The 115,343-nt window shown below is 72.5% G+C and carries 25 protein-coding genes and 2 pseudogenes (2 of these 27 running past the window's edge); 2 read left to right on the forward strand and 25 right to left on the reverse strand.

Features of this window, described 5'->3' with window-relative positions; all coding sequences use genetic code 11:
- The 13 genes and pseudogenes from C1701_RS25975 to C1701_RS26030 all read right to left on the reverse strand — a co-directional run.
- On the reverse strand, positions 1 to 3,448 hold the 5' portion of the coding sequence (locus tag C1701_RS25975) for a type I polyketide synthase (RefSeq protein ID WP_443098135.1). Its footprint begins 1,496 nt before the window's first position; the window shows 3,448 of its 4,944 coding nt (coding positions 1–3,448); its start codon is at positions 3,446 to 3,448; the stop codon falls past the left edge of the window.
- Positions 3,449 to 3,484: 36 nt separating this feature from the next.
- Positions 3,485 to 6,373: a type I polyketide synthase gene (locus C1701_RS27990; protein WP_443098136.1), complete on the reverse strand. Its 2,889-nt coding sequence runs from the start codon at positions 6,371 to 6,373 to the stop codon at positions 3,485 to 3,487.
- A gap of 49 nt (positions 6,374 to 6,422) precedes the next feature.
- A pseudogene (locus C1701_RS25980) lies at positions 6,423 to 13,184 on the reverse strand (type I polyketide synthase); the annotation flags it as partial.
- Positions 13,185 to 13,231: 47 nt separating this feature from the next.
- Positions 13,232 to 22,621 (reverse strand): type I polyketide synthase, encoded by a 9,390-nt coding sequence (locus C1701_RS25985; protein WP_103056826.1) that lies wholly within the window; start codon positions 22,619 to 22,621, stop codon positions 13,232 to 13,234.
- 39 nt (positions 22,622 to 22,660) lie between these two features.
- Positions 22,661 to 33,763, reverse strand: a complete 11,103-nt coding sequence (locus C1701_RS25990; RefSeq protein WP_443098175.1) for a type I polyketide synthase — start codon at positions 33,761 to 33,763, stop codon at positions 22,661 to 22,663.
- An 87-nt stretch (positions 33,764 to 33,850) separates the two neighbouring features.
- A complete protein-coding gene (locus C1701_RS25995) occupies positions 33,851 to 45,760 on the reverse strand; it encodes a type I polyketide synthase (protein WP_103056828.1) in 11,910 nt (3,969 codons plus the stop codon).
- On the reverse strand, positions 45,691 to 61,017 hold the full coding sequence (locus C1701_RS26000; RefSeq protein ID WP_103056829.1) for a type I polyketide synthase: 15,327 nt from the start codon (positions 61,015 to 61,017) through the stop codon (positions 45,691 to 45,693). The genes C1701_RS25995 and C1701_RS26000 overlap by 70 nt, the downstream gene beginning before the upstream one ends.
- Before the next feature lie 12 nt (positions 61,018 to 61,029).
- A complete protein-coding gene (locus C1701_RS26005) occupies positions 61,030 to 69,444 on the reverse strand; it encodes a type I polyketide synthase (protein ID WP_103056830.1) in 8,415 nt (2,804 codons plus the stop codon).
- Between the two features lie 195 nt (positions 69,445 to 69,639).
- Complete coding sequence (locus C1701_RS26010; RefSeq protein WP_103056831.1) at positions 69,640 to 70,605, reverse strand: aldo/keto reductase; 966 nt, start codon at positions 70,603 to 70,605, stop codon at positions 69,640 to 69,642.
- Between the two features lie 3 nt (positions 70,606 to 70,608).
- Positions 70,609 to 72,090 carry an NDP-hexose 2,3-dehydratase family protein gene (locus C1701_RS26015; RefSeq protein ID WP_103057194.1) on the reverse strand — a complete coding sequence of 494 codons (1,482 nt, stop codon included), beginning with the start codon at positions 72,088 to 72,090 and terminating at the stop codon, positions 70,609 to 70,611.
- A 48-nt stretch (positions 72,091 to 72,138) separates the two neighbouring features.
- Positions 72,139 to 72,849, reverse strand: coding sequence for a class I SAM-dependent methyltransferase (locus C1701_RS26020; RefSeq protein ID WP_103056832.1), 711 nt, complete (start codon positions 72,847 to 72,849; stop codon positions 72,139 to 72,141).
- A 32-nt stretch (positions 72,850 to 72,881) separates the two neighbouring features.
- A complete protein-coding gene (locus tag C1701_RS26025) occupies positions 72,882 to 73,643 on the reverse strand; it encodes a class I SAM-dependent methyltransferase (protein WP_337661991.1) in 762 nt (253 codons plus the stop codon).
- Positions 73,640 to 74,797, reverse strand: a complete 1,158-nt coding sequence (locus C1701_RS26030) for a DegT/DnrJ/EryC1/StrS family aminotransferase (RefSeq protein WP_103056833.1) — start codon at positions 74,795 to 74,797, stop codon at positions 73,640 to 73,642. The genes C1701_RS26025 and C1701_RS26030 overlap by 4 nt, the downstream gene beginning before the upstream one ends.
- Before the next feature lie 776 nt (positions 74,798 to 75,573).
- Between C1701_RS26030 and C1701_RS26035 the strand changes: the two genes are divergently transcribed.
- Together C1701_RS26035 and C1701_RS26040 are read left to right on the forward strand one after the other, a co-directional pair.
- Positions 75,574 to 76,590 (forward strand): ABC transporter ATP-binding protein, encoded by a 1,017-nt coding sequence (locus C1701_RS26035; protein WP_103056834.1) that lies wholly within the window; start codon positions 75,574 to 75,576, stop codon positions 76,588 to 76,590.
- Positions 76,587 to 77,414: an ABC transporter permease gene (locus C1701_RS26040; RefSeq protein ID WP_103056835.1), complete on the forward strand. Its 828-nt coding sequence runs from the start codon at positions 76,587 to 76,589 to the stop codon at positions 77,412 to 77,414. Before C1701_RS26035 ends, C1701_RS26040 begins: the two co-directional genes overlap by 4 nt.
- A gap of 368 nt (positions 77,415 to 77,782) precedes the next feature.
- Here the strand turns inward: C1701_RS26040 and C1701_RS26045 are convergent, their stop codons facing one another.
- The 12 genes and pseudogenes from C1701_RS26045 to C1701_RS26100 form a co-directional block, all read right to left on the reverse strand.
- Complete coding sequence (locus tag C1701_RS26045; protein ID WP_103056836.1) at positions 77,783 to 78,178, reverse strand: NUDIX hydrolase; 396 nt, start codon at positions 78,176 to 78,178, stop codon at positions 77,783 to 77,785.
- A gap of 150 nt (positions 78,179 to 78,328) precedes the next feature.
- Positions 78,329 to 79,486 (reverse strand): alkaline phosphatase family protein, encoded by a 1,158-nt coding sequence (locus tag C1701_RS26050; protein WP_103056837.1) that lies wholly within the window; start codon positions 79,484 to 79,486, stop codon positions 78,329 to 78,331.
- 146 nt (positions 79,487 to 79,632) lie between these two features.
- Positions 79,633 to 80,388, reverse strand: a complete 756-nt coding sequence (locus tag C1701_RS26055; RefSeq protein WP_103056838.1) for a hypothetical protein — start codon at positions 80,386 to 80,388, stop codon at positions 79,633 to 79,635.
- A 756-nt stretch (positions 80,389 to 81,144) separates the two neighbouring features.
- A complete protein-coding gene (locus tag C1701_RS26060) occupies positions 81,145 to 81,894 on the reverse strand; it encodes a class I SAM-dependent methyltransferase (protein WP_035293031.1) in 750 nt (249 codons plus the stop codon).
- A complete protein-coding gene (locus tag C1701_RS26065) occupies positions 81,872 to 82,930 on the reverse strand; it encodes a thiopeptide-type bacteriocin biosynthesis protein (protein ID WP_051314333.1) in 1,059 nt (352 codons plus the stop codon). The genes C1701_RS26060 and C1701_RS26065 overlap by 23 nt, the downstream gene beginning before the upstream one ends.
- Complete coding sequence (locus C1701_RS26070; RefSeq protein WP_051314334.1) at positions 82,930 to 84,252, reverse strand: lanthionine synthetase C family protein; 1,323 nt, start codon at positions 84,250 to 84,252, stop codon at positions 82,930 to 82,932. Before C1701_RS26070 ends, C1701_RS26065 begins: the two co-directional genes overlap by 1 nt.
- A complete protein-coding gene (locus C1701_RS26075) occupies positions 84,249 to 87,425 on the reverse strand; it encodes a lantibiotic dehydratase (protein WP_103056839.1) in 3,177 nt (1,058 codons plus the stop codon). Before C1701_RS26075 ends, C1701_RS26070 begins: the two co-directional genes overlap by 4 nt.
- 97 nt (positions 87,426 to 87,522) lie before the next feature.
- On the reverse strand, positions 87,523 to 87,723 hold the full coding sequence (locus C1701_RS26080) for a hypothetical protein (protein ID WP_103056840.1): 201 nt from the start codon (positions 87,721 to 87,723) through the stop codon (positions 87,523 to 87,525).
- 740 nt (positions 87,724 to 88,463) lie between these two features.
- Positions 88,464 to 93,935 (reverse strand): annotated as a pseudogene (locus tag C1701_RS26085) (type I polyketide synthase); the annotation flags it as partial.
- Positions 93,936 to 93,964: 29 nt separating this feature from the next.
- Positions 93,965 to 103,990, reverse strand: coding sequence for a type I polyketide synthase (locus C1701_RS26090; RefSeq protein WP_337661993.1), 10,026 nt, complete (start codon positions 103,988 to 103,990; stop codon positions 93,965 to 93,967).
- Positions 103,991 to 104,006: 16 nt separating this feature from the next.
- Positions 104,007 to 106,688, reverse strand: coding sequence for an SDR family NAD(P)-dependent oxidoreductase (locus C1701_RS26095; RefSeq protein ID WP_337661994.1), 2,682 nt, complete (start codon positions 106,686 to 106,688; stop codon positions 104,007 to 104,009).
- A protein-coding gene (locus C1701_RS26100; protein WP_103056843.1) for a type I polyketide synthase crosses the window boundary here: on the reverse strand, positions 106,651 to 115,343 show its 3' portion. The gene runs 1,906 nt beyond the window's last position; only the last 8,693 of its 10,599 coding nucleotides appear in the window; its start codon lies off the right edge, out of view; it ends in the stop codon at positions 106,651 to 106,653. The genes C1701_RS26095 and C1701_RS26100 overlap by 38 nt, the downstream gene beginning before the upstream one ends.

Raw genomic sequence — 115,343 nt, forward strand, 5'->3', positions numbered from 1 at the left:
TCGTCGGGTGCTCCAGCCCGACGACGCGACCGAGCCCCCACACGAGGGCCTGGTCCGGGTTGTCGAGCCGCTCGGTCGCCTCCACGGCGACCGCTCCCCGGGTGACGCACCACAACGGCGCGTCGACGGCGATGTCACCCAGGGCCTGCACGAGCGCCATGGTGGTGGCGAACCCGGCCGGCGTCGCGCGCCGCGGGTCGCGCCGGTCGTCCAACGCCGTCAACGACAGCACGCCCTGGAGGTGTTCGCCCTCGGGCAGCAGGGTGCGCAGCTGCCCGACGAGGGACTCCCGGTCGGCTCGCCCCGCGTCCACCCTCAGCTCGGTGACACCCGCTCCGTGTTCGGCCAGTCCACGCACGCACTCGGCGCCGAGTCCGCTCTCGTCGTCGGCTGGCAGGATGACGAGCCAGTCGCCGGTGAGCACGGGACGGATCGGGGCGCTCAGTGGCTTCCACGCCATGCGGAAACGCAGGGAGTCGACGGCTCCGCGGTCCTCGCCGCGGCGCCGCCACGAGCAGAGGGCGGGCAGGGCCGCGCGAAGTGAGACGTCCGCCGTCTCGACTCCCAGAGTCTCGGCCAGCAGCTCGGGGTCCTCACGTTCCACGGCCGCCCAGAACTCGGCGTCGGACGCGAATGCCGTCCCGGTGGGGCCCGCTCCCAGGATCGGGAGCGTCCCCACGTCCGGCCAGTAGCGTTGGCGTTGGAAGGGGTAGGTCGGCAGGTCGGTCACCACCGCCCCGTGCGACGTGAAACACGGCGCCCAGTCCACCCCCACACCCCGAACATGGGCCTGGGCCAACGCCCTCACCCACTGCCGAGCATCGTCCTCCCCACGCCGCAACGACCCCAACACCACCACCTCAGCGACCCCCACACCATCAAGGGTCTCCTCCACCGCCATCGTCAACACCGGATGCGGCGACACCTCCAGGAACACCCCGAACCCCTCACCAGCCGCCACCCGCACCGCATCCTCGAACACCACCCGCCCCCGCAGACCCCGATACCAGTACTCCCCATCCATCGTGGTCGGATCCACCACCCGACCAGTCACCGTGGAGAACACCGGAACCCGACCCCGCCGCGGAACCCCCCCGGCAAGATCCCGGGCCAGACGCTCCCGAATCCCCTCCACCTGCTCGGAATGCGAGGCGTAGTCCACCGGGATCACCTTCGCCCGCACACCCCGGGCCACCGCATCGGAGACCACCGCCTCCACCGCGTCCACCGCACCCGAGACCACCGTCGCGGTCGGACCGTTGGCCGCGGCCACCCCCACCCGGGCACCCTCACCCGGGCACACCTGGCCGATCCACCCCCGCACCGTCTCCGCCGGGGCCGACACCGAGGCCATCGTGCCCTGACCCGACAACTCCTCGGCGATCGCCCGACTGCGCAGGGCCACGATCCTGGCGGCGTCCTCCAGGGTCAGCACCCCGGCGACGTGGGCGGCGGCGATCTCACCCTGGGAATGCCCGATGACCGCGTCCGGCTCGATCCCGTGGACCCGCCACAACTCGGCCAGTGACACCATCACCGCGAACAGCATCGGCTGGACCACGTCCACCCGGTCCAACACCGCCGGGTCGGTCTCGCCCCGCAGGACCGCCCACGGGGAGAAGTCCACGTAGGGGGCCAAGGCGGTGGCGCACCGGTCGAAGCTGGTGGTGAACACCGTCGAGGAGGTGGCCAGGCCCGTGGCCATGCCCCACCACTGCGAGCCCTGGCCGGGGAACACCATCACCCGACGGCCCCGGGACTCGGCGACCCCGGAGACCACACCGGGGGCCGTGTCGGCGGCCAACCCGCCCTCGGCAAGGGCACTCAACCCGGCGACCAGCTCGTCCCGGTCGGTACCGACGACCACGGCGCGGTGTTCGAACACCGAACGGGAGACCACCAACGAGTAGCCCACGTCGACCGGGTCACTCCCGCCGTTGTCGAGGTGGTCGCGCAACCGGGCGGCCTGCTCCCGCAGGGCCCGCGCCGACCGACCCGACAACACCCACGGCACGACCACGGGAACCGACCTCGGCTCCTCGGGTTTCGCCGCCACTTCGGGGGCCTGCTCCAGGATGGTGTGGGCGTTCGTGCCACTCACGCCGAACGAGGAGACCCCGGCCCGGCGCGGTTCACCGGTCTCCGGCCAGGGCCGCGTCTCCGACTGGACCGCGACGGCCCCGGACGCCCAGTCCACGTGTGGCGTCGGTTCGTCCACGTGCAAGGTCTTGGGCAGGACACCGTGCCGCAGGGCCATGACCATCTTGATCACCCCGGCGACACCCGCCGCCGCCTGGGTGTGGCCGATGTTGGACTTCACCGACCCCAGTGACAGCGGGCGGTCCGCTGGGCGGTCCTGGCCGTAGGTCGCCAACAACGCCTGCGCCTCGATCGGATCACCCAGGGTCGTGCCCGTGCCGTGGCCCTCGACGGCGTCGACCTGGGAGGCGGACAGCTTCGCGTTGAGCACGGCCTCACTGATCACCCGCTGCTGAGCGGTGCCGTTCGGTGCGCTCAGCCCGTTCGACGCGCCGTCCTGGTTGATGGCGCTGCCTCGGACCACCGCCAGGATGGGGTGGCCGTTGCGCTGGGCGTCGGAGAGCCGTTCCACCAGGAGCATGCCGACGCCCTCGGACCAGCTGGTGCCGTCGGCCGAGGACGAGAAGGCCTTGCACCGCCCGTCGGGTGCCAGGCCGCGCTGCCTGCTGAAGAGCACGAACATGCTCGGGTTCGCCATCACCGTGACACCGCCGGCCAGCGCCATCGAGCACTCGCCGCGCCGCAGCGCGTGACACGCCCAGTGCAGGGCGACCAGCGACGACGAGCACGCGGTGTCGATGGAGACCGCCGGGCCGTGCAGACCGAGGGTGTACGCGACCCGACCGGACGCGACGCTGGCCGTGTTGCCGGTGCCCACGTACATGTCCGCGCCCTCGCGGGATGACGCCAGGTAGACGTCGTACCCCTGGTGGGTCACCCCGGTGAACACACCCGTCGAGCTGCCCCGCATCGAGACCGGGTCGATCCCGGCGCGTTCGAACGCCTCCCACGAGGCGTCGAGCAACAGACGCTGCTGGGGGTCCATCGCGACCGCCTCCCTCGGGCTGATCCCGAAGAAGGAGGCGTCGAAGTCCGCCACGTCGTGGATGAAGCCACCGGAGACGCCGTAGCTCTTGCCGGGCTTGTCGGGGTCGGCGTCATACAGCGCGTCGACGTCCCAGCCCCGGTTGTCCGGCATCCCGGACACCACGTCCGAGCCGGAGGAGACCACCTCCCACAGGTCCTCCGGGCTGCGCACCCCGCCCGGGAACCGGCAGCCCATCCCGATGATCGCGATGGGCTCGTCGCTCTGCTGCTCAACCGCGCGCAGCCGCTGACGAGTGTCGTGCAGTTCTTTCGTCACCTGCTTGAGGAAGTAACGAAGTTGTTGTTCGGTCACCGCCGACACCACCTGTCGCGATCGCCATGGCTCGTCATGCTCATGTCAGGAAATTCCAAACTCGTTGCCGATGAAGTCGAAGATCTCCTCGTCGGTCGCCGTGTCGAGGTCGGCGCTCCTGCCGCCGCCGTTGTCCTCCACCGGCTCGCTACCGTGCGCCAGCAGGCCCCGCAGGCGGCTGGCGAAGCGGGACCGCGTGAGATCGTCGAGTTCGATCGAGGTGAGACCGGACGCCACCCTGTCCAGGTCCTTGAACAGGGCGTCGACGGCCAGCTTCTCGTCAGGAACGACCCCCGCCCTGATCCGGGCCGCGAGTGCCGCCGGTGTCGGGTGGTCGAAGGTCAGGGTCGCGGGCAGCCGGAGGCCGGTGGCGGTGGTCAGCCGGTTGCGCAGTTCGACCGCTGTCAGCGAGTCGAACCCCAGCTCGGTGAACGCCCGTTCCGGGTCGATGGACTGCGCGGAGGCGTGGCCGAGCACGGCCGCGACGTGGGCTCGGACCACATCGCTGACGACGTGGTCACGTTGGCTGTCGGTGAGCCCGGCCAGTCGCCGCGCGAGCGACGGCCCGGTGCTCGGTGCCCCGCCAGCCTCAACGGTCCGGCGGGCTCGACCTCGGACGAGGTCACCCAGCAACGGCGACAGCCCCTGCGACTCGGCCGCCGTCCGCAGCGCCTCGGTGTCCACCGGCAGTACCGCCAGTACCGGTTCGTCGCGGCCGAGAGCGGCGTCGAACCGGGTGAGGGCCTGGTCGGTGGGCATCGGCGGCATGCCCTGCCGAGACATCCGGGCCCGGGACGCGTCGTCGAGGTGGCCGGTCATGCCGCTGGGCTGTGCCCACAATCCCCAGGCGAGCGAGATCGCGGGCAGCCCGTGCGCCCTGCGGTGGTGCGCCAGCGCGTCCAGGAAAGCGTTGGCCGCCGCGTAGTTCGCCTGGCCCGCGCTGCCGAGCAGCCCGGCGGCCGAGGAGAACAGGACGAAAGCGGACAGGTCGGCGTCCCTGGACAACTCGTGCAGGATCACCGCGGCGTCGATCTTCGGCCGGAGGACCGCGTCGAGGCGCTCCGGGCTGAGCGACTCCACGATGCCGTCGTCGAGCGCGCCGGCGGCGTGCACGATCGCGGTCAGCGGCCGGACGGCGGCGATCCGGTCAAGCAGCCGTTCGACGGCGGTCCGGTCGGTGACGTCGCACGCGGCGACGGTGACCTCGGCACCGGCCTCGACGAGTTCGGCGCGCAGGGCCTCGGCGCCCTCGGCTCGCGGGCCCTGGCGGCTGGTCAGCACCAGGTGGCGGACTCCGTGTTCGGCGACGAGGTGGCGGGCGAGCAGGCCGCCCAGGGTTCCGGTGCCGCCGGTGACCAGGACGGTGCCTTCGGGGTCGATCGCCCGGTGGTCCCGCGTGGTCCCCGCAGCACGCGCAAGCCTCGGCACGTACACGGCGTCGTCGCGGATCGCGGCCTGGGTCTCCCCCGAGTCGAGCAGGCCGGGTACCAGGCGGGTCAGCCCACCGGGATCGTCCACGTCGACGACGAGGAAGCTGCCGGGATGCTCCGCCTGCGCGGAGCGCAGCAGGCCCCAGATCGGTGCGGCGGACAGGTCGTCGACGTCGGTGTCGCCGTGGGCCGCGACCGCACCCCGGGTCAGCACCACGAGCGGGGTGTCGCCCCGTTGCTCGCTCGCGAGCCACTGGCGCACGTCGGTCAGCAGTCTTGCGGCCCGATGGCGTGCCGACTCGGCGACGTCGCTCCCGGTCCCGCCGGGCAGGCAGGGCAGCAGAACCGCGTCGTACCCCTCGCCGTCATGGGTGAAGGAGGCCGTGTCGATGAAGGTCCGGCTGGTGGTCCCGGGCAGCGCCGACGCGAGCGCGGGGGCGTCCGCGCCCAGGATCGCCACTCGGTCCAGCTTCGAGGGCGGCACCGGCAGCGGGGCCCATCGAAGCCGGAACAGCGAGTCCTGGTCGGCGTGCTGTGCGCTGAGCAGCTGTTCGGTCGACAACGGGCGCATGATCAGCTCGCCGACCGTGGCAACCGGCCGACCGGTGTCGTCGGCGACAGCGAACGAGACGCCCCCGGACTCCGCCCGTGTCAGCCGCACCCGCAGGCTCGACGCGCCCGCGGCGTGGAGCGTCACGTCGCTCCAGGAGAACGGGAGGTTGCCCTGGCTCGGTCCGGCCCCGTTCCCGGAGCCCGGCAGGAGACCACCGATGCCCATGGCCTGGAGGGCCGCGTCGAACAGCGCGGGGTGCACGCCGAACCGGCCGGCGTCGCCCACCGCCTCCTCCGGCAGCGCGAGCTCCGCGAACACGTCGGCCTCGTGGCGCCAGGCGGAGCGCAGCCCGGTGAACACCGGTCCGTACTCGAACACGGTGTCCGAGGCGCGCCGGTAGAACTCCTCGGTGTCGACCTGCTCCCCGTCGGGCGGCCACACGCTGAGGTCCCAGCCGGGGTCGTGGTCGTCGGCCTGGTCCGGCAGGAGTGACCCGGTGGCGTGCTGCCGCCAGTCCCCGTCGCCGGCCGCTCCGTGTTCCGGGTGGGAGTACAGGTTCAACGGGCGGCGGCCCGCCTCGTCGGGCCCACCGACGCTCAGCTGGATCCGGACCGCTCCCCGCTCGGGCAGGACGAGTGGCGCGAGCAGGGTCAGCTCGTCGATCCGCCCGCAGCCGACCTGGTCACCGGCCCGTACCGCCATCTCCACATAGGCCGTGCCGGGTAGGACGATCGCGCCGGCCACGCGGTGCTGCGCCAGCCAGGGCTGCGCGTCGACGGACAACCGTCCGGTGAACAACCAGCCCGCCCCGTCCGCGAACGGCACCGCCGTGGCCAGCAGCGGGTGGTCCGCCGCGTCGAGGCCGGCGGCCGCGACGTCGCGGGACGACGACTCGGTGGGCATCAACCAGTAGCGTTGGTGTTGGAAGGGGTAGGTCGGCAGGTCGGTCACCACCGCCCCGTGCGACGTGAAACACGGCGCCCTTGTCGAGGTGGTCGCGCAACCGGGCGGCCTGCTCCCGCAGGGCCCGCGCCGACCGACCCGACAACACCCACGGCACCACGGCACCAACGGCCGGCTCACCGGCCCCGGACCCGGCCACCGGCTCCGGCTCCGGCTCGGGATCGGGGTCGGGGTCGGGGTCGGGCTGTTCGAGGATCAGGTGGGCGTTCGTGCCGCTGACACCGAAGGAGGAGATCGCGGCCCGGCGCGGTCGACCGGTCTCGGGCCACGGTCCGTTCTCGGTCACCAGCGAGATCGCCCCGGCGTCCCAGTCCACGTGCGGCGTCGGTTCGTCCACGTGCAACGTCCGGGGCAGCACACCGTGCCGCATCGCCATGACCATCTTGATCACCCCGGCGACACCCGCCGCCGCCTGGGTGTGGCCGATGTTGGACTTCACCGACCCCAACCACAACGGCCGGTCCGCCGGGCGGTCCTGGCCGTAGGTCGCCAACAACGCCTGCGCCTCGATCGGATCACCCAGGGTCGTGCCCGTACCGTGCCCCTCGACGGCGTCGACGTCCTCGGGCGTCAACCGGGCGTCGGCCAGGGCCTGGCGGATCACCCGCTGCTGCGACGGACCGTTCGGCGCCATCAGCCCGTTCGACGCGCCGTCCTGGTTCACCGCGCTGCCCCGCAGCACCGCCAACACCTGGTGACCGTTGCGGCGCGCGTCGGACAGGCGCTCCACCACCAGGACACCCACGCCCTCGGACCACCCGGTGCCGTCGGCCGCACCGGCGAACGCCTTGCACCGACCGTCTGAGGACAGTCCCTGGCCCTGCCCCAGCGCCCGGAACGCCGCCGGGGTGGACATGACGGTGACGCCACCCGCCAGGGCGAGCGAGCACTCCCCCGCCCGCAGCGACCGCGCCGCCAGGTGCAACGCCACCAACGACGACGAGCACGCCGTGTCGACCGAGACGGCTGGCCCCTCCAGACCGAGGAAGTAGGACAACCGCCCGGACAGCACACTGGCGGTGGTCCCGGTGAGGAAGTACTTCTCAGCGCCCTCAGGTGCGTACTGCAGCAGCGAGGAGTAGTCCTGGTTGCTGATGCCCGCGAAGACACCGGTCGCGGTGCCCTTCAACCGGGTCGGGTCGATCCCCGCGCGTTCGATCGCCTCCCACGAGGTCTCCAACAGCAACCGTTGCTGGGGGTCCATCGTCATCGCCTCGCGCGGCGAGATCCCGAAGAACCCGGCGTCGAAGGCCCACGGTTCGTCGAGGAAGCAGCCGCGCGGCCCGGATGCGCCCTCCGACAGGGCGGTCGGCCAACCCCGGTCATCCGGGAGGTCGCCGACCGCGTCCCTGCCCGACGACAGCATCTCCCAGAAGTCCTCGGGAGTCCGCACCCCGCCGGGCAACCGCACACCGATCGAGACGATCGCGATGGGCTCGTCATGGGCGGGCCCCGCGGCGGCGGTCGGCGTCCGCACCTCGACGGGGAGGCCGGTGATCCGGGCTCCCAGGTGATCGGCGAGCGCCCTGGGTGTCGGGTAGTCGAAGATCAGCGTCGCCGGCAGGCGCAACGACGTCACGGCGCTCAGGCGGTTGCGCATCTCCACGGCGGTGAGCGAGTCGAACCCGATCTCGTTGAACGCCCTGTCCGGGTCGACCGCCTCGGCATCCCGGTGGCCCAGCACGTCGACGGCCTGTGCCCGTACCAGTTCGAGGATGGCGTGGCCGCGCTCGGCCTCGGGCAGCAGGGCCATGTCCTGGGCGAACGACGACGCCTCGGTCCTGGCCCTGGCCGCGCGGCGTGCGGCCGGGCGCACCAGGTTCCGCAGCAGCGGGGGCACGTCCCGACCACCTGCCTGGACGTGCATCGCGGCCGTGTCGAGGTGCATCGGCAGCAGCAGGGCGTCGTCGACGTGGCGGGTGGTGTCGAACAGCGCGAGCGCGTCCGGAGTGGACAGCGCGCCCACGCCGAACCGCGCGATCCGCCTCATGTCCGTCTCGCCGAGGTGCGCGGCCAGCCCGCTGCGCTCGGCCCACAGCCCCCACGCCAGCGCCACGCCGGGGAGCCCGTGCGCCCGGCGGTGCTGGGCGAGCGCGTCGAGGAACGCGTTCGCCGCCGTGTAGTTGCCCTGGCCCGCGCCGCCGAACGTCGCCGCCATCGAGGAGAAGAGCACGAACTCGGACAGGTCGGCGTCCCTGGTCAGTTCGTGCAGGTTCCAGGCGGCGTCGACCTTGGGCCGCAGCACCGCGTCCATCCGCTCGGACGTGAGGGAGCCGATGACACCGTCGTCGGTCACACCGGCCGCGTGGATCACCGCGGTCAGCGGGTGCTCGGCAGGGATGTCGGCCAGCACGCGGGCCAGCGCGTCGCGATCGGCCGCGTCGCAGGCCGCCACCCGCACGTCCGCGCCGAGTTCGGTGAGTTCCTCGGCCAGCTCAGCCGCTCCCGTGGCCGCGAGCCCGCGGCGGCTGGTCAGCACGAGGTGTCGGGCGCCGTGTTCGGCGACGAGGTGGCGGGCGAGCAGACCGCCCAGGGTGCCCGTGGCGCCGGTGATCAGCACGGTGCCCGCCGGGTCCAGGGGCCGGGCGGCCCTGTCGGGGACCTCGACCCTGCCGAGCCTCGGCACGTGCGCGGTGCCCGACCGCAGCACGACCTGCGGTTCGTCCAAGGCGTGGACGCCCGGCAGCGCGGCCAGCGACTCCGGGTGATCGTCGAGGTCGACGAGGAGGAAGCGCCCGGGGTTCTCGGACTGGGCCGAGCGGATCAACCCCCACACCGGCGACTGGGTGAGGTCGTCACCGTCCGCGACCGCGCCCCGGGTGAGGAACACCAGTCGGGAGGAGCCGAACGCCTCGTCAGCCAGCCACGCCCGTGCGGCCGACAGCGCCGCGCGGGCTGCGTGGCGCGCCGCCGTCGCGACGTGCCCGGCCGTCTGCCGGAACGACAGGACCACCAGCTCCGGGGCGTTCTCCCCGGCGGACTCCGCGAGGGAGGTCAGGTCCCGGTGGCGCTCGGGGTCGGCGCCGGCCGACCGCAGCGCGTCGAGGAGGTCGTCGTCGCCGTCGTCGAGCACCGCCCACCGCCCGGCCGGCGTGACGTCGGCCGCGGGAACCGCCTGCCACTCGACTCGGAACAGCGAGTCGTGGTGTGCCGGTCGCAGCGCCTGCAGCTGTTCGGTCGACACTGGGCGCGACACCAACGAGTCGATCGAGGCGACAGGCGTTCCCGTCTGGTCAGCCACGGCGACGGTGACCTCGTCCGTGCCCCTGGGGGTCAGCCACACCCTGAGGGAGGACGCGCCGGCCGCGTGCAGGGACACCCCACGCCACGAGAACGGGATGCCACCCCGCCGCCCAGCTCCGCCGTCCTCACGGCCCGCCGGGCCGCCAAGTCCCATGGCGTGCATCGCCGCGTCCAACAGGGCCGGGTGCAGCTGGAACCGCGACGCGTCCGCGTGCACCCCGTCGGGCAGCTCGACCTCGGCGAAGGCTTCGCCGTCGCGCCACCAGCCCCCGCGCAGCCCCTGGAAGGCGGGACCGTAGTCGTAGCCGCGGTCGGCGAGGCCGGCGTAGAAACCGTCCAGGTCGACCGGGACGGCGCCGCGGGGCGGCCATTCCTCCAACTCGGACCACGGGTCGCCCGGCGTGCGGGTCTCCGGCGCGAGCACGGCCGTGACGTGCCGGGTCCACGCCTGGTCGTCGCTGGTGCGGGAGTGCACGGTCATCGACCGCTTGCCCTCGGCGTCCGCGGCGCCGACCCACACCTGCAGGCGGACCTCCTCACCTTCCCGCAGGATCAGCGGCACCTCCACCGCGATCTCCTCGACGTGACCGCATCCGACCTCGTCGCCCGCGCGCACGGCCAGTTCCACGAACGCCGTTCCCGGTAGCAGGACCGACCCCATGATCGTGTGGTCGGCCAGCCACGGGTGGGTGGCCAGCGAGAGCCTCCCGGTGAACAGCAGACCGTCCGCCTCCGCGAGCGCCACCGCCGCGCCCAGCAGCGGATGGCCCGCCGAGGTGAGCCCGGCGGCGCCCAGGTCACCGGGCCTCCCCGATCCTGTGCGGGGCCAGTAACGCTGCCGTTGGAAGGCGTAGGTCGGCAGTTCGACGACCTGGCCCTCGTGGGCGGCGAACACCTCGGACCAGTCCAGGCGCGCCCCGCCGACGTGGGCCTGGGCCACCGCCCGGAGCAGTGCCATGGAGTCGGCACTCCCGGAGCGCAGCGCGGGCGCGAACCGGCAGGTCCCGCCCGGTGCCTCGGCCAGGCAGTCCTGGCCCATCGCGCTGAGCACGCCGGCCGGGCCGAGTTCGAGGAAGGTGCGCACGCCCTGGGCGTGCAGCCAGTCGACGGTGTCCCGGAAGCGGACCGTCTCGCGGAGTTGACGAACCCAGTAGTCCGCGGAGCACCACTCCTCGGCCGGGATGGTCGCACCGGTGACCGTGGACACCACCGGCAACTCGGGGCTCCGGAAGGTCAGTCCCTGGACGACCGCGCGGAAGTCGGCCAGCATCGGCTCGATCCGCGGTGAGTGGAAGGCATGGCTGACCCGTAACGCCCTGGTCCGCCGTCCTCGGGCGGACCACCCCTCGGCGATCTCGCGCACGGCGGCCTCGTCACCCGAGAGCACCGCTGACCTCGGACCGTTGACCGCGGCGATGCTCACCCGGTCGGTGAGGCCGGCCACGGACTCGGCCAGCTCGGCCTCCGTCGCCTCGACCGTGACCATCGCGCCACCGGAGGGCAGGGCCTGCATCAGCGTGCCCCGGGCCGCGACCAGGGCGCACGCGTCGGGCAGCGACAGCGTTCCCGCCAGGTGCGCGGCGGCGACCTCGCCAATGGAGTGACCCGCGAGGAAGTCCGGCCGCAGCCCCCACGACTCCAGCAACCGGAACAGGGCCACCTCCACCGCGAAGAGCCCGGCCTGGGTGTAGGAGGTCTGGTCCAGCAGCTCGGCCCGCGCCGACCCCGGGTCCGCGAAGACGACGTCCCGCAGGGGCTGGTCCAGGTGCCCGTCGAGTTGGGCGCAGACCGCGTCGAAGGCCGCCGCGAAGACGGGGAACGACGCGTGGAGCTCGCGGCCCATCCCTGGTCGCTGCGCGCCCTGACCCGTGCACAGGAAAGCGATCGGACGTCCCTGCCGTGCGACGCCCTCGACGACGTTCGAGACGGCGACGCCGTCGCGGAGCGCGGCCAGCCCAGCCCGGAACCCGTCCCGGTCCTCGGCCAGCACCACGGCACGGTGTGACAACGCCGCACGAGTCGTCGCCAACGAACGGGCGACGTCGGTCAGCCGCAGCCCGGGTCGGTCGTCCAGGTGCTCGCGCAGTCGCGCCGCCTGGGCGCGGAGGCCGGCCTCGTCGTTGCCCGAGACCAGCCACGCCAGGGTGCCCGGCTCGTCGGCGGGAGCGGGCGACGGCTCGTCTCCGGCCGGGTCCAGCTCGATGACCGTGTGCGCGTTGGTGCCGCTGACGCCGAACGAGGAGACCCCGGCCCGGCGGGGCGCACCGGTGTCCGGCCACGGGACCGCCTCGGTCAGCAGCGACACCGCGCCCCCGGTCCAGTCCACGTCAGGCGTCGGCTTGTCGACGTGCAGGGTTCGCGGCAACACCCCCTGCCGCATCGCCATCACCATCTTGATGACGCCGGCCAAGCCAGCGGCCCCCTGCGTGTGCCCGATGTTGGACTTCACCGAGCCGAGCCACAGCGGGTGGTCGGGCTGGCGGTCCCTGCCGTAGACCGAAAGCAGGGCCTGCGCCTCGATCGGGTCGCCGAGGGTGGTCCCGGTGCCGTGGGCCTCCACCGCGTCGACCTGGGCTGCCGACAGGCCGGCGTTGGCCAGGGCCTGCCTGATCACACGTTCCTGGGACGGGCCGTTCGGCGCGGTCAGGCCGTTCGAGGCGCCGTCCTGGTTCACGGCGCTGCCTCGGACCACCGCCAGGACGGGATGTCCCAGGCGCCGCGCGTCGGAAAGCCGCTCCACGAGCAGCATCGCGGCGCCCTCCGACCACCCGGTGCCGTCGGCGGCCGACGAGAACGGCTTGCACCGGCCGTCGGGCGCCAGACCGCCCTGCTTGCCGAACTCCAGGAAGGCCGTCGGGGTCGACATCACGGTCGCCCCGCCGACCAGCGCCGAGGTGCACTCCCGCTGGCGCACCGCCTGACAGGCCAGGTGGAGGGCGACCAGGGACGCCGAACACGCGGTGTCGACGGTGACGGCGGGGCCCTCCAGCCCGAGGGAGTAGGCGATGCGGCCCGACATCAGGGCAGCGCCGGTTCCCGTGACGAGGTACCCGTCGACGCTTTCGGCCGCGCCCATCAACAGGGTCGTGTAGTCCTGGCCACCGGTCCCGGCGAACACCCCGATCTGGTCGCCCTTGACCGACGACGGGTCGATCCCGGCCCGTTCCAGGGTTTCCCAGGCCAGTTCGAGCAGCAGCCGCTGTTGTGGGTCGGTCGCCATCGCCTCGCGCGGGCTGATCCCGAAGAAGGCGGGGTCGAAATCCCCTGCCTCGTGCAGGAAGCCGCCGGAGCGCACCACCGTGGCGCCCCTGCTGGCGAAGTCGTCGTAGACCCTGCCCCAGTCGCGGTCTGGTGGGAACTCCGAGATGGCGTCACGTCCGGTCTCGACCAGTTCCCACAGGTCCTCGGGAGTGCGAACGCCACCGGGGTAGCGGCAGCTCATCGCCACGATCGCGACCGGCTCGTGTTCGCCCGCCTCCACCTCGCGCAGGCGTCGGCGTGTCTGGTGGAGGTCGGCCGTGACCCGCTTGAGGTAGTCGAGAAGCTTCGGCTCATCCATGGTGGCGGACCTCGCAGCTGGTTCGGAAGGGGAATGACGTCCGTTCACAGGGCCCCGAGCTCTCTGTCGATGAAGTCGAACACCTCGTCGGGTGTGGCGGAGCGCAACCGGTCGGCCACGGCCTCGCCGTCCGGCTGCGCCTCCTCCTCGGTCCAGTTCGCCACCAGCTCCCGCAGCCGATCCGCGATCCTGGCGCGGGCGGTGCGGTCCGGTTGGGCCGCGGCCAGCACCGCCTCGAACCTCTCCAGCTCGCTGAGGATCGGGGCGGCGGTGTCCGTGCCGCCCTGGAGCAGCTCGGCCTTGAGGTGTGCCGCGAGGGCCAGCGGCGACGGGTGGTTGAAGACCAGCGTCACCGGCAGGGGCAGGCCGGTCTCGACGGCGAGCCGGTTGCGCAGGTCGACGGCGGTCAGCGAGTCGAATCCCAGCTCGCGCACCGCCCTGGTCGGCTCCACTGCGTCCGAGGAGGGGTAGCCGAGGACGGCGGCGATGTGGACGCGCACCACGTCGAGCAGGGCGAGGTCCCGCTCGCCGTCCGACAGCTCCGCCAGCCGGTGCGCCAGGGACGGTCCCGCCTGCGCGGCCTGGTCCTCGGCACCCGCGTCGAGGAGGTCGACGAGGAACCGGCTCCGCCGGACGGCGGTGAACTCCGAGGCGAACCGGGACCAGTCCGCGTCGACGATGGCGATCGTGGGCTCCCGGTGGTCCACGGCCTGGCGCAGCGCCGTGAGGGCCGCCGGGGTTGGCAGCGCGGCGAGGCCCTGCCATTGCGCGCGGGCCCCCACCGTGGTGCCACGTTCGGGAAGGGCACCTTCGGCCCACGGACCCCACGCGATGGCGGTGGCGGGCAGTCCGCGCGCGTGTCGGTGCGCGGCGAGGGCATCGAGGAAGGCTGTGCCCGGCGCGTGGTTGCCCTGCCCGGCGCCGCCGGCCGTGCCCGCGAACGCGGAGAACAGGACGAACGCCGACAGGTCGAGATCACGGGTGAGTTCGTGCAGGTTCATCGTGCCGCGCGTCCTGCTCGACAGGACACCGTCGATCTGGTCGGCGGTCAGCGAGTCGACGAGACCGTCGTCGAGGGTTGCCGCCGTGTGGACGACGCCGGTCAGCGGGTGTTCGGCCGGCACGGTCGTCAGCAGGCGCGCCAGCGCGTCCCGGTCGGCGATGTCGCAGGCGGCGAGGGTGACCTCGGTGCCTGCCCCGGCGAGCTCGGCGGCGAGTTCGACCGCCCCCGGCGCCTCGCGCCCTCGGCGGCTGACGAGCAGCAGGTGCGCGGCGCCCTGGTCGGCGAGCCACCGGGCGACGCGGCTGCCCAGGGCGCCGGTGCCGCCGGTGACCAGGACGGTGCCACCGGGTGTCCAGCCGGCCGCCGGTGAGGACGGCCTGGGTGCCCGCTCGAGTCGACGCGCGAAGATCCCGGCGGGCCGGACGGCGAGCTGGTCCTCGTCGCCGAGGCCCGCGAGCGCGGCGCACAGGCGGTCCAGTGCGAGGTCGTCGAGGACGTCGGGGAGGTCGACCAGGCCGCCCCAGCGGTCGGGGTGCTCCAGTGCGGTCACCCGTCCGAGGCCCCAGACCAGGGCCTGCAGCGGGGCGTCGACGCGGTCGGCCGGGACGGCCGCCACGGCGCCGCGGGTGAGGCACCACAGCGGTGCCACCAGGTCGACGTCGCCGAGGGCCTGGATCAGCCGCACCGTCGCGGCGTACCCGGCGGGGGTGGCCGGGTGGGCGGGGCTGGGGGCGGTGTCGGCGGGGAGGAGGGTGAGGACGCCGTCGGCGCGCGTCTCGGCTGCGAGCCTGCCGGCCAGCTCGGTGCGGTCGCTACCACCCATCTCGAACTCGACGACCTCGACACCGCGGGCCTTCAGCCCGTCGACGCACACGGCCGTCCACTCGTCGGCCTCGGCGCCCGACGTGACCACCAGCCAGGTCCCGGTCGGGCGCCCGACAGCGGACTCGGCGAGGGGACGCCAGGAGACACGGTGACGCCAGGAATCCGTCACGGCCTCCTCCCGGTACCGCTGGCGGTAGGACGTCAGGGCGGGTAGCGCCGAGCTGAAGGGCTCGGCCGGGTCGATGCCCAGCCTGGTAGCGAACGAGTCCAGGTCGCCCTGTTCCACGGCGGCCCAGAACTCGCCGCCGTCCACGAGGGTGCTCCGCCGGGTTCGCGGCCAGTAGCGTTGGTGTTGGAAGGGGTAGGTCGGCAGGTCGGTCACCACCGCCCCGTGCGACGTGAAACACGGCGCCCAGTCCACCCCCACACCCCGAACATGGGCCTGGGCCAACGCCCTCACCCACTGCCGAGCATCGTCCTCCCCACGCCGCAACGACCCCAACACCACCACCTCAGCGACCCCCACACCATCAAGGGTCTCCTCCACCGCCATCGTCAACACCGGATGCGGCGACACCTCCAGGAACACCCCGAACCCCTCACCAGCCGCCACCCGCACCGCATCCTCGAACACCACCCGCCCCCGCAGACCCCGATACCAGTACTCCCCATCCATCGTGGTCGGATCCACCACCCGACCAGTCACCGTGGAGAACACCGGAACCCGACCCCGCCGAGGAACCACCCCGGCAAGATCCCGGGCCAGACGCTCCCGAATCCCCTCCACCTGCTCGGAATGCGAGGCGTAGTCCACCGGGATCACCTTCGCCCGCACACCCCGGGCCACCGCATCGGAGACCACCGCCTCCACCGCGTCCACCGCACCCGAGACCACCGTCGCGGTCGGACCGTTGGCCGCGGCCACCCCCACCCGGGCACCCTCACCCGGGCACACCTGGCCGATCCACCCCCGCACCGTCTCCGCCGGGGCCGACACCGAGGCCATCGTGCCCTGACCCGACAACTCCTCGGCGATCGCCCGACTGCGCAGGGCCACGATCCTGGCGGCGTCCTCCAGGGTCAGCACCCCGGCGACGTGGGCGGCGGCGATCTCACCCTGGGAATGCCCGATGACCGCGTCCGGCTCGATCCCGTGGACCCGCCACAACTCGGCCAGTGACACCATCACCGCGAACAGCATCGGCTGGACCACGTCCACCCGGTCCAACACCGCCGGGTCGGTCTCGCCCCGCAGGACCGCCCACGGGGAGAAGTCCACGTAGGGGGCCAAGGCGGTGGCGCACCGGTCGAAGCTGGTGGTGAACACCGTCGAGGAGGTGGCCAGGCCCGTGGCCATGCCCCACCACTGCGAGCCCTGGCCGGGGAACACCATCACCCGACGGCCCCGGGACTCGGCGACCCCGGAGACCACACCGGGGGCCGTGTCGGCGGCCAACCCGCCCTCGGCAAGGGCACTCAACCCGGCGACCAGCTCGTCCCGGTCGGTACCGACGACCACGGCGCGGTGTTCGAACACCGAACGGGAGACCACCAACGAGTAGCCCACGTCGACCGGGTCACCCCCGCCGTTGTCGAGGTGGTCGCGCAACCGGGCGGCCTGCTCCCGCAGGGCCCGCGCCGACCGACCCGACAACACCCACGGCACCACCAGGGGAACCGACCTCGACGTCAGCGCCTCCGCCGGCTCCGGTCGTTCGAGGACGAGGTGGGCGTTGGTGCCGCTCATGCCGAAGGCCGACACCCCGGCCCGGCGCGGCCCGCCGGTCTCCGGCCAGTCCCGCGACTCCGCCAGCACCGACACGGCCCCGGACGCCCAGTCCACGTGCGGGGTCGGTTCGTCCACGTGCAACGTCCGGGGCAGCACACCGTGCCGCATCGCCATGACCATCTTGATCACCCCGGCGACACCCGCCGCGCCCTGGGTGTGGCCGATGTTGGACTTCACCGACCCCAACCACAACGGCCGGTCCGCCGGGCGGTCACGGCCGTAGGTCGCCAACAACGCCTGCGCCTCGATCGGATCACCCAGGGTCGTGCCCGTACCGTGCCCCTCGACGGCGTCGACGTCCTCGGGCGTCAACCGGGCGTCGGCCAGGGCCTGGCGGATCACCCGCTGCTGCGACGGACCGTTCGGCGCGGTCAACCCGTTCGACGCGCCGTCCTGGTTCACCGCGCTGCCCCGTACCACCGCCAACACCCGATGGCCGTTGCGGCGCGCGTCGGACAGGCGCTCCACCACCAGCACACCCACGCCCTCGGACCACCCGGTGCCGTCGGCCGCACCGGCGAACGCCTTGCACCGACCGTCGGCGGCCAGTCCGCGCTGCCTGCTGAACTCCACGAACGCACCGGGCGCCGACATCACCGTCACTCCCGCGGCCACCGCGAGCTCGCACTCGCCGGCGCGTAGCGACTGAACGGCCAGGTGCAGCGCCACCAACGACGAGGAACACGCGGTGTCCACCGACACGGCGGGCCCTTCCAGGCCGAAGGTGTAGGCCAGCCGGCCGGCGATCACGCTCGCGGCGTTGCCGGTCGCGACGTAGCCCTCGATGGGCTCGTCCGACCGCATCAGCATGGTCACGTAGTCCTGCCCGTTGGTGCCCACGAAAACCCCGGACCGGCTGCCGCGGAGCGCCGCCGGCTCGATGCCCGCGCGTTCGAACGCCTCCCACGAGGTCTCCAGCAGCAACCGCTGCTGCGGGTCCATCGCCAGGGCCTCGCGCGGTGAGATGCCGAAGAAGCCGGCGTCGAAGTCCGCGGCACCCGCGAGGAAGCCGCCTTCGCGCGCGTAGGACGTGCCCGGTTGGTCGGGATCGGGGTCGTACAGCGCGTCGACGTCCCAGCCCCGGTCCGCCGGGAACGGCGCGATGGCGTCGCCGCCCGCCACGAGCAGCCGCCACAGGTCCTCCGGCGAGTTCACACCGCCGGGGAAGCGGCAGCTCATGCCGACGATCACGACGGGGTCCCCGTCCCCGTCCCCGTCAGCGGCGGCGGCGGGACGCGCGGACCCCTCCGCCTCGTCGCCCGTGACCAGGTGCCGCAGGTGGCGGGCGAGCGCCTCGGGCGTCGGGTAGTCGAAGACCAGGCTCGCGGGCAGGCTCGCGCCGATCGCCTCGCCGAGCAGGTCACGCAGTTCCACGGCGGTGAGGGAGTCGAAGCCGGAGTCCCGGAAGGCGCGGCCGGGTTCGACCGCCGCCATGCTGTCGTGCCCGAGCACGGCCGCCGCGTTGGTGCGCACCACCTCGAGCAGTACCCGGTCCTGGTCATCGGCCGACATCCCCGCCAGCCGCGACAGCAGGGCACGAGCGGCCGACGAGCCCTCGGTGGGTTCCGGCGCTGCGGTCCGCGCCTCGGGCAGGTCGACGAGCAGTGGGCTCGGGCGGGCCGAGGTGAACGCCGGGGTGAACCGGCTCCAGTCGACGTCGGCGACGACGATCGCGGCCTCGTCGTGCCCCACCGCGTGGCGCAGGGCGGTGATCGCGGGGGCGACGGCCATCGTCGTGAGCCCCCGGCGGTTCAGGTGTTCCTCAGCGCCCGCCTCCGACTCGACCATGCCCGCACCGGCCCACGGCCCCCATGCCACCGATGTGGCGACGGCACCGCGCAGGCGCCGGCGCTGCGCGAGCGCGTCGAGGTGGGCGTTGGCGGCCGCGTACGCCGCCTGCCCGCCGCTGCCCCAGACGCCGGCGACGGAGGAGAACAGGACGAAGGCGTCGAGCGTCCTGTCCCCCACCAACTCCTCCAGGTGTGCCGCACCGAGCACCTTGGCCCCGGTCGACTCCTGGAACTCCGCGACGCTCAGCCGGGCCGTCGGCGTCGTTCGGCTGACGCCGGCCGCGTGGATCACGGCCGTCAACGGACGATCGTCAGGTAGCGCGTCCGACAGGCAGGCGACCGAGTTCGGATTCGCCAGGTCGACGGCGACCGTGGTCACACCGACGCCCGACGCGGTCAGCTCGGCTTCCAGCTCCGCCGCCCCAGGGGCCGCGCCGCCCCGGCGGCTGGCGAGCACGAGGTGCTCGGCTCCCTCGGTGGCCGCCCAGCGGGCGAGGTGGGCGCCGAGACCGCCCGTCCCACCGGTGATCAGCACGGTGCCCCGGGGTGTCCAGTCCCCCGACGGGGATTCGGTGGGCAGCGGCGCCCGCGCCAGCCGGCGCGCGAACAGCCCGCCGGCCCGGATCGCGAGCTGGTCCTCCTCGCCGCCGGCAGCGAGGAGGCTGGCCACGTGGTCGGCGACGGTGCCGTCAGCGACCTCCTCCGGCAGATCGATGAGGCCACCCCAGTTCCGGGGGTTCTCCAGTGCCAGGACGCGGCCGAGACCCCAGACCTGCGCGCCGAGCGGGTCGACGTCGACCTCGGTGCCCTCGGCCACGACCGCGTTGCGGGTCAGGCACCACAACGGCGCCTCGACGCCGAGCTCGCCCAGTGCCTGGGACAGCACCAGCGGTGCCACCGGCCCCGCCGCCGAGGGTAGGCAGACCACTCCCGCGATCTCGGGGTGACCGTCGAGAGCGGCCCGAACCCGCCCCACCATCCCGTCCTGGTCGGCGACGAACGGCACCGGCACGACCTCGGCGCCGCACCGGACCAGCGCCTGGCCGACCGGCTCGTCGTCGTTCCCGCCGATCACCAGCCAGGTGCCGGGCAGCGGCGCCGGGCCGGGTGCCGGCACCGGTCGCCAGCTGATCCTGTACCGCCACGGCTCGGTCGCCGTGGAGTCCCGCCGCCGCCTCCGCCACGACGACAGCGCCGGCAGGACGGTGCTCAGCGGGTCGTCGCCGTCGACGGCCAGCGTCGTGGTGATCGCCTCGAGGTCCTCACGCTCCACGGCGGCCCAGAACTCGGAGTCGACCGGGTCGGTCGCCGGCACCACCGGGGCCGAGGGGGCGAGCCAGTACCGCTCGCGTTGGAAGGCGTAGGTGGGGAGGTCGACCAGCGCGCCGCCGCCGGCGAACGCCGCGACACGGTCGAGGCCGACACCGTGGACATGCAACTCGGCCACCGCGTGCAGCAGCGTCCGGGTCTCCGACCGGTCGGCGCGCATCGCGGGGACCGCCACCGCGTCCGCTCGGGGGTCCCTGGCCATCGCGCTGAGCACTCCGTCGGGCCCCAGCTCGAGGAAGACGCCGACCCCGTCGGCGTGCAGGTGGTCGATGCCCTGCGCGAACCGGACCGTTCTCCGGACGTGGGCCACCCAGTGTTCCGGCGAGCAGAGCTCGTCCACCGGTACCGGAGCGCCGGTCAGGTTCGACACCAGCGGGATGGACGGTGCCGCGAAGGAGAGTCCGCTGATCGACTGGCGGAACTCCTCGGTCATCGCCGCCATCCTCGGCGAGTGGAAGGCGTGGCTCACGCGCAGCCGCTTGGTCTTCCGGCCGCGCGCCGCGAACTCGGCGGCCACCGCCAGCACGGCGTCCTCGTCGCCGGAGATCACCGCCGACCGCGCGGTGTTGACCGCGGCGATGTCCACCTGGTCCCGCCTGCCCGCCAACGCCTCCACGACCTCGGCCTCGGACGCCTCGAGCGACACCATCGCCCCACCGGCGGGGAGCGCCTGCATCAGCCGGCCCCGCGCGGCCACCAACAGGCTCGCGTCCGCCAGCGACAGCACGCCCGCGACGTGGGCCGCGACCACCTCGCCGATGGAGTGCCCGAGGACGTGGTCGGGCCGGACCCCCCAGGACTCCACGAGCCGGAACAGCGCCACCTCGACGGCGAACAGCGCGGCCTGCGTGTGGACGGTCTGGTCGAGCAGGTCCGCGTCGGACCCCCACACGACAGCCTTCAGCGGACGTCCCAGGCGCGCGTCGAGGTGCTCGCACACCTCGTCGAAGGCGTCGGCGAACACCGGGAACGACGCGTGCAGCTCACGGCCCATCCCCAGGCGCTGAGCGCCCTGCCCGGTGAACAGCACGGCCAGTTTGGCCCCGCCCGCGACGCCTCGGACCACACCACGGCCCGCCTCACCCGCCGCCAGGGCGACCGCGCCGCGAAGCAGGCTCTCCCGGTCAGCGCCGAGCAGCACCGCGCGGTGTTCCAGCGCGGCACGGGAGGCGGCCAGGGAGAAGCCGACGTCCCGGTGGTCGAGCTCGGGTCGGGTGCCGAGGTGGGCGGCGAGCGCGGCGGCCTGGGCCTCCAGCGCGGGTGCCGTCCTCCCCGCCAGGACCCACGCGACCTCTCGGGGTGGCGCGGCCGGCTCCGCCGTGCCGCGCGCCGGGGCCGGCGCCTGCTCGAGCAGGACGTGCGCGTTGGTTCCGCTGATCCCGAACGACGACACGGCCGCCCGACGAGGTCGGTCCGCCTCCGGCCAGGTGACCGGTTCGGTCGCCAGCCGCACCGCCCCGGACGACCAGTCCACCTCCGGGGTCGGCTGGTCGACGTGCAGGGTGGGCGGTACGACGCCGTGCCGCATCGCGGCCATCACCTTGATCAGCCCCGCCACCCCGGCGGCCGCCTGGGTGTGCCCCAGGTTCGACTTGACCGACCCGAGCCACAGCGGCCGGTCCTCGGGACGGTTCTGCCCGTAGGTGGACAGCAGGGCCTGCGCCTCGATCGGGTCGCCGAGCACGGTTCCGGTGCCGTGGGCCTCCACCAGGTCGACGTCGGCCGCCGACAGTCCGGCGTTGGCCAGTGCCTGCCGGATCACGCGCTGTTGGGCGGGTCCGTTCGGCGCGGTCAACCCGTTCGACGCGCCGTCCTGGTTCACCGCGCTGCCCCGCACCACCGCCAACACCGGGTGGCCGAGCCGTTCGGCGTCGGCCAGTCGCTCCACGACGAGCATGCCGACGCCCTCACCCCAGTTCGTGCCGTCGGCGGACGCGGCGAAGGACTTGCAGCGGCCGTCGGCGGCCAGACCGCCCTGCCGCCCGAACTCCGCGAACCCGCCGGGCGTCGCCATGACCGTGACACCACCGGCCAGGGCGAGTGAGCACTCCCCGGACCGTAGGGCCTGGACGGCCAGGTGCAGGGCCACCAACGACGAGGAGCACGCGGTGTCCACCGTGACCGCGGGTCCCTCCAGCCCGAGGGCGTAGGAGACCCGACCGGACATGACGCTGGCGAGGCTGCCGGTGGCCAGGTAGCCGGCCGCCCGGTCCTGGGCGCCCATCATCACCGCGGCGTAGTCCTGACCGGTCGAGCCGACGAACACGCCGGTCCGGCTGCCCCGGAGCGAGGTCGGGTCGACACCCGCCCGTTCGAGGGCCTCCCACGACGTCTCGAGCAGCAGGCGCTGCTGCGGGTCCATCGCCTGCGCCTCGCGGGGGGAGATACCGAAGAACGCGGCGTCGAAGTCGGCGGCGTCGTAGAGGAAACCACCGGTCGGGGCGTAGCCGGTCCCGGACCGGCGCTCCCCGTCGTCCCAGCCCCGGTCGAGGGGGAAGCCCGAGATCGCGTCGCGACCAGCGCTGACCAGCTCCCAGAAATCCTCGAACGACCGCACCCCGCCCGGGTAGCGGCAACCCACCGCGACGATCGCCACCGGCTCGTCGCGGGAGGCCTCGGCCTTCTCCAACCTGCGGCGGGTCCGGTGCAGGTCGGCCGTCACCCGCCGCAGGTAGTCGCGGAGTTTGTCCTCGTTCACCGAGCGAACCTCTCGATCGTGATCACGGTCGGCGGCATGTCAGGACAACCCGAGTTCTTTGTCCACGAAGTCGAAGACCTCGTCGTCGCTGGCGAACGCGAGCTTCTCGCTGACGACCTCGTCCTCGACCGCCTCGTCCCGTCCCGACCAGTCCGCCAGCAGCCGCCTGAGACGAGCGGCCACCAGGGAACGCTCGTGGTCGTCCGGGGTCGCCCCCTGGAACAGGAACTCCAACCGGTCGAGTTCCGCGTGCAGGGGCGCGACCGGCACGGCAGTCTCGGGACGTATCCGCGTCCGCAGGTACTCGGCGAGCGCCTCCGGGGTGGGGTGGTCGAAGATCAGCGTCGCGGGCAGCCTCAGGTCCGACGCCGCGCCGAGCCGGTTGCGCAGTTCGACCGCCGTCAACGAGTCGAAGCCGATCTCCCTGAACGGTCGGAGCGCGTTGACCTCGTCCGACGTGCTGTGCCCCAGGACGGCGGCGGCGTGCATCCGGACCAGGTCGACCAACAGGCGCTGCTGGTCCGCCTCGGACAGCCCGGCGAGCCGCTGCGCCAGGGACGGGCCGGCCGGCGCGGCCGACCCGGCGGCGCGACGGCGCGGGGCTCGCACCAGTCGCCGGAAGAGACCCGGAACCGGCCGGCTCGCGGCCTGCCGGCGCAGGCGCCGCAGGTCCAACCGCATCGGCACGAGCAGGGCGTCGTCGAACGCTCGCGTCTCGTCGAACAGCGCCAGGCCCTCTTCGGTGGTCAGCGGCACGACTCCCCCGCGCGCCATGCGCTCCACGTCGCCAGCGCTCAGGTGACCGGTCATCCCGGTCGCCTGCGTCCAGTAACCCCACACGAGCGACTGGCCGGGCAGCCCGCGAGCCCGCCGGTACCCGGCGAGGCCGTCGAGGAAGGCGTTGGCCGCCGCGTAGTTGCCCTGGCCTGGCCCGCCGAGCGTGCCCGCCGCGCCGGAGAACAGCACGAACTCGGCCAGGTCGGTGTCCCGGGTGAGTTCGTGCAGGTTGACCGCCGCGTCGACCTTGGGCCGCAGCACCGCCGCCAGCCGTTCCGGGGTCAACGACTCGATGACGCCGTCGTCGAGGACACCGGCCGCGTGCACCACCGAGGTCAGCGGATGCTCCTCGGGGATCGAGGACAGCAACACCGCCAGCTCGGCGCGGTCGGCCGCGTCACAGGCGGCGACCCGCACTTCGGCACCCGCCTGTTCCAGCTCCGCCACCAGCTCCACCGCGCCGTCCGCCGCGAAGCCGCGGCGGGAGACGAGCAGCAGGTGCCGGACGCCGTGCTCGGCGACCAGGTGCCGTGCCACCAGCCCACCCAGCTGCCCCGTGCCGCCGGTGACCAGCACCGTGCCCTCGACGTCCCGTGCGGCGGGAACGGTGAGGACGATCTTGCCGACGTGGCGGGCCTGGGCCATGAACCGGAACGCCTCGGGCGCCCGGCGGACGTCCCAGGTCGTCACCGGCAGCGGTGTGAGCGCACCGGTCCCGAACAGCCGGAGCAGGTCGGCGAGCATCTCCTCGATGCGGTCCTCACCCGCGCCGATCAGGCTGAACGCGCGGTACTCGACGCCGGGGTGCGTCGCACGCACCGTCTCGGCGTCCCGGACGTCGGTCTTGCCCATCTCGATGAACCGGCCGCCGCCCGGCAGCAGCCGCAGGGACGCGTCGACGAACTCGCCCGACAGGGAGTTCAGCACGACGTCCACTCCCTCGCCCCGGGTCTCGTCCAGGAAGAGCTCCTCGAACCCCACCGTCCGCGAGTCGGCGATGCGCGAGTCGGCCAGTCCGGCCGCGCGCAGGGTGTCCCACTTGGGCGGGCTCGCGGTGCCGAACACCTCCGCGCCCCAGTGCCGGGCCAGTTGCACCGCCGCCATCCCCACCCCGCCGGCGGCGGAGTGCACCAGCACTCGGTCGCCCTCCGAGACGTTCGCGAGGTCACGCAGGGCGTAGTAGGCGGTCAGGAAGACGCTCGGCATGGCCGCCGCGTCCACCCACGACCAGCCGGCGGGCATCCTGGCCACCAGTCGGGCATCGGTCACCGCCACCGGTGCGAAACCACCGGTGAACAGGCCGAGGACACTGTCACCGACGGCCAGTTCCTCGACGTCGGCTCCGACCTCGATGACGACACCGGCGCCCTCGCTGCCCATGTCGCGTTCGCTCGGCACCATGCCGAGCGCGACGATGAGGTCCCGGAAGTTCAACCCGGTGGCGCGCACCGCGACCCGGACCTGCCCCGGCGCCAGTGGCGTGGCCGCGTCGGGAGCCGGCACCAGGGCGAGGTTCTCGAACGTGCCGGGCGCGGTGACGTCCAGCCGCCAGTGCTCGGTGTCGGCCGGGACCTCGAGCGCGCCGTCCCGCGTCCCGGTGACCAGCACGGGGACCAGGACCTGGCCGGCGCGGACGGCCACCTGCGGCTCATCCATGCCCAGCACCGAGGGCAGTGCGGCGATCGACTCCGCGCGGTCGTCCACGTCCACGAGCACGAAGCGGCCCGGGTTCTCCTGCTGGGCCGACCGCACCAGGCCCCACACCGCGGCGCCGGTCACGTCGTCGACGACGCTTCCCGCCGCCGCCACCGCGGCCCGCGTGAGCAGGACCAGCCGAGCACCGTCGAGCCGGGGGTCGGTGAGCCAGTCCCTCAGCAGGCGCACCGCCTGCCCGAGCGTGTCGTGGGTCGCGGCGGTGATGTCGACCGTCCCTCGCGCGCCAAGCGGCAGCACGACGACCTCGGGCACCGCGCCACCGCGCTCGACGGCATCGTCAAGCGCGGCGAGGTCGGCGTACCGGTCCGCGTCCAGACCCGGTTCCGCGTCACCGAGGAGCGCCCAGCGGCCCGTGGCCGTGGCGGAGGTCGGCGCCGACGAGGGCACCCAGTCCAGGTGGAACAGCGAGTTCCGCCCGCCCTGACCGGTGGCCGCCAACCCGGCGGACGACACGGGGCGCAGCACCAGCGAGTCGACCGAGACCACCGGCGTTCCCACCGAGTCGGCCGCTCGCAGTGACACCGCGTCCGCGCCCGCCGGAGAGAGCCGCACGCGCAGCATCGAGGCACCGGTGCCCGCCAGGGCCACGCCACTCCACGCGAAGGGAAGCCAGTTGTGGCCGGTGCCGTCGCCGGCGACGAAATCGCCGAGCCCAACGGCGTGCAGGGCCGCGTCGAGCAGTGCGGGGTGCAGGCCGAACCGGCCGGCCTGGTTCGCGGTGTCGACGGGGAGCGCGACCTCCGCGAACACCTCGTCGCCGAGCCGCCACGCCGCTCGCAGTCCCTGGAAGGCCGGACCGTAGCCGCTCCCACCGGTGTGCGGATCGTCGTAGAAGTGTTCCACGTCAACGGCTCGGGCTCCCGTGGGCGGCCAGACGTCGGTGTCGATCTCGTGGGCGGTGCCGGCCTCGGTCAGGACGCCTTCCGCGTGGCACGTCCACGCCTCGTCCTCCCCGTCCTCCGCTCGGGAGTGGATGGTGAACGCCCGCTGGCCCGGCTCGTCCTCGGCCAGCACCTCGACCTGGACGGCCACTCCGCCCTTCGACGGCAGGGCCAGCGGGGTCCGGAGGGTCAGTTCCTCCAGCATCCCGCAGCCGACCTGCTCGCCGGCGCACATCGCCAGCTCCACGAACCCCGTGCCCGGGAACAGGACCGTTCCGGCGACGACGTGGTCTGCCAGCCACGGCTGGGTGTGCGAGGACAGCCTGCCGGTCAGCAGCACCTCGTCCGACTCGGCCCGCGAGACGGTGGCCGACAGCAAGGGGTGGTCGACCGCGCCCAGGCCGAAGCCCGTCGCCGAGCCGACACCCGTCGTGCTGGCCCCAGGCCAGTAGCGTTGGTGTTGGAAGGGGTAGGTCGGCAGGTCGGTCACCACCGCCCCGTGCGACGTGAAACACGGCGCCCAGTCCACCCCCACACCCCGAACATGGGCCTGGGCCAACGCCCTCACCCACTGCCGAGCATCGTCCTCCCCACGCCGCAACGACCCCAACACCACCACCTCAGCGACCCCCACACCATCAAGGGTCTCCTCCACCGCCATCGTCAACACCGGATGCGGCGACACCTCCAGGAACACCCCGAACCCCTCACCAGCCGCCACCCGCACCGCATCCTCGAACACCACCCGCCCCCGCAGACCCCGATACCAGTACTCCCCATCCATCGTGGTCGGATCCACCACCCGACCAGTCACCGTGGAGAACACCGGAACCCGACCCCGCCGAGGAACCACCCCGGCAAGATCCCGGGCCAGACGCTCCCGAATCCCCTCCACCTGCTCGGAATGCGAGGCGTAGTCCACCGGGATCACCTTCGCCCGCACACCCCGGGCCACCGCATCGGAGACCACCGCCTCCACCGCGTCCACCGCACCCGAGACCACCGTCGCGGTCGGACCGTTGGCCGCGGCCACCCCCACCCGGGCACCCTCACCCGGGCACACCTGGCCGATCCACCCCCGCACCGTCTCCGCCGGGGCCGACACCGAGGCCATCGTGCCCTGACCCGACAACTCCTCGGCGATCGCCCGACTGCGCAGGGCCACGATCCTGGCGGCGTCCTCCAGGGTCAGCACCCCGGCGACGTGGGCGGCGGCGATCTCACCCTGGGAATGCCCGATGACCGCGTCCGGCTCGATCCCGTGGACCCGCCACAACTCGGCCAGTGACACCATCACCGCGAACAGCATCGGCTGGACCACGTCCACCCGGTCCAACACCGCCGGGTCGGTCTCGCCCCGCAGGACCGCCCACGGGGAGAAGTCCACGTAGGGGGCCAAGGCGGTGGCGCACCGGTCGAAGCTGGTGGTGAACACCGTCGAGGAGGTGGCCAGGCCCGTGGCCATGCCCCACCACTGCGAGCCCTGGCCGGGGAACACCATCACCCGACGGCCCCGGGACTCGGCGACCCCGGAGACCACACCGGGGGCCGTGTCGGCGGCCAACCCGCCCTCGGCAAGGGCACTCAACCCGGCGACCAGCTCGTCCCGGTCGGTACCGACGACCACGGCGCGGTGTTCGAACACCGAACGGGAGACCACCAACGAGTAGCCCACGTCGACCGGGTCACCCCCGCCGTTGTCGAGGTGGTCGCGCAACCGGGCGGCCTGCTCCCGCAGGGCCCGCGCCGACCGACCCGACAACACCCACGGCACCACGGCACCAACGGCCGGCTCACCGGCCCCGGCCACCGGCTCCGGCTCCGGCTCCGGCTCCGGCTCGGGCTCGGGCTGTTCGAGGATCAGGTGGGCGTTCGTGCCGCTCACCCCGAAGGCCGACACCCCGGCCCGGCGCGGCCCGCCGGTCTCCGGCCAGTCCCGCGACTCCGCCAGCACCGACACGGCCCCGGACTCCCAGTCCACGTGCGGGGTCGGTTCGTCCACGTGCAACGTCCGGGGCAGCACACCGTGCCGCATCGCCATGACCATCTTGATCACCCCGGCGACACCCGCCGCGCCCTGGGTGTGGCCGATGTTGGACTTCACCGACCCCAACCACAACGGCCGGTCCGCCGGGCGGTCCTGGCCGTAGGTCGCCAACAACGCCTGCGCCTCGATCGGATCACCCAGGGTCGTGCCCGTACCGTGCGCCTCCACGGCCTCCACTTCGGACGAGGCGACCCCGGCATTGGCCAGGGCCTGGCGGATCACCCGCTGCTGCGACGGACCGTTCGGCGCGGTCAACCCGTTCGACGCGCCGTCCTGGTTCACCGCGCTGCCCCGTACCACCGCCAACACCCGGTGGCCGTTGCGGCGCGCGTCGGACAGGCGCTCCAGCACCAGGACACCCACGCCCTCGGACCACCCGGTGCCGTCGGCCGCACCGGCGAACGCCTTGCACCGACCGTCGGCCGCCAACGCCTGTTGCCTGCTGAACTCCACGAACGTGCCCGGCGTCGACATCACGGTGACGCCACCCGCCAGGGCAAGCGAGCACTCCCCCGCCCGCAGCGACTGCGCCGCCAGGTGCAACGCCACCAACGACGACGAGCACCCGGTGTCGACCGAGACGGCCGGCCCCTCCAGACCGAAGAAGTACGACAGCCTGCCGGACAGGACGCTCGCGGAGTTACCGGTGGCCACCTGCCCGTCGCCGATCTCGGGCGAGTTGAAGACCAGCGAGCCGTAGTCCTGTCCCGTGGTGCCGGCGAACACGCCCGTCGCGGTGCCCTTCAACCGCGTCGGGTCGATCCCCGCGCGTTCGAACGCCTCCCACGAGGTCTCCAACAGCAACCGCTGCTGCGGGTCCATCGCCACCGCCTCACGCGGCGAGATCCCGAAGAACCCGGGATCGAACCGGGCGGCGTCGACGAACCCGCCCTCGCGCACGTAGCTGACACCGGCCGTGCCCTGCTCCGCGTCCGGGTCGTACAGGGCGTCCACGTTCCAGCCCCGGTCGGTCGGCAGCGGGGATATCCCGTCGCCACCGGCGGCCACCAGGTCCCACAGGTCCTCCGGGGACCGCACGCCGCCGGGGTACCGGCAGCTCATAGCGATGATCGCGATCGGCTCGTCGGACAGCGCGGCCGCGGTCGGCGCGGCCGGCGCCGCGTCGCCGGTGCCCGACACCAGTTCGAGCAGCCGGGCGGCCAGCTCCGTCGGGGTGGGGTAGTCGAACACGAGGGTGGTCGGCAGGGCCAGGCCGGTCTCGGCGCGCAGCTGGTCACGCAGCTCGACGGCGGTCAGCGAGTCGAACCCGAGGCCGCGGAACGGCTGGGCGGCGTCGACCTCGGCTGGCGAGTCGTGCCCCAGGACGGCCGCCGCCTGTTCCCGCACCAGGGCGAGCAGGTAGTGCTCCCGCTCGGCCACGGAGAGGCCGGCGAGGCGTTCGTGGAGCTCCCGGGCGCCGTCGGGTCCCTGAGCGGCGGCCACCGTGATCGACTCGGCCTCGGGGAGGCCGTCGAGCAGGGGACGGCGGCGGGACGCGACGAAGCCCGGTACGAAACGTCCCCAGTCCACATCGGCGACGGCCACGAACGTCTCGTCGCGGCCCACCGCGTCACGCAGGGCTGCCACCGCCGTTCCGGGGTCCATCGCGACGAGACCGTGCCGACGCAGGTGCTGGTCCGCCTCCTCGTCCCTCGCCATGCCCGCGCCGGCCCACGGGCCCCACGCGACCGAGGTGGCGGCCAGTCCACGACCACGACGCTGGTGGGCCAGCGCGTCGAGGTAGGCGTTCGCCGCGGCGTAGGCCCCCTGGCCGCCGCTGCCCCACACCGACGCGATGGAGGAGAACAACACGAAGGAGTCGAGGACGTCGTCGGCGAAGAGGTCGTCCAGGATCGCGGCGCCGGCGACCTTCGCCGAGACGACGGCGTCGACGGTGTCGAGATCGGTGTCCCCCAGCGACGACAGCTGGCCGACACCCGCCGCGTGCACCACTGACCTGATCGGGGGTCCGGCGGCGTTGATCGAGTCGACGAGCCGGGTTACCTCGTCGCGGTCGCTGATGTCGCAGGCGGCCAGGGTCACCCGGCAGCCGAGCGCGGTCAGCTCGTCGCGCAGTTCGTCGGCGCCCTCGGCGGCAGGCCCCCGACGGCTGGTGAGCACCAGATGTTCAGCGCCGCCCTCGGCCAGCCCCAGAGCCAGGCGCGCGCCGAGGGCACCGGTTCCGCCCGTGATCAGCACGGTGCCCTCCGGCCGCCACGAGGAACCTCCCGGGTTCCCGGCGGCCGGGGCGCGCCGGAGGCGCGGCGCCAGGACTCCTGACGGGCGCACGGCGACCTGGTCCTCCGCGTCCGTCGCGGCGAGCACCCCGCACAGCCGGGTGGCGGCACGCTCGTCGAACACCTCGGGCAGGTCCACCAGACCGCCCCAGCGTCGCGGGTGCTCCAGCCCGATCACCCTCCCCAGTCCCCAGGTCATCGCCTGGCGGGGCCTGGGGAGCGGGTCGGTGGGACCCGAGGTGACCGCGCCCCGGGTGACCAACCACAGCGGAGCCTCGACACCCACGTCGTCGCAGGCCTGCGCCAGCGCCAGGGTGCGGACCAGGCCGGTGGGCAGCGCGGTGCCGCGAGGATGGCCGCTCTCGTCGAGGGCCAGGAACGACAGCACCCCGCTGAGGTCGGGGTGCTCGCGCAGCGGTTCCGCGCAGCGGAACCGGTCCAGGTCCGCGTCGACGACGACGCGCACCACGTCGGCCCCGTTCGCGCGCAGCGCCGACATCGCACCCGTCACGAGAGCGTCCACCTCGTGGGAGTCGGGCACGAACGCCAGCCAGGTGCCCGACGGGGCCGCGGCGACCGGCTCCGCCAGCGGCGTCCAGTGGAGGTCGTAGCGCCAACCGTCGACCGAGGACAGTTCGCGGCGCCGCCGACGGAAGCCCGACAGCGTGGACACGACGGTCCGCAACGCGGACTCGTCCTCCTCCACCGCCAGCACGCCGGACAGCTCGGCGAGGTCCCCGCGTTCGACTGCGGCCCAGAACCTCCCCTCGACCACTCCGCCGCCGTCCTCGGCTGGGCGGGGCCTGACTGGCTCCGGCCAGAACACGCGGCGTTGGAAGGCGTAGGTCGGCAGGTCGACCCGACGGCCGGCCCAGGGCTGGTACAGCGCGGACCAGTCCACGGCGACACCGTGGACGTGCAGCTCGGCGAGGGTGCGCAGGAAGGTCCGGACCTCGGGCCGGTCGCCGCGCAGGACCGGTGCCGCCACCACGGGCGCCGCACCGAGGCAGTCCTCGCCCATGGCGGTGAGCACCCCGTCCGGGCCCAACTCCACGTAGGAGGTCGTGCCCTCGTCGTGCAGCCACCGCATGCCGTCGAGGAACCGCACGGCCTGGCGCACCTGGCGGACCCAGTAGTCGGGCGACGCGGCTTCCTCCGGCGTCAACGGCGACCCGGTCACGTTCGACACCACCGGAATCCGGGGCGCCTCGGCCGTCAGTCCGGCGACCACCGCCCGGAACTCGGCGAGCATGCCGTCCATCCGGGGCGAGTGGAAGGCGTGGCTGACGCGTAACCGCTTGACCTTGCGACCCCGCTCGCGCCAGCGGTCGGCCACCTCGAGCACGACGGCCTCGGCCCCGGAGATCACGGTGGACTCCGGGCCGTTGAGGGCGGCGATCGAGACCTGGGACTCCAGGCCGGCCAGCGACTCGACCACTTCGGACTCGGTGGCCTGGACGGAGACCATGGCCCCATCGGAGGGCAGCGCCTGCATCAGCCTGCCTCGGGCGGCCACCAGGCGACACGCGTCGGCGAGGGAGAACACTCCGGCGACGTGGCAGGCGACCAGCTCGCCGACCGAGTGCCCGAGCAGGTGGTCGGGGGTGACCCCGCAGGAGGTCAGGAGCCGGAACAGCGCGACCTCGACCGCGAACAGGGCTGCCTGGGTGTAGGCCGTCTCGTGCAGCAGATCCGAGTCGCCGAACGTGATGTCGCGCAGCGAGACCCCGAGGGCCGGGTCCAGCTCGGCGCACACGGCGTCGAAGGCCTCGGCGAACACCGGGAACGCGTCATGGAGTTCCCGACCCATGCCCGACCGCTGCGCTCCCTGACCGGTGAACAGGAACGCGGTCCTGCCGTCGACGGGTGTGCCGCGCACGACGGAGGCCCCGCCTCGGCCTTCGGCGAGCAGACCGAGGCCCCTGTCGAATCCCTGCCTGTCGTCGGCGAGGAGCACCGCGCGGTGCTCCAGCACGGCACGCGTGGTCACGAGGGAGTGGCCGACGTCCACCGGTTCGAGATCGGGGTGGGCGTCGAGGTGGGACCGGAGCCGACCGGCCTGTGCGCGCAGGGCCGCCTCGGTGCGGCCGGACACCGGCCAGGGCACGGTCGAGGGCCGTGCCGGCCCGCTCGTCGGCTCCGGGGTCGCGGGGGCTGGTGGTTGTTCGAGGATCAGGTGGGCATTGGTGCCGCTGATGCCGAAGGAGGAGACCCCCGCCCGGCGGGGCTGGTCGGTCTCCGGCCAGGGCACGGGATCGGTCAGCAGTGACACCGCGCCCGTCGACCAGTTCACGTACGGTGTGGGCTCTTCGACGTGCAGGGTGCGCGGCAGCAGCCCGTGCCGCATCGCGAGGACCATCTTGATCACGCCGGCCGCGCCCGCCGCCGCCTGGGTGTGCCCGATGTTCGACTTGACCGAGCCCAACCACAACGGACGGTCATCGCGCCTGTCCGCCCCGTAGGTCGCGAGCAGGGCCTGCGCCTCGATCGGGTCCCCGAGCCTGGTGCCCGTTCCGTGGGCCTCCACCGCGTCGATCTGTTCGGGGGACAGCCGGGCGTCGGCGAGCGCGTGGCGGATCACCCGTTGCTGGGACGGGCCGTTGGGCGCGGTGAGCCCGTTCGAGGCGCCGTCCTGGTTCACCGCGCTGCCCCGCACCACGGCCAGGACGGGGTGACCGTTGCGCAGCGCGTCGGAGAGCCGTTCGACCAGCAGCACCCCCACCCCTTCGGCCATGCCCATGCCGTCGGCGGTGGAGGAGAACGCCTTGCACCGGCCGTCGGAGGCCAGGCCGCCCTGCTTGGCGAACTCGACGAACCCGGTGGGGTTGGACATGACGGTGACGCCCCCGGCCAGGGCGAGCGAACACTCCGAGTTCCGGAGCGCCTGGCAGGCCAGGTGCAGTGCCACGAGGGCGGACGAGCAGGCGGTGTCGACGGTCACCGCCGGGCCTTCCAACCCGAAGCTGTAGGCAACCCGGCCGGACACCACGCTCCCGGACGTCCCGGTCACCAGATAGCCCTCGGAGCCGCTCATGTCCTGGCGCGCGCCCGAGCCGTAGCCCTGGGACGACGAGCCGACGAACACGCCGGTCCGGCTTCCCTTCAGCGACAGCGGGTCGATGCCCGCACGTTCGAGGACCTTCCAGGAGGTCTCCAGGAACAGCCGCTGCTGCGGGTCCATCGCCAACGCCTCGCGGGGGTTGATCCCGAAGAAGCCGGCATCGAACTCGCCCGCGTCGTGGACGAAGCCGCCCTGGCACGCGGAGGCCTCGTCGGAGCCGGGAAGCCGGTCGACGTTCCAGCCGCGGTCGCCCGGGAAGCCCGAGACCGCGTCGCCGTCGGAGACGACGAGGCTCCACAGGTCCTCCGGCGATCGCACGCCTCCCGGCAGGCGGCAGCCCATCGCGACGATCGCGATCGGCTCCGGTGCCTTCGTCTCGACGTCCCGGAGGCGTTGCCGCGTGTCGTCCAGCTCGGCGATCACCCGCGCCAGGTAGCCGCGCAGTCTCTCCTCATCCGCCATCGCAACGTCGCTTTCTCGAGATGACCAGCATTGAGTCCGTTCCTCCGCTCAGCCGAGCCCGAGTTCCCGGTCGACGAGCTCGAAGAGTTCCTCGTTCGTCGCGGAGCCGAGCTTCTGGCGGAGATCACCGCCCGATGCCGTGTTCCCGTCCCCCCGTTGTCGCGCCAGCAGGGACTCCAGCCGCATGATGATGCGCACTCGGTCGATGTCGTCGGCGGCTCTGGCCGACAGTCCCGCCTCCAACCGGTCCAGGTCCTCCACCGACGGCAGGTCCACGTCGACCTGGTCCCGCATGATCTCCGTCCTGAGCAGACCCGCCAGCACCTCGGGGGTCGGGTGGTCGAAGACCAGGGTCGCGGGCAGGCTCAGGCCAGTGGCCGCGGCGAGCCGGTTGCGGACCTCCACCGCGGTGAGCGAGTCGATGCCGATGTCCCGGAACGGGCGATCCGGCTCGATCGCGTCGGGTGAGGTGTGCCCGAGGGCCACCGAGGCGTGCGACCGCACCAGGTCGAGCAGGGTGCGGTGCCGGTCGGCGTCGGACAGCCCGGCCAGGCGGGTGCGCAGCGCCGAGGACGCGTCGGTGTCGATGTCGGCGATGGGCGCCCGCTCCACTTCCAGGACCCGGCGTGCCTCCGGCAGGTCACCGATCAGCGGGCTGGGCCGCAACGAGGTGAACGCCTGGGCGAACCGCTCCCAGTCGACATCGGCGATGGCGATGAGGGCATCGTCGTGGTCGAGCGCCCGCTGCAGGGCCAGCATCGCGGGTTCGGGCGACAGCAGCGGAACACCGCGCCGGCGCATCGGCCCGACCGCCACGTCCTCGACCATGCCGCCGCCGTCCCACGGTCCCCATGCGACCGACATCACCGGGGCGCCCTCCGCCCGGCGCCGCTGCGCCAGGGCGTCCAGGTAGGCGTTGGCCGCCGCGTAGCCGCCGTGGTCACCGACACCCCACATGGCGGCGATCGACGAGAAGTAGACGACCGCGTCCAGCTCTTCCTGGTCGAGGACCTCGTCGAGGTGCCGCGCCCCGACGACCTTGCCGTTCGCGATTCGCGCCAGCTCCGCCACACTGGTGCGCGCCAACGGGAGCAGCGTGCCGACACCGGCGGTGTGCACGACGGCGCGGATCGGGGTTCCCGCCGCGTCGAGGTCGGCGACCAGGCGCTCCACCTCGTCCCGTTCGGCCAGGTCGCAGGCGACGACGGTGGTCCGCGCACCGAGCGCCACCAGCTCCGCCTCCAGTTCGGCGACGCCGGGCGCCGAGTGGCCCCGCCGGCTGGTGAGCACCAGGTGCTCGGCGCCGTTGCCGGCGAGCCAGCGGGCGACGTGCGCGCCGAGGGCGCCGGTGCCGCCGGTTACCAGCACCGCGCCGGTCGGCCGCCACGTCCTCGGTGACGGCTCGTCACCGAGCGCGGCTCGGGCGAGCCGGCGCGTGTACGACCCGGAGGTCCGCACCGCGAGCTGGTCCTCGCCGTCACCTCGGTCGAGCAGGCCGACCATGCGCGTGACAGCCCGCTCGTCCACGTCCTCCGGCAGGTCGACCAGCCCGCCCCACAGCCGGGGGTGCTCCAGCGCGGCGACACGGCCCATGCCCCAGACCTGGGCCTGCGTCGGGCTGCCGAGCGGTTCGTCGTCGACGACCACGGCCGCCCTGGTGACGCACCACAGCGTCACCTCGAGGCCCAGTCCGTCGACCGCGTGCAGCAGGGACAAGGTCGCTGCCAGCCCGACGGGGAGCTCGGGGTGTTCCGGGTGCGGGTCCTCGTCGAGCGCCAGCAGCGAGAGAATCCCGGTCAGCTCGGCTTCCCGGTCACCGGCCTCGCGCAGCCGCTCGGCCAGCTCTGTGGGGTCGTCGTCGGCTCCGGCGGTCAGCGTGACGGTCCGCGCGCCCCTGTTCCCCAGCGCGTCGACGACCACCGTGACCAGTTCGTCGTCCGTCCGGGAGGCGGGTACCACAACGGCCCACGTCCCGGTCAGTGCCGCCGGCGGGGTGTCCGGTGCCGGTCGCCAGGTCACCCGGTAGCGCCAGGAGTCCACCGTGGAGTCATCCTTGCGCTTCCGGTACCACGAGGCCAGCGACGGGAGCACCGCGTCCAGCGAGGACCGGGTGTCCTGGCCGCCGAGAGCCAGGGTGCTCGCCAACACCTCGGCGTCGCCGCGTTCCACCGCCTGCCAGAAGTCCGATTCGGCCGCGTCCAACCCGGTCACCGGGGTCGGCGGGGCCTGCGGCGCGGCGGCGGGGGCTGGCCAGTACCGCTGGCGTTGGAAGGCGTAGGTCGGCAGGTCCAACCGGCGGGTGGTCCGGCCGGCGAACACGGAGGTCCAGTCCACCCGCGCACCGTTGACGTGCGCCTCGGCCAGGCTGGTCAGCAGTCGGGTCGGCTCCCCGTCGTCGCGGCGCAGCGTGCCGATGACGGTCGCGTCGACGCCCAGGTCCTCGATGGTCTCCTGAACGCCGATCGACAGCACCGGGTGGGGGCTGACCTCGATGAACACGGGGTCACCGTGCCGGATCAGGTTCCGGACGGCCTGGTCGAACAGGACCGTGTGGCGGAGGTTGCGGTACCAGTACTCGCCGTCCAACTCCTCGGTGTCCAACCGGTCCCCGGTGAGCGCCGAGAAGAACGGCACCGTCGCCGGTCGAGGGGTGATCCCGGCCAGCAGGACGGACAACTGCTCACGGATGCTCTCGACGTGCTCGGAGTGGGAGGCGTAGTCAACCGGGATGACCTTGGCCCGGACATCGTGTTCCGCGCAGTGGGCGGTCAGCTCGGCGAGGGCGTCCGAATCACCGGAGACGACGACGGAACGGGGACCGTTGACCGCCGCCACCGACACCCGCCCACCCCACGAACCCACCAACTCCTCCACCCACGACACCCCAGCCGCCACCGACACCATCCCGCCACGACCCGACAACCCCACCAACGCCCGACTCCGCAACGCCACCACCCGCGCCCCGTCCTCCAACGACAGCGCACCCGCCACACACGCCGCGGCGATCTCACCCTGGCTGTGACCCACCACCGCCGACGCCCGCACCCCACAGGACTCCCACACCCGCGCCAACGACACCATCACCGCCCACAACAGCGGCTGCACCACATCGACCCGGTCCAACGACGGCGCACCCGCCTCCCCCCGCAACACCGCGTGCGGAGACCAGTCCACGAACGGGGCCAACGCGTGCGCGCACGCCTCGAACGACTCCGCGTACACCTCCGAGGAACCCAACAAACCCAGGCCCATGCCCACCCACTGCGAACCCTGCCCCGGGAACACGAACACCGGCCCACGGTCGCCACGGCTGACCCCGGCGACCACGTTGACACCGGGCTCGCCACCGGCGACGGCGTCCAGACCGCGCAGGAAGTCGTCATGCTCACGACCGACCAGGACGGCCCGGTGCTCGAAGGTGGAACGGGTCGTCGCCAGGGTGTGGCCGACCGCGGCGGGGGTCGCGCCCGGGTGCGCGGCCAGGAACGCGCGCAGGGCGCTGGCCTGCCCGCGCAGGGCCCCCGCGTCGCGGGCGGACAGGACCCACGGCGTCGGCACGCCGTCGGATGCCGTGTCCTCGACGACGGGTTCCGCGACGGGCCCAGGCTCCTCGATGATCGCGTGCGCGTTCGTGCCGCTCGCGCCGAAGGCCGAGACGCCCGCGCGGCGCGGTCGTCCGTTCTCCGGCCACACGACGGACTCGGTCAACAGCGACACCGAACCCTCCGACCAGTCGACGTCCGTGGAGGGCTCGTCGACGTGCAACGTCTTGGGCAGCACGCCGTTGTTGATCGCCATCACCATCTTGATCACGCCGGCCGCGCCCGCCGCCGCCTGCGTGTGCCCGATGTTCGACTTGACCGAGCCCAACCACAGCGGGCGGTCCGCCGGCCGGTCCTGCCCGTAGGTCGCCAGCAGCGCCTGCGCCTCGATCGGGTCGCCGAGCGTGGTGCCCGTGCCGTGCGCCTCGACCGCATCCACGTCGGACGGCGCGAGACCGGCGTTGGCGAGCGCCTGCCTGATCACCCGCTGCTGCGATGGCCCGTTCGGCGCCGTCAGACCGTTCGAGGCGCCGTCCTGGTTGATCGCGCTGCCCCTGACCACCGCGAGGACCGGATGACCGTTGCGCCGGGCGTCGGACAGGCGCTCGACGAGGAGCACACCCGCTCCCTCACCCCACCCGGTGCCGTCCGCGGCGTCGGCGAACGGCTTGCACCGGCCGTCGGGCGCCAGGCCACCCAGCCTGCTGAACTCCACGAAGGGACCGGGGGTGGCCATCACCGTCACGCCTCCGGCGAGCGCCAGCGTGCACTCGTCCTGGCGCAGCGCCTGGCACGCGAGGTGCAGTGCCACCAGCGCCGACGAGCACGCGGTGTCCACCGTGACCGCGGGGCCCTCTAGACCGAACGTGTAGGCCAGCCGCCCGGAGATGACGCTGGCGCTGGTTCCGGTCAGCAGATGCCCTTCCGGGCTGTCCGCCGAGCTCATCAGCAACGGGAGGTAGTCCTGCCCGCCGCTGCCGACGAAGACACCGGTGGCACTGCCCCGCAGCGAGGAGGGGTCGATCCCCGCCCGCTCGAAGGACTCCCAGGTGCTCTCCAACAGCAGCCGCTGCTGCGGGTCCATCGTCACGGCCTCGCGCGGGCTGATCCCGAAGAACGCCGGGTCGAAGCCACCGACCTCGTCGACGAAGCCGCCCTCGGTGACGTAGGTGGTGCCTGCCTCCTCGGCGTCGGAGCCGAAGATCCGTTCGAGGTTCCACCCCCGGTCCGCCGGGAACGTCGTGATGGCGTCCTCACCCTCGGAGACCAGCCGCCACAGTTGTTCCGGCGACCGAACTCCGCCGGGGAACCGGCAGCTCATGCCGATGATCGCGATCGGCTCGTCGTCGACGGGTGCCGTCCGCGCGACACCCGGCTGGCGGGAATCCGCCGTCGGGACGAGACCGTCACGCAGGTGGGCTGCGACGGCGACGGGTGTGGGGTGGTCGAAGACGAGCGTGGCGGGCAGCGCCAGCCCGGTCGCGCTCCTGAGCCTGTTCCGCAGTTCCACGGCGGTCAGCGAGTCGAAGCCGAGCTCGCGGAACGCGCGGTCGGCCGCGACGGCGTCCGAGGTCTGGTGGCCGAGCACCACCGAGGCGTGCGAGCGCACGAGTTCGAGCAGCACACCATCACGCTCGACCGGGAGCAGGTCCGCCAGCTGGCGCCGGAGCGCGTCACCGTTCTCGGTGTCCGCGCCCTCCCCGACCCGGTCGAGGACTGCCCTGGCCTCGGGGATGTCGTCGAGCAGCGGGCGGGGCCGCTCGGCGGTGAAGGCGGGAACGAACCTCTCCCAGTCCACGTCGGCCACCGCGACGAAGGTCTCGTCGTGTTCGACGGCCTGTCGAAGCGCGACGATCGCCAACTCGGGGTCCATCGGGCGCACGCCACGCCGCAGCAGCCGGTCGCCGGCCGCGCCGTCGGACATCCCGCCGCCGCCCCAGGCTCCCCAGGCGACCGACACCGCCGAGCGACCGCGTGCCCGCCGCCGCTCGGCGAGGACGTCGAGGTGTGCGTTGGCGGCGGCGTAGGCACCCTGGCCGCCACCGCCCCAGACACCGGCGTTGGAGGAGAAGAGGACGAAGGCGTCCAGGTCCTCGTCGAACAGCTCGTCCAGGTGATGGGCACCGATGACCTTGGCCGACAGGACCTCGGCGAGCTCGTCGGGTTCGGTGTCCGCCAACCGCGAGGAGCGGCCGATCCCGGCCGCGTGGATCACCGCGCTGATCTGGGGTCCCTCGACCCGCACGTCCTCGACGAGCCTGGCGAGGGCACCTCGGTCGGCCACGTCACAGCTCACGATGGTGACCCGGGCCCCGAGCTCGGTCAGCTCGGCCACGAGACCGTCGACGCCAGCCGCGGCAGTTCCCCTGCGGCTGGTCAGCACGAGCCGTTCGGCGCCTTCCCGGGCCGCCCAGCGGGCGACATGCGCGCCGACCGCCCCGGTACCACCGGTTACGAGCACCGTGCCGCGTGGCGACCAGGTCCGCTTCACCGGCGACTCGCCGAGCGGGGCACGCGCCAGCCTCCTGGCGAAGACACCGGAGCCGCGCAGGGCCACCTGGTCCTCGTGGCCGAGACCGGCCAGCACGCCGCGCAGCCGCGACCGTCCTCGGTCGTCCAGGGCCTCCGGCAGGTCGACCAGACCACCCCAGAGTTCGGCGTGCTCCAGGCCCAGTACCCGGCCGAGGCCCCACACCTGGGCCTGGGCCGGCTCGGCGGCCGGTTCGGCACGGCTCACCGAGACCGCGCCCCTGGTCGCGATCCACAGCGGAGCCCGGAGGCCGGCGTCCCGCAGAGCCTGGGCGAGCACGAGCGTGTTGACCAGTCCGGCCCCGACGGGGCGGGCGGGTGCGTCGTCGAGCGCCAGCAGCGACAGCACCCCGCTGGGCGGCGTGCTCGCCGCCAGGCGCGCCGCGAGCTGGCCGCGTTCGACTCCCGGTTCGACGACCACGGCCTGCTCACCGCGCTGACCGAGGGCGTCCAGACAGGCCAGGACCAGCGGGGCCTCGGCGAACCCGGCGGGCACGACGACAAGCCAGTCTCCCGTCGGCGCCGACATCGACACGGAGGGCAGCGGCCGCCATTCGACCCGGTACCGCCATCCGTCCACGGTGGCCTTCCCGTCGCGCCGACGGCGCCAGGACGACAGCGCGGGCAGCACCTCGCTGAGCGGCGCGTCGCCGCTCAGATCGAGCGATCCGGCGAGCGACTCGAGGTCCTCGCGTTCGACGAGGTCCCAGAAGCCCGCGTCGGCCACGCCGTCGCCGGAGCCGGGGCTCTCCCCGTCGTCCAACCAGTACCGGTCGCGTTGGAAGGCGTAGGTGGGCAGGTCGACCAACCGGGGGGCGTGGCCGGCGAAGACCGGGGACCAGTCCACGGTCCCGCCGTGGACGAACAGCTCGGCCGCTGACGTCAGTAACCGCCGCAGGCCACCGTCATGACGGCGGAGTGAACCGATGACGATCGCCTCGTGCGCGGTGTCCTCAACGGTGTCCTGCACACCGATGGTCAGCACGGGGTGCGGGCTGGCTTCGACGAACACGTCGTGTCCCGCGTCGGCGAGGCTTCGAACGGCCTGCTCGAACCGGACCGTCTCGCGGAGGTTGCGGTACCAGTACTCGCCGTCGAGCGCGGAGGTGTCGAGCAGCTCCCCGGTCACGGTCGAGTAGAACGGGATGTCACCCGTGACCGCGTCCACGTCGGCCAGCTCGGTCAGTAGCCGGTCCCTGATCCGCTCCACCTGCTCCGAATGCGAGGCGTAGTCCACCGGGATTCGTCGGGCCGACACGTTCTCGGCGGCGCACTCGGCCAACAGCTCGTCGAGCGCCGCCGGCTCACCGCAGACGACGGTGGCGGCGGGTCCGTTGATCGCGGCCACCGCGAGCCTGCCCGCCCAACGGTCCAGCTGGTCGCGCACCCGCCCAACGGGAAGCTGGATCGACATCATGCCGCCGAGGCCCGCGATCTCGCCCAACGCCTGACTGCGTAACGCGACGACCTTCGCCGCGTCATCCAACGACAACGCTCCGGCCACGTGGGCCGCGGCGATCTCGCCCTGGCTGTGACCGACGACCGCGTCCGGCCGCACACCGAAGGCCCGCCACACCTCGGCCAGCGACACCATCACCGCGAACAACAGCGGCTGGACAACGTCCACCCGCTCCAGCGACGGCGCGTCGGCTTCCTCCCGCAGCACCCCGGTCGGCGACCAGTCGACGAACGGGGCCAACGCGCGTTCGCAGGCGAGAAAACTCCGTGCGAAGGCGGCGGACGAGTCCAGCAGTTCGACCGCCATCCCCACCCACTGCGACCCCTGGCCGGGGAAGACCATCGCGAGCCTGTTCACACCGCGGGCCATACCCCGCACCAGGTCGGGCGTGTTCCCGCCGTGGGTCAACGCCGCCACGTCGGAGAGCAGACCGTCCCGGTCGGCGCCCAGGACCACCGCCCGGTGCTCCCACACCGCCCGGGACGCCGCCAACGTGTGGCCGACGTCGACCGGATCAGCCTCGGCACCCGACTGGAGGTGTCCCACCAACCGCGCGGCCTGGGCGGCCAAGGCCCGCTCGGTCCTGGCCGACAGCACCCACGGCACCACCGGCGGAGCTTCCTGGGGCTCGGTACTGCTGTCCACGAGCACCGGGGCAGGAGCCTGTTCGAGGATGGTGTGGGCGTTGGTGCCACTGATCCCGAACGAGGACACCGCCGCCCGACGTGGCCGATCTGCCTCGGGCCAGTCCCTGTGCTCGGTGGCCAGGGCGACGGCACCGGACTCCCAGTCCACCTGCGGGGTCGGTTCGTCCACGTGCAGGGTGCGCGGCACCACCCCGTGCCGCATGGCCATCACCATCTTGATGATGCCCGCGACACCCGCAGCGGCCTGGGTGTGACCGATGTTCGACTTCACCGACCCGAGCAGCAGGGGCCGGTCCGACTCCCGTTCCTGCCCGTAGGTGGCCAACAACGCCTGCGCCTCGATCGGATCACCCAAGGTGGTGCCCGTTCCGTGCGCCTCGACCACATCCACCTCGGCAGGCGACAACCCGGCGTTGGCCAACGCCTGGCGGATCACCCGCTGCTGGGAGGGACCGTTGGGGGCGGTCAGACCGTTGGACGCACCGTCCTGGTTGATCGCGCTACCCCGGATGACCGCCAGGACCGGGTTCCCGTCCCGCTGGGCGTCCGACAGGCGCTGGACCACCAGCATCCCCACACCCTCGGACCACGCGGTGCCATCCGCGCCCGCCGCGAACGACTTGCACCGACCATCACCCGCCAGGCCACCCTGGCGGTCGAACTCGGCGAACGCCGCCGGGGTGGCCATCACGGTCACCCCACCGGCCAACGCCAGGTCGCACTCCCCGGACCGCAACGCCTGCGCCGCCCAGTGCAAGGCGACCAACGACGACGAACACGCCGTGTCGATCGTGACCGCCGGGCCTTCCAGGCCCAACACGTAGGACACCCGACCCGAGGCCACACTGCCGGAGTTGCCCGTGCCCAGGAACGCCGCGACCTCCTCGGGCAACGACCGCAACCGCGACGCGTAGTCGTGGTACATCACCCCGGCGAACACCCCGGTCTGGCTCCCGCGCAGCGATGTCGGATCGACACCGGCCCGTTCCAGGGCCTCCCAGGAGGTCTCCAGCAGCAACCGCTGCTGCGGGTCCATCGCCACCGCCTCACGGGGGGAGATCCCGAAGAACCCGGGGTCGAACTCGCCCGCGTCGTAGAGGAACCCGCCCGTGCCACCGCTGAGCGACCATCCTCGGTCGGTCGGGAACCCGGAGATCCCGTCACCGCCACCGGCCAGGAACTCCCACAGCTCCTCCGGAGTGGACACCCCACCCGGGTAGCGGCACGCCATCCCCACGATCGCGATGGGCTCATCCGAACCCACCGACACCGCCCGGGCCGCCACCGAGGCGGAAGTGGCCCCCTCCAGGACGGACAGCAGGTACTCGGTCACGGAGTCCGCGTTGGGGTAGTCGAACACCAGGGTCGCCGGCAACCGCAACCCGGTCGCGGCGGTCAAGGTGTTCCGCAACTCGACAGCGGTCAACGAATCGAACCCGAGATCCTTGAACGGACGCTGGGCATCGACCGAGGTCGCATCGTCATGGCCGAGCACCACCGACACCCTGGCCCGAACCAGGCTGAGAACTTCCCGCTTCCGGTCCTCGGCAGGCAGCTCGGCCAGCCGAGCGCCCCAGTCCTCCTGTTGGCTCAGGGCTCGGCGGCTTGGTGTCCGTACCAACGAACGCCAGATCGCTGGTAGTGCCCCGGCCTGTGCCTGTGCTCGGAGCTTGGAGAGGTCCGTCCGCAGCGCGACGACGGCGGCGTCAGACACGGACGTGGCCGTGTCGAGCAGGCTCAGCGCGTGCTCGGTGGTCAACGCCTGGATGCCACCACGGTTCATCCGCAGGCGGTCGGCATCCGCCAGATGCCCGGTCAGACCACTGGCCTCAGCCCACAGGCCCCACGCGATCGACACCGCCGGCAGCCCGATGACCCGCCGATGCTGGGCCAACCCGTCCAGGAACGCGTTCGCCGCCGCGTAGTTACCCTGCGCCGGACCACCCAACACCCCCGCCGCCGAGGAGAACACCACGAACGCCGACAGGTCCAGATCCCGGGTCGCCTCGTGCAGATGCCACGCCCCGGACACCTTCGGCGCCGCCACCACCGCCAACCGCTCCGGGGTCAACGACTCGAACACCCCGTCATCGAGCACACCAGCCGCGTGCACCACACCCGACAAGCCACCCGCGGACCTCGCCCAGGCCACCACACCAGCCACCGCATCCCGGTCGGCCACATCACAGGCCCGCACCGAGACCTCAGCACCCAGTTCCACCAGGTCGGCGCGCAACTCCTCAGCACCCTCCGATGCCGCGCCCTGACGGCCGGTCAACACCAACCGGCGCACCCCACACGCGGACACCAGATGCCGGGCCACCACCGAGCCCAGCACACCCAGGCCACCGGTGACCCACACCCAACCCGCGCCGAACCCACCCTCGGAACCACCACCCGGCTCGGCCGGTACCCGCACCAACCGGGGCACCCGGACCTCACCGCCCCGGATCGCGACCTGCGGCTCGTCACCGGCCACCACCGACGGCAGGACCGCTTCGGTGTCGGAATCCACCAGGACGATCCGACCCGGGTTCTCCGACTGCGCCGACCGCAGCAGACCCCACACCGAGGCCTGCGCCAGGTCCACGTCCTCGTCACCGTCGACGGCCACCGCGCCCCGGGTGAGCACCACCAACCGGCTCGAGGCCCACCGCGGGTCGGCCAACCAGCCCCGCACCACGCTCAACGCCTCAGCCGTGACCGACTGGACCGCCACCGGTACCTCACCGGCCCCGGCGGGCACCCGCCACAACACCGCCGCAGGCTCGTCAGCCCCGAGGCTGTCAGCCGCGAACTCCAGGTTCGTGAACGGCTCGACCGCGACACCGGTCACCGGCTGGCCGCCACCCACCGCCAGCCAACGATCCACCCCTGGGGTCCCGTTGAGCGGAGCTCGACTCCACTCCACCCGGTACATCGAATCCTGGGGGGTAGCACCCACCAGTTGCTCGGTCGACACCGGTCGCAGCGCCAGTGACTCGATCGACACCACGGGCCGACCGGACTCGTCCACCGCGGTCACCGACACCGTGCTCAGACCCACCGAGCTCAGCCGGACCCGCAACCGGGACGCACCCGCCGCGTGCACCGCGACACCCGACCACGCGAACGGCAACTGCGCCCCCGCCTCGGGTAGCAGGCCACCGATGCTCATCGCGTGCAGAGCCGCGTCCAACAACGCCGGATGCACCCCGAAACCACCGGTGTTCGTGCCCTCGGGCAGGACGACCTCGGCCAGCACATCCTCGCCATGCCGCCAGGCAGCGGACACACCCTGGAACACCGGGCCGTAGTCCAACCCCGCCGCAGCCAGTTCTGGGTACAACCCCGCCGTGTCGAGGACGTGGACGTCGGTTGGCGGCCACACGTCCCATGCCTTGACGGCGGTCCCGGAGACAGGTGCCGAGGTCACGGTTCCGGCTGCGTGTCGGGTCCAGGGTTCGTCCTCCCCTGCCCTCGAGTACACGGTGACACCACGAGATGCCGTATCACCGCTGTCGTCAATGACGACGTGGACGGTGACACCCTCGTTCCCGTCGTCTGGGAGGATCAACGGCGCGTGCAGGGTCAGGTCCTCAACCGTGGAACAGCCGACCTCGTCGCCCGCGCGCACGACCATCTCCACCACAGCGGTCCCGGGCACCACGATGCGGTCCAGGACACGGTGCTCCCCAAGCCAGGGATGGGAGTGGAGCGACAACCGCCCGGTCAGCACGAGCCCGTTGTCCGTGGGAGTGGGAATGACCGCGCCGAGCAACGGGTGCCCGGTGGCCTCCAAACCCAGCCCGGAGGCATCACCCGCAGGCCGGGAAGGGCCTGGCGGATCACCCGCTGCTGGGAGGGACCGTTCGGCGCGGTCAACCCGTTGGAGGCACCGTCCTGGTTGACGGCGGAGCCTCGGACGACGGCCAGCACGCGGTGTCCGTTGCGGCGCGCGTCGGACAGCCGCTCCACCAACAGGACGCCGACGCCCTCGGACCACCCGGTGCCGTCCGCCGATGCCGAGAACGACTTGCAGCGCCCGTCGGCGGCCAACCCCTGCTGGCGGTGGAACTCCACGAACGCCGTGGGGGTCGACATCACGGCGACACCGGCGGCCAACGCCATCGAGCACTCCCCGGTCCGCAGCGCCTGCGCGGCGAGGTGCAGCGCGACGAGCGCCGAGGAACAGGCCGTGTCCACCGACACCGCCGGCCCTTCCAGGCCGAGGAAGTAGGCGATGCGCCCGGAGATCACGCTGGACGTGCTACCGGTCAGCAGGTAGCCGTCGGCGTCGGTCCTCCCGTTGCGCAGGAGCGATCCGTAGTTCTGGCTGGTCGCCCCGACGTACACGCCCGTGCTGCTGCCGCGCAGGGACTCCGGCGGAATCCCCGCCCGCTCGAACGCCTCCCACGAGGTCTCCAGCAGCAACCGCTGCTGCGGGTCCATCGCCAACGCCTCACGCGGGGAGATCCCGAAGAACCCCGGGTCGAACTCGGCCGCGTCGTGGAGGAAGCCACCCCGCTGCGCCTGGGAACGGCCGAGTTCGTCCAGCTCCCGGCCGAACCCGCCGTCGACGTTCCAGCCCCGGTCGAGCGGGAAGTCGGAGATGGCGTCGCGGCCCGAGACGACCAGGTCCCACAGCTCCTCCGGGGAGGTGACGCCGCCGGGGAACCGGCAACTCATGCCGACGATCGCGATGGGCTCGTCGGAGGACGCGGCCGACACCGGATCGGCCACGGAGGCGGTCGCCCCGGAGAGCTCCGCGAGCAGGTGCCCGGCCAGTGACAGCGGCGTCGGGTAGTCGAACACGAGTGTCGCCGGCAGCCGCAGACCAGTCACCTCGGTCAGCCGGTCACGCAGTTCCACAGCGGTCAGCGAGTCGAAGCCCAGCTCTCGGAAAGCGCGGTCGTCGCCAATCGGCTCCGGGTCGGCGAAGTGCAGTACCCCGGCGATCTCGGTCCGGAGCATGCCGAGCAGGAAGCGATTCCGGCCGAGGTCGTCGAGGCCGGCAAGCCGCTCGGCGATGGAGTCGGCCGCACTCGTCCCGGCGGGAGCCGCCGAGCTGGGCGCAGCCGACCGGACCTCGGGGAGGTCGCCGATCAGCGGGCTCGGCCGGGCGGAGACGAACGCCGGAGCGAAGCGTGTCCAGTCCAGGTCGGCGACCGCGATGACGGGCTCCCTGCGGTCGACGACGTGCTTCATCGCGGAGATCGCCGAATCCGGCGCCATGGGTCGCAGCCCTCGGCGCCGCAGGTACTCCTCCACCCCTTCGTCGGTGGACAGCATTCCCTCCCCTGCCCACGGCCCCCAGGCGATCGAGGTGGCGGGGGTGCCCTGGGCGTGCCGGCGGCGGGCCAGGGCGTCCAGGTACGCGTTCGCCGCGGCGTAGGCGCCCTGGCCACCACTGCCCCACACCCCGGAGATCGAGGAGAACAGGACGAAGGCGTCCAACGGCGTGTCGGCGAGCAGTTCGTGCAGCAGCGCCGCTCCCGTGACCTTGGCCGAGGCCACTTCGGCGAACTCGGCCGGACCGGTGTCCGCGACCGTGGCCTCGAACTGGCCGGTTCCCGCCGCGTGCACCACCGCGGTCAACCGGTCGGTGTGCGCGGAGACCACGGCCCGCAGGGCGTCCCGGTCGGTCACGTCGCAGGCTTCGACGGTGACCTGGCAGCCTCGCGCGGTCAGCTCGGCGACCAGCTCGCCGACGTTCGGCGCGGCGTGCCCCCGGCGGCTCAGCAGCACGAGGTGCTCGGCGCCGTTGTCGGCCAGCCAGCGGGCGACGTGCGCACCGAGGCCGCCGGTGCCGCCGGTGACCAGCACGGTGCCGCGCGGCGCCCAGCCGTCGTCGGGCCGGGGCTCGGCGGCCGACGCCCGGCTCAGGCGTCGCAGGTGGACCCCTGTCGACCGCAGGGCCACCTGGTCCTCGTCACCGAGGCCCGCGAGCACGCCGCACAGTCGTGCCGCCGTGCTGGCGTCCCAGGTCTCGGGCAGGTCGACGAGGCCACCCCACCGGCGGGGCGACTCCAGGCCGAGCACCCGCCCGAGGCCCCACACCTGCGCCTGCGCTGGACTGGACAGCACGTCCTCGGCCCCCACCGACACGGCGCCACGAGTGGCCACCCACAGCGGTGCCGGGATGTCGGTCTCCGCGAGAGCCCTCATCAGGTCCACGGTGGCCGCGACGCCTCGGGTCAGCGTCGTCGGGTGGGGCTTCTCGTCCAGGGCCAGCAGTGACAGCACGCCGGTCACCGAGGGCACGTCGTCGAGCGCGGACCTCAGCTGGTCACCGAGCCCGTCCTCGGTGACGGTCACCTCGACGACGTCGGCACCGTGCTCTCCCAGTGCCCGGGACGCCGGGTGGTCCTCGGTGCCCGAGGAGCTCACCACGAGCCACGTGCCCGACATCGTCGGGGCGGGGCCGGCGCCCACTGGTCGCCAGGTGTCCCGGTACTGCCAGGAATCCGTGTCGGGGGCGCCCGGCACGGTCGTGTCGAACGTCGGCCAGTAGCGTCGACGTTGGAACGCGTAGGTCGGCAGGTCGACCCGCCGCCCGAGGCCCGACGGGTACACGGCGTTCCAGTCCGGGCTCACCCCGTGGACGTGCAGCCTGGCCAGCGCCGTCATCAGCGTCTCGGGTTCGGGACGATCCCGCCGGGTCGCGGCCACCAGGACGGCGCCGTCGTCGGGGCGGTGCGCGAACGAGTCCTCCGCCATGGCGGTCAGCACCCTGTCCGGTCCCAGCTCGAGGAAGACGTCGACTCCCAGGTCGCGCAGCCGGTTGACGCCGTCGTGGAAGAGCACGGTTCGGCGGACGTGGTCCACCCAGTAGTCGGGCGAACCGATCTCCTCAGCGGTGACGGGCTCGCCGGTCAGGTTGGACACGATCGGGACGGTCGGCGGCCGGAACTCGACCCGGCGGGCCACCGCGCGGAAGTCGTCGAGCATCCCGTCCATGTGCGGCGAGTGGAAGGCGTGGCTCGTCCTGAGCCGCCTGGTCTCGCGCCCCTGCTCGCGCCAGTGCTCGGCCACCGCGAGCACGGCGTCTTCGTCCCCGGAGATGACCGTCGACAGCGGGCCGTTCCGGGCGGCCACCGCGACCCGGCCCTCCTGGCCGGACAGCGACTCGGCGACCTCCACCGCACCGGCCCGAACGGACACCATGGCCCCGGTGGTGGGCAGGGCCTGCATCAGCGTGCCGCGGGCGGTCACCAGCAGGCACGCGTCGGCGAGGGAGAACACGCCGGCGACGTGGGCGGCCACGAGCTCGCCGATCGAGTGCCCCAACAGGTGGTCCGGGCGCACCCCCCAGTGCTCGACGAGCCGGAACAGCGCCACCTCGAACGCGAACAGCGCGGCCTGGGCGTGGACCGTCTGGTCGAGGACGTCCGACCCGCTGAACATGACGTCCTTGACCGGACGGTCGAGGTGCGGGTCAAGGTGGGCGCGGACCTCGTCGAGAGCCGCCGCGAAGACCGGGTAGGTCTCGTACAGTTCGCGTCCCATGCCGACCCGCTGCGAACCCTGCCCGGTGAACAGGAAGGCCACGGTGTTCTCCTGGCGGGCGACTCCCCGGACCACTCCGTCGGCCGGTCCGCCGTCGGACGCCGAGAGCAGCGACCGCGTCAGGGCCTCCCGGTCGCCGCCGAGGACGACCGCGCGGTGGTCCAGCGCGGAACGGGTCGTCGCCAAGGACGCCGCGATGTCGAACACGTCGAGGTCCGGGCGCGCGTTCACGTGCGCGGCCAACCGTTCCGCCTGCTCCCGCAGCGCTCCGGCGTCGCGGGCCGAGACCAGCCAGGCCGCCACTGGCGGCGCGGTCCTCGGGACGTCCGCGGTTGGTGGTTCCTCGGGCCGGGCCTGCTCCAGGATCACGTGAACGTTCGTGCCGCTGATACCGAACGACGACACTCCCGCCCGGTGCGGTTCGCTCGTCTCCGGCCAGGGTGTCGTCTCGGTGAGCAACGCGACGGAGCCCCTGGACCAGTCGACCTTCGGTGACGGCTCGTCGGCGTGCAGCGTCCTGGGCAGGACCCCGTGACACATCGCCAGAACGGTCTTCATGACGCCGGCGACCCCGGCCGCGGCCTGGGTGTGGCCGATGTTCGACTTCACCGAACCGACCAGCAGTGGCCTGTCCTCCGGTCGGTCCTCCCCGTAGGTCGCGAGCAGTGCCTCGGCCTCGATCGGGTCACCCAGCGCGGTCCCGGTTCCGTGCGCCTCGACGACGTCCACCTGGTTCGCGCTCAGCCCGGCGTTGGCCAGTGCCTGCCGGATCACCCGTCGCTGCGCGGTCCCGTTCGGCGCGGTCAGGCCATTGGAGGCACCGTCCTGGTTCACCGCGCTCCCGCGCACGACCGCCAGCACCGGGTGACCGTTGCGGCGGGCGTCGGACAACCGTTCCAGCACCAGCACCCCGACGCCTTCGGAGAGTCCGGTGCCGTCCGCCGCCGATCCGAACGACTTGCAACGCCCGTCCGCCGCGAGGCCGCGCTGCCGCGCGAACTCCACGAAGGCGCCGGGGGTGGACATGACGGTCACACCACCGGCCAGGGCCAGGGAGCACTCGCCCTGGCGCAGTGCCTGGGCCGCCAGGTGCAGGGCGACCAACGAGGACGAACACGCCGTGTCCACGGTGATCGCCGGGCCCTCGAGCCCGAAGGCGTAGGCGACCCGCCCGGACAGCACGCTGGCCATGTTGCCGGTCGCGGAGCCGCCGGTCCGCGCGTCGTCGGAACGGGCCAGCAGGGTGGAGTACGTCTGCCCGTTGGTGCCGGCGAACACACCGGTGCCGGTTCCGCGCAGGGATGTGGGATCGATGCCCGCCCGCTCGAACGCCTCCCACGACGCCTCCAGCAGTTGGCGCTGCTGCGGGTCCATCGTGGCCGCCTCACGAGGGCTGATCCCGAAGAACGGCGCGTCGAAGTCGGCGATGTCGTGGACGAACCCGCCGACCCTGGTCCCGACGGTCTCCTCGGAGTCGACCCGCAGGTCCTCGGCCCGCCAACCGCGGTCGGTGGGGAACTCCGAGATGGCGTCCACGCCGTCGACCAGCAGGGTCCACAGGTCCTCGGGGGTTCGCACCCCGCCGGGAAGGCGGCAGCTCATCGCGACGATCGCGATCGGCTCGTCGGTGCCGGCGGCTGGCGAGGGCGCGATGTTCTCCTCGTCCCCGCCGAACATGCTCGCGCGCAGGTACTCGGCGAGGTCCGCGGCGGTGGGGTGGTCGAACACCACGGTGGTCGGCAGCGACAGTCCGCTGGCCGCTCCGAGCCGGTTGCGCAGGTCCACCGCGGTGACCGAGTCGAAACCCAGTTCCCGGAAGGCCCGTTCGGAATCGAGGGTTGCCGTGTCGTCGTGGTTGAGCACCAGGCGAACCTGTTGCTGGACCAGACGTGTCAGGACCCGCCGCTGCTCGGCCACCGGCAGCCCCGCCAGCTGTTCGGGCAGGCCGACCGGCTGTTCGGCGGTGGCCTGCCGGATGTTCCGCACGTCCGGGAGGTCGGCGAGCAGCGGGCTCGGCCTCGTGGCGGTGAAGGCGGTGAAGTACCGCTCCCACTCGACGTCGGCGACCATGACGCAGCACTCATGGCGCGCGACCAGCTGGCCGAGGGTCTCCACCAGCAGTTCCGGTCGCATCGGCAGGACGCCGTGCCGGTCGAGCAGGCTGCCCCGATCTCCCTCCGCCATGCCGCTGCCAGCCCACGCGCCCCAGGCCACGGAGGTCGCCGGTAGTCCGCGCGCCTGGCGGTGCCGCGCCAGGGCGTCGAGGTAGGCGTTGCCGGGGGCGTAGTTGCCCTGGCCCGGCGCTCCGAGGACGCCGGCCATCGAGGAGAACAGGACGAAGGCGGACAGGTCGAGGTGGCTGGTGAGCTCGTGGAGGTTCCGGGCACCCTCGGCCTTGACCCGCAGGACCCGGTCGATCTGTTCCGGGGTCAACGAGTCGAACACCCCGTCGTCGAGCAGTGCCGCGGTGTGGATGACGGCGGTGAGCGGGACGTCCTCCGGGATGCCGGCCAGCAGCTCGGCCACCGCGTCCCGGTCACCCACGTCACAGGCCACCACGGTGACCCGCACACCAGCCAACTCCTCCACCAACTCCGCCGCACCCGGCGCCCCGGCACCCCGCCGACTCACCAACACCAGGTGCTCGGCACCGTTGCCGGCCAACCACCGAGCGACATGGGCACCCAACGCCCCCGTCCCCCCGGTCACCAACACCGTCCCGCTCGGCGACCAACTCCGACCGGCACCAGCGGGCCGGGCGCGCACCAGACGACGCCCCCACACCCCGGAGGACCGAACCGCGACCTGGTCCTCCCCACCCGACAGCACCCCGCACAACCGGGACACCACACCCTGGTCCACCACCGCGGGCAGGTCGACCACACCACCCCACAGGCCGGGGAACTCCAAGGCCGCCACCCGGCCAGCACCCCACACCAACGCCTGCGACGGGTCGTCCATCCGGTCGTCGGGTCCGACCGACACCGCACCCCGGGTGGCGGTCCACAGCGGCACCGCGTCGTCGAGTTCGGTGAGCGCCTGCACCAGGGCGACCGTGGCGGCGTACCCGGCCGGTGTCGACGGTCGCGCCGGAACCCGGGTGGCGTCCATCGTCAGCAGTGACAGCGCCCCGGTGATCGGGGTGGCCGCGTCGTGCAGGACGTCCCGCAGCAGGTCGCGCAGGGAGTGGCGGTCGGCCAGTGCCACGTCGACCCGCAGCTCGACGACGTCGGCGCCACGGTGGGACATCCCCTCGACGCAGTGGTCGCCGAGCTCGTCCCATTCGGGTTCGACGGGCCGGAGGAGGAGCCAGGTGCCGGTGAGGGCGTCGTCAGTGGGGCTGAGCGGTGTCCAGGTGGTGTGGTAGCGCCAGTCGTCGGTGATGGCCTGGTGCGTCGTGCGGTGATGCCACGCGGTCAACGCGGGCAGCAGATCCGTCAACGGCCGACTCGGATCGATATCGAAAGTCGTCGCCAACACGTCCGGATCAGACGAGGTAACCGCCGCCCAGAACTCGTCATGCCCGGTGCTGGCCGTGGAACCGGACGGGACATCGAGCCAGTACCGCTTCCGTTGGAACGCATAGGTCGGCAGGTCCACGAACGCGGCCGGACCCGCCCCCACCGGCACCCACTCCACCGGCAACCCCCGCACATGAGCCTCCGCCAACGACGCCAGGAACCGCCGAGGACCAGACTCGTCCCGCCGCAACGTCCCCAACACCACCGCGTCACCCACGACATCCTGAACGCTCATCGTCAACACCGGATGAGCACTCACCTCAACGAACACCCGGTAGTCCTGACCGGCCAACTCCCGAACCGCTGCCTCGAACTGAACCGTGTTCCGCAGGTTCCGATACCAGTACTCCGCATCCACCACGCCGGTATCCACCACCGTCGCGGTCACCGTCGAACAGAACGGAACCCTCGAGGACACCGGCGCGACCCCCGCCAACAACTCCACCAACTCGCCGCGCAACGGCTCCATCCGCGCCGAATGCGAGGCGTAGTCCACCGGGATCACCCGCACCCGAACCGCCGACCCCGCCGTGTCCGCCACCAACCCCGCGATGGCCCCGGCATCCCCGGAAACCACCGTGGTCCCCGGCCCGTTGACCGCCGCCACCGACAACCGGTCCCCGTACCCGGCGATCAACCCCTCCACCTCGACCACACCCGCCGACACCGAGGCCATCCCCCCCTGACCGGCCACCGACGCCAACACCCGCGACCGCAGGGCCACCACCCGAGCCCCGTCCTCCAACGACAACGCCCCCGCCACACACGCCGCGGCGATCTCACCCTGGCTGTGCCCGACCACCGCGTCCGGTTCGACACCATGGGCCTGCCACAACCGGGCCAGCGACACCATCACCGCCCACAGCAGCGGCTGGACCACCTCCACCCGCTCCCACGACGGCGCGCCCTCCACCCCGCGCAGCACGTCCTCGGCCGACCAGTCCACGAACGGGGACAACGCCTGGGCGCACTCGGCGAAGGCAGCGGCGAACACCGGAGAGGTGTCGAGCAGGTCCACGGCCATCCCGGCCCACTGCGAGCCCTGCCCGGGGAACACGAACACCACACCACCAGCGGTACCGGAACCGCGGGTCACCCACGGGCTGGGACGGTCAGCGGCCACCGCGGCCAGTCCCTCCCGGAACTGTGCGGGGTCCTCGCCGACCACGACCGCCCGCCGTTCCCACCGTGACCGTGAGGCCACCAACGCCCGGGACACCACCGCCGGATCCACACCGGCGCCGGTGCCCTCGGTCCAGGACAGCAGGCGGGCGGCCTGGTCCCGTACCGCGCCCTCGTCCCGACCGGAGAGCACCCACGCCACCGGCCCGGACGATGCCGGAGCAACCTCAGGGAGAGGTGAGACCGGGGCCTGTTCCAGGATGGTGTGCACGTTCGTGCCACTGATCCCGAACGACGACACCCCCGCCCGACGGGGACGCCCGGTCTCCGGCCACGCCACCGGTGCGGTGACCAACCGGACACGACCCTCGGTCCAGTCCACCTCCGAGGTCGGCACATCCGCGTGCAACGTCGGCGGCACCACCCCGTGCCGCATCGCCATCACCATCTTGATCACCCCGGCCACCCCGGCGGCGGCCTGCGCGTGACCGATGTTCGACTTCAACGACCCCAACAACAACGGCCGCTCGACCGGACGGTCCTGACCGTAGGTCGCCAGCAACGCCTGCGCCTCGATCGGGTCACCCAGGGTGGTGCCGGTGCCGTGGGCCTCGACCACGTCGACCTCGGACTGGGTCAGACCGGCATCGGCCAGGGCCTGGCGGATCACCCGCTGCTGGGAGGGACCGTTCGGCGCGGTCAACCCGTTGGAGGCACCGTCCTGGTTGACCGCCGAGCCCCGCACCACCGCCAACACCGGGCGACCGGCCCGACGTGCCGAGGACAACCGTTCGACCACGACCACGCCCACGCCCTCGGCCCATCCCGCGCCGTCCGCGCCGTCACCGAAGGATTTGCACCGCCCGTCGGTCGCGGCCACGCCCTGTCGGGAGAACGCGGCGAACGTGCTCGTGGTCGACATCACCGACACGCCACCGGCCAAGGCCAGACCGCACTCGCCCGAGCCCACCGCCCGGACCGCCCAGTGCAGCGCCACCAGCGAGGACGAGCAGGCGGTGTCGACCGACACCGCCGGGCCCTCCAGCCCGAACGCGTAGGCCACCCGACCCGAAGCCACACTCCCCGAGCTACCCAGCCCGATGTGGTCCTCGACATCCTTGGGCACCGTGGGCAGTCGTGAGCCGTAGTCGTGGTACATCAGCCCGGTGAACACACCGGTCTGGGTGCCGCGCAGGGTGGTGGGATCGATCCCGGAACGTTCCAGGGCCTCCCACGAGGTCTCCAGCAGCAACCGCTGCTGCGGGTCCATCGCCAACGCCTCACGCGGGGAGATCCCGAAGAACCCGGGATCGAACTCCGCCGCGTCGTACAGGAACCCCCCCTCCCGGACGTAGAAACTCCCCGAACGCCGCAACTCCGGGTCGTACAGACCGGCGAGGTCCCACCCGCGGTCCGTCGGGAACGGCCCCACCGCGTCCGTCCCGGACGCCACCAGCTCCCACAGGTCCTCCGGCGAGGCCACCCCACCCGGGAAACGGCACGCCATCCCCACGATCACCACCGGATCGTCGTCCACCTCGACGACCGGCCCGGCCACCACCGGTCCCGAGGACCTCTCATCCACCAACCGCGACACCACGAACCCGGCCAGGGCTGCTGGCGACGGGTAGTCGAACACCATCGTCGCCGGCAGTCGGAGACCTGTCTCCGCGCCCAGCCGGTTGCGCAGCTCCACGGCGGTCAACGAGTCGAACCCGAGATCGCTGAACGACCGGTCCACCGACACCGAGTCCGAGGACCGGTAGCCCAACACCACCGCGACCTGGGCACGCACCAGATCGAGGATCACGCGCGACTGCTCGTGCTCGGGAAGAGCGGCGAGTCGGCCGACCGTGGACTGGTCGGTGGAGGAACGGTTCTGTGCGTCGCCGGGTGCCGCTGGAACCCGGACGAGCCCGCGGAACAGCGGCGGTACCCCTCCGAGCTTCGCCTGCTCGCGCAACGCCGTCCGCTCCGGTTGGATGGGGACGAGCAAGGCGTGCTCGGTGATCCGCTGCGACGCGTCGAACAGGTCGAGCCCCTGTTGGGTGGTCAACGGAACCGTGCCGCGCCGGGCCAACCGTGCCACGTCGGCCTCGCCGAGATGGCCGGTGAGACCGCTGGCCTCCGCCCACAGCCCCCATGCCAACGAGACCGCCGGCAGCCCCCGGACACGGCGGTGCTGGGCCAACCCGTCCAGGAACGCGTTCGCCGCCGCGTAGTTGCCCTGCGCGGGGCCCCCCAGCGTCCCCGAGGCGGAGGAGAACAGGACGAACGCCGACAGCTCCAGGTCACGGGTGGCCTCGTGCAGGTGCCACGCCCCGGACACCTTCGGCGCGGCCACGGCCGCCAAGCGTTCCGGGGTCAACGACTCGATGAGCCCGTCGTCCAGCACGCCTGCGGCGTGCACCACGGCAGTCAACCCGCCGTCGCGCTCGGCCCGCGCGACGACGTCGGCCACCGCATCCCGATCGGCGACGTCACAGGCCTGGATCGAGACCTCGGCGCCCAGCGCCGTCAACTCCGCCCGCAGTTCACTGGCGCCGACGGTCCGCTCGCCCCGGCGGCCAGTCAGCACCAACCGACGCGTTCCGTGCGCGGTGACCAGGTGACGGGCCACCATCGCGCCCAGCACGCCGAGACCACCAGTCACCAGCACCCAGCCCGCACGGTCGAAGGCACTCGGGCTGGTCTCGGTGCCGGCCGGCACGCGAGCCAGACGTGGCGCCCGCACCACACCCCGACGCACCGCCACCTGGGGCTCGTCGCTCGCGAGCACCGAGGCCAGGGTCGTGCCAAGGCCAGTGCCGACGTGCTGGTCGGCGTCCACCAGCACGAACCGACCCGGATGCTCCGACTGGGCCGAACGGATCAGTCCCCACACCGAGGCCTGCGCCAGGTCCACGTCCTCGCCGGCGGCCACGGCCACCGCGCCCCTGGTCAACACGACCAGCCGGCTGGAGGCGAACCGGGCGTCGGCCAACCAGGACCGCACGACCGACAGCACCTCGGCCGACACGGCGCCCACCGATGACGGAACGTCACCGTCCTGCTCGGACACCGCGAGCAGCACCGCGTCCGGCGTCGTGCCTCCGATCGACGCGAGGTCCTCGACGATGTTCACGGGGACGCCCAGTGGACCAGGGTTCCCCACCGCAGCCCACCCACCCGGGATGGACCGTTCGAGGTTGACCTCGGTCCAGTCCACCTGGAACAGCTGGGTTGACCGGGAGTCGCGCGGTCGTGTCGAGGACACGGGCCGCGTCACCAGGGAACCGATCTCGGCGACCGGGGCACCCGCCCCGTCTGCGACCACCAGGCGGACCCCGGACGGCTCGGCGGGGGCCAGTCGCACGCGCAGCTCGGCGACGCCCGCCCGGTGGAGGGACACCTCACGCCAGGCGAAGGGCAGGCGGGCTGTGCCGGGCGAGGTGGGCTCGATGCCCGGCCAGTCGGAGCCGTCCAGACCGATGGCGTGCAGGGCCGCGTCGAGCAGGGCCGGGTGCAGGCCGAACGACGCGGTGTCCCGGCCCAGCTCCGTGGGTGCGCTGACCTCGGCGAAGAGCTCGGCGCCACGCCGCCACAGGGCCGTCATCCCCCGGAACGCCGGACCGTACTCCAGGCCGCGTTCGGCCGCCCGGTCGTAGAGGTCGTCCAGGTCCACCGGCACGGCGCCGTCGGGCGGCCACGACGTCAGCTCAGCGGAGTGCCCTGGGGGTCCCGAGGCGAGTACTCCGCTGACGTGCCGGCTCCACGGCTCGTCGTCCTCGGCGTCGTCGGGACGGGAGTGGACCGTGAGGGCCCTCCTGCCCGAACCGTCGGGGCCCTCGAGCAACACCTGGATGGTGACGCCGCCCCGCTCCGGGAGCGTCAGGGAGTTCTCCAGGAGGAGTTCCTCCACCTGGCCGCAGCCGACCTGGTTCCCGGCGCGAACGGCGAGCTCCAGGAACACCGTTCCCGGAACGACGACGTCGCCCAGCACGACATGGTCGGCCAGCCAGGGGTGGGTGCTGGTCGAGAGCCTGCCGGTGAACAGGAACCCGTCGGCGTCGGCCAGCGCCACCGACGCCCCCAGCAGGGGGTGGTCGGCCGAGGTCAGGCCAAGACCCGCGACCGCCTCCTCCCCGACCGGCTCCTCCGGGGCGTCCAGCCAGTAGCGCTCGCGTTGGAAGGCGTAGGTCGGCAGCGGTACGCGCCGTGCTCCCCAGGGGGCGAAGACCGAGGGCCAGTCGACGGCGGCGCCGCTGGCGTGGCTCCTGGTCACGGCCTCCATCAGTGTGCGGACCCCGGCACGACCGGGACGCTGGGCGACGACGAAGTCGCACCCGGGGTCGTCGTCCTCGGTGCCCGCCACGCATTCCTGCCCCAGGGCGCTGAGCACGCCGTTCGGCCCGAGCTCCAGGAACGTGGTCACTCCGCGCGTGCGCAGCGTCTGGACGCCGTCGTGGAACAGGACGGTCCGCCGGATGTGCTGGGCCCAGTACTCGGGCGAGCACAGCTCCTCGGCCGAGACGACCTGCCCGGTCACGCAGGACACGACCGGAATGCTCGGTGGCGCGAAGGTGAGCTCCGAGGCGATGCGGGTGAACTCCGGGAGGATGTCGACCATCAGCGGCGAATGGGCGGCCTGGCCGACCCTCAGTCTTCTGGTCTTGCGCCCACGCTCCGCCCACAGCTCGGCGATCTCCGACACCACGGAGTCGACGCCCGAGATGACCACCGAGTCCGGGCCGTTCACCGCCGCGATGCCGGCGACGTCCTCGTGGCCACGCAGGGTCCGCTCCACCTCGGCCCGGGTCGCCCGCACGGCGATCATGGCACCGCTCGCCCTCGCCTCGTGCATCAGCCGGCCACGCGCGCTGATCATCGTGCACACGTCCGCGAGGGAGAGGACGCCCGCCACGTGGGCGGCCGCGAGCTCGCCGGTCGAGTGCCCGGCGAGGAAGTCGGGGCGGATGCCCCAGGACTCCACCAGTCGGTACAGGGCCACCTCGAACGCGAACAGCGACGTCTGCGCACGGTCGATCCGGTGCAGCTCCGCCGCCTGCGGCGTTCCTTCCTCGGCGAAGACGAGTTCCTTCAGCCGACAGTCGAGCAGGACGTCCAGGTGGGCGCAGGCCGCGTCGAAGGCCTCGGCGAAGACGGGGAACGTCTCGTACAGCTCCCTGCCCATCCCCGGCCACTCCGTACCGCTGCCGGGGAACAGGAAGGCGAGCTTCCCCGCGCGGACCGTGCCGCCGGTGGTCGAGGTGCTCGTGCGCTCGTCGGCGAGGTCGCGCAGCCCCCGCAACAGCTCGTCCCGATCCCCGGCGATGACCGAGGCGCGCCAGCCGAAGGCCGAGCGCGAGGTGGCGAGCGAGTAGGCGAGGTCCACCAACCGTGTGCCCGGCTCGGCGATGACGTGTTCGTGGAGCCGGGCCGCCTGGGCACGCAGCGCCTGTCCGTCCTTTCCGGACAGGATGATCGGCAGCACGGCTGGCACCGGCGCCGGGTCGGTCGCGTCGTCGTCCGCCGGGCCGGGGTCTGGTGCGTGCTCGAGGATGACGTGGGCGTTGGTGCCGCTGACACCGAACGAGGAGACGCCGGCCCGGCGTGGCGCGCCGGTGTCCGGCCACGGTACCGGCTCGGTCAGCAACGACATGGTGCCGGACGACCAGTCCACGTGCGGCGTGGGCTTGTCCACGTGCAGCGTCCTGGGCAGGACGCCGTGCCGCATCGACATGATCATCTTGATGACGCCGGTCACGCCCGCCGCCGCCTGCGTGTGGCCAACGTTGGACTTCAGCGAGCCGAGCCACAGCGGGCGGTCCGCGGTCCGCTCGCGGCCGTAGGTGTCCAGCAGCGCCTGTGCCTCGATCGGGTCGCCGAGCGGGGTTCCGGTGCCGTGGGCCTCGACCGCGTCGACCTGGTCGGAGGTGACACGCGCGTTGGCGAGGGCCTGCCGGATCACCGCCTGCTGCGAGGGCCCGTTGGGCGCGGTGAGGCCGTTGCTCGCACCGTCCTGGTTGACCGCGGTTCCTCGGACCACCGCCAGCACCGGGTGGTTGTTGCGCAGCGCGTCCGAGAGCCGTTCCACGACCAGCACGCCGACGCCCTCGGACCACCCGAGACCGTCCGCCGACGCCGAGAACGACTTGCAGCGCCCGTCCTCGGACAGGCCGCGCTGCCTGCTGAAGCCGATGAACGGGCGGGGCGTGGACATGACCGTCACCCCGCTCGCCAGCGCGAGGGTGCACTCCTCCTGCCGCAGGGCCTGGCAGGCCAGGTGCAACGCGACCAGGGAGGACGAGCAGGCCGTGTCGACGGTGACCGCCGGCCCCTGCAGGCCGAGCACGTAGGACACCCGGCCGGACGCGACGCTGCCCGAGCTGCCGAGGTTGAGGTACCCCTCGACGTCGACCGGCACGCTGCGCGGTCGGGTCCCGTAGTCGTGGTACATCAGGCCGGTGAACACACCGGTCCGGCTGCCCTTCAATGAGGTCGGATCGAAGCCGGCGTGCTCCAGGGCCTCCCACGACAGTTCGAGCAGCAACCGCTGCTGCGGGTCCATCGCCAGCGCCTCACGCGGGGAGATCCCGAAGAACTCCGAATCGAAGTCCGCCGCGTCGTGGAGGAAGCCGCCGTTGAGGGAGTAGCTCCTGCCCGCCGTGTCCGGGTCCGGGTCGTAGAGCCGGTCCAGCGCCCAACCCCGGTCCGTGGGGAACGGCGAGATGGCGTCCCGGCCCTCGCTGACCAGCTGCCAGAGATCGTCCGGTGTGCGGACGCCGCCGGGCAGCCGGCAGCTCATGCCGACGACGGCGATCGGCTCGTTGGCCCTGGACTCCGCCTCCCGCAGCCGCTGCCGGGTCCGCCGCAGGTCCGTGGTCAGCTGCTTGAGGTAGTCAAGGACCTTGTCATCGTCCGCCATGAGCGTCTCCCACTACTCTTCGCCGCCCAGCTCGTCGTCGAGAATGGCGAGCACGTCGTCCAAGGTCGCTGACTCGAGGTTCGGGTCGATGGCCGCGCTCTGGTCCGTTCCGTGCAGCGCGGTCCAGTCCGACAGCAGGTCCCGCAGCCTCCTGGTGACCTCGTCGCGCTCCGCGTCGCTCGCGACGGGCCGCGTGAGGACGCCGCTCAGCCGGTCGAGTTCGCGGGTGATCGAGGTCGCTGCCGCCTGTTGCGGAGGGGCCAGTCGTGTCCGGAGGTGGCTGGCGAGTTCCCCAGGCGTCGGGAAGTCGAAGATCGCGGTGACCGGCAGTCGCAGCGCGGTCGCGGTGTTCAGCCGGTTGCGCAGTTCGACCGCGGTCAGCGAGTCCACCCCGATCTCCCGGAACGACCGGTCGGTCCCGATCCCGCCGACGTCCCGGTGGCCGAGGACCGCTGCGGCCTCACGGCGGACCAGTTCCACCACCGCCTCCTCGCCCTCCTCCTCGGACAGCTCGGCCAGGCGTTCGGTGAAGGAACGCGCCGGTGCCGCGCGCGGCGGGGTCCGCTGGACGGGAGCGGCGGGTGCGAGGTCGCGGAGCACGGTGGGAACCGCGCGGTCACCGGCCGCCAGCTCCGCCAGGTCCAGCCGCGCCGGGACCAGCACCGGATCGGGCCGGGTCCAGGCGAGGTCGAACAGCGCGAGGCCCTCCTGGGCAGACAGCGCCCCCGAGCCTTGACGTGCCTTCGACGTCAGGTCGGCCTCGGCCAGGTGCGCGGTCATGCCGCCCACACCGGCCCACAGGCCCCAGGCCAGGGAGATCGCGGGCAACCCGGTGCCACGCCGGTGTTGTGCCAGCGCGTCGAGGTACGCGTTCGCCGCCGCGTAGTTCCCTTGGCCCGCGCTGCCGAAGGTGGCGGCGACCGAGGAGAACAGCACGAAGGCCGACAGGTCCAGGTGCCTGGTGAGTTCGTGCAGGTGCCGGGCGCCGTCCACCTTCGGTCGCAGCACGACGTCGATGCCGTCCGCCGTCAGCGTCTCGACGGTTCGGTCGTCGAGCACGCCAGCTGTGTGGACGACGGCGGTGAGCGGGTGGTCCTCGGGTATCCCGGCCAACAGCCGCTCGACGTCGTCACGCACCGCGACGTCGCACGTGGCGACGCTCACCTCGGCACCGAGATCGGCCAGCTCCGCGCACAACTCCGCCGCTCCGGGAGTGTCCATCCCGCGACGGCTGGCCAGCAGGAGGTGCCGCACCCCGTGCTCGCCGACGAGCCGCTTCGCGACGAGCCCGCCCAACGCGCCCGCACCGCCGGTGACCAGTACGGTGCCCGCCGGGTCGAGCGGCACCGGCATGGTGGCGACGACCGGCCCGAACCGGCCCTCGACGCGGTCCGCGTCCACCATGCCCCGCACGTCCGACACCAGCACGGGCGAGGGCGGCGGGGCCCCTCGCTCCACCAGCTCCTCGAGGGCCCCCGGGTCGAGCTCGTCGGACGCGTCCACCCACGGCTCGTCCACGACGACGGCGTTGTCCGCGACGCCGCCGAAGTCGGCGTCCCGGGACTCGGCGAGGTGCTTGTCGTCCAAGCCCAGCTCACGCAGCGATTCCCAGTGTTCGCGCGGCGCGGTCGCGAACACCTCGTTGCCGAGGTGCCGTGCCAGGCGCACCGCGGCCAGGCCGAGGATTCCGCTGGCGTCGCGCACGACGACCGCCCGCTCCGAGGGCAGCCCGCGGAGCCGGTGGTGGGCGATCCGGTACGGGCCGGCGGCAGCGGCCTCGGCGAACGACCAGCCGGCCGGAATCCTGACGAGCCCGCGCTGCTCGGCCGGGGCGAGGGGACCTGTCACATCCTCGGTGATCCGGCCCGTGACCCGGTCTCCCCGCACGAACTCCGTCACGCCTGGCCCGAGTTCGCTGACGACTCCCGCGGCCTCCCGGGGTACGTCGAGGCAGACGGCGCGAACCGCGAGACGCACCTCGCCGGGCCGCAACGGCCTGGTCGCCTCCGGGGACGCGACGAGCGACACCTCGCCGTCGTGGTCGGCGGACCGGTCGAGGCGCCAGCCCTGCTCGCCGACCGGCGGGACCAGGGTGTCGCCGGTCCGGACTCCGGCCAGGCGGGGGACCAGCACCGCGCCAGCCCGGACCGCCGCCTGCGGCTCACCCGTGGCGATCGCGGCGGGCACCATCCGCCACGACTCCTCGTGCTCGTCGACGTCGACGAGCACGAACCGGTCGGGGTGCTCGGACTGCGCGGACCGCACCAGGCCCCACACCGGCGCCAACGCCAGGCCGTGCGGCACGTCGCCAACACCGGTCCCGATCGCGGCCCGGGTCACGATCGCCAGCCGCGTCGCCGCCAGGCGCTCGTCCGCCAGCCACGCCTGAACCGTGTTGAGGGCCTGGTGGGCCGCCTCGCGCGCGTCGTCCGCCCGGGGCAGGCTGAGCAGGACGACATCGGGCACCGTCGCGCCGTCGTCGATCGCCGCCACCAGCGCCGCCAGGTCGTCGTACCGGTCGGTGGCGAGGTCGCACTGGTTGAGGGTCGCCCACCGGTCCCGAGGGACCACGTGCCCGCTGGCGGCCGTGGGGATCGGTTTCCAGCCGAGACGGAACAGCTTGTCGAGGGACCCGCCGCTCGACTCGCCGAGCTGTCGCCGGGAGACTGGCCGGGACACCAACGAGGTCACCGACGCGACCGGGGAACCCTCGGCGTCGGCGAGCACCAACGAGACACCGTCGGATCCCACCGGTGCCAGGCGAACCCGGAGGAGGTCGACGCCACCGCCGCTCAGCGACACACCGCTCCAGGCGAAGGGCAACCTGCTCTCGCCGGACCCGCCGTCGTGGCCGGCGCCACGTGGCAGGTTCCCAAGCTTCATACCGTGCAGGGCGGCGTCCAGCAGTGCGGGGTGGATCGCGAACGAACTGGTCGTCTCGATCTCGTCGGGTGCGGCGACCTCGGTGTAGATCTCCTCCCCGAGGCGCCATGCTGCGCGGACGCCCTGGAAGGCCGGGCCGTACTGGTAACCGAGGTCCACCAGCCACGGGTACAGCCCGTCGACGTCCACCGGGACGCTGCCGGGGGGCGGCCAGGCGCGCGGGCCGTCCTGTTCCTCGACGGGCACCGGGCTGAGCGTGCCACGCGCGTTGCGTGTCCAGGGAGCGTCGACCGCGCCGCCAGTGGCGCGCGAGTGGGCCGTGACCGTGCGCCTGCCCGACTCGTCCGGACCGCCGACGGCCAGCTGGATCGCGATCTCGCCGGCCTCGGGCAGCACCAGGGGCGCTTCCAGGACGAGTTCCTCCACCGTCGGCAGGTTGACCGCGCGCCCCACGTGGGCCACCAGCTCGACGAAGGCCGTGCCCGGCAGGAGAACCGTGTCCAACACCCGGTGGTCTGCCAGCCAGGGGAGGGTGCGCAGCGACAGCCGGCCGGTCCACAGCTGGTCGTCGTTGTGCGCCAGGCCAAGGGCGGCGGAGAGCAAGGGGTGCTCGGTGGGCTCCAGGCCGGCCGAGGCGACCCCGTCGGTCGCCTCGGTGCTTCGGGTCCAGTAGTCGCGGTGTTGGAAGGCGTAGGTCGGCAGCGGGACCGTGCCACAACTCCCATGCACCCCAGCCAGGGCCCCCAGGTGAGGAGCATCGAGATGCACACGAGTGAGCGTGGTGACCAGGGTCAACGATTCCGGCTGGTTGACACGCACGGCCGGCAGATGCGTGGTGCCCACGAAACCATGCTCACGACCGAACGCGGTCAACGTCGGAGCCGGACCCAACTCCAGATACGTGGTGACGTTGTGCTCACGCAGCCACGACAACCCATCGCTGTACCGCACCACCTCCCGAACATGGCGCGTCCAGTGCTCCGGCGTGGACACCCCCGCCGGCTCACCGGTCAGGTTCGACACGACCGGGATCACGGGCTCGGCGAAGTCCACCGTCTCCAACACCCGACGGAACTCGCCGAGGACCGGGTCCATGCGATGCGAGTGGAACGCGTGACTGGTCCGCAGCCGACGGTGGGACACCCCCAGCCCCTCCCAGTGGGCGACGACTGCCTCCACCGCGTCCTGATCACCGGAGACCACCACCGACGCCGGACCGTTGACCGCGGCGATCCCGACCCGCGGCCGACCGGCCAGGGACTCCGCCACCTCGGCCTCACTGGCCGCGATCGAGACCATCGCCCCACCCGGAGGCAGCTGTTGCATCAACCGCCCCCGTGCCGCCACGATCCGGCACGCGTCGGACAGGGAGAACACCCCCGCCACGTGCGCGGCCACGACCTCACCGAGGGAATGACCCAACAGGTAGTCCGGGCGCAGACCCCAGGACTCCAGCAACCGGTACAACGCGACCTCGAAGGCGAACAGACCCGCCTGGGCGAACAGTGTCTGGTCCAACGCCGCCTGGTCTGAGGAGATCACCGCGCGCAGCTCGGCGCCGGTGTGTTCCTCCCACTCGCGGCAGACCTCGTCGAAGACCGCACCGAACAGGGGGAACGCCCTGGCCAGTTCCTCGCCCATCCCGACCCGTTGTGACCCCTGGCCGGTGAACAGGAACGCCACCCGTCCGCTCACCGCCGGGTCGGTCGAGGCACGCACCACACCGGGTTCCTCGGTCCCGGTGGCGATGGCCTCCAACCCGCGCAGCAGGTCCTCACGGGACGCGCCCACCACGGCCGCGCGGTGCTCGAACGTCGATCGTGTCACCAGCAGCGAGTGGGCCACGTCCCCGACCGGGACGTCGGGACGGGCACGCGTCCAGGTCGACAACCGGTGGGCCTGCGCCCGCAGGGCGTCCTCCGTCCGACCCGACACCACCCACGACACCACCCCACCAACCTCCGAGATGGAGGAGTTCGTGGTGTTCGGGTCCTCCTGGATCTCCGGGGGTTGTTCGAGGATCAGGTGGGCGTTGGTGCCACTGACACCGAACGAGGACACCCCCGCCCGACGCGGCCGCCCCGTCTCCGGCCACGGCACAGAATCCGTGGCCAACCGGACACTGCCCGCGCTCCAGTCCACCGCCGGCGTCGGCTCGTCCACATGCAACGTCTTCGGGACCACCCCATGCCGCATCGCCATGATCATCTTGATCACGCCGCCCACACCCGCCGCCGCCTGGGTATGACCAATGTTGGACTTCAACGACCCCAACCAGACAGGACGATCCCCCGGCCGGTCCTGACCATAGGTCGCCAACAACGCCTGCGCCTCGATCGGATCACCCAACCGAGTCCCCGTGCCATGCGCCTCCACCACATCCACCTGCCCGGCACCCAACCCGGCATCCCGCAACGCCTGACGGATCACCCGCTGCTGCGACGGACCGTTCGGCGCGGTCAAACCGTTCGACGCACCGTCATGGTTGACCGCGCTCCCCCGCACCACCGCCAACACCCGATGACCACGACGACGCGCCTGCGACAACCGCTCCAACACCACCACACCCACACCCTCGGCCCACCCCGTGCCCTCCGCGCCCGCCGCGAACGAACGACACCGCCCATCCCGGGACAGACCACCCTGACGGGAGAACTCCACGAACCGCGAGGGCGTCGCCATCACCGTCACCCCACCGGCCAACGCCAGACCGCACTCACCCGAACGCAACGCCCGCGCCGCCCAGTGCAACGCCACCAACGACGAGGAACACGCGGTGTCCACCGACACCGCCGGGCCCTCCAACCCCAACACGTAGGACACCCGACCCGACAACACACTCGCCGAGGCACCCGTGCCCCGATATCCCTCCACGTCACCACGCACACCGACCATCAACGATCCGTAGTCCTGACCGTTGGTCCCCACGAACACCCCGCACCCGCTGCCCTTCAGGGACAACGGATCGATCCCGGCGCCCTCCAACGCCTCCCAGGAACACTCCAACAGCAACCGCTGCTGCGGGTCCATCGCCAACGCCTCACGCGGGGAGATCCCGAAGAACTCGGCGTCGAAACCAGCCGCGCCGTGCAGGAACCCGCCCTCACGCACGTAGGAGGTCCCCACCCGACCCGACACCGGATCGAACAGGGCCTCCACATCCCATCCCCGGTCGGAGGGGAACAACCCGATCGCGTCGCCACCGGAGCTGACCAGGTCCCACAGACCCTCGCCCGAGACCACCCCACCGGGGAACCGGCAGGCCATTCCCACCACGACCACCGGGTCGTCCTCGGCGGCGTCACTACCGGTGCCCGGGGGCTCCTCGGGGTCGGTGCCCTGCTCACCGAGCACCAGGGCGGCCACCGCGCCCGCCAACGATCGGGGTGTGGGGTAGTCGAACACCGCCGTCACCGGCAGGCCCACACCCGCCACCGAATCCAGGGTGTTGCGCAGTTCCACACCCAGCAGTGAGTCGAAACCCAGGTCACGGAAGGCACGGTCGGCACCGACCACGGTGCCCTCGTCCAGTCCCAACACCCTGCCGGCCACGCCACACACCCACGCCAGCAACCATTCCTCGCGTTCCACCACCGACAACCCCGACAACCGCCCGGCGAGGGAACCTCGAGCCGTCTCGGCGTCGGTGTGGCGGAAGGGGTGGACCGGAAGGGCCACCCGGCGACCGCCCCGGAGCACCAGGCGCAGGTCCGGCCGGGTCTCACGTACGTGCAGCAGCGCGGTCGCGGTCAGCAGTGGTCGAATCTCCGACCCGCTGCCCCGCATCGTCGGGACGAACACGGTGTCCTGGCCGGGGAGCACCTCCGCCGCCAACGCGCAGAGGGTGCCCTTCGGGCCCAGCTCGACGAAGGTGCGGACACCCAGTTCGTGCAGCCGGGTCACCTCGTCGGCGAAACGGACGGTCCGCCGGACGTGGTCGACCCAGTAGTCGGCCGAGCACACCCGCTCAGCGGACACGAGGTCACCGGTCACGTTGGACATCAGGGGAATCGTCGGCGGCGAGAAGGTGACCCGTTCGGCGACGGCCGCGAAGTCCGCCAACATCGCGTCCATCCGGGCCGAGTGGAAGGCGTGGCTGGCCCGCAGCCGCCTCGGCCCGCCGCCGGCCTCGGCCCAGGTGGCGGCGAGTTCGTGCACCGCCTCGGCGTCCCCGGAGATCACCGTCGCCCTCGGACCGTTGACCGCTGCGATGCTCACCCGTTGCCCGTGGTCGCGCAGGGACTCGGCGACCTCCGCCTCGCCCGCCCGCACCGAGACCATCGCGCCGCCGTCGGGCAACCGCTGCATCAGCGTTCCCCTTGCCGCGACGAGCGCGCACGCGTCGGCGAGGGAGAGCACTCCCGCCACGTGGGCTGCCGCCAGTTCGCCGAGCGAGTGCCCCGCGACGAAGTCGGGGCGCACGCCCCAGGACTCGAGCAGCCGGTACAGCGCAGCCTCGACCGTGAACAGCCCGGCCTGGGCGAAGACCGTCTGGTCCAGCAGCTCAGCCGCGCCGGGCGTCTCCTCGGCGAGGACGACCTCCCGCAACGGCCGGTCCAGGTGCCGGTCGAACTCGGCGCAGGCCGCGTCGAAGGCCGCCCGGAAGACCCCGTACTCCTCGTAGAGCTCCCGGCCCATCCCCAACCTCTGGGACCCCTGCCCCGAGAACAGGAACGCCACCGGCCCCACGGGGCCGGCGGCACGCACGACGTCGCTGGCCGGTTCACCCAGGGCGATCGCGTCCAGGCCGGTGAGCAGTTCGGGCAGATCGCGGGCGATCACGGCGGCCCGCTCCTCGAACACCGACCGCCCGGCCGCCAGCGTGTACGCGACGTCGGCCAGGGCGGCGTCGGGGTGTCTGCTCAGGTGTCGGTGCAGCCGTCCGGCCTGGGCCCGCAGGGCGTCCGGCCCCCTGGCCGACAGCACGAACGGCCTGACCTGGGACGACGTCTCCTCGGGGCGGGCAGCGCGCACTGCCGCTGAGACGACGATCCGTGTCCCGGGACCCAGGACCTCGACCGGTGTTCCCGACCCGACCGCCTCGACCAGCGCGTCGAGCCCGTCCGTGCCACCTGCCTCCGCCGGCCGCGGGTCGAGGACGCAGTGGAGGGGGTCGTCGTTGGCGATCGCCCGGGCCAGGGTCGTGAGCACCAGTGCCGCGGTGTGGTCACCGACGACCGCCAGCTCGACCACGCCGTCGCGGATGCTCTCGCAGGCCCGGCGCACCGCCGCCAACGCCGCCTCGGTGGACTCGGCTGGGCCGCTGACCCCGAGCACGGCCGCCACCTCGGGGGCATCGGGGGTCAGTGGTTCCGGCGCGCCGTCGAGGTAGACGCCGACGACGCCGTCGTCGAGCCGTGCCGGCACGATCGCTGCGTCCTCGAGTGCGGTCCAGCCGAGCTCGAGGAACGCCAGCCGCCGGGGGTCCATCGCGGCGGCCTCCTCGGTGGAGAGGCCGAAGAACTCCGGGTCGAACGAATCGGAGTGATCAGCACGGGTCGCCAGTCCGACGACCGCGATCACCGGATGCGATTCACGGTCCATTCCAGAAATGGTCGCCCCCCACTCCACCGGACGAGATCAGCGCACAACCACTACCAACCCACACGCTTTCGAACAGGGGGATTCGCGCTTCCTTGCGACGGCGACATTACCTCCGCCACCAGGGGTGGCCAACCCCTAAAAGATCCGGCACGGACACCGTGCCCGGCTCCCTGTGAGATCCACCTCACCGCCGCGCTACCCCACGGTGGGCGCAGGTGGGAGGAACAGGGCCTCGACCTCCCGCAGGGTGTCCTCCGAGAGGTCCGAACCCAGCGCCCGGAGAGAACCGTCCAGGTGCGCGCGGGTGCGCGGCCCGATGACCGCGGAGGTGACGGCCGGCCTGGACAACACCCAGGCCAGCGCGGTCTCGGCGGGGTCGAGACCCCGGTCGAGGCAGAACTCCTCGTACCGCTCGACGGCCTCGCGGTAGGTGCTCATCGCGACCACGGCGCGACCCTGCGCGGACTTGACCGCGGTCCCCTCGCCCAGCTTGCGCAGCGCGCCGCCGAGCAGCCCGCCGTGCAGCGGTGACCAGGCCACGACCCCTACCCCGTAGGCCCGAGCGGCCGGAATGACCTCCCGCTCGACCTGCCGATCGACCAGGTTGTAAATGCATTGTTCGGAAACGATGCCGAGGAAATTCCTCCTATTAGCGGCCTCCTGCGCGGAGACCATGTTCCACCCGGGGAAGTTGGAGGAACCGACATAGCGGATCTTGCCCTGGTGCAGCAGGGTCTCCATGGCCTGCCAGACCTCGTCCCACCCTGCGGTGGGGTCGACACCGTGCATCTGGAACAGGTCGATCCAGTCGGTCCGCAGCCTTCGCAGCGACGCGTCGCAGGACGCGATGATGTGCCGAGCCGACAACCCCTGGTCGTTGGGCCAGTCGCTCATGGGGCAGAACACCTTGGTCCCGAGCACGACCTTGTCCCGCCGGCCGCCGCCACTGGCGAACCACTCGCCCACCAGTTCCTCGGTCATGCCCCGGTGGACCTGCCAACCGTAGTGGTTGGCGGTGTCGAAGAAGTTGATCCCCTGCTCCAGCGCCTCGTCCATCAGGGCGAAGCTGTCGTCCTTGGTGGTCCGGACACCGAAGTTCAGGGTGCCGAGGCAGAGCCTGCTCACCTTCAGCGCTGTCCGGCCGAGTCGTTCGTAGTGCACTTCTCACCTCGTGTCGGGACGGACCCCTCGCCCGTGCGGCGTGCTGGCGAGGCTGTTCAGGCAGGCGATCAGGCTGCGTGCCTGGACGTTCACGTAGTGGCTGTGGCGGAGGAGACCGACGAGCTGGTGCAGGGTCACCCACCGGAAATCCGGGTCCGTGGACAGGTCGTAGTCCGCGTCGGTCTCGACGATGAGGTACCGGTTCTCGGCGTGGTAGAATCGGCCGCCCTCCTCCGAGAGCATCGTGGCGAACCTGATGCGATCCGGGCGGGCGTTCAACACCTCGTCCAGGAACCTGGGCCGGTCCGAGGGAGCCATCCGCGCGTAGTTGCTCGGTGCGCACTGCACGGTCGGCGCCAGCTCGACGACGTCGAGGTAGCCGGGCTCCACTCTGGCGTGCACCAACAGGTGCAGCACGCCGTTGATCCGTTTCACCAGGAACGCCACGATGGCCGTGTCGGTGGGCTCGATCATCGGTTGGGTCCACTGCCGGACCTCGCGGTTGTCCGCGGTGACCTCGACCGCGATCACGTTGAAGAACAGCCCGGTGTCGTGGGAGATCGTCGTCGCCGAGCGTTGCCAGTCCCGCACCTCGTTCAGCGGCATCCGTGTGGTCCGCACCTCGTTGCGGGTGCGAGCGTCGGTGATCCACCCCAGGATCTCCTTGGTGCGGTGCAGGCTGCCCTGTTCCCCGTCGCACGAGCGGGCGATCGCCGACGGGAACTCGTCGTCGGTGGGTGGGAGGGCGGCCACCAACCCGTCCCCGGAGAACGGCAGGCACGACATCACCGTCCTGGCGTCCATGTTGACCAGGTTGTCCTCGTGCAGCAGCTGGTACAGCTGTCCGAGAGTCGCCCAGTGGAAGCCGTCGAGCAACTCGACGTCGTCGTCCACCTCCACCACCATGTTGCGGTTGCGCTTGTGGTAGAACCACGACCCCTGCTCGGACTGCAGCACGTCCGCGAGCACGCGGTGGTCGCGGGTGTCCACGAAGTACTCCAGGTACGGCACCGACGCACCCTGGTGCACCTTCGTGTAGTTGCTCTTGGTGGCCTGCACCGTCGGCGACAGCTGGGCGCCGTTGCAGTTGCCCGGTTCCATCTTGGCCTGCATCAGGCAGTGCAACACCCCGTCGAACTCCTTGACGAGGATGCCGAGGATGCCGATCTCCGCCTGGTTGATGATCGGCTGGGTCCACGCCGGGACGGGAGCCCCGGGGACGTTGACCTCCAGACCCTCCACCACGAAGAACTTCCCGCTGGCGTGCCCGATGTTGCCGGTGTCCGGGTCCGAGGACCAGCCCGTGAGGTCGTCGAGCGCGATCCTCGTGACGGTGGTCCTGTCGGCCTGGGTCAGGCCGTCGAACCAGGCACGCAGCGCCGCCATCCCGCCGAACGGACCGGTCAGCGTTCGGGCGGACTCGGCTATCCGCAGATGGTCCGTCTCGTCGCCCTGCTGGAGCAGCACGGATGGCGCGGGGGACATCTTGGCCACAGGGCCTCCCTTGGTTCCGAAGTCACCGGGCGGTCTGGGTCACTCGCGCACTCCGATGAACAGCCCCCTCCCGGTGAGCCCGCCCTCCAGGTACTCGGCCGGGCAGCCCGCGGCGGCGAACGCCTCGAGGTACTCGTCCTTGGTGAACAGCCGGAGCATGGACGTCTGCGTGAACTCCCGGATCCCGTCGGCGTCGCCCACCATGAAGCGCACCTCGAGGCGGGTGGAGTCCCCCTCCCGAGTGGAGTGCGACATCCGCACGACGGCCTTGCCGTCCTCAGCTCCCGCATCGGCCGCGACGTAGCCCTCGATGAAGCGCTCCGGGAACCACCACGGCTCGATCACGAGCACGCCGCCGGGCGCGAGGTGCCGTCCCATCGCCCGAACCGCGTCGGACATGTCCGCCACGCTGGTCAGGTAGGCGATGGAATTGAACATGCAACACGCCGCGTCGAAGGTGCGGTTCAGGTCGAAGTCACGCATGTCCCCCGCGTGCACGGAGACACCGGGCAGGCGCTCACGGGCGACGGTCCGCATTCCCTTCGCGATCTCCAAGCCCTCGACGTGATCGAACAGCGTGCCGAAGGTCTCCAGATGCGCACCGGTACCGCACGCCACGTCGAGCAGCGAGCTCGCCGACGGGTTCCTGGCGCGGATGAGTCGCGCGGTCTCCTCGGCCTCGCCCGCCCAGCTCTTGCCCCGGCTGCGGTAGATCAGCTCGTAGACCTCCGCGAAGTTTGCCGCGTACATGGACTCCCCTTGTTCTCGACCGGTCCGGACAGTCACCGCAGGACACCGACGAACAGCCCGCGAGCGGAGATCCCCTCGCCGCTCGCGAGGTACTCCGCGCGACAGCCCGCCTGCTCGAAGGCCGACAGGTACTCCCCGCGCGTGAACAGCGCCAGCTCCTGGACGTGCGTGAAGTGCCGGATCCCGTCCCGATCCGGCACCAGGTAGTGCGCCTCGTGGCGGGCCAGCCGACCGTTCCGCACCGTGTGGGACCGGGAGAGCCGGGCCACGGTGCGGTCCTCGTCGTGCACCACGGCATGTCCGACGTAGCCGTCGAGGAACGTCTCGGGGAACCACCCCGGGTCGACGACCAGCACACCGCCGGGGACGAGCGCGCGGGCCATGGCCGACACGGCGAGCCACAGTTCGTCCACGGTGGCCATGTAGGCGATGCTGCTGGTCAGGCAGCAGACCGCGTCGAAACTCCGGCCCAGGTCGAAGTCGCGCATGTCACCGGCGTTGATGGGCACGTCCGGCAGCTTCCGTCGAGCGACGTCGCGCATGGCTGGGGACAGTTCGAGTCCGGCGACGTCGTCGAAGTGGGTCTTCAGCGACACCAGGTGCTGGCCGGTCCCGCACGCGACGTCCAGCAGGGAGCTCGCGTGCGGCCGACGCTCACGGATCGCCCGGACGACCGCGGACGCCTCGCCCGCGAAGTCCTGTCCCCGCCCCTGGTAGAACAGGTCGTAGACCTCCGAGGTCTCCCGGCCGTACACGGGTGTCGGCGCGTGGGAGTCGTCCTGGGCTTCGCTCATCGGTGCGTACCGGCCACGACCGACCGGGCCCTGACGGCCTCGCGGAACGCGGTCACCGTCGCCTCGACGTCGGCGTCGCTGAGCCCGTTGTGCAGCGGCAGGCACAAAGTCCGTTCCGCGGCCTCCTCGGCGGCGGGGAGCCGGCCGTCGAACCCGTACGCCTTCACCCGGTGCAGCGGCGGATACCGGAGGGTGGTGTAGATCCCGCGCTCGTAGAGATCCTGGGCGACCTCGTCCCGGATGCCGGCATCCATCTGAACCCAGTACATGTAGTAGGACGTCTCGTGTCCCGAGGGCAGCGGTGGAGGCGTCCTCACCTCGGCCAGGTCCGCCAACTCGGCGTCGTAGTAGGCGACGATCCGCCGGCGACGGTCGAGGAATTCCTGGAGCCTGCCCAGTTGCACCGTCCCGATCGCGGCCTGGATGTCGTTCATGACCGAACGGCGCGAGAACGACGAGATCTCGTACTCCCACCAGCGCGTGTTCGTCTGGTTGGCCTGGGAGTAGCCGCTCGTCTGCTCGAGCCCGAGGTAGGCGAGCTTGCGCCCTCGCTCGACGAGCTCCGGGTCGCGGGCATGCAGGATCGCTCCGTCCCCGGCCACCACGACCTTGCCGAAATCGAAACTCCAGACCCCGATGTCACCAATGGTCCCGCAGGCCTGGCCGTCCACCCGGGAGGCCACGGAGCAGGCCGAGTCCTCGACGAGGTGGACCCCGCGCTCACGACACAGCTCGGCGATCTCCACCACGTCGCCGGGATAGCCGGCGTAGTGCAGCAGGAGGACGGCCTTGGTCTTCGGGGTCAACGCCGCGGCGACGTCGTCGACCGTGGGGTTCAGGGTCGCGGGGTCCACGTCGCAGAACACCGGTCGCGCGCCCTGGGCCGCCACCGCGTTGCCCTCGCTGACGAAACCCACCGTCGACACCACGACGTCGGTGCCCGGCCCCACGCCCAGCAACTGCATCGCGAGGAACGTGGCCTCGGTGCACGAGTTGACCGACATGACGTGGTCGTCGCCCACCCCGAGGTGCCGGGCGAAAGCCTGTTCGAACGCCGCCGTGCGCTTGCCCTTGCCGACCCAGCTGGTGGCGAAGACCTCCTTGACCGCGGCGAGTTCCTCGTCGCCGAGTGTCGGCTGGAAGACATTGATCATCCCGTACCTCCTCCGGCCCGACGGGCTCTGCCGGGGCAGCGTATACGCGAGGTCAGGAATCGCGACGATTCGCGGGGGAAGTTAGGGGAATTGCCTCGACGATATTCACGGTTGACAGCGGCACCAGTATCTCGGCAACCGGAACAAGACATCGAATAGGGGTTTTTAGGGGTTGCGATGTCCGCATTCGTCGCCCGGGTCGCGTCCTGCCCTCAGGGTCAGGGGGCGTACCGGCGTCGGAATGGTCGCGGCCGTTCGGGCGTGGTCCGGCGCGAGGGCCGCGCCCGGCCCCGAGCCGGCGGCGTTGACCGGCGGGCCTCGCGTCCGCCCACACCGCGGTGCTCCCCGACGGCCCGCGGGCGACGCGGACGCGCAGCAGGACGTGAACACCCCTGGCATCCGGTCGGCCCCCGCCGCGACGAGGCGGGTGCGCGACCGGAGGCGGCGGTCGAGGACACGACCCGACCGTTCGGCCGCCGGGCCCGCCGACCTGGTCCGTGACGCCGCGTAGGAGCTGCTGGGCGCGCGGGTGGCGGTCCCCTGGCACTCGACGCCGGTGAGCGCGGCCCTGATCGTGATCGCCCCCTACCACCTCAGAGGACCGTCGAGGACCGTCGGGGCCTCCCTGCTGGTTCCGGCGGGATGCTGTGGCCGGCCGGACCGCACCCGGCGTGCCCCCGAAACGCCTGACCGGAGCGCCGTGGCGCGAACCGCGACCCCCTGCCGTGGCCGCTAGGGGTGTCGTCGTGCGGGGCCGCACCCCGACGATGGGCTGTATGAGTGACGCGGTGGTTGTCAGCGACCTCGTCAAGCGTTACCTGCCGGAGCTGCCACCCGCCGTCGACGGGCTGAGTTTCTCCGTGCGCCAGGGCGAGGTTTTCGGGCTGCTCGGGCCGAACGGCGCCGGGAAGACCACGACCATCGGCGTGCTCACCACCCGGGTCGTGGCCACCTCAGGTCGTGCGGTCGTGGCGGGAACGGACGTGACGACGGACGCGAGGAAGGCTCGCGGGCTGCTCGGCGTCGTGCCGCAGCACCACAACCTCGACCGTTCGCTCGACGTTCGGCGCAACCTGCTCTACCACGCCGCCTACCACGGGGTGGGACGCGCGATCCGCAGGCAGCGCGCGGAGGATCTCCTGACGCGGATGGGTCTGGGGGACCGTGCCGAGGCGAACGTCGACGAACTGTCCGGCGGGCAGGCCCAGCGGGTGATGATCGCGCGGGCGCTGATGCACCAGCCGGAGGTGCTGTTCCTCGACGAGCCGACCAGCAGCCTCGACCCGCAGGCCCGGGTGTTCGTCCACGACGAGATCGGCGCGCTCCGCAAGGAGGGTGTGACCGTCGTCGTCACCACCCACGACATGGAGGAGGCGGCCAAACTGTGCGACCGCGTGGGCATCGTCGACCACGGCGCGATGCTCCGGCTCGACACCCCGGCCGCGATGACGGACTCGTTGCCGGGCAGGACGACCCTGACGGTGACGATCACGATGGCCGACGTCGAGACTGACGTCGTGGCGCGGGCGTTGTCCGACCTGGACGGCGTCGAACGCGTCGAGCGGATCGGTGTCGGAACAGCGGCCTCGCCGCCGGGCGCCCCCACGCCAGTGCCAGCGCCGGCAGGTGGTGGCGAGCAGTTCCGGCTCTACCTGTCGGCGGACTCCTCCGTGGTGGTGCCGATCATGCTGAAGGTCCTCACCGGACTCGGCTGTGACATCACTGATCTTTCGGTCAGCAAACCGAGCCTCGAGGACGTCTTCCTTCACCTGACCGGACGGGAGCTCCGATGACCACCGCCGCCGTGCCGCCGCAGGCACCATCGCGCGAGCGCACCGAGTTGGCCACCGCGGTGCGGGTGTTCGGCGCGCTCCTCAGCAGGGACTTCTACGTCACGGCCAAGGACATACCCGGATTCCTGGTCAAGACGCTCCTGCAGCCGTTCCTCATGCTGTTCATCTTCGGCAAGGTGCTCACCGACCTCGGTTTCGTCCAGCCGGGTTTCGTGCAGGTGTTGTTCCCCGGTGTGATCGCCTTGAACACCTTCCTCGGCGCGCTCCAGGCGACCGCCATGCCGATGGTGATGGACTTCTCGTTCACCAAGGAGATCGAGGACCGCCTGCTCGCACCGGTGTCGATGTCCGTGGTGGCGCTGGAGAAGATCGTCTTCGGCGCGCTCCGCGGCCTGCTGGCCGGTGTGGCGATGATCCCGATCGGCTTCGTCATCCTGGACGGCGTGTCCTGGCCGGTGTCCGGTCTGCTGCCGGCGTTCCTCGTGCTGATCCTGTGCTCGCTGGCGGCGGCGGGGGTGGGCATGGTGATGGGCACGTTCGTTCCCCCGGCGAGGATCGACACCGTCTTCTCAGCCGTGATGATCCCGCTGATGTTCACCGGTGCCACCCAGTTCCCGTGGCAGGGACTGGACAACTTGCCCTGGTTCCAGGTCGTGTGCGCGCTGAACCCGCTGACGTACGCGAGCGAGGGAATCCGGGACATCCTGCTGGGCGGGACCGTGCCCACGATCCCCCTGTGGGTGGACCTGACAGCGCTGATCGGCATGGGGACGGTCGCCATCGTCGTCGGCACCATCGGCTTCCGGCGCCGAGCGGTCTCCTGAGCGCGGGCCGTGGTCGGGTGGGTCGGGCCCGACGGGCACCGGCGGACGGCCGAACGGTCAGCGGAACCACGTGGTCCCGGCGCTGGCCTGCTCCGGGCCGGCCGGCGCGGCACCGATCGCGGCGGCCGGCCTGGGAACCGGCCGTCAGGTTCCGCTCCGAGGGCATGGCCACCCACCGCCACTGCCCACGCCAGGATCGCCGCGCCTCGCGGAGGCGGGCCCGTCCGCCGGGTTCGGCGGCCGTCCCGGGGCCACCGCTGAGGGGCGACCGCCCCGGGGGCGGGGCGAGGTGCACCGCCGGGTTCCGAGCGGGAGCCGGGCCGGCCCCGGCGCCACTCGGCCGGACGGCCGACCCCCATGCGGAGGGATCAGTTGAGCAGGCCACGCTCCCGCAGGTCGTCGAACACGGCGCGGCCAGCCTCGGACAGCCGATCCCGGTCCGCCGAGGTCAACCAGGCCAGTTCCTCGATCTCGGCGCGGGGTTCCGGGGTGCCCCGGTGCTCCGCGCGATAGCAGGCCATCCGGACGAGCACGCCCTCGGCCTTCCCGTCGGCACTGGCCTCGACGGTGGCCACGTGTTCCGCCGAGTCAGCCAGCACCTCGACGCCGAGTTCCTCGTCGACCTCCCGCACGAGGGTCTGGACATCGGTCTCCCCGGGGTCCCGCTTGCCGCCCGGCAGGTAGAACAGCTCCTTGCCCCGGGACCGGGCGCACAGCACCGCTCCGTCCACGATCTCCAGCCACGCCACCTTGTCGATGACCACCAGCCCACTCCTCCTCGCCTCCGGCGCCGTCACCGACGGCGCTGCCCCAGCATCCCCGGCGCCGTGGTGGCCGCCGCACGGTGGTCCCGGATTCGGGGGCGGGCGGTGCGGCACCCGGCCGTGGTGCTGGTCCGATGGACGGGTCGGGGGTCAGGGGTTCCGGAAGGCCAGCAGGGGGACGAGTTGTTCCTCGGCGGTCAGCGAGCCGTGTTGTCCGACGAAGCCGCTGAGCCGCGACTCGGCCCGTGACCGCGTCAGCCCCAGGGTTCCGCGCGCGGCGACGACGAGGTCCCCGATGCGGGGGCGGAGGTGGTCGGCGACGACGGGACCGAACCAGCCGGCCTCGACGGCCTGGTCCCGACGCACGATCCACGCCCGGTCGCCGAGCCGTTCCCGCCACGCGGCCAGCACGTCGGCGGTGGCGCCCGGTTCAGTGTGGAGGTGGCGCACCCGCGCCTCGCCCCCGATCATGCGGACGCCCTCCCGCAACGGTGCCTCGGTGTCGAGGTCCACGCGGTCGTCCTCGCCGATCGAGACCATTCCGTGGTCGGCCGTGACCACCAGCATGCCGTCGGCGGGGAGCCGCCCGGCGACGGCGGCGGCGAGCTGGTCGACGTGCGCGAGCTGGTGGCGCCAGGGATCGCTGCCCGGCCCGTGGAGGTGACCGAGGGCGTCGAGGTCACCGTGGTAGGCGTAGCAGAGCACCCGGTCCCCCGCCTGGAGCGCCGCCACCGCACCGCTCGTCAGGTCGCCGAGGGCGTGGGTGCCGTGGAAGCGCCCGCCGCGCAGGACCGCGCGGGTCAGCCCGCTGCCGTCCTGGTCGCGGGGCGCGACCATGTGCACCGCGACGCCGGCCTCCTCCGCGCGTTCCCACACCGTCCGACGGGGCTGGAACTCCTCGGGGACGACCTGGGAGCGGAGGTCCACCGGGCGGCCGTCGCCATGCCGGTGCCAGCCCAACGCGTTGAGGACGAGGTCGTCCCGACCCACGGCGAGGGAGTACCCCACGATTCCGTGCTCCCCTGGTGGCACGCCGGTTCCGATGGTGGCGATGCTGGTGGCCGTGGTCGCGGGGAAGCCTGCGGCCAACGGGGCGCGACCGGTGGTCAGGGAGGTCAGGAACGGCGCTTCGGTGGGGTGGGCGCGCAGGAGTTCCCAGCCCAGTCCGTCGACGAGCAGGAGGCAGATCTTCGTCGCCTCGGGCAGGCCGAGGACGTTCGAGGTCCCGGGGAGGCCCAGTCCGGCCAGCAGCGACGGGACGACGTCGGCGAGTGAACCAGCTCGATACCCGGGTACCAGGGGTTCCATGCGACCGACCCTAGTGCCCCTGTGACGGGGCGGGGCGGTCCTCGTTGGCGGGGATGTCCCTCCGCTCTTCCGCCCGCGCGTCGGGCTGGCTGCCGAGGCCCGGTCCTCGGGCTGGCCCGGGCGGACCGGGTGACCGGGCTGCCCCGTCAGCCTGCCCGGACGAGCACCGCCCCACCGTTGACGTTGGCGGCGCGGATGTCGCGGGGGCTGGTCGGGTCGTTCGGCAGCTCGACGTCCGCGCGGTCGTGCTCACTGGTCGCGTTGATCGCGTAGGTCTCGTCCGGGGGCAGCGTCACGGTCACCGACGAGTGGCGGGACACGGCGTCCACGGTGTCGGGCGCGGAGGTGAAGCCCAGGCGGACGCTGCCGTTCTCGCTGTGGACGCGCACCGCCGGGGAGCGCAGGCGGGTCCCGGTGATCGCGCCGGCGACACCGGTGACGTCGACCTCGCCCGCGACGTGGGCGAGGTCGACGGTGCCGTTGGTGTTGTGGATCTCCAGGTCGTTCGGGATGTCGGTCGCGCCGATGTGCCCGGCTTCCGCGCGCAGGGTGAGCGTCGTGTCCGGGGGCACGGCGACCTCGAAACTCGCGCCGCAGCCCGGGCTGAACCCCTCGCACCGGGCGTGGAGGATCAGGTCCTCGCCCTCGAGTGCCCAGGTGGCGTTGCCGTCCTCGGCCGCCATGCCGGTCAGCGTCCTGCGCACGGTGACGGTGCCGTCGGAGCCCGGGACGACGCGGAGGTCGAAGTTGCCGGTGTCGATGGTGAGCCGGGGGGCTTCCAGGGGGAAGTCGCGTTCGTCGGAGCGCGGGGGCGTGTCGGTGCCGCAGGCGGCCAGGAGAAGGCTCGATACCACCATAGCGATCGTGGGCCGGGTCCGGGAACTCCTGGTGGTGCTGGTCATCGGCGGTCGTCATCCTTGTCGTCGGCGGCCTCGGCCGCGTGGGGCGGTGGTCGTGCGGTGCGCGTGGGACACGGCTTCCTCGCCGCGTGCGGGGGTGGACGTCCACCAGCCGGTTCCGTGGCGCCTTGGTGGGCGGACGGCGCCGTCCGAGGCGGGCGCGGTTGATCGCCGGCGCCGGAGGGCGGGCGTCGGGGCGCGGGTGTCCGTCGCCGTCGAGCCAACCAGATCGGGTGCGGGAGGTCAGGGGTGCCAGCTGCCGTTCTCGGGTGGAGCCAGCTGTACGGCTGGAAGGGTGATGGCACTCCGTCCCACGGACCACTCCGGCCTCCCACGGGGAGTTCGACCGGCCTCGGCTCGTGGGGAGTGGCTGTCGGCGGTCGTCACGCCGCCCCGGTGGTCACGTCGCCGGGCGGGCGGCTCGCCCGGCGGTGCGCACCGGGTCGCGTGGGTCGGAGGTAGCCCGCTCACCGCGTCTCGGGGTGCCGTCGATCCCGACCTCGGCGCGCCGGGTCCTCCCTTCCACCCGGCCGGGCCAGAGGACCCGGCCGACCTCCCCTGCCTGATGTGGAGCCCGGGCGGTGCCCTGTGCTGGGGACCGGTGCGGGCACGTACCCTGCCGTCGCGGGCCGGCGGGTCGGCTGCGGGTGGACGACTCGCCCGAACGGCCGCTTCGGGTCGCGCGGGTGTGCCGGGTTGCGGGGCGACTCGGCCCGGACCGCGACGTCGCGCTCGCGGTGCCCGTCGGTCGCCTCGCCCTCACCGCAGGCGCAGCCGCGCCAGGTGGTGGAACTCGCCCGCCCAGACGTCCTCCAGGGTCCAGGGTGTGCCCGTGGTGAGGGTCCGCAGGTCGTCCGGAGCGAGGAAGACGTAGTCGAACCACTCGGAGGCGAGGTCGGCGTAGCGCACCCGGAGCCGCCACTGGCCGGGCAGCCGCCCGTGCCGGAGGTTCTCCTCCTGGTAGGCGAGTTCGGCGGGAGAGGACAGTCGTGCGGGGTCGAAGCTCGTCCCCAGGATGACCGCCCCAGGGTTGGCCACCCTCGCCAGCTCCGTGAGCAGCGTCGGTGCCCGGTCCCGGCTTTCGAGGAGCCCCAGGCCGTTCCCGGTCAGGATGATCGAATCGAAGCCCCCGGTGAGGTGGCCGAGGTCGGAGAGCCGTCCGACCACGGCGTCCAGGCCGCGCTCGGCGCAGACCTGGACCGCCCCGGCCGAGGCGTCGACACCCAGGACGCGATGCCCCCGGCCACGGAGGACGGACAGCACCCGACCAGCGCCGCAGCCGACGTCCAGCACCGAGCCGCGCACGGCCCGCACCAGTTCCCGGTCGACGTCCTGCCACGCGTCCAGGGGATCGAAGTAGGCGGCCGCCGGCGAGCGGTACCACTGCCCGTCGTCCCGTTCCAGCAGCTCCGTGACCTCCCCGGCGCCGCCGCCCCCGTTCCAGCAGTCGCGGACCATGGCGCCGAAGGCGTCACCCACCACGGGGTCAGCCTGTGGTTCTCGTGGCACGCACGACCTCCTCGGATGGGCCCTGGGCGAGTGCTTCGGTGATGCCGACCTGCCAGTCCCGGGGCATCCGGGCCCGGTTCCAGTGGAAGACGACGAGGAAGGCGGCCGCCTCCCGAGGTCCGACGAGGGCGCCGGGACGCTCGAGGTGCTCCGCTCGCCAGGCCGCGCACACCCGGCCCACCGCGTCCCGGAAACGGGTGAGGTCCTCGCCGACCTGGGGCCAGGAACGCGGGGAGTTCAGGAAGTCGGAAGCGTTCCACACCTGGTTGATCCTGGCCGACGTCCTCGCCCAGCCGGCCGGTTCCTCCGAGCCGAACGTCCGGCCCGCCTGCCACCGCAACCTGTCCCACACGTCACGGTCCTCGAACTCGGTGATGCCCAGCTCGGCGAGCAGTGTCCGGATCATCGACAGCGAGACGCGCCACAGGGGGACTGGTGGCTCCTCGTGGCGGAGGTGCCCCAGCCAGAACAACGAGTCGGCGGTGAAGACGCCGTGCACCCACCGCATCGCGGCCGGTCCGCCGAACAGGTGCTGCTCCGGTTCGTACACCGCGTGCCGGAGGCCGCTGATCAGGCCGGTCCGCTCCCAACCGCGCCACACCTCCTCCAGCTTCCCGGCCGTCGCCGCGTGGTGCGCCGGGGGCACGTGGAAGCGCACCCGGATGCCCTGCGCCTTGTGCACGAAGTAGAAGTGCGTGAGGAGCCCCTCGTCCAGGAGCTCGCGCACCAGCGTGTGGAGCTCCCCGTACAGTTCGTGCCGGGGGCGGGACGGTGGGCGCAGGCGGTACTCGAGCCACGTGTGGTGTTCGTCGTGCGCCCGCAGTGCCGGCAACCCGGCTCCGAGGAAGGCGTCGAGCGCGGGGAGGTCGGCGGAGGTGAAGGGAACCGAGTGGGGCGGGGTGTCGTCGAGCTGGGCGGCGAGGGCCCGTAGGAAGTCGGGGACCGTCCACGTCCTGCCGCCGACGCGCACGGCGTGCCCCGATGGGTGTCCCGTGCCCTCGGCGGACCGGGCCTCCGGGGAACTGTGGGTGTCCATCACATCACCGCCAGGGCGCTGGGCCAGGGCAGTGCTCGCCCTGGCGCGGCGTAGTCGTCCAGGGCGAGGGCGAGACCCGCCGCGCCGCCGAGGAACCCGGCGGGTTCCCGCCCGGGCCCGATGTGGTCGTGCCCGACGGCGAAGGTCGGTAACCGATCGCCGTCGACGGCGCGGACGATGCGTTCGACGACCCGGTCCCTGCACTGGCGGACGAGGTGCCCGTCCGGTCCGTCGGTGAAGTAGCCGAGCAGGTGCAGCGCACCCGCCCAGCCGTGGCACAGGGACCAGTGGTCGATGCGCCAGGCGTCGAGGGGAATCCGGACGACCGAGGCCACGGATTCCTGGGCCAGCAGCAGCCAGTCCGGCCGGCCCAGGGCCCGCCCGGCGAGCTGCACGGCTCGGGAGACCCCCGGGGCGCCGTAGCACCACGAGACCCGGCCGCGCGCCGCGTCGGAGCGTCCGGCGTCGAACTCCTCCAGTGAGACGACGTCCGGCCAGTACGGCCCGTACCGGTCGGCTCGCTGGAAGGTGCCCAGCAGGGTGACCAGGGCGCTCATGGCCTCGGCCTGGCCGGGGACGACGACGCCGTCGGCGTGCGCGGTCGCCAGCACGGCCAGCGGGCCGGCGATGCCGTGGGCCAGCCCCAGGTTGAGGTGACCGTGCCTGCGCAGGGACTCCCCCGTCTCGGGGCGCCAGTTGGGGGGCACCGTCGACCAGTAGCGCGGGACGTGGCGACCGGCGTGCTCGACGGGGTTGACCATCGAGACGAGTGAGATCAGGAGTTCCTCGACCTCCGGGGCGGTGCCCCCGCCGCGCAGCAGCAGGTACCGGGCGAAGCCCGTCAGGCCGTCGAGGACGTCGAACCGCGCCATGGTGTCGAGCGGTGTCGTCCGCACCAGGTGGCGGAGCCGGCGAGCGCGTTCGATCACCAGGGCGTCGATCGTCACCAGGGATGTCTCGTAGCCGCCGCCGGCCCGCCGCGCGAGGTCCAGTGCGAAGCCCAGGCCGGCGACCTCGTAGTGCAGCCCGTGGGCCAGGTCCTGGCGGCCGGCCAGGCCCGCGCTGGCCATGCCCAGGTAGCGGTGGGCGACCAGCCGCTCCGCCGGATCCCTCGACACGCGGTCGCTGAACAGGACGGAGATGCCGGCATAGCCGCTGGCCAGCGACAGGGTCTGCCAGGGTTCCCTGCTTCCGTCCTCGGCTTCCACCTCCAGGTTCCCCGCGTCCCGCAGCACGTCCGCGATGCGCTCCGCGAGCGCGGACGCCTGGCGGGCGAGTCGAGGGACGGGTGGGGAGTGCGAGGAGGTCACGGTGTGCGTCATCCGACGTCCCTCCCCTCGGCGGACGTCCGGGTCCGCGTCCGCGCGCGGTGCCGGAGCTGGCCTCGGCGGGCCCGGGCGGCGTGGCCCAGGAGGCGCACGCTCGCCCCCTCCGTCGCCGGGTCGATGCCGTACAGGCGGTTGTGGTGCATGTGCAGCAGGCTCCCCACCGCCATGTCCTGCCAGCCGCGTCCGTCCTCGTTCCCGATGCCGGGCAGGAGGATCTCCCCCAGCCGCCGTACGGCCGCACCGCTGGTGTGGAGGGCCCAGTGGCGGTCGGGGGGCAGCGAGCCGGTGATGAGGGCCCGGGCCCGGTCGGGGTCCAGCAGTTGGAGAGCGGCCTCGATCTCCCGCCGGGGTGGTGCCGCCCCCTCCGGTGTGGGCAGCGCGTCCACCCAGTCGAGCCAGTCCCAGCTGCCCAGTGCGGTGAGCAGGTGGACGTACCCGGCCAGCAGCAGGTGGCTCCTGTCCGGGGTCTCCCCCTTCTGCCCGTGGGCGGCCAGCAGGCCGGTGGCCAGGACGCTGTCCGCCCAGAACCACTCCTCGGCGGCGCGCAGCCCGGCCGCGCCCCCGTACCGGGCGGCCTCCGGCTCGTACGAGCGGATCCTGAGGTCCCTGATCAGGCCGGATTCCCGCGACTCCGCGCCGAACCGCAGGAGCCGGGCCCACACCTCGGGGGCGAGCGTGTCGTCCGGGCCGTGCAGGCGGAGCCTGATGTGGTCCCACGTCTCGCGGTACCGCATGAAGAACCAGCGGTCGAGGTGGTTCTCGACGTCGGCGACCAGCCGGGGGAGGTGCCGGGTGATCAGTTCCTCGTGCACCTCGGGGACCGCCTGGATCTCGACGAACGCCCATTCCCCGCCGGGGTGGTGGGTGACGCGGTCCTCGGTGTTGGCCAGCCGTCGCGGGTCCAGGTCCGGGTGGGGGTCTCGGGTGTTCGGCTGAGCGAGGCGCCGCAGGGAGACGACCACCTCGTTGTTGTGGCCGCCCAGCAGACCGTTGCCGTCCGCCGCCTCCCTCGGGGGTTCGGTGACGGTCACCTCGCCCCTCGTGATCTCCCGCCGCAGGATCTCCCGTTGGAAGGGGCTGGACAGGTCGAGCTCGTAGACCTGGTCCCGCCGGCCGATGTGGACGCGGTCGGGGATCCGCAGGTCGTCCCGCCACCGGGTGACCGCCTCGGTCCACCCGGTGGCGCGTGACGCGCCGTGCCGCATCCGGGTGCTCGGCCGCCAGGTCAGGGGGGAGACGACGACCCGGCCGAGCCGGACGCGGGGCAGGCACGGCAACGTCGAGAAGGGACCCCAGTCCCACGGTTGCCAGACCCTGCCCTCGCCGCAGAAGGGGAGTTCGGCCAGGAGCCGGGCCAGGTTGGGGGCGGTGGTGCTCAGGCTCACGACGTGGGGAACCACGGGGTGGACCTCCTGGCCCGTCCGCTCCCAGTGCAGGCGCAGCTGGTCGCCGTCGGCGGCCACGACGAGTTCGCGCCAGTCGATGACGCCCTCGGCGGCGGGGTCGACGAAGGTGCCGACGGGAATCGTGTGGGGCAGCAGGTCAGGGACGTGCATCACGTTCAGCGCCCGGGGCAGCACCGGGAGGAACACGACCTGCGCGGGCAACCCGCCGTCGGGGTCACTCATCAGCCGGCCCAGGTCGGCCGCCGTGCCGGTCGCCCCGGCGAAGCGGCCGTTCATCGCCCCCGCCGTGTAGGAACCGATGGCGGGGGCCAGGTGCAGGGTGAAGTCCCCGGCGGCGAGCCGCTCCTCGTCCGGGGCCAGGACCTGGAAGCAGTTGTCCAGGGACCGTGGCGGTGGGACGTCGTCGTCCACCGTCAGGCGGCGGACGTCGTCGTCGGAGAGGACGAGTTCCCTGGTGGCGTCGTTCAGCCCCCGGTGCAGGAACTCGCCCAGGACCTCGCGGCGCTCGGTGTCCCGCTCGTTCGCGGGTCGCTTCCCGGTGGGGAGCGTGGTGCTCGTGCGCGGGTAGAGGTAGCCGGTCGGGTAACCCAGGCCTCGGTGCGGGTCGACCAGCTCCGTGAGCCGGACGGCGCCGTGCTGCCCGTAGCGGTCCGTGAACGCCTTCCGGTACCCCCGCATGTGCGCGAAGGCGTCGCTCGGCGCCGACATGGACCACAGCGCGGAGGCGCAGCGTTCGACCTCGTCGAGCACGGGAGCGGGCAGGCGCAGGGCGCTGTCCCGGTACAGGTCGACGTGCGGGGCCGCCGAGCGGGAGGGTGTCACGCCGGTGACAGTGTCGAGCAGGGATCGCCACGTGTCACCGCCCTGCCCGGGAGCCGTGGCGCGGTAGTCGGACAGTGCCTCGCGCACGACGCGGATGTCGTGCCGGGCCCGCGTCCCGGCGGGCAGCAGGTCCTCCAGGGTGGCCAGGTGGTCGTCGTCCAACCTGGTCGTGGAGAACTCGGTGAGCAGGACCTCGTGTGCGACGAGGGTGGCGAGGAAGGCGTCCAGCCGGTCCTGGCCGAGGCGGGGGAACTCCCGGGCCATCTCGCCCAGGAGGGAGGAGTAGGACCGGGGGCGGTCGGTGTTCCGCCGGACCCAGGACAACACCGGGGTCAACCGCATGGTCAACTCCCTCGGCAGCTCCTCCGTGCTGCCCAGCTTCTCCGTGCCCTCGGCCCGGACCGGGACGTGGGGCAGGACGAGCCTGTCACCCCGCTGGACGCAGAGGTTGTTGAGCACGACCTGGAGGGACGCGCGGACCTCGGGATCGGCGCGCCAGGTGGCCGAGGCCGCGTCGAACCACCGCGCGTCGGGGCGTGCGGTCTTCGTCGGAGCGGAGGAGTGGGAGCCGGCCCGGTCCGTCGCCGGGCCTCCCAGGACCGAGACGCTCGCGAGGAGCCCGAACGGGGTGGGCCGCCCCGTGATGCGGCGCGCGTACCGGGTCATGGCGACCGCCACCCGCACCAACTTCTTGCGGCTCACCGAACCGCCGTCCAGAATTCTGTCCACTTCCTCCGAAAGGTGACCGCTGGAGACGGCCACGGCCTCCCGAAGGACGTCGTTGGCGGCCAGCTCGGTGATGTATTCGACCAGGTCCGCATCCGTGCTCGCCGCGACGTCGACAAGGCTCGCGATGGTTTTGTCGAACGTACCACCAGGGAGGGATGCGGCACGGAGGAAAATCGGGCCAGCGGCCTCGAACCAGCGATCTCGTGTCATGGAGGGCAACCTTCTCGGAGAAGATCGGGCTGCCACCGGACAAGTCCGGTGGCAGCCGGATTCTGACCTTCCTAGGAAATTCCTACCGCTCCCGTCGTCAGCAACAGGGCGGGTTGCAGCCGTTCGTCAGGTTGCAGGACGTTCCGGACGTGCCCGTCGTCTCGCAGGTCACGAACGTGAACATCTCGGGGCGGAACGTCGCGTCAGCACCTCCGGTCACCTCGAGCTGGATGTCGAGATCCAGATCCGCGAGGCCGGGTTCCGCTTCGGTCTTCATGGCGGCGGTCGCTGTGGTCACGTTGCCTCCTTGATATCCGGACGGTCGAAAAACCGTCGGCGGCGGGGAAGGACCGCGCACGCGAGAAGGATCCGAACAGCACACGAGCAACCACCGGAACCGGGCGGATCGAACGCCGGCCGGAGGATTTCTCCACCGGACCGGGAGGACGCACCGCACGTACGTGATATTCCCACACCATCGGCTTGATTCCCTGCCGGACATTAACAGCCCCCTTTGAAGCCGTAAAGGGCGCTCGGGATCACGGAATCCGTTTCCGCGTCCGGGTTTAGTTCTCCTTAACCACGACTTGAGCGCGGCGGGACGAGTCGGTACACGCGATTCACCGGCCGAGATGTCGGTGGCGGCCCACCGGGATCCCGCTCGCGGGAGCGAGGGATCCGGGAGTGCCCGACTCGCCCGGCGAGCACGCGGGAGGTGGCCTCGCGTACCGCCTCCGGGGTTCCCTCGGCTCGGGTCGGAGGTAGCGGCGCGGGCGGTCGGATCAGCCGCGGGCGATGCGATCTTCGGTGGCACGGGGCGGGCGCGCCGGCTGGCCCACACCCGCGCCCCGACGCCGGCTCGATGTCGGGGCGTCGACCGGGGGCTGGCGTTCGTGCTCCCGGGTGTCGCCGCGCACGGTGGGAACGGCGCGCGCGGCGGGAGGCTGAGGAGCGGTTCAGCTCCGGCGGCGGGGGCGCAGGCGGACGCCGGGCAGTTCCGGCGCGGGGATGCGGTCGGTGCCGTGGCCGGCCACGACACCGACGGATCACCCGCTGCTGCGACGGACCGTTCGGCGCCGACAACCCATTGGACGCACCGTCCTGGTTGATCGCGCTACCCCGCACCACCGCCAGGACCGGGTTCCCGTCCCGCTGGGCGTCCGACAGGCGCTGGACCACCAGCATCCCCACACCCTCGGACCACGCGGTGCCATCCGCGCCCGCCGCGAACGACTTGCACCGACCATCCGATGCCAACCCGCCTTGGCGGTCGAACTCCACGAAGGAACCAGGCGTGGCCATCACGGTCACGCCGCCCGCCAACGCCAGGTCGCACTCCCCGGACCGCAACGCCTGCGCCGCCCAGTGCAACGCCACCAACGACGACGAACACGCCGTGTCCACCGTCACCGCCGGACCCTCCAGGCCCAACACGTAGGACACCCGACCCGAGATCACACTGGCCGCGGCACCCGTCAACTGGTAGCCGTCGCTGTCCTCGGCGGCGGGGTCCTTCGCACCCAGGCCGTAGCCCTGGAACGAGGCGCCGGCGAAAACCCCGGTCGGGGACCCGCTCAACGAGGTCGGGTCGATCCCGGCGTGCTCCAGGGCCTCCCACGAGGTCTCCAGCAGCAACCGCTGCTGCGGGTCCATCGCCAACGCCTCACGCGGGGAGATCCCGAAGAACCCGGGATCGAACTCGCCCGCGTCGTAGAGGAACCCGCCACGCCCCGGCCGCGACGGCCACCCACGATCCGTCGGGAACTCCGAGATCCCGTCACCGTCGACGGACAGGAAACTCCACAACTCCTCCGGCGAGGACACCCCACCCGGGAGGCGGCAGGCCATCCCCACGATCACGATCGGCTCGTCCGAGTTCGCGGTCGTGGGCGGCGGAAGTTCCGCATCCTGCTCGTCGCCGGCGACCAGCACCTTCAGGTAGGTGGCCAGCGTGGCGGGCGTGGGGTGGTCGAACACCAGGGTGGCGGGCAACCGGAGGCCAACGGCGCTCGCGAGCCGGTTGCGCAGTTCCACCGCCGTCAACGAGTCGAACCCGAGGTCACGGAAGGAACGACTGTCCTCCAGCACGTCGGGAGCACCGTGCCCGAGGACCGAGGCGGCCTCACCGCGCACGAGTTCGAGCAGTGCCCGGCCCAGTTCGGTGCCGATGTCCTGGCTCAGGAACCCTGCCGCGACGCTCGGGGTGCCCGTGCGGTCGGCGGCCGCCGGGAGCTGGCGCACCTCGGCGAGATCGCCGATCAGTGGTCGCTCGCGGGCCGAGGTGAACGCGGGCGCGAAGCGCCGCCAGTCGACGTCGGCGACGGCGACGAACGTCTCGTCCAGGTCCAGGGTGCGCTGGAGGGCCGCGATCGCCAGATCGGGCGCCATCGGCGGCAGGCCCCGGCGGCGCAGGTGCCCGTCGATCGCCTGGTCCGCGTTGAGCATCCCGTCGCCGGCCCACGGTCCCCAGGCGACGGAGGTCGCGGCCAACCCGCGGGTGCGGCGCTGTTCGGCCAAGGCGTCGAGGTAGGCGTTCGCCGCCGCGTAGACGCCCTGTCCGCCACTGCCCCACACGCCCGCGATCGAGGAGAACATCACGAAGGCGTCGAGCGGCCGGTCGGAGAGCAGCTCGTCGAGGTGGACGGCACCGGCGACCTTCGCCCCGAGAATCCTGACGATGTCGTCGAAGCCGGTCTCGGTGATGTCCCTGCCTTGGCTCACACCCGCCGCGTGGACAACGGCCGTCAGGCGGTCGGCCCCGAGCGAGTCGAGCAACCCGGCCACCGCGGCGCGGTCGGAGATGTCGCAGGCCAGAATCGTGACCCGGGAACCGAGCTCTCGTAGCTCGGCGGTCAGCTGTTCGGCGCCGGGGGTGTCCGCCCCGCGCCTGCTCGCCAGTACCAGGTGCTCGGCGCCACGCGCGGCGAGCCAGCGGGCGACACGGGCGCCAAGGCCGGTCACCCCACCGGTGACCAGCACGGTGCCGCGCGGACGCCATTCACGGTCCGCCCCCTGTCCGTTTCCCGGCCGGACGAGGCGACGGGCGAGGACACCCGTGCCGCGGATCGCCACCTGGTCCTCCGTCCCGCCGCCCGTGAGGACGCCGCAGAGCCGACTCATGGCCCGCTCGTCGAGTTCGCCCGGCAGGTCGACCAGGCCTCCCCAGCGTCGCGGGTGCTCCAGGGCGATGACTCGGCCGAGTCCCCACACCTGCGCCTGGACAGGGCTGGTCAGCCGGTCCCAACCGCCGACGGCGACGGCCCCGGTGGTGAGGAGCCAGAGGGGTGCGCGCAGGTCGAGCGAGTCCATCGCCCGAACCAGGGCGACGGTGCTGACCAGTCCCGTCGGGGCGACGGGGTGCCGGGGGTGCGGTCGCTCGTCCAGGGCGAGCAGTGAGACGACACCGGCGATCGGGGAGCTGCCGACCGCGTCGCGGATCAGGTCGGAGGTCGCGGTTCCGTCGGTGTCGGCCAGGGGCGGCCGGACCTCGGTGACGTCCTCGACGTGGCGGCGCAGTGCCTCGAGGACGTCCGTGTCGTGCCCGTCGGAGGTGATGACGAGCCATCGACCGGGCAGTCGCCTCGTCGATGCTCCGGGGGTGGGCGTCCAGGCGATCCGGTACCGCCAGGAGTCCAGGGTCCGTTCCTCGCGGCGGCGCTGGCGCCAGGCCGAGAGCGCGGGAAGCATCGCGCCGAGCGACAGCCGCTCGGCGGAGGAGTCGCCCAGTTCCAGGGTTGTGGCCAGCGAGTCCAGGTCCTCGAGCTCGACCGCCTGCCAGAACTCCGCGTCCGCTCCGGCTGCCCCGTCCGTGCCTGTCTCGACCCTTGGCCTCGGCCAGTACCGCTGCCGTTGGAACGCGTAGGTGGGCAGCTCGACACGCCTGCCGTTCCAGTTCCCGTACAGCCGGTGCCAGTCGACGCCCGCACCGTGGACGTGGAGCTCCGCGAGCGCGGTGAGCAGTGCCAGGTTCTCGGGGCGGTCGGCTCGCAGGGCGGGGACGAACACCGCGTCGGTGTCGGTGAGGCAGTCCTGGCCCATCGCGGTCAGCACGCCGCGCGGCCCGAGTTCGAGGAAGACCGAGGTTCCCCGGTCGTGCAGCAGCCGCATCCCGTCGAGGAACCGGACCGGCACGCGGGCGTGGCGGACCCAGTAATCCGGTGTGCGGATCTCAGCGGAGGAGATGACCTCGCCGGTGACGTTGGAGACGATCGGGATTCGTGGCGGCTGGTAGGTGAGGCTGGCGGCGATTGCCTCGAACTCGTCGAGCATCGCGTCCATGTGCGGCGAGTGGAAGGCGTGGCTCACGCGCAGCCGCCTGGTCTTCCTTCCCTGCGCCGCCCACAGCTGGGCGATCGCCAGCACGGCCTGCTCGTCGCCGGAGATCACGCTCGCCGTCGGCCCGTTGAGGGCTGCGAGGTCGACCTCGTCCTCGTGTCCTCGCAGGGAGTCGGCCAGTTCCTCCGCCGACGCCTCGATCGAGACCATGGCTCCGCCCGTGGGCAGCGCCTGCATCAGGCGGCCGCGCGCGGCGACGAGGGCGCAGCCGTCCTCGAGGGACAGCACGCCCGCGACGTGGGCAGCGGCCAGCTCGCCGACGGAGTGACCGATGAGTACGTCGGGGCGCACGCCCCAGGACTCGACCAGCCGGTACAGGGCGACCTCGACGGCGAACAGGGCGGCCTGGGTGTACACGGTCTCGTCGAGCAGGCGTGCCTCGGCGGAGTCCTCCCGCGCGAAGACGACGGCCTTCAGCGGGTGGTCCAGTTCCTGGTCCAGCCGCTCGCACACGGCGTCGAAGGCGTCGGCGAACACCGGGTAGGTGTGGTACAGCTCCTGACCCATCCCGCGGTGCTGGGCGCCCTGCCCGGTGAACAGGAAGGCGAGGGTGGCCGTGTCGTGGGTGACGCCCCGAACCGTCCCAGGGCTGCTGGCGCCGTTCGCCAGGGCTTCGAGACCCGGGCGGAGGTCGTCCAGGCCGCTGCCGAACAGGACGGCGCGGTGGTTGAGGGACGCGCGGGTCACGGCGAGGGAGTGACCGATGTCGAGCGCGTCGCGGCCGTCCATCCCGTCGACGTGGTCGCGCAGTCGGGCGGCCTGCTCCCGCAACGCGGCCTCGGTACGTCCGGACAGCAGCCACGGCAGCACGGCAGGTGCGTTCGGCGCGGGCTCCCGGGGCTCCGCCGGCTCCTCCGGTGCCTGTTCCAGGACCAGGTGGGAGTTCGTCCCGCTGACACCGAACGACGACACGCCAGCCCGCCTCGGCCGGCCGGTCTCCGGCCACCGCACGGCCTCGGTGAGCAGCCGCATGGTGTCGGCGGACCAGTCGACGTGCCGGCTCGGCTCGGCCACGTGCAGGGTGCGGGGCAGGATGCCGTGCCGCATGGCGAGGACCATCTTGATCACACCGGCCACACCGGCGGCGGCCTGCGTGTGCGCGATGTTGGACTTGATCGACCCGAGCCACAACGGCCGGTTCTCGAGGCGTTCTCCGCCGTAGGTCGCCAACAACGCCTGTGCCTCGATCGGGTCGCCGAGGACCGTACCCGTGCCGTGGGCCTCCACCGCGTCGACCTGACCACCGGTCAGCCCCGCGTTGGCCAGGGCCTGCCGGATCACCCGCTGCTGGGCGGGACCATTGGGCGCGGTGATCCCGTTGCTCGCGCCGTCCTGGTTGACGGCCGACCCGCGTACCACGGCCAGGACGGGATGCCCGTTGCGACGGGCGTCCGACAGCCGTTCCAACAGCAGGATTCCGACGCCCTCGCCCCAGGCGGTGCCGTCGGCGTCGGCCGAGAACGCCTTGCAGCGGCTGTTCCCGGCGAGGAGCCCCTGGCTGCCGAACTCGGTGAAGGTGCCCGGGGTGGCCATCACCGTCGCCCCGCCGGCCAGGGCCAGCGAACACTCCCGCTGCCGCAGGGCCTGGCAGGCGAGGTGCATGGCCACCAGGGACGACGAGCAGGCGGTGTCCACTGACACCGATGGCCCCTCCAGCCCCAAGGTGTAGGAGATGCGCCCGGACATGGCGCTGGCCGTGTTGCCGGTGCCGAGATGTCCTTCGACGTTCTCCGCCGAGGACAGCAGCAACTGCATGTAGTCGCGGCTGTTGGTGCCCGCGAAGACTCCAGTCCGGCTACCGCGCACGGAGAGCGGGTCGATCCCGGCCCGTTCGAAGGCCTCCCACGAGACCTCCAGCAGCAGCCGCTGCTGCGGGTCGATCGCCAACGCCTCACGCGGGGAGATGCCGAAGAAGTCCGGGTCGAACTCGGGGGCCTCGTGGAGGAACGCTCCCGCGCCTCCCGCCAGCCGGTCGGGGTCCCAACCCCGGTCCGTCGGCGGCGCGGAGACGGCGTCCTCCTCGGCGAGCAGCAGCCGCCAGAGGTCCTCCGGGGCGCGCACACCGCCGGGGAACCGACAGCTCATGGCGACGATCGCGATCGGCTCCCGAGACGTCTCGGCCAGCTCCTGGTTGAGCTGGCGCAGACGCTCGGTCTCCTTCAGCGACGTACGAAGTGCTTCGAGGATGCGCTCGTCCGATGACTTCATCGGGAGTTCCCATCAAAGGCCATCTGGATCAGGCTCTCCGTATCCATGGTGTCGATCTCCGGTGCCTCGGCTGGTGCGTCGCCTTCGTCGAGGCCCGCGAGGCGGAGCAGTACGTCAAGTAGGCCCGCGTCCCGGATGCGGGCCAGCGGGATGGCGGCAATGGCCTGCCGCAACTCGGATTCCGTCGTGTCGGCGGACTCCTCGCCCTCCGGGAACAGCTCGGTCAGCAGGTGGGCGGCGAGAGCGGTGGCGGTGGGGTAGTCGAAGACGAGCGTGGCGGGCAGGCTAGTCCCCCCGAGGCTCGCGGAGAGCCGGTTGCGCAGTTCGAGGCCGGTGAGCGAGTCGAACCCCAGCTCCTGGAACGGACGTCCCGCGTCGACCGCGCCGGGACCGTCGTGTCCGAGGACGGCGGCGGCCGTGCCACGCACCAGCTCCAGCAGGGCCCGGTGCCGTTCGGCGTGGGGTTCCCCGCCCAACCGCTCCACCAGGGACGTCTGCTCCGCCGGGCCGACGTCGGTCTGCCGGAGGTTCCGGACCTCGGGCAGGTCACCGATCAACGGGCTGGGGCGGAGCGTCGTGAAACCGGGGGCGTAGCGCGCCCAGTCGATGTCCGCGACGGTGACGCAGCCGTCGTCGAGGTCCAGCGCGCGTTGCAGCGCGCCGATGGCCAGCGTCGGGTCCATGCTGCCGACGCCTGCCCTGATCGCCCGGGACGTGGCCACGTCGGTCGTGGTGGCCAGGCTTTCCCCGCCCCACGCACCCCAGGCGATCGAGGTCGCCGCCAGTCCACGGGCACGGCGCCGGGAGGCGAGCGCGTCCAGGAACGCGTTCGCCGCCGCGTAGTTGGCCTGCCCCGCGCCGCCGAGCGTGCCGGCGACGGAGGAGAACAGGACGAAGGCGGACAGGTCGAGGTGGCTGGTCAGCTCGTCCAGGTTGGCCGCGGCGGTCGCCTTGGACCTGAGGACGTCAGCGAATTCCTCGGGGCCCAAGGAGTTCAGCACACCATCGTTGAGCACTCCCGCGGTGTGGATGACGGCGGTGAGCGGGACGTCCTCCGGGATGCCGGCCACCAGCTCGGCCACCGCGTCCCGGTCACCCACGTCACAGGCCACCACGGTGACCCGCACACCAGCCAACTCCTCCACCAACTCCGCCGCACCCGGCGCCCCGGCACCCCGCCGACTCACCAACACCAGGTGCTCGGCACCGTTGCCGGCCAACCACCGAGCGACATGGGCACCCAACGCCCCCGTCCCCCCGGTCACCAACACCGTCCCGCTCGGCGACCAACTCCGACCGGCACCAGCGGGCCGGGCGCGCACCAGACGACGCCCCCACACCCCGGAGGTCCGAACCGCGACCTGGTCCTCCCCACCCGACAGCACCCCGCACAACCGGGACACCACACCCTGGTCCACCACCGCGGGCAGGTCGACCACACCACCCCACAGGCCGGGGAACTCCAAGGCCGCCACCCGGCCAGCACCCCACACCAACGCCTGCGACGGGTTCGTCACCTGGTCGGTCGGGCTCGCCGCGACGGCGTCGCGGGTCACCGCCCAGACGCGTGCGGTGAGGTCCTTCTCCTGGAGGGAGCGGAGCAGGGTGAGCGTGAGGGTCAGGCCCAGCGGGACCACGGGAAAGTCCGGTGTCGGGGTCTCGTCCAGTGCGAGCAGCGACAGCACGCCGGTGACGGTCTGCGACGCGAGTTCGGTCGAGAGGCTCGCGTCGGCGGTCACCACCCGAGCCCCGTGCTCGGCGAGCCCGTCGGCGCACAGCCGCACGGTCTCGTCGTCGATGGTGGGCGGAACCACCAGGACCCAGGTGCCGGTCAGGGCTGGGGTGTTCCGGGTCAGGGATGTCCAGGTGGTGTGGTAGCGCCAGTCGTCGGTGATGGCCTGGTGCGTCGTGCGGTGATGCCACGCGGTCAACGCGGGCAGCAGATCCGTCAACGGCCGACTCGGATCGATATCGAAAGTCGTCGCCAACACGTCCGGATCAGACGAGGTAACCGCCGCCCAGAACTCGTCATGCCCGGTGCTGGCCGTGGAACCGGACGGGACATCGAGCCAGTACCGCTTCCGTTGGAACGCATAGGTCGGCAGGTCCACGAACGCGGCCGGACCCGCCCCCACCGGCACCCACTCCACCGGCAACCCCCGCACATGAGCCTCCGCCAACGACGCCAGGAACCGCCGAGGACCAGACTCGTCCCGCCGCAACGTCCCCAACACCACCGCGTCACCCACGACATCCTGAACGCTCATCGTCAACACCGGATGAGCACTCACCTCAACGAACACCCGGTAGTCCTGACCGGCCAACTCCCGAACCGCTGCCTCGAACTGAACCGTGTTCCGCAGGTTCCGATACCAGTACTCCGCATCCACCACGCCGGTATCCACCACCGTCGCGGTCACCGTCGAACAGAACGGAACCCTCGAGGACACCGGCGCGACCCCCGCCAACAACTCCACCAACTCGCCGCGCAACGGCTCCATCCGCGCCGAATGCGAGGCGTAGTCCACCGGGATCACCCGCACCCGAACCGCCGACCCCGCCGTGTCCGCCACCAACCCCGCGATGGCCCCGGCATCCCCGGAAACCACCGTGGTCCCCGGCCCGTTGACCGCCGCCACCGACAACCGGTCCCCGTACCCGGCGATCAACCCCTCCACCTCGACCACACCCGCCGACACCGAGGCCATCCCCCCCTGACCGGCCACCGACGCCAACACCCGCGACCGCAGGGCCACCACCCGAGCCCCGTCCTCCAACGACAACGCCCCCGCCACACACGCCGCGGCGATCTCACCCTGGCTGTGCCCGACCACCGCGTCCGGTTCGACACCATGGGCCTGCCACAACCGGGCCAGCGACACCATCACCGCCCACAGCAGCGGCTGGACCACCTCCACCCGCTCCCACGACGGCGCGCCCTCCACCCCGCGCAGCACGTCCTCGGCCGACCAGTCCACGAACGGGGACAACGCCTGGGCGCACTCGGCGAAGGCAGCGGCGAACACCGGAGAGGTGTCGAGCAGGTCCACGGCCATCCCGGCCCACTGCGAGCCCTGCCCGGGGAACACGAACACCACACCACCAGCGGTACCGGAACCGCGGGTCACCCACGGGCTGGGACGGTCAGCGGCCACCGCGGCCAGTCCCTCCCGGAACTGTGCGGGGTCCTCGCCGACCACGACCGCCCGCCGTTCCCACCGTGACCGTGAGGCCACCAACGCCCGGGACACCACCGCCGGATCCACACCGGCGCCGGTGCCCTCGGTCCAGGACAGCAGGCGGGCGGCCTGGTCCCGTACCGCGCCCTCGTCCCGACCGGAGAGCACCCACGCCACCGGCCCGGACGATGCCGGAGCAACCTCAGGGAGAGGTGAGACCGGGGCCTGTTCCAGGATGGTGTGCACGTTCGTGCCACTGATCCCGAACGACGACACCCCCGCCCGACGGGGACGCCCGGTCTCCGGCCACGCCACCGGTGCGGTGACCAACCGGACACGACCCTCGGTCCAGTCCACCTCCGAGGTCGGCACATCCGCGTGCAACGTCGGCGGCACCACCCCGTGCCGCATCGCCATCACCATCTTGATCACCCCGGCCACCCCGGCGGCGGCCTGCGCGTGACCGATGTTCGACTTCAACGACCCCAACAACAACGGCCGCTCGACCGGACGGTCCTGACCGTAGGTCGCCAGCAACGCCTGCGCCTCGATCGGGTCACCCAGGGTGGTGCCGGTGCCGTGGGCCTCGACCACGTCGACCTCGGACTGGGTCAGACCGGCATCGGCCAGGGCCTGGCGGATCACCCGCTGCTGGGAGGGACCGTTCGGCGCGGTCAACCCGTTGGAGGCACCGTCCTGGTTGACCGCCGAGCCCCGCACCACCGCCAACACCGGGCGACCGGCCCGACGTGCCGAGGACAACCGTTCGACCACGACCACGCCCACGCCCTCGGCCCATCCCGCGCCGTCCGCGCCGTCACCGAAGGATTTGCACCGCCCGTCGGTCGCGGCCACGCCCTGTCGGGAGAACGCGGCGAACGTGCTCGTGGTCGACATCACCGACACGCCACCGGCCAAGGCCAGACCGCACTCGCCCGAGCCCACCGCCCGGACCGCCCAGTGCAGCGCCACCAGCGAGGACGAGCAGGCGGTGTCGACCGACACCGCCGGGCCCTCCAGCCCGAACGCGTAGGCCACCCGACCCGAAGCCACACTCCCCGAGCTACCCAGCCCGATGTGGTCCTCGACATCCTTGGGCACCGTGGGCAGTCGTGAGCCGTAGTCGTGGTACATCAGCCCGGTGAACACACCGGTCTGGGTGCCGCGCAGGGTGGTGGGATCGATCCCGGAACGTTCCAGGGCCTCCCACGAGGTCTCCAGCAGCAACCGCTGCTGCGGGTCCATCGCCAACGCCTCACGCGGGGAGATCCCGAAGAACCCGGGATCGAACTCCGCCGCGTCGTACAGGAACCCCCCCTCCCGGACGTAGAAACTCCCCGAACGCCCCAACTCCGGGTCGTACAGACCGGCGAGGTCCCACCCGCGGTCCGTCGGGAACGGCCCCACCGCGTCCGTCCCGGACGCCACCAGCTCCCACAGGTCCTCCGGCGAGGCCACCCCACCCGGGAAACGGCACGCCATCCCCACGATCACCACCGGATCGTCGTCCACCTCGACGACCGGCCCGGCCACCACCGGTCCCGAGGACCGCTCATCCACCAACCGCGACACCACGAACCCGGCCAGGGCTGCTGGCGACGGGTAGTCGAACACCATCGTCGCCGGCAGTCGGAGACCTGTCTCCGCGCCCAGCCGGTTGCGCAGCTCCACGGCGGTCAACGAGTCGAACCCGAGATCGCTGAACGACCGGTCCACCGACACCGAGTCCGAGGACCGGTAGCCCAACACCACCGCGACCTGAGCGCGCACCAGGCTCAGAACGACGCGGTTCCTCTCCTCGGGCCCAAGTCCCGCGAGTTCGTCACGCAAGGACGTGGTCGCCGCCGCACGACGCCTGGCTCGGGGAACCAGCCCGCGCAGGACCGGCGGTACGTCGTCCTTCGCCCGAAGGATCGAGACGTCCAGCCGCATCGGGACCAGAGCCGGTTCGGCTCGCTCGGTGACGATGTCGAGCAACGCCAACGCTTCGGCGCTGGGCAGCGCCGTCAGACCGGTGTCCCGCATCCGGTTGACATCGCGGTCGGCGAGTTCACGCAGCATTCCGGCGTCCACCGCCCATGGGCCCCACGCGATCGACACCGCCGGCAGCCCGATGACCCGCCGATGCTGGGCCAACCCGTCCAGGAACGCGTTCGCCGCCGCGTAGTTGCCCTGCGCCGGACCACCCAACACCCCCGCCGCCGAGGAGAACACCACGAACGCCGACAGGTCCAGATCCCGGGTCGCCTCGTGCAGATGCCACGCCCCGGACACCTTCGGCGCCGCCACCACCGCCAACCGCTCCGGGGTCAACGACTCGAACACCCCGTCATCGAGCACACCAGCCGCGTGCACCACACCCGACAAGCCGCCCGCGGACCTCGCCCAGGCCACCACACCAGCCACCGCGTCCCGGTCGGCCACATCACAGGCCCGCACCGAGACCTCAGCGCCCAGTTCCACCAGGTCGGCGCGTAACTCCTCAGCACCCTCCGATGCCGCGCCCTGACGGCCGGTCAACACCAACCGGCGCACCCCACACGCGGACACCAGATGCCGGGCCACCACCGAGCCCAGCACACCCAGGCCACCGGTGACCCACACCCAACCCGCGCCGAACCCACCCTCGGAACCACCACCCGGCTCGGCCGGTACCCGCACCAACCGGGGCACCCGGACCTCACCGCCCCGGATCGCGACCTGCGGCTCGTCACCGGCCACCACCGACGGCAGGACCGCTTCGGTGTCGGAATCCACCAGGACGATCCGACCCGGGTTCTCCGACTGCGCCGACCGCAGCAGACCCCACACCGAGGCCTGCGCCAGGTCCACGTCCTCGTCACCGTCGACGGCCACCGCACCCCGGGTGAGCACCACCAACCGGCTCGAGGCCCACCGCGGGTCGGCCAACCAGCCCCGCACCACGCTCAACGCCTCAGCCGTGACCGACTGGACCGCCACCGGTACCTCACCGGCCCCGGCGGGCACCCGCCACAACACCGTGGCCGACCCACCACCAGCTGACTCGGCCGCCTCCGAGAGGTCCGGGAAGGACTCCACCGGCACACCCCAGTCCACCCCGTCGGGAGGACCAACCGACACCCACCGGTCGGTCACCTCGAACTCGGCGAGACTGGCGGGAACCCAGTCAAGGCGGAACAACGAGTCGGTGCCGTCGGCGCGGGGGCGGAGTTGCTCGGCGGAGACGGGACGGGCGATCAGGGACTCAACCGACAGGACGGGCGCCCCCGTGCCGTCGGCGACGGACAGCGTCAGCTCCCCCGTGCTCCCCCTGGTCAGTCGGGCGCGCAGCGTCGAGGCGCCCGTCGCGCTCAGCGAGACGCCGGTCCAGGCGAACGGAAGCCAACCCCGACCGTCGGAGTCGGCCGCACCCGTCGATCCACCGAGCAGCCCGCCGTGCAGGGCCGCGTCCAACAGTGCCGGGTGGAGGCCGAACAGCGCGGCCTCCGGTTCCGACTCCCGGGGCAGCGCGACCTCGACGAAGATCTCCTCGTCCCGTCGCCAGGCGGCGCGCAGACCGCGGAACGCGGGGCCGTAGTCGTACCCGCGCTCCGCGAGCCGGTCGTAGAGCCCGGTGACGTCGACGGACCGCGCGCCAGCCGGGGGCCATTCGGCGGGACCCAGGTCGTGCGGCCGCGAGTCCGCGTCGACCGCGAGGACACCGTCGGCGTGCCGGAGCCAGCCGTCCTCGGCCCAGGGGCGGCCGTCGTCAGGTCGGGAGTGGATGCTCAGGGAACGGCGTCCGGACTCGTCGGCGGCGCCCACCAGCAGTTGCAGCTGGACGCCGCCATCCTCGTCGAGGATCAGCGGTGACTGGAGGGTGAGTTCCTCCAGCACGGCGCAGCCAACCTGGTCACCCGCCCGCAACGCGAGTTCCACGAAGGCGGTGCCGGGGACGATGGTGCTGCCGAGCACGACGTGGTCGGCGATCCACGTCTGGGTCCTGGTGGACAGCCGGCCGGTGAACAGCCAGCCGTCGGAGCCCGCCAGTGCGACACCAGCCGCCAGCAGTGGGTGGTCGGGCTCGGCGAGACCGAAGGACGCCGCGTCGCCCTCGGCCCCCGGAGCGGACTCCAGCCAGTAGCGCTGCCGTTGGAAGGCGTAGGTCGGCAACTCGACCCGGTCGCCCCCCAGGGTCGCGAACGCCGCGTTCCAGTCCACGGCGACACCACGAACGTGACAACGGGCGAGGACGCTCGTCAGCACGGCGATCTCGGGTTGGTCCGCGCGGGCGAGCGAGGCGAACACCAGGCTGGCGAGGTCGTCGGTGTCGGCGAGGCAGTTCTGGGCCGCTGCGGTGAGCACGCCGTCCGGGCCCAGTTCGATGAACGTCGTGGTGCCGAGTTCGCGGAGCCGGCGGATGCCGTCGTGGAAGCGCACGGCCTCCCGCGCATGACGTGCCCAGTGTTCCGGCGCGCCGATCTCCTCGGCGGTGATCACGTCGCCGGTCAGGTTGGACACGAGGGGGAAACGCGCCGGGTGGGCCGTCAGGCCTCGCGCGACGGTCTCGAACTCGGCCAGCATGCCGTCGACCTGGGGGGAGTGGAATCCGTGGCTCACCCGCAGCCGTTTGGTCCTGCGGCCACGTGAGTCCCAGTGCGCGGCGACCTGGAGCACGGCGTCCGCGTCGCCGGAGACCACCGTCGAGAGCGGGCCGTTGAGCGCGGCGATGCTCGCTTCGTGTTCGTGGCCCTTGAGCGAGTCCAGCACCTCGTCCTCGTCCGCCTCGACGGCGACCATCGCGCCGCTCTCGGGCAGCGCCCGCATGAGCCGCGCGCGGGCCGCGACCAGGGCGCAGGCGTCGTCGATCGAGAGGACCCCGGCCACGTGCGCGGCGGTCAGCTCACCGATCGAGTGGCCGATGAGGTGGTCGGGCAGGACGCCCCACGACTCGAGGAGCCGGAACAGCGCCACCTCGAAGGCGAAGAGCCCGGTCTGGGTGTACGCGGTCTGGTCGAGCAGTCGGGCGTCGGGCGAGTCCGGCTCGGCGAAGACGACGTCGCGCAGCGGGCGGTCCAGCCCCGGGTCGAGGCGCGCGCACACCTCGTCGAACGCCGTGGCGAACACGGGGAACGCCTGGTACAGCTCACGGCCCATGCCCGCCCGTTGGGAACCCTGGCCGGCGAAGACGAACGCGACCTTGTTCGCACGGGTGCCGCCGAGGACGACCGACGGGTCCTCGCCGCCGTCGGCGACGGCGGCGAGGCCGCGCAGGATGTCGTCCCGGTCCCAGGCCAGGATCGCCGCGCGGTGGTCGAGTGCGGCACGGGACGTGGCCAGCGCGTGGGCGAGGTCCGCCGGGGTCTGTTCCGGGTGTTCGATCACGTGCTCCCGCAGCCGCCCGGCCTGGGCGCGCAGTGCGTGCTCGTCGCGACCGGAGAGCAGCAGTGGGAGGGAGGTGTCCGTGCGCACCACCCTGGTGGGTTCGGGGTCGGGCGCGGGCGCCTCCTCGACGATCAGGTGGGCGTTGGTTCCGCTGATGCCGAACGCCGAGACGCCGGCCCGGCGGGGTTCGCCCGTGTCGGGCCAGGGCGCGACCTCGGTCGCCAGCCGCACGTCCCCGGCCGACCAGTCCACGTGCGGTGTGGGCTGGTCGATGTGCAGGGTCGGCGGCAGGACCGCGTGCCGGACGGCCATCACCGACTTGATGACGCCGCCCACTCCGGCCGCCGCCTGGGTGTGCCCGATGTTGGACTTCAGCGATCCCAGCACCAGCGGTCTGCCGGCGACCCGTTCCTGGCCGTAGGTGGCGAGCACGGACTGGGCCTCGATGGGGTCACCGAGCACGGTGCCGGTGCCGTGGGCCTCGACCAGGTCGACCTGGGCGGCCGCGAGCCGGGCGTCGATCAGGGCCTCGCGGATCACCTGCTGCTGGGAGAGGCCGTTCGGCGCGCTGAGACCGTTGCTCGCGCCGTCCTGGTTGACCGCCGAACCTCGGATGACGGCGAGCACCGGGTGGCCGTGGCGGCGGGCGTCGGACAGCCGTTCCACCAGTAGGACTCCCGCGCCCTCGCCCCAGCCGGTGCCGTCCGCGGCGGCGCTGAACGACTTGCAGCGGCCGTCGGAGGCCAGACCGCGCTGCCTGCTGAACTCGACGAACGCCGTCGGCGTCACCATCACCGTGACCCCACCGGCCAGCGCCATCGTGCACTCCCCCTGGCGCAGTGCCTGGCAGGCCAGGTGCAGCGCCACCAGGGACGAGGAGCACGCCGTGTCCACCGACACCGCGGGCCCCTCCAACCCGAGGGTGTAGGCGACACGTCCGGACACCACGCTCGCGGAGTTGCCCGTCAGCACGTAGCCCTGGACGTCGGGCGGGATCGCGCGCAGCCGGGAGGCGTACCCGTTGTGCATGACCCCGGCGAACACACCGACCTTGTCGCCCCGGACGGAGGTGGGGTCGATCCCGGCTCGTTCGAACGCCTCCCACGAGGTCTCCAGCAGCAGTCGCTGCTGGGGGTCCATCGCGAGCGCCTCCCTGGGGCTGATCCCGAAGAGGTCGGCGTCGAACCGGTCCGCGTCGGCGACGAAACCGCCCGCCTTCGTGTAGGAGGTGCCGGCGCGCTCGGGGTCCGGGTCGTACAGGCGGTCCAGGTCCCAGCCCCGGTCGGAGGGCAGCTCGGTGATCGCGTCGCCCCCGCTGACGACGAGGTCCCACAGGTCCTCGGGGGACCGCACCCCGCCGGGGTAGCGGCAGCTCATTCCCACGACGGCGATCGGCTCGTTGTGGCCGTTCTCCAGCTCGGTCAAGCGGCGACGGGCCTGTCGGAGCTCGGCCGTCACCCACTTGAGGTGCTCGAGCACTTTGTCTTCGTTCGCCATGTGTCGCCTCACGCCGTCAGGACTTGCCGAACTCTTTGTTGATGATGTCGAAGATCTCGTCCGCGCTCGCCGACGAGAGCTCGTCGTGCTCAGCACCGACATCCGCGTCGTGCTGCCCGCCGGTCCACTCCGACAGCAGCGCCCGGAGCCGGGCGGTGACGGCGTCGTGGCCGGCGCTGTCGGTGGCGGCCGTGGACAGCACGAACGCCAGCCTGTCGATCTCGGCCAGCACCGGAAGGCCGGTGTCCTGGACGTCCTCGAGCACCTCCGCCCTGAGGTGCCGGGCGAGCGCCGCCGGCGTGGGGTGGTCGAAGACCAGCGTGGGGGGCAGGCGGAGGCCGGTGGCGGTGGCCAGCCGGTTGCGCAGCTCCACGGCGGTGACCGAGTCGAAGCCGACCTCGCGGAAGGCCCTGTCGACCTCGACGGCATCTGGTGAGGAGTGGCCGAGGACGGCGGCGGTGTTGGTGCTCACCAGGGCCAGCACCGCCTTGTCCCGTTCGGACTCGGGGAGTTCGGCGAGCCGGTGGCGGAACGTGGCGAGGTCCTCGACGGCCTCGTCGTCACCGGCTCCGGTGCCCTCGAGTGCCCGTTGTGCCTCCGGCAGCTCGCCGATCAACGGCCTCGGGCGGGCCGAGGCGAACGCGACGGCGAACCGGGCCCAGTCGACGTCCGCGACGACCAGGCACGTCTCGTCGGCCTCCAGCGCCTGTCGTAACGCCTGGGTCGCCAGCCCGGGTCGCATCGGCGGGACGCCCCTGCGGCGCATGTGTTCCTCGGCGGCGTCCCGCACCATGCCGCCCTCGCTCCAGGCACCCCAGGAGATCGAGGTCGCCACCCGGCCCGCCGCGCGGCGGCGTTCGGCCAGGCCGTCGAGGAACGCGTTGGCCGCCGCGTAGGCTCCCTGCCCTCCACTGCCCCAGACGCCGGCGGCGGAGGCGATGAGCACGAAGGCGTCCAGCGGGTGATCGCCCAGCAGTTCGTCGAGGTGGACGGCGCCGGCGACCTTGGCCTCGGCCACCGCGGCGAAGTCGCCCAGGCTGGTGTCGTCGATCGACAGGTCGAACTGTCCGGCGCCGGCCGCGTGCACGACGGCGGTCAGCGGAGTCCGTTCCGGGAGTCCGGCCAACAGGTCGGCCAGCCCCTGGCGGTCGGTGACGTCGCAGGCGGCGATCGTCACCTCGGTTCCGAGTTCGGTCAGCTCGGCGGCGAGGTCCGCCGCGCCTGGGGCGTCCCAGCCGCGTCGGCTGGTCAGCACCAGGTGCTCGGCACCGGAGCCGGCCAGCCAGCGGGCGAGGTGCGCCCCGACCCCGCCGGTGCCGCCGGTCACCAGCACGGTTCCGCTCGGCGTCCACGGCTTGTCCGCCGGGGTGGCCGGTGGGCGGGCGCGCACGAGACGCCGGCCGAGCACGCCGGTCGGGCGGATCGCCAGCTGGTCCTCGTCCCCGATGCCGGCGAGCGCGGCGCACAGCAGCGGCGCGGTCCGCTCGTCGAGCCTCGCGGGCAGGTCCACCAGGCCACCCCAGCGTCGCGGGGTCTCCAGTGCCACGACCCGACCCAGGCCCCACACGAGGGTCTGGGCGGCGCTGACGATGTCGTCGGTGTCGACTGGGACGCCGTCGCGGGTGAGCATCCACAGGGGGGCGTCGAGGTCGAGGTCCGACAGGGCCTGCGCCAGGGCCAGGGTGGCCGCCGCGCCTCTCGGGAGCACCGGATGCTCCGGGTGCGGCCGCTCGTCCAGTGCGAGCAGGGAGAGCACGCCACGCGGGGTCGCGGCGGCGAGCCGTTCGTCGAGGAGGGCGACCAGCGTCTCGCGGTCCGGTGTCGCGGGTTGGACCGGCACGACGTCGGCGCCGTGGGCGGCCAGTGCCTCGGCCAGTTCGGTCGCCGCGGCGCGCGCGGCCGCATCGTCCGGGGTGACGAGTAGCCAGGTGCCGGAGAGGTCGGTTCGGACCGTGGCGTTCAGGGGTCGCCAGGCGATCCGGTAGCGCCAGGAGTCCAGGGTGGACTGCTCCTGGTTGCGCCTGCGCCAGGACGAGATGGTTGGTAGCACGGCCTCCCACAGGGGTCGCTGCTCGCCGGGGTCGTCGAGGTCGAGTTCCCTGGTGAGTGCCTCGAGATCCTCTCGTTCGACCGCGTCCCAGAAGGCGCTGTCGACCGCGTTCTGGCCGGCGGCTGCCGGCGCCGCGGGTTCGGGCCAGTACCGCTTGCGTTGGAACGCATAGGTCGGCAGGTCCACGAACGCGGCCGGACCCGCCCCCACCGGCACCCACTCCACCGGCAACCCCCCGAAACCACCGGTGTTCGTGCCCTCGGGCAGGACGACCTCGGCCAGCACGTCCTCGCCATGCCGCCAGGCAGCGGACACACCCTGGAACAGCGGACCGTAGTCCAACCCCGCCGCAGCCAGTTCTGGGTACAACCCCGCCGTGTCGACCTCCCGGGCACCCGCCGGGGGCCATCCACCACCCGCCACGTCCTCGGGCACCACACCGCGCACCGGGGACACCGTCCCCGTGGCATGCCGAGTCCAGGACTCCGCGTCACCGACCCGCGAGTACACCGCGACCGACGTCCCATCCACGCCCTCGTCGATGACGACCTGCACGGTGAGACCATCCTCGGTCTCCGGCAGCACCAACGGCGCGTACAGGGTCAGGTCCTCAACCGTGGAACAGCCGACCTCGTCGCCCGCGCGCACGACCATCTCCACCACAGCGGTCCCGGTGCCGGATCACCCGCTGCTGCGAGGGACCGTTCGGCGCGGTCAACCCGTTGGACGCCCCGTCCTGGTTGACCGCCGTACCCCGCACCACCGCCAACACCGGATGCCCCAACCTGCGGGCATCCGAGAGCTTCTCCACCAGCAGGACACCGACACCCTCGGACCACCCGGTCCCATCCGCGGCCTGCGCGAAGGACTTGCACCGACCGTTCGCCGACAGCCCCTGTTGGCGGATGAACTCCGCGAAGGTCACCGGGCTGGCCATCACGGTCACACCGCCGGCCAGCGCCATCGAGCACTCGCCCGACCGCAACGCCTGGGCAGCCAGGTGCAGGGCCACCAACGACGAGGAACACGCCGTGTCCACCGTCACGGCCGGCCCCTCGAGACCGAAGGTGTAAGCCACCCGTCCGGACAGCACGCTGCCGGTGTTACCGAGTCCCATGAAGGCCTCGACACCGTCAGGCACGCCCTCGACGCCCGCGCCGTAGTCGTGGTACATGACGCCGGCGAACACACCGGTCCTGCTGCCCCGCAGCGACCCCGGATCGACACCCGCGTTCTCGAATGCCTCCCACGAGGCCTCCAGCAGCAGCCGCTGCTGCGGGTCCATCGCCAGGGCCTCACGCGGCGAGATCCCGAAGAACCCGGGATCGAAGTCGCCCGCCTCGTAGAGGAACCCGCCCTCGAGGCTGAACTCGTAGTCCGCGTCGGGTGGGGCGACATCGAGCAGCCGCTCGATGTCCCAGCCCCGGTCCGTCGGGAAACCGGCGATCCCGTCGCCGCCGTTCCGCACGAAGTCCCACAGCTCGTCCGGGTTCGACACGCCCCCCGGGTAGCGGCAGGCCATGCCCACGATCGCGATCGGCTCGTCCACCCCGGACAGCGCGGGCGCGACCTCCGCCTCCGTCGGGCGGAGGTCCAGCACCTCGGCCAGCACGTGCTCCGCCAGGGACAACGGTGTCGGGTAGTCGAAGACCAAGGTCGCGGGCAGCCGGAGACCGACGTCCCCGTTCAGCCGGTTCCGCAGTTCCACGGCGGTCAGGGAGTCGAATCCGAGCTCGGTGAAGGCCTGGTCGACCCGCACGTCCGCGGCGGAGCCGTGGCCCAGTACGACGGCGACCCGGGAGCGCACGAGTTCCACGACCCTGGTCAGCTGGTCGTCGTAGGTGCGGTTGGCGAGCTCGGCTACCAGTCCCTGGTCACCGGCCGTGGACCTGGCGGTCCGACGGTGGGAGACGCGCACGAGTCCGCGCAGCACCGGGGGGAGGTCCTCGGCGCCGGCACGCACCCGCAGCGCTGCCAGGTCGAGCCGGACGGGTGCGACGACGGCGGAGTCGACCCGGAGGGCCGCGTCGAACAGTGCCAGGCCGTCGGCCGCGGGCAGCGGTGGGAACCCGGCCCGCTCCATCCGCCTCCGGTCGGTCTCGGTCAGCCGACCGGTCATGCCGCCTTCCGCCCACGGGCCCCATGCCAACGACCGGCCGGGCAGGCCGAGGTCCCGGCGGTGCTGGGCGAGCGCGTCGAGGAACGCGTTCGCGGCCGCATAGCTCCCCTGACCGGGTGATCCGAGCACGCCGGCGACCGAGGAGAACAGGGCGAACAGCGAGAGGTCCAGATCCCGGGTCAGCTCGTGCAGGTGCCACGCGCCGTCCACCTTCGGCCGCAGCACGGCCGCCAGCCGCTCCGGGGTCAGGGACACGGCGACGCCGTCGTCGAGGACACCGGCCGCGTGCACGACACCCACCAGCGGGTGTTCGGCCGGGATGTCGGCCAGGACCTGGGCGAGCGCGTCGCGGTCTGTGACGTCGCAGGCGACGGACCGGATGTGGGCGTCGAGGTCATCGAACTCGGTGGTCTCGCCTCCTCGGCGGCTCACCAGAACCAGGTGTCGGACGCCGTGCTCCTCCACGAGGTGCCGGGCCACTCGCGTGCCGAGCGCGCCACGGGCACCGGTGACGAGCACGGTGCCGTCGAGGGTGGGGACGGACTCCTCTGACGGGGACGTCCTGATGAGCCGGGGTGCCGCGACGGCGCCGTCGCGGACCGCCACCTGCGGCTCGCCCGAGGCCAGGACGGTGTCCTGGACCTCGGCGAGTTCGGTGTGCTCGTCCAGGTCCACCAGCACGAAGCGACCGGGGTGTTCGGACTGGACCGTGCGCAGCAGTCCCCACACGGCGGCCTGGGCGAGGTCGCGGCCCTCCGTCGCTCCCCGGGTGACGACCAGCGCGGTGCCCGTCTCCTCGGCCACCCATCGCTGGACCAGGTCCAGTGCGGCGCGGGCCTGGTCGTGGGTGCCGGCGACGACGTCGGTCGTGCGGGAGTCGAGCTCCAGCACCGTCACGTCATGGTCGGGATCGTCGGCGACACGGGTCACGGGTACCCAGCCGGTGGTGTGCAGCGCGTCCCGGGGGTGAGTGGGTCGCGGTCCGGACGCCGAGCGCAGCACCAGCGATCCGACGGACGCGACCGGCAGACCGGTCCCGTCGGCGAGGAGCAGCGAGAAAGCCGTTCCGGTGCGGGTGATCCGCACCCGGGCCGTGGTGGCGCCCACCGCGAACACCGCGACGTCGGACCAGGAGAAGGGGATTCCGGCCGCGCCCTCGCCGGTGCCGTGGGACAGCCCGATCCCGTGCAGGGCCGCGTCGAGCAGGGCCGGGTGCAGTCCGAACCCGGTGACGTCGATCTCGTCGGGCAACCGGACCTCGGCGAAGACGGTGACGTCGTCGCCGTCGGTCCGGCGCCAGATCGAGCGCAGGCCCTGGAACGCCGGGCCGTAGTCGTAGCCGATGTCGGCGAGCCCCGGGTAGAAGCCGTCGAGGTCGACGGGCTCGGCGCCCTCGGGCGGCCAGGTCTCCAGGGTGTCCCGGGCCGTGACGGTGTCGCTGGTGAGGAAACCGCTGGCGTGCCGGGTCCAGTCGCTGTCCTCGTCGAGTCGCGAGTGGACGCTGACCTGACGGCGGCCGTCCGTGGCGGGAACACCGACGGTGACCTGGAGTTGGAGGACGTCCTGGGCCTCCAGGACGAGCGGTGCCTCGAGGGTCAGTTCCTCCACGAGCCCGCAGCCCGCCCGTTCCCCGGCGTGCAGCGCCAGGTCGACGAACGCGGTCCCCGGCAACAGCACGGAGCCGAGGACGGTGTGGTCGGCCAGCCAGGGGTGCGTACCGAGGGACAGGCTGCTCGTCATGACCAGGCCGTCCCTCTCGGCCAGGGTGACGGCGGCGCCGAGCAGCGGGTGGCCGCCGTCCTGGATGCCCACGCCGGCGAGGTCCCGGGCGGGGCTGCCGGAGAGCCAGAACCGGCGGTGCTGGAAGGCGTAGGTGGGCAGGCTGACGGAGTGGGCCCCGGTCCCGTCGAAGAACGCGGACCAGTCGACGGTGGCTCCCCGCACGTGCAGGTGCGCCAGGGCCGTCACGGCGGTGCGCGTCTCGTCGCGGTCCCGGCGCAGCGCGGGCACGAACGCCAGGTCGGCGCCGGGGAGGCTGCCGGCGCCGAGCGCGCAGAGCACCCCGTCCGGCCCCAGCTCCAGGAAGGTGGTGACGCCCTGCTCGGCGAGGTGGGACACCCCGTCGGAGAACCGCACCGCCTCGCGGACGTGGCGGACCCAGTACTCGGCGGTCCGCACCTCGTCGGTGACCGGACGTCCGGTCAGGTTGGAGACGAGGGGGATCCGGGGGCTGTGGTAGGTCAGGGTGTCCGCGACGGCACGGAACTCGTCGAGCATGTCGTCCATGCGCGGTGAGTGGAACGCGTGGCTCACGCGGAGGCGCCGCACGTCACGGCCGGCCTCCTCGAAGCGGCGGGCGACGGCGAGGACCGCGTCCTCGTCGCCGGAGATGACCACCGTGTCGGGCCCGTTCACGGCGGCCACCGACACCCGGTCGTCGAGCAGCGGTGCCACCTCGGCCTCGGGTACCCGGAGGGAGACCATCGCTCCACCGGGTGGGAGTGCGCCCATGAGGCGACCGCGGGCGGCGACGAGGGTGACCGCGTCGTCGAGGGACAGCACCCCGGCCAGGTGGGCGGCAGCGAGCTCGCCGATCGAGTGGCCGAGCAGGTAGTCGGGTGCCGCTCCCCAGGACTCGACGAGCCGGTGGAGGGCGACCTCCAGGGCGAACAGGCCGGCCTGGGTGTACTCGGTCTGGTCGAGGAGGTCGCCGCCGTCGAACACCACGTCCCGGAGGGGCCGGTCCAGTCGCTGGTCGAACGCGGCGCAGACCGCGTCGAAGGCGTCGGCGTACGCGGGGAACGCCGTGTACAGGTCACGGCCCATGCCGGGCCGTTGTGAGCCCTGCCCGGACAGCAGGAACGCGGTCCTCCCGGTCGTGGGGGAACCGGTGAGGCCGTCGCTGGTCCCCTCGGCCAGAGCGGCCAGTCCCTCCCGGGGGTCCGGGCCGAACAGGACGGCGCGGAACTCCAGGGCGCTGCGGGTCGTCGCGAGGGAGAAGGCCAGGTTCAGGGGGTCGGGGTCCTCGGTCAGGTGGTCGAGCAGGCGGTGTGCCTGTGCGGCGAGCGCCCGCTCGGAGTGGGCGGAGAGCAGCCACGGCACGGCGTCCGCTGGTAGGCGCCTGGTCCTCGGCAGCGGCGCCGGTACCTCGGTGTCCGGCGCCTGTTCGAGGATGGTGTGCGCGTTGGTGCCGCTGATGCCGAAAGCGGAGATCCCGGCACGGCGCGGGGCTCCGTCGGTGGTCCAGGGGCGTGCCTCGGTGAGCAGCGAGACCGCGCCGGATTCCCAGTCCACGTGCGGGGTGGGCTCGTCGACGTGCAGGGTCCTGGGCAGCACTCCGTGCCGCATCGCCATGACCGTCTTGATGACGCCGGCGACGCCGGCGGAGGCCGCGGTGTGGCCGATGTTGGACTTCAGCGAACCGAGCCAGAGCGGCCGGCCCGGGGGCCGCTGCTGCCCGTAGGTCGCCAGCAGGGCGTGCGCCTCGATCGGGTCGCCGAGGGTGGTCCCGGTGCCATGTGCCTCGACCATGTCGACGTCCGAGGCCGACAGGCCGGCGCTGGCCAGGGCCTGTCGGATCACCCGCTGCTGAGAGGGGCCGTTCGGCGCGGTCAACCCGTTGGACGCCCCGTCGGAGTTCACCGCGGAACCCCGCACCACGGCGAGCACCTCGTGCCCGTCGCGGATCGCGTCGGACAGCCGCTGCACGAGCAGCATGCCGACGCCCTCGGACCACCCGGTGCCGTCGGCGGACGCGGCGAAGGACTTGCAGCGACCGTCGGCGGCGAGTCCCCGCTGGCGGCTGAACTCCACGAACGCGGCAGGGGTGACCATCACGGCGACGCCACCGGCGAGCGCCATCGTGCATTCGCCGGCGCGCAGCGCCCGCACCGCGAGGTGCAGGGCCACCAGGGACGACGAGCAGGCGGTGTCGATGGTGACCGCGGGGCCCTCGAGCCCGAGTGCGTAGGCGACGCGACCCGAGACCACGCTCGTGGCGGTGCCGGTCATCAGGTGGCCCTCGGTGCCGTCCTCGGGTTGCCCGCCGGCGCCGTACCCGGACGGGGAGGCGCCGACGAAGACGCCGACCTGGTCGCCCCGCAGCCGCCCTGGTTCGATCCCCGCGCGTTCGAGGGTTTCCCAGGAGACTTCCAGCAGCAACCGCTGCTGGGGATCCATGGCGAGGGCTTCCCGGGGGCTGACGCCGAAGAACTCGGGGTCGAAGTCGCCCGCCTGGTGCAGGAAGCCACCTCGGGTGACGTAGGAGGTTCCGGTTCGTTCGGGGTCCGCGTCGTAGAGGGCGGAGATGTCCCAACCCCGGTCAGCCGGGAACTCGGTGATGCCGTCGCCGCCCTCGGAGACCAGCTGCCACAGGTCGTCCGGGTTCGCGACGCCGCCAGGGAACCGGCAGGCCATTCCGACGATCGCGATCGGTTCGTCCGCCGCGACGGGGTCCGCCACCGTCGGTGAGGCGGTGACGGTGCCGAACAGCCTCTGGTCGACCAGGGTGGCGAGGGCGGTCGGCGTCGGGTGGTCGAACACCACGGTCGCCTGGAGCCGCACGCCCGTCTCGGCTGTCAACCGGTCGCGCAGTTCCACCGCCGTCAGGGAGTCGAACCCGAGATCGCGGAACGCCCGGTCGGGGCGTACCGCGTCAGGGGACCCGTGTCCCAGGACGAGCGCGGCCTCCGCGCGCACCACGGTCGTGAGCCGTTCGACGCGCTCGGTGCCGGGAAGCCCGCCGAGGGCGGCGCGGAGAGCGGCCGCCGCCTCCGAGCCGTCGTGGCCGGGGCCGGGTTGGGTGCCGGGGCCGGTGGACTCGAGGATCCGCGTGACCTCGGGCAGCGCGGTGAGCAGCGGTCTCGGCCGCGCGGCGGTGAACACGGGCACGAAGCGTTCCCAGTCCACGTCGGCGACGGTGACCGTCGTGTCGTCGTGGTCGAGCGCGCGCTGGAGGGCGGTGATCGCCTGCTCCGGTGCGAGGGTTCGGATGCCGCGCAGCCTCAGGTGCTCACGCTCGTCCTCGTCGACCATGCCGCCGTCCGCCCACGCGCCCCAGGCGAGGGAGGTCCCGACCCGTCCCCGTGCTCTCCGCTGTTCCACCAGGGCGTCGAGGTAGGCGTTGGCCGCGGCGTAGGCGCCGAGCCCGCCGCTGCCCCAGGTGGCCGAGATGGACGAGAACACCACGAACGCGTCGAGTTCCCGGTCGCCGAGCAGGTCGTCGAGGTGGGCGGCGCCGCCGGCCTTCGCGGACATCTCCGCGGCGAACTCCGCGCCGCTGAGCTCGGTGAGGGCGGCGGCGGAACCGACACCGGCGGCGTGCACGACGGTCCGCAGCGGCGGCCCGTCCCCGTCGATGTCCTCGATGACCTCGGCGAGCGCGGCCCGGTCCGCGACGTCGCAGGCGACGACCCGCACCCGTGCTCCGAGGGCCTCCAGCTCGGCGACGAGCTCCGCCACGCCGGGAGCAGCCGGGCCTCGCCTGCTGGTCAGCACCAGCCGCGACACCCCTCCCCCGGCCAGCCACCGGGCCACGTGCGCGCCGAGCGCGCCGGTGCCACCGGTGATCAGCGCGGTGCCCCCGGCGCGCCAGGTGTTCGACGCCAGGCCGCGCACGTCCCGCACGAGGCGCCGGGCGAACCAGCCGGACGACCGGATGGCGACCTGGTCCTCCGTTCCGTCGGTCACCAGGGCGGTGAGCCGGTCGACGGCGCGGTCGTCGAGGTCCGAGGGGAGGTCGAGCAGGCCACCCCAGCGGCGGGGCTGTTCGAGCCCCATGACACGGCCCAAGCCCCAGATGGCGGCCTGGGAGGTGCTGGTGAGCGGGTCCGAACGGCCCACGGACACCGCGCCGCGCGTGGCGGTCCACACGGGGGCGGCGATGCCGGCGGCGTCCAGTGCCTGGATCAGGACAGGGGTGTCCGCCATTCCCGAGGTGAGGACCGGGTGGGCGTGGTGCTCGCGCTCGTCGAGCGGGAGCAGGGAGAGCACGGTCGTGACGGTGCCCGGCTCCGGGCACACCTCGGCCAGTCGTGCCGCGAACTGGCCCCGGTCCGGGATGGCGTGGACCGTGACGACCTCGGCTCCGCGCTCGCGCAGGGCCGCGACCAGGCGGGTGGCCTGCTCGTCGTCGGTCGCGCCTTCGGGGAGGGCGACGAGCCACGTACCAGTGAGCTCGGGGCGTCGCGGGTCGTCGCCGCGCCGCCAGGTGACCCGGTAACGCCAGGAGTCGGCGGCGGCGGTGTCCCGATGCCGCTTGCGCCACGCGGCCAGTGCGGGCAGGGCAGCCGCGAGGGGGGCGACGTCCTCGTCCCCACCAGCCAGGGCGGCCGGGTCCTGGCGTTCGACGGCGTCCCAGAACCGGCTGTCCTCGGCGGAGGGTTCACCTCCGCCGCGTGGCGTGGGCCAGTAGCGGTCGCGTTGGAACTCGTAGGCCGGCAGCGGGGTGCGCGAGGCACCGGTCCCGGTGAAGAAGAGGGACCAGTCCGGTCTGGGACCGTTCGCGTGGACGCGGGCGACCGCCTCCACGGCGGTGCCGACCTCGTCGCGGTCATCCCGCAGCGCCGGCACGACCGTGTTCTCGGTGCCGGGCAGGCACTCGCGGGCCATCGCGCACAGGGCACCGCCGGGGCCCAGTTCCAGGAACACTCCCGCACCGCGCTCGCGCAGCACCCGGATGCCGTCGGTGAAGCGCACCGCCGAACGGACGTGGCGGACCCAGTAGTCGGGGTCGCGGATCTCCCTGGCGGACAGGACGGTGCCGGTCACGTTGGAGACGATCGGGATCTCCGGTGCGGCGAAGGCCAGTCCCTCCGCGACGCGCCGGAACTCGGCCAACATCGGTTCCATGCGGGGCGAGTGGAAGGCGTGGCTCACGGCGAGCCTGCGCACCCTGCGGCCGCGCGACCGGAACTCCTCGGCCAACGCCTCGGCCTCGTCCTCGTCACCGGAGACGACCACCGACGTGGGTCCGTTGACCGCGGCCAGACCGATCCGTTCGCCGATCAGGGGCAGCACCTCGGCCTCGGTGGCCTCCACGGCGATCATCGCTCCACCGCCGGGCAGCGCCGCCATCAGGTTGGCGCGCGCGGCGACGAGCGTGGCGGCGTCGGCGAGGGACAGCACCCCGGCCGCGTGGGCGGCGGTCAGCTCGCCCGCGGAGTGGCCGAGCAGGAAGTCGGGCC

It is taken from the genome of Actinoalloteichus sp. AHMU CJ021 (assembly GCF_002895405.1).
Classification (GTDB): domain Bacteria; phylum Actinomycetota; class Actinomycetes; order Mycobacteriales; family Pseudonocardiaceae; genus Actinoalloteichus_B; species Actinoalloteichus_B caeruleus.

Coding starts and splice junctions, on each gene's coding strand:
- C1701_RS26000 (WP_103056829.1), bottom strand. CDS start 61,017: ATGGCGGACGATGACAAGGTCCTTGACTACCTCAAGCAGCTGACCACG.
- C1701_RS26005 (WP_103056830.1), bottom strand. CDS start 69,444: ATGGACCGTGAATCGCATCCGGTGATCGCGGTCGTCGGACTGGCGACC.
- C1701_RS26015 (WP_103057194.1), bottom strand. CDS start 72,090: ATGTCCCCCGCGCCATCCGTGCTGCTCCAGCAGGGCGACGAGACGGAC.
- C1701_RS26020 (WP_103056832.1), bottom strand. CDS start 72,849: ATGTACGCGGCAAACTTCGCGGAGGTCTACGAGCTGATCTACCGCAGC.
- C1701_RS26025 (WP_337661991.1), bottom strand. CDS start 73,643: ATGAGCGAAGCCCAGGACGACTCCCACGCGCCGACACCCGTGTACGGC.
- C1701_RS26030 (WP_103056833.1), bottom strand. CDS start 74,797: ATGATCAATGTCTTCCAGCCGACACTCGGCGACGAGGAACTCGCCGCG.
- C1701_RS26035 (WP_103056834.1), top strand. CDS start 75,574: ATGAGTGACGCGGTGGTTGTCAGCGACCTCGTCAAGCGTTACCTGCCG.
- C1701_RS26040 (WP_103056835.1), top strand. CDS start 76,587: ATGACCACCGCCGCCGTGCCGCCGCAGGCACCATCGCGCGAGCGCACC.
- C1701_RS26050 (WP_103056837.1), bottom strand. CDS start 79,486: ATGGAACCCCTGGTACCCGGGTATCGAGCTGGTTCACTCGCCGACGTC.
- C1701_RS26055 (WP_103056838.1), bottom strand. CDS start 80,388: ATGACCAGCACCACCAGGAGTTCCCGGACCCGGCCCACGATCGCTATG.
- C1701_RS26065 (WP_051314333.1), bottom strand. CDS start 82,930: ATGGACACCCACAGTTCCCCGGAGGCCCGGTCCGCCGAGGGCACGGGA.
- C1701_RS26070 (WP_051314334.1), bottom strand. CDS start 84,252: ATGACGCACACCGTGACCTCCTCGCACTCCCCACCCGTCCCTCGACTC.
- C1701_RS26075 (WP_103056839.1), bottom strand. CDS start 87,425: ATGACACGAGATCGCTGGTTCGAGGCCGCTGGCCCGATTTTCCTCCGT.
- C1701_RS26090 (WP_337661993.1), bottom strand. CDS start 103,990: ATGGCGAACGAAGACAAAGTGCTCGAGCACCTCAAGTGGGTGACGGCC.